Source organism: Streptomyces sp. NPDC000983 (genome assembly GCF_040299205.1).
Lineage (GTDB): Bacteria > Actinomycetota > Actinomycetes > Streptomycetales > Streptomycetaceae > Streptomyces.
Genome location: NZ_JBEPBM010000014.1, coordinates 113152 through 196642, shown reverse-complemented (window position 1 = coordinate 196642; position 83491 = coordinate 113152). Strand labels below are relative to the sequence as shown.

At 72.6% G+C, this 83491-nt stretch carries 72 protein-coding genes and 2 pseudogenes (1 of these 74 cut by a window edge); 35 read left to right on the top strand and 39 right to left on the bottom strand.

The window, feature by feature from the left end:
- Window positions 1–125 precede the first annotated feature (125 nt).
- Window positions 126–2141, bottom strand: coding sequence for a glycosyl hydrolase (locus ABT296_RS18700; protein ID WP_351928560.1), 2016 nt, complete (start codon window positions 2139–2141; stop codon window positions 126–128).
- Between the two features lie 436 nt (window positions 2142–2577).
- On the opposite strand from ABT296_RS18700, the gene ABT296_RS18695 reads away from it, so the two are divergent.
- Entirely contained in the window at window positions 2578–4212 is a 1635-nt protein-coding gene (locus tag ABT296_RS18695; RefSeq protein WP_351928558.1) for a right-handed parallel beta-helix repeat-containing protein, read from the top strand.
- A gap of 81 nt (window positions 4213–4293) precedes the next feature.
- Here the strand turns inward: ABT296_RS18695 and ABT296_RS18690 are convergent, their stop codons facing one another.
- The 4 genes from ABT296_RS18690 to ABT296_RS18675 form a co-directional block, all read right to left on the bottom strand.
- Window positions 4294–5721 (bottom strand): UDP-glucose dehydrogenase family protein, encoded by a 1428-nt coding sequence (locus ABT296_RS18690; protein ID WP_351928556.1) that lies wholly within the window; start codon window positions 5719–5721, stop codon window positions 4294–4296.
- 55 nt (window positions 5722–5776) lie between these two features.
- Window positions 5777–6799 carry a UDP-glucose 4-epimerase GalE gene (galE, locus tag ABT296_RS18685; RefSeq protein ID WP_351928554.1) on the bottom strand — a complete coding sequence of 341 codons (1023 nt, stop codon included), beginning with the start codon at window positions 6797–6799 and terminating at the stop codon, window positions 5777–5779.
- Window positions 6800–6845: 46 nt separating this feature from the next.
- On the bottom strand, window positions 6846–8735 hold the full coding sequence (locus ABT296_RS18680) for a glycosyltransferase family 2 protein (RefSeq protein ID WP_351928552.1): 1890 nt from the start codon (window positions 8733–8735) through the stop codon (window positions 6846–6848).
- Between the two features lie 91 nt (window positions 8736–8826).
- The gene (locus ABT296_RS18675; RefSeq protein ID WP_351928550.1) at window positions 8827–9918 is read right to left on the bottom strand and encodes a UDP-glucuronic acid decarboxylase family protein; all 1092 of its coding nucleotides are present in this window, start codon (window positions 9916–9918) and stop codon (window positions 8827–8829) included.
- A gap of 360 nt (window positions 9919–10278) precedes the next feature.
- Here ABT296_RS18675 and rpmG point away from each other — a divergent pair, with 360 nt between their 5' ends.
- Both rpmG and ABT296_RS18665 read left to right on the top strand, forming a co-directional pair.
- A complete protein-coding gene (gene rpmG, locus ABT296_RS18670) occupies window positions 10279–10443 on the top strand; it encodes a 50S ribosomal protein L33 (RefSeq protein ID WP_351928548.1) in 165 nt (54 codons plus the stop codon).
- A gap of 50 nt (window positions 10444–10493) precedes the next feature.
- A complete protein-coding gene (locus tag ABT296_RS18665; RefSeq protein WP_351928546.1) occupies window positions 10494–10754 on the top strand; it encodes a type B 50S ribosomal protein L31 in 261 nt (86 codons plus the stop codon).
- 74 nt (window positions 10755–10828) lie between these two features.
- Here ABT296_RS18665 and ABT296_RS18660 read toward each other — a convergent pair whose 3' ends face one another.
- From ABT296_RS18660 to ABT296_RS18650, 3 genes are all read right to left on the bottom strand, one after another.
- Window positions 10829–12001, bottom strand: a complete 1173-nt coding sequence (locus ABT296_RS18660; RefSeq protein ID WP_351928544.1) for a hypothetical protein — start codon at window positions 11999–12001, stop codon at window positions 10829–10831.
- A 119-nt stretch (window positions 12002–12120) separates the two neighbouring features.
- Complete coding sequence (locus tag ABT296_RS18655) at window positions 12121–12774, bottom strand: DNA alkylation repair protein (protein ID WP_351928574.1); 654 nt, start codon at window positions 12772–12774, stop codon at window positions 12121–12123.
- Window positions 12775–12864: 90 nt separating this feature from the next.
- Window positions 12865–13368 (bottom strand): molybdopterin-binding protein, encoded by a 504-nt coding sequence (locus ABT296_RS18650; protein ID WP_351928542.1) that lies wholly within the window; start codon window positions 13366–13368, stop codon window positions 12865–12867.
- 191 nt (window positions 13369–13559) lie between these two features.
- Here ABT296_RS18650 and modA point away from each other — a divergent pair, with 191 nt between their 5' ends.
- From modA to ABT296_RS18635, 3 genes are all read left to right on the top strand, one after another.
- On the top strand, window positions 13560–14387 hold the full coding sequence (gene modA / locus ABT296_RS18645) for a molybdate ABC transporter substrate-binding protein (protein WP_351928540.1): 828 nt from the start codon (window positions 13560–13562) through the stop codon (window positions 14385–14387).
- Window positions 14384–15226 (top strand): ABC transporter permease, encoded by an 843-nt coding sequence (locus ABT296_RS18640; protein WP_502977279.1) that lies wholly within the window; start codon window positions 14384–14386, stop codon window positions 15224–15226. Before modA ends, ABT296_RS18640 begins: the two co-directional genes overlap by 4 nt.
- A gap of 239 nt (window positions 15227–15465) precedes the next feature.
- Window positions 15466–16548 (top strand): ABC transporter ATP-binding protein, encoded by a 1083-nt coding sequence (locus tag ABT296_RS18635; protein WP_351928538.1) that lies wholly within the window; start codon window positions 15466–15468, stop codon window positions 16546–16548.
- A 13-nt stretch (window positions 16549–16561) separates the two neighbouring features.
- Here ABT296_RS18635 and ABT296_RS18630 read toward each other — a convergent pair whose 3' ends face one another.
- A complete protein-coding gene (locus ABT296_RS18630; protein WP_351928536.1) occupies window positions 16562–16804 on the bottom strand; it encodes a DUF5133 domain-containing protein in 243 nt (80 codons plus the stop codon).
- 275 nt (window positions 16805–17079) lie between these two features.
- On the opposite strand from ABT296_RS18630, the gene ABT296_RS18625 reads away from it, so the two are divergent.
- Window positions 17080–19329 carry a SpoIIE family protein phosphatase gene (locus ABT296_RS18625; protein WP_351928535.1) on the top strand — a complete coding sequence of 750 codons (2250 nt, stop codon included), beginning with the start codon at window positions 17080–17082 and terminating at the stop codon, window positions 19327–19329.
- A 67-nt stretch (window positions 19330–19396) separates the two neighbouring features.
- Here ABT296_RS18625 and ABT296_RS18620 read toward each other — a convergent pair whose 3' ends face one another.
- Entirely contained in the window at window positions 19397–20053 is a 657-nt protein-coding gene (locus ABT296_RS18620) for a fasciclin domain-containing protein (RefSeq protein WP_351928533.1), read from the bottom strand.
- 69 nt (window positions 20054–20122) lie between these two features.
- Window positions 20123–21721: a sulfite oxidase gene (locus tag ABT296_RS18615; protein ID WP_351928531.1), complete on the bottom strand. Its 1599-nt coding sequence runs from the start codon at window positions 21719–21721 to the stop codon at window positions 20123–20125.
- Between the two features lie 195 nt (window positions 21722–21916).
- Here ABT296_RS18615 and ABT296_RS18610 point away from each other — a divergent pair, with 195 nt between their 5' ends.
- The gene (locus ABT296_RS18610; protein WP_351928529.1) at window positions 21917–22336 is read left to right on the top strand and encodes an ATP-binding protein; all 420 of its coding nucleotides are present in this window, start codon (window positions 21917–21919) and stop codon (window positions 22334–22336) included.
- 636 nt (window positions 22337–22972) lie between these two features.
- Here ABT296_RS18610 and ABT296_RS18605 read toward each other — a convergent pair.
- Together ABT296_RS18605 and ABT296_RS18600 are read right to left on the bottom strand one after the other, a co-directional pair.
- On the bottom strand, window positions 22973–23725 hold the full coding sequence (locus ABT296_RS18605) for an anti-sigma factor (protein ID WP_351928527.1): 753 nt from the start codon (window positions 23723–23725) through the stop codon (window positions 22973–22975).
- The gene (locus tag ABT296_RS18600) at window positions 23722–24306 is read right to left on the bottom strand and encodes a sigma-70 family RNA polymerase sigma factor (RefSeq protein ID WP_351928525.1); all 585 of its coding nucleotides are present in this window, start codon (window positions 24304–24306) and stop codon (window positions 23722–23724) included. The genes ABT296_RS18605 and ABT296_RS18600 overlap by 4 nt, the downstream gene beginning before the upstream one ends.
- Window positions 24307–24581: 275 nt before the next feature.
- Between ABT296_RS18600 and ABT296_RS18595 the strand changes: the two genes are divergently transcribed.
- Together ABT296_RS18595 and ABT296_RS18590 are read left to right on the top strand one after the other, a co-directional pair.
- Window positions 24582–25259, top strand: coding sequence for an alpha/beta fold hydrolase (locus ABT296_RS18595; protein WP_351928523.1), 678 nt, complete (start codon window positions 24582–24584; stop codon window positions 25257–25259).
- A 46-nt stretch (window positions 25260–25305) separates the two neighbouring features.
- Window positions 25306–25677 (top strand): DUF6193 family natural product biosynthesis protein, encoded by a 372-nt coding sequence (locus tag ABT296_RS18590; RefSeq protein WP_351928521.1) that lies wholly within the window; start codon window positions 25306–25308, stop codon window positions 25675–25677.
- A gap of 75 nt (window positions 25678–25752) precedes the next feature.
- Here the strand turns inward: ABT296_RS18590 and ABT296_RS18585 are convergent, their stop codons facing one another.
- Window positions 25753–26406, bottom strand: coding sequence for a TOPRIM nucleotidyl transferase/hydrolase domain-containing protein (locus ABT296_RS18585; RefSeq protein ID WP_351928519.1), 654 nt, complete (start codon window positions 26404–26406; stop codon window positions 25753–25755).
- A 161-nt stretch (window positions 26407–26567) separates the two neighbouring features.
- On the opposite strand from ABT296_RS18585, the gene ABT296_RS18580 reads away from it, so the two are divergent.
- Complete coding sequence (locus ABT296_RS18580) at window positions 26568–27188, top strand: dihydrofolate reductase family protein (protein WP_351928517.1); 621 nt, start codon at window positions 26568–26570, stop codon at window positions 27186–27188.
- A 9-nt stretch (window positions 27189–27197) separates the two neighbouring features.
- The gene (locus ABT296_RS18575) at window positions 27198–27974 is read left to right on the top strand and encodes a hypothetical protein (protein ID WP_351928515.1); all 777 of its coding nucleotides are present in this window, start codon (window positions 27198–27200) and stop codon (window positions 27972–27974) included.
- A gap of 18 nt (window positions 27975–27992) precedes the next feature.
- Here ABT296_RS18575 and ABT296_RS18570 read toward each other — a convergent pair whose 3' ends face one another.
- Complete coding sequence (locus tag ABT296_RS18570; RefSeq protein WP_351928513.1) at window positions 27993–28712, bottom strand: TioE family transcriptional regulator; 720 nt, start codon at window positions 28710–28712, stop codon at window positions 27993–27995.
- Window positions 28713–28781: 69 nt separating this feature from the next.
- On the opposite strand from ABT296_RS18570, the gene ABT296_RS18565 reads away from it, so the two are divergent.
- Complete coding sequence (locus tag ABT296_RS18565; protein WP_351928511.1) at window positions 28782–29984, top strand: erythromycin esterase family protein; 1203 nt, start codon at window positions 28782–28784, stop codon at window positions 29982–29984.
- A gap of 222 nt (window positions 29985–30206) precedes the next feature.
- A complete protein-coding gene (locus ABT296_RS18560; protein ID WP_351928509.1) occupies window positions 30207–30614 on the top strand; it encodes a hypothetical protein in 408 nt (135 codons plus the stop codon).
- A 113-nt stretch (window positions 30615–30727) separates the two neighbouring features.
- Here the strand turns inward: ABT296_RS18560 and ABT296_RS18555 are convergent, their stop codons facing one another.
- Window positions 30728–31195 (bottom strand): winged helix-turn-helix transcriptional regulator, encoded by a 468-nt coding sequence (locus ABT296_RS18555; protein ID WP_351928507.1) that lies wholly within the window; start codon window positions 31193–31195, stop codon window positions 30728–30730.
- A gap of 94 nt (window positions 31196–31289) precedes the next feature.
- Here ABT296_RS18555 and ABT296_RS18550 point away from each other — a divergent pair, with 94 nt between their 5' ends.
- From ABT296_RS18550 to ABT296_RS18515, 8 genes are all read left to right on the top strand, one after another.
- Window positions 31290–31790 (top strand): PaaI family thioesterase, encoded by a 501-nt coding sequence (locus ABT296_RS18550; RefSeq protein ID WP_351928505.1) that lies wholly within the window; start codon window positions 31290–31292, stop codon window positions 31788–31790.
- A gap of 374 nt (window positions 31791–32164) precedes the next feature.
- Complete coding sequence (locus tag ABT296_RS18545; RefSeq protein ID WP_351928503.1) at window positions 32165–33265, top strand: GNAT family N-acetyltransferase; 1101 nt, start codon at window positions 32165–32167, stop codon at window positions 33263–33265.
- A gap of 319 nt (window positions 33266–33584) precedes the next feature.
- Window positions 33585–34619: a LacI family DNA-binding transcriptional regulator gene (locus tag ABT296_RS18540; RefSeq protein WP_351928501.1), complete on the top strand. Its 1035-nt coding sequence runs from the start codon at window positions 33585–33587 to the stop codon at window positions 34617–34619.
- A 910-nt stretch (window positions 34620–35529) separates the two neighbouring features.
- Window positions 35530–36627 (top strand): ABC transporter substrate-binding protein, encoded by a 1098-nt coding sequence (locus ABT296_RS18535; RefSeq protein ID WP_351928499.1) that lies wholly within the window; start codon window positions 35530–35532, stop codon window positions 36625–36627.
- Window positions 36628–36722: 95 nt separating this feature from the next.
- A complete protein-coding gene (locus ABT296_RS18530) occupies window positions 36723–38282 on the top strand; it encodes a sugar ABC transporter ATP-binding protein (protein WP_351928497.1) in 1560 nt (519 codons plus the stop codon).
- Window positions 38275–39237 (top strand): ABC transporter permease, encoded by a 963-nt coding sequence (locus ABT296_RS18525; protein WP_351928495.1) that lies wholly within the window; start codon window positions 38275–38277, stop codon window positions 39235–39237. Before ABT296_RS18530 ends, ABT296_RS18525 begins: the two co-directional genes overlap by 8 nt.
- A complete protein-coding gene (locus ABT296_RS18520) occupies window positions 39234–40268 on the top strand; it encodes an ABC transporter permease (RefSeq protein ID WP_351928493.1) in 1035 nt (344 codons plus the stop codon). Before ABT296_RS18525 ends, ABT296_RS18520 begins: the two co-directional genes overlap by 4 nt.
- A gap of 128 nt (window positions 40269–40396) precedes the next feature.
- Window positions 40397–42757, top strand: coding sequence for an AbfB domain-containing protein (locus ABT296_RS18515; RefSeq protein WP_351928491.1), 2361 nt, complete (start codon window positions 40397–40399; stop codon window positions 42755–42757).
- Between the two features lie 82 nt (window positions 42758–42839).
- Here ABT296_RS18515 and ABT296_RS18510 read toward each other — a convergent pair whose 3' ends face one another.
- A complete protein-coding gene (locus tag ABT296_RS18510; RefSeq protein ID WP_351928489.1) occupies window positions 42840–46112 on the bottom strand; it encodes a LamG-like jellyroll fold domain-containing protein in 3273 nt (1090 codons plus the stop codon).
- A 212-nt stretch (window positions 46113–46324) separates the two neighbouring features.
- Here ABT296_RS18510 and ABT296_RS18505 point away from each other — a divergent pair, with 212 nt between their 5' ends.
- On the top strand, window positions 46325–46768 hold the full coding sequence (locus ABT296_RS18505; RefSeq protein ID WP_351928487.1) for a hypothetical protein: 444 nt from the start codon (window positions 46325–46327) through the stop codon (window positions 46766–46768).
- A gap of 84 nt (window positions 46769–46852) precedes the next feature.
- Here the strand turns inward: ABT296_RS18505 and ABT296_RS18500 are convergent, their stop codons facing one another.
- From ABT296_RS18500 to ABT296_RS18480, 5 genes are all read right to left on the bottom strand, one after another.
- Window positions 46853–47320 carry an SAM-dependent methyltransferase gene (locus ABT296_RS18500; RefSeq protein WP_351928486.1) on the bottom strand — a complete coding sequence of 156 codons (468 nt, stop codon included), beginning with the start codon at window positions 47318–47320 and terminating at the stop codon, window positions 46853–46855.
- Between the two features lie 52 nt (window positions 47321–47372).
- Window positions 47373–49514, bottom strand: a complete 2142-nt coding sequence (locus tag ABT296_RS18495; RefSeq protein WP_351928484.1) for a bifunctional serine/threonine-protein kinase/ABC transporter substrate-binding protein — start codon at window positions 49512–49514, stop codon at window positions 47373–47375.
- 171 nt (window positions 49515–49685) lie between these two features.
- Window positions 49686–51977: a bifunctional serine/threonine-protein kinase/ABC transporter substrate-binding protein gene (locus ABT296_RS18490; protein WP_351928482.1), complete on the bottom strand. Its 2292-nt coding sequence runs from the start codon at window positions 51975–51977 to the stop codon at window positions 49686–49688.
- On the bottom strand, window positions 51974–52852 hold the full coding sequence (locus ABT296_RS18485; RefSeq protein WP_351928480.1) for a hypothetical protein: 879 nt from the start codon (window positions 52850–52852) through the stop codon (window positions 51974–51976). Before ABT296_RS18485 ends, ABT296_RS18490 begins: the two co-directional genes overlap by 4 nt.
- A 248-nt stretch (window positions 52853–53100) precedes the next feature.
- On the bottom strand, window positions 53101–53307 hold the full coding sequence (locus ABT296_RS18480) for a hypothetical protein (RefSeq protein WP_351928478.1): 207 nt from the start codon (window positions 53305–53307) through the stop codon (window positions 53101–53103).
- Here ABT296_RS18480 and ABT296_RS18475 point away from each other — a divergent pair.
- Window positions 53293–53652 (top strand): LacI family DNA-binding transcriptional regulator, encoded by a 360-nt coding sequence (locus tag ABT296_RS18475; protein WP_351928476.1) that lies wholly within the window; start codon window positions 53293–53295, stop codon window positions 53650–53652. The two genes, ABT296_RS18480 and ABT296_RS18475, sit on opposite strands and share 15 nt — an antisense overlap.
- On the opposite strand, the gene ABT296_RS18470 is transcribed toward ABT296_RS18475, so the two are convergent.
- The 5 genes and pseudogenes from ABT296_RS18470 to ABT296_RS18450 form a co-directional block, all read right to left on the bottom strand.
- Window positions 53646–57878, bottom strand: a complete 4233-nt coding sequence (locus tag ABT296_RS18470) for a bifunctional nitrate reductase/sulfite reductase flavoprotein subunit alpha (protein ID WP_351928475.1) — start codon at window positions 57876–57878, stop codon at window positions 53646–53648. The genes ABT296_RS18475 and ABT296_RS18470 overlap by 7 nt on opposite strands.
- A 178-nt stretch (window positions 57879–58056) precedes the next feature.
- Window positions 58057–58536 (bottom strand): HIT family protein, encoded by a 480-nt coding sequence (locus ABT296_RS18465; RefSeq protein WP_351928473.1) that lies wholly within the window; start codon window positions 58534–58536, stop codon window positions 58057–58059.
- The gene (locus tag ABT296_RS18460) at window positions 58533–59357 is read right to left on the bottom strand and encodes a TetR/AcrR family transcriptional regulator (protein ID WP_351928471.1); all 825 of its coding nucleotides are present in this window, start codon (window positions 59355–59357) and stop codon (window positions 58533–58535) included. Before ABT296_RS18460 ends, ABT296_RS18465 begins: the two co-directional genes overlap by 4 nt.
- A gap of 97 nt (window positions 59358–59454) precedes the next feature.
- The gene (locus ABT296_RS18455; RefSeq protein ID WP_351928469.1) at window positions 59455–60477 is read right to left on the bottom strand and encodes a hypothetical protein; all 1023 of its coding nucleotides are present in this window, start codon (window positions 60475–60477) and stop codon (window positions 59455–59457) included.
- Between the two features lie 160 nt (window positions 60478–60637).
- Window positions 60638–60769, bottom strand: a pseudogene (locus ABT296_RS18450) (LysR family transcriptional regulator); the annotation flags it as partial.
- On the opposite strand from ABT296_RS18450, the pseudogene ABT296_RS18445 reads away from it, so the two are divergent.
- Window positions 60768–60977, top strand: a pseudogene (locus ABT296_RS18445) (CoA-transferase); the annotation flags it as partial. The pseudogenes ABT296_RS18450 and ABT296_RS18445 sit on opposite strands and share 2 nt — an antisense overlap.
- Window positions 60978–61329: 352 nt before the next feature.
- On the opposite strand, the gene ABT296_RS18440 reads toward ABT296_RS18445, so the two are convergent.
- Window positions 61330–61953 (bottom strand): hypothetical protein, encoded by a 624-nt coding sequence (locus tag ABT296_RS18440; RefSeq protein WP_351928467.1) that lies wholly within the window; start codon window positions 61951–61953, stop codon window positions 61330–61332.
- A 111-nt stretch (window positions 61954–62064) separates the two neighbouring features.
- Here ABT296_RS18440 and ABT296_RS18435 point away from each other — a divergent pair, with 111 nt between their 5' ends.
- The 8 genes from ABT296_RS18435 (at window position 62065) to ABT296_RS18395 (ending at window position 73268) form a co-directional block, all read left to right on the top strand.
- On the top strand, window positions 62065–62292 hold the full coding sequence (locus tag ABT296_RS18435) for a hypothetical protein (protein ID WP_351928465.1): 228 nt from the start codon (window positions 62065–62067) through the stop codon (window positions 62290–62292).
- Window positions 62293–62344: 52 nt separating this feature from the next.
- A complete protein-coding gene (locus ABT296_RS18430; RefSeq protein WP_351928463.1) occupies window positions 62345–62752 on the top strand; it encodes a DUF3224 domain-containing protein in 408 nt (135 codons plus the stop codon).
- A gap of 66 nt (window positions 62753–62818) precedes the next feature.
- Window positions 62819–63955: a hypothetical protein gene (locus ABT296_RS18425; protein ID WP_351928461.1), complete on the top strand. Its 1137-nt coding sequence runs from the start codon at window positions 62819–62821 to the stop codon at window positions 63953–63955.
- Window positions 63956–64006: 51 nt separating this feature from the next.
- The gene (locus ABT296_RS18420) at window positions 64007–64441 is read left to right on the top strand and encodes a VOC family protein (protein WP_351928460.1); all 435 of its coding nucleotides are present in this window, start codon (window positions 64007–64009) and stop codon (window positions 64439–64441) included.
- 138 nt (window positions 64442–64579) lie between these two features.
- Entirely contained in the window at window positions 64580–66202 is a 1623-nt protein-coding gene (locus ABT296_RS18415; RefSeq protein WP_351928458.1) for a serine hydrolase, read from the top strand.
- A 213-nt stretch (window positions 66203–66415) separates the two neighbouring features.
- Window positions 66416–67765 (top strand): FAD-dependent oxidoreductase, encoded by a 1350-nt coding sequence (locus tag ABT296_RS18410; RefSeq protein ID WP_351928570.1) that lies wholly within the window; start codon window positions 66416–66418, stop codon window positions 67763–67765.
- Between the two features lie 145 nt (window positions 67766–67910).
- The gene (locus ABT296_RS18405; protein WP_351928456.1) at window positions 67911–68084 is read left to right on the top strand and encodes a hypothetical protein; all 174 of its coding nucleotides are present in this window, start codon (window positions 67911–67913) and stop codon (window positions 68082–68084) included.
- Window positions 68085–68192: 108 nt separating this feature from the next.
- On the top strand, window positions 68193–73268 hold the full coding sequence (locus ABT296_RS18395) for an NACHT domain-containing protein (RefSeq protein WP_502977278.1): 5076 nt from the start codon (window positions 68193–68195) through the stop codon (window positions 73266–73268).
- A 17-nt stretch (window positions 73269–73285) separates the two neighbouring features.
- Here ABT296_RS18395 and ABT296_RS18390 read toward each other — a convergent pair whose 3' ends face one another.
- From ABT296_RS18390 to ABT296_RS18380, 3 genes are all read right to left on the bottom strand, one after another.
- A complete protein-coding gene (locus ABT296_RS18390) occupies window positions 73286–73528 on the bottom strand; it encodes a DUF6411 family protein (RefSeq protein ID WP_351928449.1) in 243 nt (80 codons plus the stop codon).
- A 112-nt stretch (window positions 73529–73640) separates the two neighbouring features.
- The gene (locus ABT296_RS18385) at window positions 73641–75200 is read right to left on the bottom strand and encodes a mucoidy inhibitor MuiA family protein (RefSeq protein WP_351928448.1); all 1560 of its coding nucleotides are present in this window, start codon (window positions 75198–75200) and stop codon (window positions 73641–73643) included.
- A gap of 8 nt (window positions 75201–75208) precedes the next feature.
- Complete coding sequence (locus ABT296_RS18380) at window positions 75209–77278, bottom strand: DUF4139 domain-containing protein (protein WP_351928446.1); 2070 nt, start codon at window positions 77276–77278, stop codon at window positions 75209–75211.
- A 320-nt stretch (window positions 77279–77598) separates the two neighbouring features.
- Here ABT296_RS18380 and ABT296_RS18375 point away from each other — a divergent pair, with 320 nt between their 5' ends.
- On the top strand, window positions 77599–78903 hold the full coding sequence (locus ABT296_RS18375; protein WP_351928568.1) for a ferredoxin reductase family protein: 1305 nt from the start codon (window positions 77599–77601) through the stop codon (window positions 78901–78903).
- Between the two features lie 30 nt (window positions 78904–78933).
- Here the strand turns inward: ABT296_RS18375 and ABT296_RS18370 are convergent, their stop codons facing one another.
- Genes ABT296_RS18370 through ABT296_RS18335 form a run of 8 tightly spaced genes read right to left on the bottom strand, consistent with a single transcriptional unit; the run spans window position 78934 to window position 82706 of the window.
- Window positions 78934–79347 (bottom strand): gas vesicle protein K, encoded by a 414-nt coding sequence (locus ABT296_RS18370; protein WP_351928444.1) that lies wholly within the window; start codon window positions 79345–79347, stop codon window positions 78934–78936.
- Entirely contained in the window at window positions 79344–79577 is a 234-nt protein-coding gene (locus tag ABT296_RS18365; protein WP_351928442.1) for a gas vesicle protein, read from the bottom strand. Before ABT296_RS18365 ends, ABT296_RS18370 begins: the two co-directional genes overlap by 4 nt.
- A complete protein-coding gene (locus ABT296_RS18360; RefSeq protein WP_351928440.1) occupies window positions 79574–80398 on the bottom strand; it encodes a GvpL/GvpF family gas vesicle protein in 825 nt (274 codons plus the stop codon). Before ABT296_RS18360 ends, ABT296_RS18365 begins: the two co-directional genes overlap by 4 nt.
- Window positions 80391–80825 carry a gas vesicle protein gene (locus ABT296_RS18355; protein ID WP_351928438.1) on the bottom strand — a complete coding sequence of 145 codons (435 nt, stop codon included), beginning with the start codon at window positions 80823–80825 and terminating at the stop codon, window positions 80391–80393. Before ABT296_RS18355 ends, ABT296_RS18360 begins: the two co-directional genes overlap by 8 nt.
- A 20-nt stretch (window positions 80826–80845) precedes the next feature.
- The gene (locus ABT296_RS18350; protein ID WP_351928436.1) at window positions 80846–81100 is read right to left on the bottom strand and encodes a gas vesicle protein GvpG; all 255 of its coding nucleotides are present in this window, start codon (window positions 81098–81100) and stop codon (window positions 80846–80848) included.
- Window positions 81101–81112: 12 nt separating this feature from the next.
- Window positions 81113–81826 (bottom strand): GvpL/GvpF family gas vesicle protein, encoded by a 714-nt coding sequence (locus ABT296_RS18345; RefSeq protein WP_351928434.1) that lies wholly within the window; start codon window positions 81824–81826, stop codon window positions 81113–81115.
- Between the two features lie 2 nt (window positions 81827–81828).
- Window positions 81829–82311 carry a gas vesicle structural protein GvpA gene (locus ABT296_RS18340; RefSeq protein WP_351928432.1) on the bottom strand — a complete coding sequence of 161 codons (483 nt, stop codon included), beginning with the start codon at window positions 82309–82311 and terminating at the stop codon, window positions 81829–81831.
- A 32-nt stretch (window positions 82312–82343) separates the two neighbouring features.
- Window positions 82344–82706 carry a gas vesicle protein GvpO gene (locus ABT296_RS18335; RefSeq protein ID WP_351928430.1) on the bottom strand — a complete coding sequence of 121 codons (363 nt, stop codon included), beginning with the start codon at window positions 82704–82706 and terminating at the stop codon, window positions 82344–82346.
- Between the two features lie 145 nt (window positions 82707–82851).
- On the opposite strand from ABT296_RS18335, the gene ABT296_RS18330 reads away from it, so the two are divergent.
- Window positions 82852–83491, top strand: partial view of a histone protein gene (locus ABT296_RS18330; protein ID WP_351928428.1) — the 5' portion only. 254 nt of this gene lie beyond the right edge of the window; 640 of the gene's 894 nt are visible here — the first part of the coding sequence; it begins with the start codon at window positions 82852–82854; its stop codon lies beyond the right edge, outside the window.

Below are 83491 nucleotides of genomic sequence, written 5' to 3'. Positions count from 1 at the left end.
CTCGTCGAGAGGGGCACGGGCCACCCCCCGCCGGACCACGTCCGTATCCCAACCGGCCACTACCGAAAAGCGGATTGGGCCTGGTCCCCGGAGTGCGCCGCACTCCGGGGACCAGGCCCAATCCGTCATTCGGCGCGGATGTCGTCCACGTGCACGGTGCCCGTGGTCGCCGCGCGGGAGCCGTGCCCCAGATACAGGTTGAACGTCGCCACCTTCGCCAGATGCGCGGCGTCGAGCACGGCCCCGGCGTGCGAGGTGTCCCAGGGCGCCGGCGCGAACTCGCCGAAGGGCGCGGTGATCTCCTTGCCCTCCGTGTCGGACAGCGGGGTGTTGTACTCGAAGTACACCCCGTCGGCGACGATCTGGAGCGTCGCGCCGTTCCCGGACCCGTCACCGCGCAGCCACAGCTTCAGCGCCCCGAACGCCGACCAGTCCGCGTCGACCGGCTTGCCGATCCCGGTGTACCCGGCGTCGGAGAAGTCGTAGGAGTACGCCAGGCCGTAGGTCCCCGACGCCCTGTGCTCGGTCGACAGGGCGGTGGTGTTGGCGTTGACGTGGCTGTACGCCTCGCTCAGCGTCACGTCGTCCCCGGCGTACCCCTCGAAGTCGTCGACCCAGCCGGCGGGCAGCGCCGCCACCTCGCCCAGGAGCACCTTGGCCGAGTCGGTGAGGGTCCGACCGCCCACCCGCGCGCTGACGGTCAGGGTCACGGACCGGTTGTCCAGCCAGGCCGGGTCGATCCGCCACACGGCCGAGTGGAAGCCGTCGGCGTCGAGCCGCAGCGGCCGCGGGGCCCCGCCGTCCACCGAGTAACCGACCTGAGCGGACTTGGCGTTGGTGAGGCGTACCCGCACGGTCGTCTCGGTCGTGGTCACCCGCTGCCGGTCCGTGGGCGTGACGAGGTGGAGGAAGGGGGCGTTCGCGACGGCGCTCGTGCGGACGGAGAACACCCCGTGCAGGTCCTGGGCGAAGACGGAGTAGGGGTCGGCGTGGAAGGCGACGAAGTCCTCCAGCAGCGGGTGCCCGGCGATCGGCACGTAGGCGCGGGTGGTGCCGCCGAAGTTGGCCCAGGTGAGCATCGACGTCACCTGGCGGGCCAGCGGGTCGGCCTCGATCGCCGCCAGCACCTGCGTGAACCACTGCGCGTTGCGGCCCTCGGTGCCGGACTCCCCGAACTCGGTGAAGGCGACCGCCTTCTCCCGTGCGTTCGCCTGGCCCACGACCATCGCCAGGTCCTCCACCAGCCCGTCCAGCCAGGTCTGCGACCCGGCCGAACCGTCGTAGGAGTCGTAGCCGAGGACGTCGACGAACTCGTCGCCCGGGTAGGTCCGCAGGTAGCCGGTCGGGTCGCCGCCGAAAGCGGAGTTGGGCGAGTAGGAGTACAGCAGGTTGTGCACCCGGCGGGTGTCGCGCAGGTACTCGACGGTGTACCGGAAGACCTCGATGTACTCGGCGGAGGTGGTGTGCCCGGCGCCCCACCAGAACCAGCCGCCGTTGTTCTCGTGGAAGGGCCGGAAGACGACCGGGATCGGGGTGCCGTCGGCCCGGCGGGCGGCGGTGACGGCGGCGGCGATCCGGTCGAGGAAGGCGTTGAACTCCGCGTGCTTGGCGCCGCCGGGCAGGATCTGGCGGACCACCCGCCCGGAGGTGTCGTAGAAGCTCCCGCCGCTGACGAAGTTCGGCAGGTGCGCGCTGAGGGTGTTGATGCCGCCGCGGGCGTCGCCCTTCTGGAGCGCCCAGGTGAGCGCGGCGATGTTCTGCTCCTCGGAGCCGCCCTCGGTCCCGGGCTTCTCCTTGCCCTCCAGGATCAGGGTGTCCCAGCCGAAGAGGGCGGGGTGGTCGCCCACGGCGGCTCGGGTGTCGGACGCCTGCCCGTCGGGCGTGCTGAAGGTGAACCCGTGGGTGAGGTCGTGCTGGTGGCCGAAGAGGATGCCTCGCCCCTGCTGCCGCTTGAGGAAGGCGAACAGGGAGCGGGTGGCGGGGGTGGCGCGGTCGTCGACGAGCCGGACCGGGGTCGGCCGTCCCGCGGGGGCGGAGGAGGGTGCGGCGGTCGCGGTCCCGGGCATCGCGGCGGTCGTGGCCAGCGCCACGGCGGCGCCGGCGAGGACGAATTCACGACGGTTCGGGGGAGTGGTGGGCATGGGTGTGCGGCTCCTTCGCGGGCATGGGACAACGTTGCCGTCGGGCTTCCGCGGCTCGGGGAAGATGGTGCGACTCATGACGAACGTGCCGTGCGTGAGAGATCGAAGCATCAACCGGTTAAGTGGTCAATGTCCTGGGTGGAATTCGCAAGATGCTGCGGATCTGACGACCTAGCTGACGTGTGCGGCAGGTGATCTGCAGGCTGCGAACTAAAACGGTTTATCGCAGCTGAAGTCAGCTGAGGTCCATGGTGGAGGGGTGTGCGGGTCGGCCGAACGCGGCAGCGAAGCCGTGGCTTCGCCCGCCTCTGCACCCTTTTCTGAGAGCCTGTCAGGAAATGTGCCCTTCTGCGGCACCGGACCCATCTGTGAAGGGGTGCACTTGAACGCGGTGAACCGGAGCCGGGTGACGAGGACCGCCGCAGGATTCTCGGCCGTGGCGCTGCTGCTGACGGCGTGCGAGGTACCGGGCGTGTACCGGCCGCCCCGCCCCGCCACAGGGGGGCCGTACACGTTCTACGTCAGCCCCGACGGCGACGACGGCAACGACGGCATGTCGCCGGCCAAGCCCTGGCGGACCCTCGACCACGCCGACGGCGCACGCTTCCGGCCCGGTGACCGGCTGCGCCTCAAGGGCGGCGAGCGGTTCCGCGGCAGCCTCACCCTGGACAAGGACGAGGCCGGCAGCGCCCGCAAGCCGGTGGTGGTCGAGAGCTACGGCACCGGCCGCGCCACGATCGTCCCGCGCGGCACGTCCGCCGTCACCGTCCACGACACCGCCGGGCTGGAGTTCCGCGACCTCTCGCTCGTCGGCGACCGCGAGGCGCTGCGCGAGGGGGTGGGCATCTCCGTCACCACCGCCCGGCGCGGGGCCCGCCGCCTCGACCACATCCGCATCGCGGACGTCGAGGTGAAGGGCTTCAGGAACGGCATCACCCTGGGCGCGGTGAAGGGCGCCCGGGCCGGCTTCAGCGACGTACGGATCTCCGACGTCTCGGTGCACCACAACCTGGAGAGCGGACTCTCCTTCCACGGGCCCGTGTTCGAGGCCGCGCGCCCCGCCTACGCGCACGAGGGGCTGCGCATCGAGAGGGTGAAGGCGTACGCCAACGCCGGCAACCCGAGGAGCGACCACCGCAACACCGGCAGCGGCATCACGCTCGGCAGCGTCCGGAACGCGAAGGTCACCCACTCGGTGGCCCACGACAACGGTTCCCGGTCGGCCGCCGACGCGGACGAGGGACCCGAGGGCATGTGGGTCTACGACTCCACCGAGGTGGTGCTGGAGCACAACAGGTCGTACCGCAACCGCACCGGCTCACGGGTCGACGGCGGCGGGTTCGGCCTCGACAACAACGTGTCCTCCTCCGTCGTGCAGTACAACATCGCCTACGGCAACGACGGCCCCGGATTCCTCGTCTACTCGGGGCGGGCGACCGGCGCCCACCGGGACAACGTCGTCCGCTACAACATGAGCTGGGACGACGCCCGCAAACTGCCCGAGTACGGCGGCATCGTCGCCTACGGTCTGCGCATGCGGAACCTGGCGATCTACCACAACACCGTCGTCATGCGCACCGCGCACCTGGCCTCGGCAGCGGAGATGGGCATGCGGCCCCCGGCGGTGCGGCTGCGTGACGGCATGCGGGGCGTGCGCGTCGAGAACAACATCATCGCCACCGACGGAGGCCCGCTGGTCGCGACCGAGTCCGCCTACGACCCGGCGTTGATCCGGTTGCGGGGAAACAACTACCGCAGCACCGGCCCCTGGTCGCTGGAGTGGGGCGAGCGGCGATTCGCCGCACTGGACGCCTGGCGCGCGGCGTCCGGGCAGGAGACGCTCGACGGCCGGCCCACCGGCAGTGACGACGACCTGTGCCTGAGCGGTCTGTCCGTCCGCGTCCCCGACTGGCCCGACGCCCGCAACCTCGAACCCCGCTGCGCGCCCCGCACCCCGGTGACCCTCGGCCCCCCGGCCTCCCGCCCCGGACTCGGCGAACTCGACTACTTCGGCAACCCGCTCCCGGACTTCCCCCTGCCCGGCGCCGCCCAGCCCGGCGCCCGCCGCTGACCCGCGCCCGCGCACGACCGCGCCCCTGTGCTCCCGACCGCCGGTCAGGAACACAGGGGCGCAGCCGGTTTCCGCGCTGAGCTACGACGGCAACGCCGTCACCGCCGCCGACGGGACGTGGGGCCGGCCCGCGGGTGAGCCGATCGTGGTCCGCAAGGGCTCCGCCGACTGCGGGACGGGCAGCCGGTCCGACGGCGCCGGCCGGCCCAGCGCCTTGACCGTCCAGCCGGCGGCCCGCCACACCTCGTGCGGAAGGCCGTTGCGGGCGTCGAGCACCAGCGGCTTCGCCACCACGCGCGCCAGCCGCGCCGGGTCCACGTCACGGTAGTGGTCCCACTCGGTCAGCAGCAGCACCAGGTCGGCATCGGCGCAGGCAAGGGCGAGGTCCGAGCCGCACAGCAGGTGAGGGTGGGCCAGCCGGGCGTTCGCGGCGCCCACCGGATCGTGGACGCGGACCTCGGCGCCCTCCCGGTGCAGGGCCGAGGCCACCGCGAGCGCCGGGGAGTCCCGTACGTCGTCGCTGTCGGGCTTGAAGGTGGCGCCCAGTACGGCGATCCGCCGCCCGGTCAGTTCGCCGCCCGCCATCTGGCGCGCCAGCGCGACCGTCCGGGTCCGCTGCCGCTCGTTGATCTCGTCCACCCGCTCCAGCAGGTCCACCACCGGACCGACCCCCAGCTCCTGGGCCCGCGCGGCGAACGCCCGGATGTCCTTGGGCAGACAGCCGCCGCCGAAGCCGAGCCCGGCCCGCAGGAACCTGCGGCCGATACGGGTGTCGTGGCCGAGCGCGTCGGCGAGGGTGACGACGTCCGCGCCGGTCGCGTCGCAGATCTCGGCCATCGCGTTGATGAAGGAGATCTTCGTGGCGAGGAAGGAGTTGGCCGCGACCTTGACCAGCTCGGCGGTGTTCGGATCGGTGCTGATGTACGGCACGGCCGCCGCCAGCATCGGGGCGTACACCTCGCGCAGCGTGGCGTCGGCGTCCGGGCCGGTCACGCCCACCACGATCCGGTCCGGCCGCAGGGTGTCCTCGACCGCGAAGCCCTCACGCAGGAACTCGGGGTTCCAGGCGGTCTCCACCCGGACCCCCGCCGGTACCAGGCCGGCGATCCGGGCGGACAGCCGGGCGGTCGTGCCCACCGGCACGGTCGACTTCCCCACCACCAGGCAGTCCGTGCGCAGATGCGGCGCCAGCCCGTCGACGACGGCGTCCACATGGCGCAGGTCGGCGGCCTTGGAGCCGGCGCGCTGGGGCGTGCCCACACACACGAAGTGGACCTCGCCGTGGGCCGCGGCCGCACGCAGGTCGGTCGTGAAACGCAGGCGCCCGGAGGCGAGGGCCCGGGTCAGCACATCGGCGAAACCCGGCTCGTGGAAGGGGGGTCTGCCCTCGGCGAGGGCCTTGATCTTCTCGGCGTCGACGTCGATCCCGAGCACGTCGTGCCCGATGTCGGCCATGCACGCGGCGTGCACAGCTCCGAGGTATCCCGTACCGATGACGGTCAACCGCATGCGCTTGCTCCTGTCTGAGGCGATGGGGGCGCGAACCGGCCCGCGGGTACACGCGTCAGGGTGCGTACCCGTAGGGGTTGCGCTGCTGGAAGTTCCAGGCGTCGCGGCACATCGCGGCCAGGTCGCGGCGGGCGGTCCAGCCCCAGTGCGCCATGGCCTTCGTCGGGTCCGCGACGAGTTCGGCGACGTCGCCGGGGCGCCGCGCGGTGACGCGGTACGGGATCGGCCGGCCGGTGACCTCCTCGAAGACCGTGACGAGGTCGAGGACGGACGCGCCGCGCCCGGTACCGAGGTTGAGGACCCGCATGCCGGGCTCGTCGTCGATGTGGTCGAGGGCGGCCCGGTGCCCGTCGGCGACGTCCATGACGTGGAGGTAGTCGCGGATGCCGGTGCCGTCGGGGGTCGGGTAGTCGTCGCCGAAGACGCTGAGTTCGTCCCGGCGGCCCACGGCGATCTGGGTGAGGAACGGCATGATGTTGTTCGGTACGCCGCGCGGGTCCTCGCCGAGTTCCCCGTCGGGGTGCGCGCCGGCGGGGTTGAAGTACCGCAGCGCCAGCACCCGCATCTCGGGGACGTGACGGCACAGGTCCGCCAGGATCCGCTCGCAGGTCCACTTGGTGGTGGCGTACGGATTGGTGGGCGCGGCCGGGGAGTCCTCGGTCAGCGGCACGGTCGTGGCGTTGCCGTAGATCGAGCAGGACGAGGAGAACACCAGCCGGTGCACCCCGTGGTCGTGCATCGCCGACACCAGGGTCGTGGTGCCCCCGACGTTGATGTCGTAGTACGTGACGGGGATCCGGACGGACTCACCGACGGCCTTCTTCGCCGCGAAGTGGATCACCGCGTCGATCGGGTGGCGGTCGAAGACCTCGTCCAGGGCCCGGCGGTCCCGTACGTCCGCGACATGGGCCGCGGCGACCGGACGGCCCGCGGTCTTCGCGACGCGTTCGAGGACCTCGGGGCAGCTGTTGGAGTGGTCGTCGAGCACGACCACCTCGTGGCCGACGCGGAGGAGTTCGACACAGGTGTGGCTGCCGATGAAGCCGGCGCCACCGGTGACCAGGATGGTCCGGGGCACGGGGGACCTCGTTTCTCGAAGGTTCTGGTAGCGGCCGCGAAGGCCGTCACCAGGCGTAGAAGCCGGTGAGATAGGTGGGGAAGACGGCGATCGAGAGCCCCAGCGGGAGCAGGGCCAGCACCCCGGCCGTCAGCGGCAGCGCCGCCGTGCCCAGGGCGCGGCGGACCGGGGCGCCGGTGGCCCGCCGGGTCTCCCGCACATGCAGCGCGCCGACCGCGAGCGTCACGAAGGCGTAGGAGACGGCACCGAGGATGCACAGGAAGACGTAGCCGACCGCGGGGCCGCGGAACTGGCCGACGAGGGAGGAACACGACAGCAGGAGCGTGATCAGGAGGTACGGGGCGACCGTGCGCAGCGGCAGTGGTTCGAGCCCGGCGCGTTTCTTCGGCGTGACCTTGAAGGTGATCTGGCGGGGGCGCAGCTTCTGCACGACCGCGGCGAGGACGCCCCATGCGACGTACGGCCAGCGGGAGAGTCCGAAGAGCCACATCTCCCAGCTGATGACCGGGGTGTTCTTCGGACGCAGCAGCCCGCGGCGGCGGCAGAGCAGGACCAGCAGGAACAGCCAGAACGACATGCTCCACATGTGCCCGAGGAACTCGAAGTAGTTGACGGAGATCCAGGGCGCGCCGGTGACGGCGGCGATCGGCAGCAGCAGGAGCGCCGTCAGCGTCGCCGCGGCGAGCAGCGGGTAGTACAGCAGCACCGCCACGAAGCGGATGCGCAGCTTCAGCGACATGCGGGACAGCTGACGCGGCAGCGCCCCCAGGAGCATGACCGCCAGGCTGCGGGACCACTGGAACTCCTGCGTGATCATCGCGCCGAAGGTGAGCGGCCCCTCGCCGTGCGCCTCCGCATCGATGGCGAACGCGCCCTGCCAGCCTGCGGAGTTGAGCAGGTAGGTGGTCGAGAAGTCCTCGGCCAGCTCGGGGCCGAGGCCCCCGATGTCCCTGAGCGCCTGGGTGCGCACGGCGTAGTGGGAGCCGATGCAGAGGGGGGCGAGCCCGGCGGAGTGGCCGAGCTGCACCGGGCCGTGCAGGACGGCCTCTCCGTAGAGCCGGCCGCGCGCCGCCCAGGACTCGTCGGCGTTGGTGTCGCAGATGCTGGGCGCCGAGACGTAGCCGATGGAGGGGTCGGCGAAGGGGCGGACGACCTCGGTGAGGTAGCCGCGCGTGGGCACGTGGTCGCAGTCGAGCTGGGCGACCACGTCGTACAGGGCATAGCCCCAGTGGTCGTAGAAGAAGGCGAGGTTGCCCTCCTTGCACCGGGTGCGCCGGGGCCAGTCGGCCCGGTGGTAGTCGGCACGGCCGCGTCGGCAGGAGACGTTGACACCGCGGGCGCGGCACCAGTCGAGGATCTCCTGGCTGGGGTCCTCGTCGCACAGCCACACGTCGTAGGCGTGCGGGAAGTCCTGGTCGAGCATCGCCTCCAGGGTGGCGCGGGCGATGTCCCAGCCCTCGGAGGGAGCGCGGGTGACCACGAACGCGGTGCGCAGCGCGGGGACCCGGACGGCCGGGTCGAAGCGCCGGATCCGGAACAGGGCCACGAGGAAGTGGCCCGGGAGGTAGGCCAGGTAGAGCAGCAGGGCACTGTTGATCACCAGGCCGGGCCAGCCGATGCGGTGGGACGGCTGGAGCCACCAGACCCAGAACCAGACCAGACAGGCGGCCCAGCCCAGGGAGAGCAGCGCGACGAGGACGCGGTCGAGGCGCGAGAAGGCGCGCAGGAAGCAGGACGGACGCACAGTCAGGCCGCGCGGCGGTCGCGCGAGGACGGGGCCGTCCGGGCCGATGGACGCCACGGCGCCCCCGGACAGGTAGCGGATCTGTTCGCCGAGCGCGCCCCAGTCCTCGGCGGCGCCGGGAGCGGGGGCGAGGTGCTGGGGGCTCTGGACGGTGGAGGTCCCTTGGGCGGGACCCTGCTCCAACGAGGTCATGGCGGAGGCTTCTCCAGGCGGCGCTGAGGCGGGCCGTGCGATGCGGGGAGGGGAGGGCGGGCCGGGGCCGGCGGTACGGCCCCGGCGGGGTTCAGCTTCCGGAGGCGGCGGGCGGCGCGGCGACGGAGGCGGACGGTACGCCGGTGGCCGGGCCGGGGATCGTCTGCGGGACGCCCACCGGGGCCGCGGCCGCGGGTACCGGGACCGTCTCGTCCTGTCCGCCGCGGATCGCGGCGGCCGAAGCGCCGAGCCGGTCGGGGTGGGCGCCGAAGTAGGCGACGGTCCGGCGCAGGCCCTCGGTGATGCCGATCTCCGGCTCCCAGCCCAGCGCCTCGCGGGCGCGGGTGATCACCGGGCGGCGGCGGACCGGGTCGTCGACGGGCAGCGGGTGGTGCTGCACCTCGGAGGAGGAGCCGGTCATCCCGCGCACCATGGCGGCCAGTTCGGCGACGGTGTACTCGACGGGGTTGCCGAGGTTGAACGGGCCCGGCTCGCGGGAGTCCAGCAGCGCGACCAGCCCGCGGACCAGGTCGTCGACGTAGCAGAAGCTGCGGGTCTGGGTGCCGTCGCCGTAGACGGTGAGCGGTTCGCCGGTGAGGGCCTGGGTGATGAAGCTGGACACCACCCGGCCGTCGTGGGGCCGCATCCGCGGGCCGTAGGTGTTGAAGATCCGGGCGATGCCGACGTCGACGCCGTGGGTGCGGCGGTACGCGGCCGAGACCGCCTCGGCGTAGCGCTTGGCCTCGTCGTAGACGCTGCGCGGGCCGATGGGGTTGACGTTGCCCCAGTACCCCTCGTCCTGGGGGTGGACCAGCGGATCGCCGTAGATCTCGCTGGTGGAGGCGAGGATGAAGCGGGCGTTGTGGCGCAGGGCCAGGCGCAGGGCGTGCTCGGTGCCGCGGCTGCCCACGGCGAGGGTCTCCAGCGGCTGGCGCAGATAGTCGGGAGGGGAGGCGGGGGAGGCCAGGTGGGCGACGGCGTCGACGCGGCCGGTCACCTCCACCGACACGCTGACGTCGGCGTGCTGGAACTCGAAATCGGGGTCGGACAGCAAATGTGCGATGTTCTCGGGGTCACCGGTCGAGAAATTGTCGAGGCACACCACCGAGTCGCCGCGGCGCAACAGCGCCTCGCACAGGTGCGACCCAAGGAACCCACCGCCACCGGTCACGGCAACGCGCATCTGTTTCTCCAGGAATGGGGGAGCGAAAGGGCCTGACGGCTGTCCTTGCGGGACAGCCTGCCGAGCAGGCCGGGAATTCGTATGACGAGGTTATGGGCGTACTTGGTGAATTCTGTGGAGGCGATCCTCGGAATGGGCCGTTCGGCCGGTCGCGCACCGGGCGCGCCTTTCGGGGTGTCGCCCCGTTCCGGACACGGCCGATTTCGCGGAGGCCACCCCTTCGGCTGTCACACGCATGTGTGACCTGCGGGCGGGTACGGCTGTCGGGCCCGGGGAATGCGCGGGCGGGATGCCGTGTTGAGAGGCATGTCTGGCATGTTCGAGTCAATCGGCTCGCATGGCGGAGGAAGGGAGTCCCCCATGGCACGCAGTACGGCACGACCCGTGGTGAAGCTCAGGTCGACGGCCGGCACCGGTGTCACCTACGTGACCCGCAAGAGCCGCCTCAACGACCCCGACCGGCTGGTCCTGCGCAAGTACGACCCGGTCGCCGGCGCCCACGTCCTCTTCCGCGAGGAACGCTGACGCCCGCCTCCCGCCGTTTCGGCGGTGGAGGCCATGAGAAAGGACAACGAATGAAGCCCGGAATCCATCCCGTCACCCGTCCGGTCGTCTTCCGGGACCGCGCGGCGGGATTCACCCTGCTGACCCGGTCCACCCTCGACGCCACGCAGACCGTCGAATGGGAGGACGGCAACACCTATCCGGTCGTCGACGTCGAGATCTCGTCGGCGAGCCACCCGTTCCACACCGGCACCGCGCGCGTGCTGGACACCGCGGGGCGCGTGGAGCGCTTCGAACGGCGCTACGGCCCTACGGGCGGCGTCCGCCGCTGACGGGCGGCCCGCCGGGGCTGACCGGGCCGGGGCAGACCGGGGCCCGGGCCCGGCGCCCGTGGGTGCCGGGCCGCTCAGCCGTCGGGGCGCTCGGTGTACGCCTCGGCGGCCGGCGCGAACACCCGCCCGGTCGTGCCCACGGACCAGAAACCGTCCGTGCCGGGCACCGCCGTCACATCGTTGAGGCCCAGCTCCGGTGCCGCCCCGCCGGGGCCGCGGACCACCGTCCAGGCGTCGCCCTCGCGGCGCAGGTAGGTGCCGGCGCCCGGGTGCTCGTAATCCAGGCCGCAGATCCACGCGGCGCGGCCCTCCGCGTCCCCCGCGATACCGGTCAGCGCGCCGAGCCCGAAGCCCGGATCGAGCTGGGTCCAGGCCGTGCCGTCCCAGTGGTTCAGGGAGGGGGTGCCGGGGCGGCCGGCCATCACCCCGATGCCCGCCGCGCTCCCCACCGCCCACACGTCGTCCGCGCAGGCCGGGTGGACGTCGGCGAGTCCCAGGCGCAGCCCGGGGATCGTGGGCAGGACCGTCCACCCGCCGTCCCACCGCGCCACCAGCCCGTACCAGCCGCCTCCCTCGGACCGCTCCCCGCACACCCACACCTCGCCGGACGTGCTCACCACGACCCGGTGCAGGGTCGCGCCCGCCACGGGCAGCGGGTCCAGCCACCGCCAGCGCCCCCGTGCCCGGCACAGCAGCCCGACGGCTCCCTCCCGCTCGCCGCAGGCCCACACCCGCCCGTCGGGGCCGACGGCCACCGCGTTCAGCTGTACGTCCCGCGCGTCCCAGCCGGGGAACGCGATCTGCTGCCAGGTCGTTCCGTCCCAGCGCAGCAACGGGCTGAAGCCCTTCACCCGAGCGCCCACGCTCCAGGCGGCGGCCGGCCCGGCGGCGGCCACGTCGCTCAGGCGGGTGTGGCCGAGATGGGACAGGTCGCACTTGATCCAGGTCTCACCGTTCCACACCACGGCCAGCGCCCGTCCGCTTGAGGCCCGCGCGACCTCTTCCTCGCCGACGGCCCACGCGAGGGACGGCCCGAGGGCGGAGATCCGGCTCAGCCGGGCGGGCGCAGTGCCGCCGTGCACCGGCACCGGCCGCCAGCCCCGCGGCACGGCCTTCGACGCGCGGGAGGCGCCGACCCGGGAGGTGTCGGCGCGGGCCGGGGCTGGGGCGGCCCCGGACGGGTCCGGGGCCAGACCGAGTCCCGCGAGGGTGCCCACGGCGCCGGCCACGAAGTGCCTTCGTCTCACGGGCGGGTCCTTCCAGACGGCTCCGGTCGCAGGGCGGGAACCACCGTGGAACACGCGCCCCGCGCGGGTCTAGACAGGCGCGTGACAAAAACGCCCGGACCCGGCCTCTCGGCGTCCGCTCAGGCGGCCGGCTGCTCGCCCTTGCGGCGCACCATCTCGTTGATCCAGTCCGGCGCGAAGGGGGAGGTGCAGCCCTTGGGGGTCGGGTAGTCCTTGAGCACCTCCAGGCGCTCCCCGATGTCCAGGGCGCGGGCCCGGTGCCCGGCGTGCTCGATGCCGATCTGCGCCAGACAGTGGTTCATCGCCCACTGCAGCCGGTCCGGAGCGTCCCTCATCTCCGCCTCGACGACGTCTAGCAGCCCGGGCAGGTCCAGGCCCTCGGGCTTCTTCGCCACCCGCTCCGTGGTCAGCGCCCAGCCGGCGCTCGCTACCACTGGGTCCGGATCGGCCGTCCACGCCACCCGCAGCTCCTCGGCGTGCGGGCTCTTCTTCACCACGTAGTTCACGAGCCAGTCGTGCACCTTGGGCGCGCGGGCCTCCCGCAGCATGCCGTCCAGATCGTCCCGCTCGAACGCCCTGGGCCGGCAGATCAGCAGCGCCAGCAGCCGGGCCGCGGTGTCGCCGGTCCTCCAGAGCCCGAGGGCCAGTTCCTGCTGCGTCTTCAGCCGCTTGGCGACGGCGCGCAGCTTGCCCAGGTTCACGCCGTGGTCGTCGCCGTGCCGCTCGTTCACCGCGCGGGCCTTCGGATCCTCCAGCGCGGCCAGCTCGGCCATCACCTCGGCGACCGTCGTCCCGGTGGGCTTGGTTCCGGCCACCACGGCCTCCTGTCGTCGCTCACGCGTTCCCGCAACGCGCGCAACACCCTACGCCGGACCGGGCGGCCGCGATTCCCAGGCGCTGTATCCACCGTCCACCCGGATCGAACGGATGCCGCTGACGTACCGGACGCCACAGCGGTCCTGCGGCAGGACGAGCTGGGCTCCGGCGGGGTCGAGCGAGGTGTGGTCCAGGGTGGCCCCGAGCAGTACGGGCGCCCGGCCGAAGTCGGGGTCGATCTCCGCCCAGGACAGCAGCGCGTGGTGGCCGTCGGAGCCGTGTACGGCGATCAGGAAGCGCAGGCGGTCCTTGCGGCGGGCGGGGTCGAAGCGCGGACGGGCGTCCATGAGCACGTCGTGCAGGAGCGCACCCGTGAAGGTGTGGCGGCGGACGCCGCTGGAGGCGCACTCGAAGTCGACCTCCGCCCGGTGCTGCGGCCAGGCCGGCAGATCGGGCACCCTCAGCCGGGCGGGACGGCGCAGATCGCCGACCAGGACGAGTTCCGCCGCCGCGCCGCTCGCCGCCGGGGCGGCCTCAAGGGACTGGCTCACGGGCTGTCACCTCCCCGGTGACCGTACCCGAAGAGACGCCCCGTACAAACGCACATGCGAGGGTAGAGGTTTTCATCAGCAGATCATGCGATGCGATAAGGGTGTTTTGCCTTGCAGCTGCGGCATTATCATCGTCACAGGCCGAGTCCGTTGAGGACCGGAGGCCGAGGACCAGAGGGAGTGGACCCGTGATGACCCGTTCCATGCGCCGGACACGTCGGACCCTGCAGGTGGCCGGGGCAGGCGCCGCGGCGGTGCTGGCCCTGGGCGCGTGCTCGTCGTCCGACTCCTCCGACGCCGCCGACTCATCCGCCCCTGCGTCGGACGCCGCGTCGGGGGAGCTGTCCGGCGAGGTGACCGTCTTCGCCGCCGCCTCCCTCAAGGAGAGCTTCGAGACGCTGGGCGAACGGTTCGAGGAGGAACACCCCGGCACCGAGGTCACCTTCAGCTTCGGGGGCAGCGACGCGCTCGCCGCGAGCATCACCGGCGGCGCCCCCGCCGACGTGTTCGCCTCGGCCAGCCCCAAGACCATGAAGATCGTCACGGACGCGGGGGACGCAGCGGGCACCCCCGTCACCTTCGTCCGCAACGAACTGGAGATCGCCACCCTGCCGGGCAACCCCGACAGGATCGCCTCCCTGAAGGACCTCACCGGCGCGGGCCTGAAGGTCGTGCTGTGCGACGAGGCGGTGCCGTGCGGTGCCGCCGCGCAGAAGGTCCTGGACGCGAGCGAGCTGAAGCTCACCCCGGTCTCCTACGAGGAGGACGTCAAGTCCGCCCTCAACAAGGTGGTGCTCAAGGAGGCCGACGCCGCCGTCGTGTACAAGACCGATGTGAAGGCCGCCGGTGACAAGGTGGAGGGCGTGGAGTTCCCCGAGTCCGCCGATGCCGTCAACGACTACCCGATCACCCTGCTCAAGGAGTCGCGGAACACCGAGGCCGCCGAGGCGTTCATCGCGCTCGTCCGGTCCGCCGAGGGACGGCAGGTCCTGACCGAGGCCGGATTCCTCGCACCGTGACCCTCCCCTCACCGGCGCCGGGCAGGACCGCCCGCGGCACCCGCCGCCGCGCCGCGCGCCGCGGGTCCGTGCCGCTCCCCCTGCTGCTGCCCGCGCTGATCGGGCTCGCCTTCCTGGTCGTCCCCCTCGTAGCGCTGCTGATCCGGGCCCCCTGGAGCAGCATGCCCGAGCTGCTGACCAGCACCGAGGTGTGGCAGGCGCTCCAGCTCTCCCTGGTCTGCGCCACGGCGGCGACCGGGGTCAGCCTGGTCCTCGGGGTGCCGCTGGCCTGGCTGCTGGCCCGGGTCGAGTTCCCGGGCCGCGGCCTCCTGCGCGCGCTGGTCACCCTCCCGCTGGTCCTGCCGCCCGTGGTCGGGGGCGTGGCGCTGCTGATGGCGCTCGGCCGCAACGGGGTCGTGGGGCAGTGGCTCGACGCCTGGTTCGGGATCACCCTGCCCTTCACCACGGCCGGGGTGGTCGTGGCGGAGGCGTTCGTGGCCATGCCCTTCCTCGTCATCAGCGTGGAGGGCACACTGCGCGCCGCGGACCCGCGCTACGAGGAGGCCGCCATGACGCTGGGCGCCTCCCGTTTCACCGCGTTCCGCCGGGTCACCCTGCCACTGATCGCACCCGGGGTCGCGGCCGGCGCCGTCCTCGCCTGGGCGCGGGCCCTGGGGGAGTTCGGCGCGACCATCACCTTCGCCGGCAACTTCCCCGGCCGTACCCAGACGATGCCGCTCGCGGTGTACCTCGCCCTGCAGAGCGACCCGGAGGCGGCCATCGCCCTCAGTCTGGTCCTGCTCGCCGTGTCCGTCGCGGTGCTGGCGTGCCTGCGCGACCGCTGGATGACGGCGTCATGACGCAGACCGGGACGGCACGGCCCTGGACCGACTCCGGGACGGTACGAGCCCTGGCCGACTCCGGGACGGCGCGAGTCCTGGCCCGTTCCGGGAGGACATGGGGCGTGGCCTGTTCCCGAACGACACGACTCACGACCGCCGTCGGGACGTCATGAGGCACGACCGATGACCGCCACCGCGACGACACGACCAACGACAGCCACCGCGAAGACACGACCAACCACAGCCACGGGGACGACATGACCGCCACCGAGAGACCCGTCGCCTCCCCCGCCCCGGGCGGTGAGGGACTCGACGCCCGGCTCGTCGTCGAGCGCGGCTCCTTCCGCCTCGACGTGTCCCTGCGCGCCGCCCCCGGCGACGTCGTCGCCCTGCTCGGCCCCAACGGCGCGGGCAAGACGACCGCGCTGCGCGCGCTGGCCGGTCTCGTACCGCTGTCCGACGGGCACCTGCGCCTGGACGGCATCGACCTGGAGGAGTTGCCTCCCGAGTCCCGCCCGGTCGGCGTCGTCTTCCAGGACTACCTGCTCTTCCCGCACCTGTCGGCCCTGGACAACGTGGCCTTCGGACCGCGCTGTCACGGAGCGGGCCGCGCCGAGGCCCGCGCCCAGGCCGCCCGCTGGCTGGACCGCATGGGGCTGGCCGAGCACGCCGCGAGCAGGCCCCGCCGGCTCTCCGGCGGGCAGGCGCAGCGCGTCGCCCTCGCCCGCGCGCTCGCCACCCACCCGCGCCTGCTGCTCCTCGACGAGCCGCTCGCCGCCCTCGACGCCCGCACCCGCCTCGAAGTGCGTGCCCAGCTCCGCCACCACCTGGCCGACTTCGAGGCGGTCGCCGTGCTCGTCACCCACGACCCGCTCGACGCCATGGTCCTCGCCGACCACCTGGTGGTGATCGAGGACGGCCGCAGCGTCCAGGAGGGCACGCCCTCCGGCATCGCCCGCCGTCCCCGCACCGACTACATCGCCCACCTGGTCGGACTGAACCTCTACCGGGGCGAGGCGGACGGTCACGCCGTCCGGGTCGGCGGCGGGCCGGTGATCACCACCACCGAGGAGCTGACCGGCCCGGTCTTTGTGGCCTTCGCGCCGAGCGCCGTCACCCTCCACCGCGAACGCCCCACCGGGTCCAGCGCCCGCAACCTGTGGCGCTGCGAGGTGACCGGCCTGGAGACCCATGGCGACCAGATCCGCGCCGCCCTCGGCGGCGAACTCCCGCTGGCCGCAGACCTGACCACCATCGCCGCCGCCGAACTCGACCTCCATCCGGGTGCCGAGGTCTGGGCGACGGTCAAGGCGGCGCAGACCCACGCCTATCCCGCCTGAGCCGTGCGCCCGCTCAGGCGCCGGCCGCGGGCGCGGTCAGCAGCGAGTCGTCCTCGGGACGCGCGCCGGGCAGCCGGTGCCGGGCGGCCACCAGCGCGGAGTCGATGTCACGGGTCCCCGTGGACACGCACAGGGTGTACGCCACGTCGTCCATGCGCCTGCGCACCTCCGGGCCACCGGCCCCGGCGTCCAGCGCACTCAGGGCCTCGTACTGCTCGATCAGATTCCTCAGCACCGCGGGATGTGCCATCAGCACGGAGAGCCTCCTGGTCGTCACTGTTCGCTGCCGTCACTCACCGACGCAGGTGCCCCGCCAGGCCGTGCGCATGCCTGGCGACCCGCCGGGACGAACGAGGGTTGGCCGGAATCGAACGGCGGGTCCAGGCACGTCCACGGCCTGGCGGGAAACGTTCCGCCGACGGACAAGATCGGCTCACGTACGGCCAGTAACGGACATATGGGAGTACATGGGCGGCCGGTGCGCTGAGATGGGCCGAGCAAAGTTGCCGATGGTGAATTCCGGGGGCGGGCATGGACGGTCGAGCCGAAGCGGCACTCCCCACCGAGGAACGGTTCCGGGGACTGCTGGACGCGGCGCCGGACGCGATGGTGATCGTCGACGACGCGGGCATCATCAACCTCGTCAACGTCCAGACGGAGACCCTCTTCGGCTACCGGCGCGACGAACTGCTGGGCCGCCCGGTGGAGATACTCGTCCCGGACCGCTTCCGCGCGTACCACGCGCTGCACCGCTCCGGCTACTCCGACACCCGCCAGGTGCGCCCGATGGGCGCCGGGCTGGACCTGTACGGGCTGCGCAAGGACGGCACCGAGTTCCCCGTCGAGATCAGCCTCAGCCCCCTGGAGACCGCGGAGGGGCTCTTCGTCTCGGCCGCGGTACGGGACGTCAGCGAGCGCAAGGCCGCCGAGGAGCGGTTCCGGGGGCTGCTGGAGGCGGCGCCGGACGCGATGGTGATCGTCGACGACACCGGGACCATCAAGCTCGTCAACGCCCAGACGGAGACCCTCTTCGGCCACCGCCGCGACGAACTGCTGGGCCGCCCGGTCGAGATGCTGATCCCCGGCCGCTTCCGCGCCCACCACTCCCTGCACCGCGCCGACTACGCCGGCGCCCGCCAGGTGCGCCCGATGGGCGCCGGGCTGCAACTGCACGGGCTGCGCAAGGACGGCACCGAGTTCCCCGTCGAGATCAGCCTCAGCCCCCTGGAGACCGCCGACGGACTGCTCGTCTCGGCCGCCGTGCGGGACGTCAGCGAACGCAAGGCCGCCGAGGCCCGGATCAACGAACTCGCCGCGTTCGTCGAATCGTCCCAGGACGCCATCCTCGCCGTGACCCTCGACGGGCACATCACCTACTGGAACGCCGCCGCCGCGCGGCTGTACGGCTACACCGCCCACGAGGTCAAGGGCCACCGCGTCGGCCTGCTCGCACCCTCCGGGCACGCCGCCGAGATCGACCTCCTGCTCGAACGGCTCCGCCAGGGCGAGAAGGTCGAGCACTTCGAGACGCTGCGCCGGACCAAGGCCGGCCAGCTGCTCGACGTGGACGTCACCCTCTGGCCCACCCACGCGCCGGACGGCACCGTGATCGGCGCCTGCGCCATCGTGCGGGACATCAGCGACCGCAAGCGCGCCGAGGCGGAGCTGACCGCACTCTACGAACAGCAGCGGCATGTCGCGCTCACCCTTCAGCGCAGCCTGATGGGCACACCGCCCGCGGTGCCCGGACTGGTCACCGCGAGCCGCTACCGGCCCGCCACCCAGGGCGCCGGGGTCGGCGGCGACTGGTTCGACCTCATCCCGCTCGGTGCCGGCCGGGTCGGCGTGCTCATCGGCGACGTCATGGGCCGCGGCCTGGAGGCGGCGGCCGTCATGGGCCAGCTGCGCTCCGCCGCGCACGCCCTGGCCAAGACCGGTATGCAGCCCCGCCAGCTCATGCAGGCGCTGGACAGCTGCGTCGCCGACCTGGACGTACCCGACCAGCTCGTCACCTGCTGCTACCTGGTGATCGCGGCCGACGACGGCGAGGTCACCGTCTGCTCCGCCGGACACCTCCCCATCCTCATAGCCACCCCGGGGCAGGGCGTGCGCAGCCTCCCGGCGCCCGTCAACACCCCCCTCGGCGTGGGAGGGGTGCTGTTCCAGCAGTCCCAGTCGACGATCCCGCCCGGGGCCACGCTCGTCCTCTACACCGACGGGCTCGTCGAGACACCGGGCAGCGACATCGGCGACCAGCTCACCGCGCTGACCACCGTCCTCTACGGCCTGTTCGGCGCCGAGGCGCCCGGCCTGGAGGCCGTCGCCGACCATGTGCTGGCCGCGCTGCTGCCGGACGCCGACGGCCACAACGACGATGTGACGCTCCTGCTCACCCAGTTGCCCGCGGCTCCGCTCGCCAGCGTCACCACCCATCTGCCCGCCGTCCCGACCGCGGTGCACGAGGGCCGCGCCTTCCTCGGCAAGGCTCTCTCCTCGTGGGGCTGCACCGACACCGCCGACGACGCCCGGCTGCTGCTCTCCGAGGTGCTCACCAACGCCGTCCAGCACGCCCAGGGCCCCATCGGCGTACGGCTGCACCGCACCGACACCGATCTCACGGTCGAGGTGAGCGACCGCAGCTCCCAGCTCCCCAAGCCCCGCCCGGCCGGCGAGGACGAGGAATCCGGACGCGGACTGATCCTCGTCCAGACCCTCACCCACAGCTGGGGCGTCCGCCCCACGGACGAGGGCAAGACGATCTGGTTCACCCTGAAGCTCTGAGCGACGCGCAGACGGCGCGACCCGCCGCCGGGCACCACGGTGACGGCGCCCGGCAGCGGGGGTTCCGTCAGCTCTCGGGCATCAGCACGGTGTCGACGATGTACACGTTGGCGTTGGCGGTCTTCACATTGCCGCAGACCACCTTCGAGGAGTCGTTGACCGTGTAGGACTCGCCGGAGCCCGAGGTGGTCAGCTCCGACTTCTCCAAGGTCTCGAACGTGCCCTTCTCCAGGTCCGCGGGGGCCAGCTTCTGGCCCACCACGTGGTAGGTGAGGATCTTGGTGAGCTGGGCCTTGTCGTTGAGTACCGCGTCCAGGGTCTCCTTGGGGATCTTCGCGAAGGCGTCGTTGGTCGGCGCGAACACGGTGATGTCCTGCGCGTTGTTGAGGGTGTCGACCAGACCGGCCTTCTTGACCGCCGTCACCAGGGTGGACAGAGCGGGGTTGTTGGAAGCCGCGGTGGCCACCGGGTCCTCGGCCATGCCGTCGAACGAGCCGGCACCGTCCTTGGGCACCGAGGAACAGGCCGGGCCGAAGGGCTCGTCCGCCGGGGAGGCACTGGACCCGGCCATGCTGTCGTCCGACGCGGTCGCCGACGCCGTCGCCTCGGCGGCGGATCCCGACCCGGCGGAGTCGCCGCCGTCGTCCGAGCAGGCACTCAGCGCCAGGGGAAGAACGGCGGCCACGGACACGGTCATCGCGATACGGCGGATACGGGTGTTCATCGTGTTTCTCCTGTTGGTTGACGCAGCGAGCGCTGCGGGGCTGTGCGGGGAAAGTGGCTTTCGGGGGGTTCAGTCCACGGAGACCACCACCGAGTGCCGGCCGGTGGCCCCGTCGGGGACCGTGCGGGCCCGCCGGGCGGTCTGGACCGCCCCGTCGCGGTCGGTGGCGCGCACGGTGAGGGTGTGGCTGCCCCTGGTGGCCTGCCAGGGGAACGACCACTGGCGCCAGGTGTCCAGGGATGCCTCGGCCGCGAGCCGGGCCTCCTGCCAGGGGCCGTCGTCGACGCGCACCTCGACCTTGTCGATGCCGCGGTGCTGCGCCCAGGCGACTCCGGCGACCATCACCGTGCCGGCGGAGGGGCGGGCGAACGGCCTGGGCGTGTCGATGCGGGACTGCGTCTTGACCGGCGCCCGGCGCGCCCAGGAGCGCCTGACCCAGTAGGCGTCGTAGGCGTCGAACGTGGTGAGTTCGATGTCCTCGACCCACTTGCAGGCCGAGACGTAGCCGTACAGCCCCGGCACCACCATGCGGACCGGGAAGCCGTGCTCGAAGGGCAGCGGCTCGCCGTTCATGCCGTAGGCGAGCAGGGCGTCGCGGCCGTCCATCACCTCCTCGACCGGGGTGCCGATGGTCATCCCGTCCACGGAACGGGCCACCAGCTGATCGGCGGGACCCCGCTCGGACGGGGGCCGGACCCCGCACTCGGCCAGCAGATCGGCCAGGCGTACGCCGAGCCAGCGGGCGTTGCCGACGTAGGGGCCGCCCACCTCGTTCGAGACGCAGGTCAGCGTGATGTCGCGTTCGACGGGCTCGCGCCGGAGCAGGTCGTCGTAGGAGAGCGTGACCGGGCGGGTGACCCCCCGGCCGTGGATGCGCAGCCGCCAGCCGTCGACGTCCACCTTGGGGACCACCAGCGCGGTGTCCACCCGGTAGAAGTCGTCGTTCGGCGTCGTGAAGGGGCTGATCCCGGCGATCCGCGGCCGCGCGCCCCTGGGTACGGCGGGCGCGGGCGATTCCGGCGCCGGGAGGACGAGGTCCGCGCGGGAGGCGGCCGCCTCCCGGCCGCCGGCCCCCGTCAGGGCCCGGCCGAGCGCCCCCGCGCCCGCCGAGGCGACGGCCACCGCACCCGCCGCCCTCACGAACCCGCGCCGGTCCCAGCCCGCGTCCGGCACCGCCGGCCCGCCCGACGCCGACCCGCGCGGGCCGAGGCGGCCGACGAGAAGGAACAGCACCGCCGCTCCCACCAGCGCTCCGACCGCCGAGGGCAGCGCGTCCGAGAGCCCCGGCGAGTCCGGCCGCCCGGTCGCGGCCAGCGCTCCCACCGCGCCGAAGAGGAGCACACCGGCGGAACCCGCCCGCCGGTGGCGCAGGGCGAGAACTCCCAGACCGAGCGCGAGGAGCGCCAGCACGGCGAGGATCCCGAGCTGCAGGACCAGTTTGTCGTCGGTGCCGAAGTTGCGGATCGCCCAGTCCTTCACCGCGGCGGGTGTGCGGTCGATCGCCGCACCGCCGACGGCCACCACCGGACCCGCCTGCGGGCGTACCCCCGCCGACACCAGCTCGGCGACGGCGAGCGCCGTGAATCCCGCCAGCGCGCCGCTGAGCGCGCCCAGCGCCGGCCTCGCCCAACTCCGGGAATTCCGTGGATGCTTCTCGTCGTCCGTCACGGGGGGAATCCGGGACCGCCCCCCGGCCCGGATTGGTCGATCACTCGAACGGACGGAATTCGGTTTCCGACCCATCCGCGCCGGCCTCCGCGACGAATGAAAAGCCGCGACAAACGAAAAACACCGCCCCCGCAGGCCATCCGATCCCGGTGCTCGCGACGAATCACCAGTGAGAGCGGAAGGGGCTGATGCGTTATGCGACGCTCGTACGGCAGCGTCCTCGGCCTGCCAACGACCTGCCTGAGCCGGGTACGCGGGGATGTGCGCGACCAGCTCGTCCAGTGGGGACGGACCGACATCGCCGACGATGCCGCCCTCGTCACCAGTGAGCTGCTCACCAACGCCCGTCTGCACGGCATGCCGCCGGTACGGCTCGCGCTCACCCTCCGCGGCGGCCGGTCCGGCGACCAGCGCCTGCGGATCGAGGTCACCGACAGCGGCCCGGCCTTCGACACCGATCTCGTACGGGCCAGGTGGCGGCACCCCTCCGCCGACCTGTGCGGGGGAGGCCGCGGGCTCCTCCTCGTCGACGCCCTCTGCGTCGGCTGGGGCGACCGGCCCCTCGGCCGGGGCCACACGGTCTGGGCCGAGCTGCCCGGCGCGGCGAGCCGGTGAACACCGCCCGGTGAGGTCCCCCGCGGGGCCGGGGCGGGTCCCTCCGCCCGCCGTCCCGGGAAGATCCCCGCCGGGCCGCCGATCCGCTCCCGGCGTGGCCGGGCCGACGACGGCGTGCGTGATCGGCCGGGCCCACCACATCAACCTCTACGAGGCCGACGACCTGCTCGGCACCAACTCGGCGGCAACACCCACCACCTCGCCACCTCCGACGGGGCGGCCCGCCACTGCGTCGACTCCCGGATCGTGCACAACCGGCGCGCCAACCCGCACCTGCCGCGCCTCTTCGACGAACTCGGCGTCTCCCCCCAGAAGTCGCAGACGAGCTGCGGACCGGAGCAGGCCGGTGCCCGCGGAACCGCCGGCCTGTCCGTACTTCCGCACCTACTTCATGCCCCCGGTCGCGGTCTGGTCCTGCGGCGCCACGATCGCTCTGGACCACCCCGCGACCCATCCGTTTCGCCTTCTGCGGGGGTGGCGGCCGGGCGGCCGGGTCCGAGACCGGCCCGCACGGGTGGACCCTGACGGCAGGCCCCCCGGGCGGAATGCTCCGCCGTCCAGCCCGGGAGGCCGCCCCCACCGTTCCGCCCCGGCGGGGGCTTCGGGAGAGGGCCCCGCCGGGACGAGCCGCCCGGATCAGGCGGGCAGGGGCATCCGGGCCAGGGGTGCGGACGTGGGCTGCTTCGAGCCGCCCGCCGGCTCCACGGTGACGCCCATGCCCGAGGCGCCGTCGACCGGTCCCTCCAGCAGGACGGCCTGGTCGGTGCGGCCGGGGTCCATCAGCCCGGCCGGCCGCATCGTGCCGCCGTCGTCGAACCACAGCTGGTACACCCTGCCCTCGGGCGGGGACGCCATCCCGGAGGCCAGGAAAACGGCCTTGTCCCGGCCGCGGGAGACGACGACGGTCCCGGTGGCCCCGTCGGCCAGCTCGGCGGCCCGGGTCCGGGCGTCCGGCGCCGACAGCACCGCGGCGATCGCGTCCGCCCCCTGCTCGGCCTGCCGAGCCTGCTCCACGGCGTCCTCGGCACGCTGGTGCTGCCACACCGCCGTACCGCCGAACGCGGCCGCGGCGGCCAGACAGGCGGCCAGCGCCCACCGGGACAGCGGGCGGGCCCGAGGGACCGTACGGCCCGAACGGAGCGACGGCGGGCCGCCGGGCGCCTCCTGGCGTACGCCGGTGACCCGGCGCAGCACCCGCTCCCGCAGCTCCGGGCGGGGCGTCACACAGACGGCCAGACCCAGCCGGGCGGCGGTGGCCGACAGCTCGGCGGTCTCCTGCGCGCACGCCTCGCAGCCCGGCAGATGGCGCTCGAACGCCTCGCGCTCCTCGTCGGACAGCGCGTGCAGGGCGTAGGCGCCGGTCATGGTGTGCAGATCTGCGCTGATCACGCGGTCACCCCCAGGCAGTCGCGCAGCCGGATGAGTCCGTCGCGCAGTCGGGTCTTGACGGTGCCCAGCGGAAGCGCCAGTGCCTCCGCCGCCTGGCGGTAGGTCAGCCCGCGGTAGTAGGCCAGCGTGACCGCCTGCCGCTGGATCTCGGTCAGGGTGCGCAGACAGCGCCGCACCTGCTCCCGCTCCAGACGTGCCTCCACCTGCTCGGTCACCTCGTCGTACTCCGGTGTCCGCTCCAGCAGGGCCGCCCTGTGGTCCCGGGCGGCCGCCGCCTCCACGGACCTGACCCGGTCCACGGCACGGCGGTGCGCCAGGGTGAGGATCCAGTTGATCGCCGTACCCCGGTCGGGGCGGTAGCGGGGCGCGGTGCGCCAGACCTCCACCAGGACCTCCTGGGTCACCTCCTCGGACTGGGCCTGGTCGCGCAGCACGGCGCGCACCACTCCCAGTACCGAACCCGCCACGGCGTCGTACACCGAGGCGAACGCCCGCTCGTCCCCGAGGGCCACACGGCCCACGAGCTGTTGCAGGTCGGGTTCGGCGGAAGGGTTTCTGCCGATATGTACCGCTTCTTGCACGGGGGTCCTCCGTGGTCGGGACTGCTCCGGACGTAATCCGGTCCCCGACCTGCTGCGGATTGGTCTCGGTGAGGATGAAATCGCAGGTGGGGCCCGACGGTCCGGCCATGGGTCACGCCCGGTACGGTTACCCGACCGATCCGGCGGCCGGGCGGCCACGCATCACCGGTACGGGGGCGCACCGCACGGGACTCCCGCACGGATTACGCACGGGACGCCGTATCGGATTCCGCACGGGACGCCGCGCCGGATTCCGCACCGGACGAGGAGCACGCATGACGCGGCATGTGGAAGAGAGCGTTCCCGGTACGTCCGGCACGGCCCGCCCCGCGCTGGTCACGCGCCGCGTGCCGGGTGTGCCGCGCGCCGCCGTGCTGTTCCTGCACGGCGGACGGGCGGACAGCAGGGCCCCGTCGAGGCCGTGGCACCCGGCGCCCCTGCGCATGCGGCCCTTCGTGCGCGCCGCGGTCTCGGCCCTGCGCGCGGAGGACGTCCTGCTCGGCGAGGTCCGCTACCGCGTCCGAGGCTGGAACGGTGCCGACGCCGACCCCCTGCACGACACCCGGCGCGCGCTGGAGGAACTCCGCGGCCTCGCCGGGGACGTACCGGTCGTCCTCGTCGGCCACTCCATGGGCGGCCGCACCGCGCTGAGTGCCGCGCGGGCCCCGCAGGTCCGGGCTGTGCTGGCGCTGGCGCCCTGGTGCCCCGAGGGCGAACCGGTGGCCCATCTGCGGGACAAGGACGTCACCGTGCTCCACGGCGACCGCGACCGGGTCACCGACCCGCACGCCTCCGCCGCCTTCGTGCGCCGCGCCCGCGAGGCCGGGGCGCGCGCGGACTTCGTCACCATGGCGGACGGCGACCACGCGATGCTCCGCCGCAGCGGCGTGTGGCACCGCAGCGCGACCGAGATCACCCTCGCCCTGCTCCCGTCCCGCCCGACGGCTCCCTGAGCCCGCCCCTGGTCCCGTGCTGCCGCCCGGTGCGAGACTGCCGATCATGACGGACCGTGAAGCCGAGGACAGGGTCGAGGCCAAGTGGCGGACGCTGCTCGCCGCCCCCTACGTCGACACCGCGCTGGTGCGCGCCGCCCACGCGGAGCCCCGGCTCCGGCAGCTCTTCCCCTGGTCCGGCCATGGCGAGCTGCACTTCAGCCGCCGTATCGACGATCCGTGGACCTGGGACATCCCGTTCATCCGGCCCCAGCCGGGCGGCCGGTTCCGTATCGAGGGCCCGTCCAGGAGCGAGTACGTGGGCGAGGTGCACAGCGTCGAAGCCGCGGTGGCGGCGGTCGCCGACCGGCTGCCTCCGGGCTGCGGTCCGGCGGTCCTCGGCCCGGCCGGACCCGGGGACGGCGGGACCGCGGGCTGACCCGGCCGGCACCGCCGCCGGCGGGGGCCGACGGCGGGTCGTGCGTTGCCCGCGCGGCTGCCCCGCCGGGGTGGGTCACACGTGCGCGAGGAGCTGTTGCAGCGGTGCCGGTACGGCTCGGAGGTCCAGGTGCGCGACGAGCGCCTGCGCGTAGAGCGCCTTGCGGCCGCTGTGCGTGCCCATGAACCGCCGCAGCTGGTGCTCCACGGGACGCTCCCGCTGGGCCGGCTGGCCGCGGAAGGTGTGGAACGGGCGCGACTCGCCCTGCGCCTCGATCACCTGCTGCACCTCCTCCGCGCCGAGGGCGCGGATCAGCTCGTCCTCCAGGTCGGCGACGCACACCTGGAACCCGAGCGGCTCCAGGTCCGCCCGTTCGAGACCGGCGCCGATGCCGACGCGTTCCAGATGGCGGCGGAAGTGCCGCTCCTCGCCTATGTCGCAGAGTCCGGCGAGGGGAAGTCCGAGCCCCGCGGGGCCGCACACGTCGAGGAAGTGCCCGATGTTCGTCGCGCCGCCCAGCGGCACCACGGCGACACCCTCCGCTCCGAGGTCGCGGCCGTGTCGCGCGGCCAGGGCTTCGAGAGCGACCTGGTCGCTGGCCCCCTCGACGAGGACGATCGTCCGCACCCCGCCGGACAGTTCGCGCGCCGACGCGGCGGCCGTCGCCGCCTGCGCCCCGCCGGCCGCCCAGGCCGTCAGCGCGACGCGGAATCGTCTCAACTCGTCCACCGGACCTCGCTTCCCGGCTTCATCGTGGCACGGCCGCGATCCCGCCCGCACATGTGTTTCCCGGTGCGACGACCCGATGTGCGAATCGACGGCGGGGGCATGTCCCGCCCCGGGAAGCCGGGCCGAGGCAGATGATGGGGTCCCGGACGAAGGAGGACACCATGAGACAGCAACCGGGCCGGGTCACCAGTGACCTCACCATCTCGGCCGACGGATACTCCGCCGGGCTCGACCAGACGGAGAAGCGGCCGTTCGGCGACGACGGCGGCGACGGCACGGGCGAGAAACTGCACGCCTGGATGTTCGACGCGCCCGACGAGAACCGGCCCGAGATCGAGCGCATGGCCGCCGCCCAGACCTACATCATGGGCCGCAACATGTTCGGCCCGGTGCGCGGCGACTGGGACCGCCCCTGGAACGGCTGGTGGGGCGACGAACCCCCCTTCCACGCACCGGTGTTCGTCCTCACCCACCATGCGCGCGAGCCGCAGCCCATGGGAGGCGGAACCACCTTCCACTTCGTCACCGACGGCATCGAGTCCGCCCTGGCGCAGGCCCACGCGGCGGCGGTCGGCGGCGATGTCGCCGTCCAGGGCGGCGCCACCACCGTCAACCAGTACCTCGCCGCCGGCCTCATCGACGAACTGCGCCTGCACATCGCGCCGTTCACCCTCGGCGCCGGAACCCGCCTCTTCGACGGCGTCCCGCCGCTGAACCTGGAGCAGGTGCACGCACGCGCCACTGGCCTGGTCACGCACGTGACTTACCGGGTCCTGTCCTGAAGCGGAGCCATGGGTACGAGAGATGACAGCGACGAGGCGTACGTCGTCGCCCTGTGCAACCGGATTCTCGGCGAGAACGCCTCCACCCAGCACAAGTTCGACTGGCTGCTGGGCGATCCCGGGACGGGCGGACGCCGTGCCAGGCTGCCCGTCGACGCCTACTGGCCGGGACACCGGCTCGTCGTCGAGTACCGCGAGATCCAGCACGACCAGCCGGTGCCGCACTTCGACAAACCGGACCGGATGACCGTCAGCGGCGTCCACCGGGGCGAGCAGCGGGCCCTGTACGACGCCCGGCGCGACACGGAGATCCCCGCACACGGGCTGCGCCTGGTCGTCGTCCGCCCCGCCGACCTCGACGCCGACGGACGTGGCCGGCTGCGCCGCAGCGAGGACGCCGACCTGGCCGCGCTGCGCGGGATGCTGGCCCGCGACAGCGACGAGGACCGTGTCACCGACGCGTTCCGGACCTGGCTGCTCGCCGAGGGCTGGACGCCCGTCGACCCCACGGACCGCTGGACCGACCTGGAAGCCGTACGGGGCCGGGAGCGGCTGATCTGCGAGGCCAAGGGCCGCACCCGGGAGAAGGGCATCGACGCCGACATCGCCTACGGGCAGCTGCTGCGCCGGATGACGGGCCGGGACCCGCACACCCGTTACGCGCTCGTCGTGCCGTCGTCGTCGGTGAAGGCCGCCGAACGCGTCCCGCCCGAGGTGCGCGAGCTGCTGCGGATCGACCTGTACGAGGTGACGGACGAGGACGGGGTGCGCCCGCTGTCGCGGTGACCGGCCTGCCTGGCGTACTCAGTCGCGCATACGCAGGTAGGCGTCGAGTGCGGCCGCGCCGCTGAGCATCGACCGTGCGCGGGCCGCCAGGCGGGCGTGCCAGTCCTCCAGGGCGGAGCGCAGCGGCTCCAGCCCGCCGGCCGCCCGCACCTGTGCGACGATCGGCGCGATCTGCTCCAACGGGTAGCCGCCTCGCCTGAGTTGATGGGTGAGCCGGGCGTCGCGTACGTCCGCGTCGTCGTAGACGCGATAGCCGGTCCGTGGGTCGCGCCGGGGCCGTACGAGGCCGGCCTGCTCCCAGGTGCGCAGGGTCGCCGGTCGGATGCCGAGCCGGTGGGCGAGCGGCCCGATGAAGGTGGCGCCCGTGGCGCCGGGCTCGGGGGCGCCCGATCCCAGGTCGCGCAGCGCGTTCTCGACCGCGCGGAGGGTGCCGCGGTCCTCCAGGAGCTGTGCGTGGCTCTCGTCGATGAGCCGGAACGCAGCCTCGGCCTCGCCCCGGTTCACGGCCCGCATGACCTTGGCCGCCGTCCGGTGTCCGTGCCCGGGGACCAGGGCGAGGAACGCGTCCAGGGCGCGGGTGTGCAGCGGGGAGTAGACGCGGTAGCCGTTGGGGGTGCGGGTGGCGGCCGGAAGGATGCCTTCCTCCTCGTAGTTCCTGACCGCCTGGGCGGACAGACCGTGCCCACGCGCCAGATCGATCGGCCTGAGCCGCACACCGCTTTGAAGGTTCTGCCCCATAGACCCAACGTACAGCGGGGAAGTATCGTCAAAAGTTTCAACCGAAGGTTCAACGATAGCTTCGAAGGTATGGCTACTGGCATCAAGGACACCGCGAGCGCCGTCGACGCGGCCGCTCTCATCCGACTGTTCCCCGCCCGCCCCCGGCTGCTCGCGCTGGGCGAGCCCACGCACGGCGACGGCACCCTGCTCCGCCTGCGCAACGACGTCTTCCGGCACCTCGTCGAGGAGGAGGGCTACCGGACGATCGCGGTCGAGAGCGACTGCCTGCGGGCGTCGGCCGTGGACGACTACGTCACCTCGGGCCGGGGCGGCCTCGACGAGGCGATGGAGCGCGGGTTCGGGCACGGCTGGGCAGGCTGGGCGGGCAACCGTGAACTCGTCGCGTGGATGCGGGAGTTCAACGAGGGCCGCCCCGCCTCCGACCGGCTGCGCTTCGCCGGGTTCGACGGACCGCTGGAGATCACCGGCGCCGAGAGCCCCCGGCGGGCGCTCACCCTCCTGCACCGCTACCTCGCCGACCACATGGACGCCCACCTGCTGCCCTGCACCGCCGAGACCCTCGACGACCTGCTCGGCCCCGACGACCGCTGGACCGAGCCCGCCGCGATGAGGAACCCGGCCCGTTCGTTCGGGCGGGCCCCCGAGGCACGGGAACTGCGCCTGCTGGCCGACGAGTTGACCGCGCTCCTCGACGAGCAGACCCCCCGCCTGCTCACCGCCGCCCCCCGCGCCACCTGGCACCGGGCCCGCCTCCACGCCCGCACGGCCACCGGCCTGCTCCGCTACCACTACGCGATGGCCGACACCTCACCCGCCCGCATGTCCCGGCTGCTGGGCGTCCGCGACCAGATGATGGCCGCGAACCTCCTCGCCCTCGCCGAGCGCGGCCCGGTCCTCGTCCACGCCCACAACGCCCACCTCCAACGGCGCGCGAGCAGCATGCGGATGGACACCGGCCCGGTGCGCTGGTGGAGCGCCGGGGCGCTGGTCGGCGCCCGCCTCGGCCAGGAGTACGCCTTCGTCGCGACGGCCGTCGGAACGATCCGGCACCAGGGCGTGGACACCCCGCCGCCGGACACCCTGGAGGGGCTGCTGTACGCGCTCCCCGAGGACCGCAGCCTCCTCGACGTGCCCCGCCTCGTCACCGCCCTCGCCGACACCCAGCCCGCGCCGCGTACGTCCCCCTGGTTCGGCTACGCGCCGCTCGACGCGGGCCACTTGGGGGAGATCGACGCCCTGGTGTTCGTCAAGGACGTCGAGGAAGCCTGAGCGGCGTCGAGGAGGCCCGAGGAATGCCGGGTCAGGGAGCCCCGCAGGGGGCACCGCCGCCGCGCCCGCCGTCCGGTTTCAGTGCCCGGCCCGGTCCGGCGGCCGGCTGAAAGCGGGCTGTGGCCGCGGTGAAAGCGGGCCGCCGCAAACTCTGCGTCATAAGGAAGCCGACGCCGACCCCGGCCCCGGGGAAGGCGGCCGACACAGAGGGAGCAGCACATCATGACGATCACCCTGACCGACCAGGAGAAGAAGACCCTGCGCACCGCCGCCTACGGCGCCGTCTCGCTGATGGCCGCCGCCGACGCGGCCGGTTCGCCGCACAAGGCGGCCACCCGGGGCTCCATCGCCCTGGCCTCGGCGACCGGCCCGATCGGGCACGTACTCGCCGAGAAGTCGAAGATCGAGGACCTCGGCGGCCGGTCCGTGGCCGCACTCGCCGACCGGGTGCTGCCCGCGCTGACCGAGGCGATGAGCCTGCTCAACCGGCAGGAGCCGACGGAGGCCGGCAACTTCCGCACCACCGTCCTGGTCGCGGTCGAGGCCGCCGCCCAGGCCGGCAAGGGCGAGCCCGGCCCCGTCCTCACGGACATGACCCGCAAGATCACCGGCGCCCTCGACGCCGCTTGACCGGACCCCGGGGCCGGGCACACTCCAGCCGGCCCCGCCCGGCCCCGCCCTGCCCGGAACCGACCCGGCCGTCTCGTCATCGACGACGCGGCCGGGTCCCGGCCCGCGCGGATCTACGTCAGCCGGCGCGCCCCCGGCCCCGGCCGTGCCGAGACCTCCCTGGGCGCGAGGGCCGTGTGCTCCTCGGCGCACTCGACGACCACCCGGACCTGCCCGCCGCATTCGGCGTGGTGCACGTCCAGGACCGGACCCGCGGGGTCCGGTTCGTGCGTCTCGCCCCACTGGCGGAGCGCGATGAGCACGGGCCACAGGTCCCAGCCCTTGCGGGTCAGCCGGTACTCGTTCCGGGCGCGGCTGCCCGGCTCCCGGTAGGGGACGGTCGTCAGGACGCCGGACGCGGTCAGCTTGCGGAGCCGATCGCTCAGCACCGCCTCCGACAGGCCGATGTGCCGGTGGAACTCGTCGAACCGCCGTACGCCGTTGACGGCGTCGCGCAGGATCAGCAGCGTCCACTTCTCGCCGACCAGGTCGAGCGTGCGCTGGACGGGACAGTTCTCCGTGCTGATCTCAAGCCACTCCATACCCCCATGCTAGGGCGCTGGCTTTTTCTTTGACAGTCAGCCGTACGGCCAGCTAGCTTCGATCGGAGAAGCCAGCGGGGAGGAACGCGGAACCATGGGACGGACACGTACGTACGAGTGGGAAGACCCCTCGATCACCGCCACCGCCGTGGGGAGCGCCTCGGGCCTGGAGCTGCTGCGGGAGATGATCGCGGGACGACTGCCCACGCCGCCCATCGCGGCGACGCTCGACTTCACCCTCGACGAGGTCGAGGAGGGCGGCGCGGTCTTCTCGATGACCCCGGGCGAGGAGCACTACAACCCGATCGGGAGTGTCCACGGCGGCGTCTACGCCACCCTCCTCGACTCCGCCGCGGGGTGTGCCGTGCAGTCCACGCTGCCGCCGGGGATGGGCTACACCTCGCTCGACCTGACCGTGAAGTTCCTCAAGCGGATCACGGCGGACACCGGCCGGGTCAGGGCCGTCGGAACCGTCGTCAGCCGTGGGCGCCAGACCGCCCTCGCCGAGGCCAGGCTGCTCGACGAGCGGGGGCGGCTGCTCGCCCACGCCACCAGCAGCTGCATGATCTTCCCGGTGCCCGCCCCGACACCCTGACCGGGGAGCGCCGTACCTCCGAAGTCCCGGGCACCTCTGCCCGGGACTTCGTTCGACTCCGCCACGCGCGGGTGACGTCGTTCACCTGAACTCGCGCACAGTCGAATGGATCTCCGTAAAAGGTATTCGCTCCGTTCCGGGGTGTTTGCCAAGTTTTTCGCGCACCATGAATCAGCCATGACCGTGAACCCGCCCTCCCGCTGCCGCCGAACGGCCGCGTGGAGCGCGGGAGTCCTCGTCGAGTCCCGCCGCGGCGCCGCGCCACCGCCGCCCCCCGCTCCGAGGCCCGGTCGGACCCATCGCCGCCCGCGCTCGCCACCGGATGCCCTCCGCGTCGTTACCCCTGCTGATTCCCCGCGTATTTCGGAGACCGTATGAACGCGCTGCGCATCGATGTCGTCCACCCACGTGACCTCGGCCCCAGGGACCTCGACCAGTGGAACGAGCTGCGGACGGCGACCGCCGCCGAGGCCAACCCCTTCATGGCCGCGGAGTTCACCCAGGCCATCGGCCGCGTGCGCCCCGACACCCAGGTCGCCACGGTCCGCCGGGGCGCGGAAGCCGTCGGCTTCTTCCCCTACCAGAGGGGGCGATGGGGGCACGGCCGCGCGGTCGGCCTCGGCGTCTCCGACTGCCAGGGCGCGGTGCTGCGCCCCGACACCGATCTGGACGCGATGCACCTCATGCGGGCCTGCTCGCTGCACGCCTGGGAGTTCAACCACCTCGAAAGCGGCCAGAGCCTCTTCCTGCCGTACGCCACGGGCGGGTTCGCCTCGCCCGTCATCGACCTGACCGACGGCTTCGCGGCGTACGAGAGCCATCTGCGCGCGCACTCGCGCGGCTTCCTGAAGGCGGCGCGCGCCCAGGAGCGCCGGATGGGCCGGCAACTCGGGCCGCTGCGCTTCGTCTTCGACGAGGACAACCCGCAGGCTTTGCGCGCGCTGCTGGACTGGAAGTCCGCCCAGTACCGGCGCACCGGACGGCGTGACCCCCTCGCCCAGCCCTGGATCAACCAGCTGATCGACCTCCTGGGCGCGACCCGCTCCCCGTCCTGCTCGGGCACCCTCTCCGTGCTCTACGCCGCCGACCGGCCCGTCGCCGCGCACTTCGGGCTCCGCTCCCGCACGGTCTTCTCCTGCTGGTTCCCCTCCTACGACCGTGCCGTCGCCGCCTTCTCCCCGGGCCGGGTGCTCTACCTGCGCATGATCGAGGCCGCCGCCGCGGCGGGCATCCGGCTCTTCGACTTCGGCCGGGGCGACGCCGCGTACAAGAACTCCTTCAAGACCGGGGAACTCCTGGTCCACGAGGGGGCGTTGCGCACCACCGGCCCGCGGGCCGCACTGCACTGGATGCGCCACGAGCCCAACCGCGCGGCCCACCGCTTCGTCCGTGATCACCCCGCCCTCAGGAAGGCGGCGCTGCGCACCGTCGATTCGTTCGGAAAACTGAGGGAACGTCTGATGACCGACCGCTAGCGTGGCGCGCGGTCGCTGAGGGCGTGGCGCGCGGTCGCGGAGAGCTTGGGCCGGAGAGAGCGGGGCCGGTGGGGCCCCGGGGCGTCGACCGGGAGAGGATCAAGGGCCTCCGCCTCGACGGCGGAGCCGGCCCCGGCCCGGCCGCTTGGCGGGAACACGTCCCCCCGGCCGGCCGGGGGAGCCTCGGGTCCGGTGCCTTGTCACTGCGGTGAGTGCGCCTGTATAACGTTGTAAAATTTACGGGGACTCGGCGCACGGCCATGGTGGCGACCCCGTAACCGCACCGGCCGCACTGGCCCGGACCTGGGAAAGGATTGCCGTGCGGGTCAGCCTCAAGGACGTCGCCGCGCACGCTGGGGTCTCCATCAAGACCGTCTCCAACGTGGTGAACAACTACCAGCACGTCACACCGGCCATGCGTGAGCGCGTCCAGCGTTCCATCGACGCGCTCGGCTACCGGCCCAATCTCGCCGCCCGGCATCTGCGCAAGGGGCGCACCGGGATCATCGCGCTCGCCCTGCCCGAACTCGGCAACCCCTACTTCGCCGAACTCGCCGCCGCCGTCATCGACAGCGCCGCCGCGCACGACTACATCGTGCTCCTGGATCACACCGGCGGCCGGCGCGAACAGGAGATCCTGGTCAGCCAGGGCTTCCGGGCGAGGGTCATCGACGGCCTCATCCTCAGCCCCATCGAGCTGGAGACCGAGGACCTGCGCGACCAGACCGAGAACGTCCCCCTGGTGCTGCTCGGCGAGCGCGACTACGACCTGCCGTACGACCACATCGCCATCGACAACGTGGCCGCGGCCCGTGCGGCGGTCCGGCACCTCGTCCGACTGGGGCGCCGGGAAGTGGCGTTCATCGGCGCGCGGCGCGGCCGCAGCGAGCCGGCCCAACTGCGGGTGCGGGGCTGGCGGGAGGAACTCTCCGCGGCCGGACTCCCCTCCGACGAGGGGCTGGTGGCCGCGACCGACGGCTGGGGCCACGCGGACGGGGCGGCGGCCATGGCCCGCATCCTGGAGTCCGGGCGCAGCCCGGACGCGGTCTTCGCCTACAACGACCCCATGGCCATCGGGGCGATGCGGGTGCTCCACGAACGCGGGCTCAGGGTGCCCGAGGACGTCGCGGTCGTCGGCTTCGACGACGTGGTGGAGGGGCGGTTCGGCGCGGTGACGCTGACCTCCGTCTCGCCCGACAAGGAGGCCATCGGCAGGCTCGCCGTCGAGTCGGTACTGGCCCGGCTCGGCGGTGGGGAGGAGCCGGAACCCCGTCGGGTGTGGGCGGACTACCAACTCGTCGAGCGGGAAAGCACGTTGGGCCGTGCGGCGCCGGGGCGGGGTGTGCTGGGCTGATCCTCGGTGGGGGCGTGGTGCCGGGGCGGGGTGTGCTGGGCTGATCCTCGGTGGGGGCGTGGGGCCGGGGCGGGGTGTGCTGGGCTGATCCTCGGTGGGGGCGTGGTGCCGGGGCGAGGTGTGCTGGGCTGACCCTCGGTGGGCGCGTGGCGCCGGGATGGGGTCCGCTGGGCTGACCCTTGGTAGGCGCGTGGCGCCGGGATGGGGTGTGCGCCGCTGATCCTCGGTGGGCGCGTGGCGTCGGCGCGGGGTCCGGGGGCGCAGGGCTGATTCGGGCGCGCGGCACCGGGTCGGGAGCCGGGTTCGCGGGGCTGTTTCCGACGCGCGGCACCGCGGGGCAGGCCCTCGGCGGGGTCGCTGCACCGGGCCGGGCGGCGGTGCGTTAGCGAACGTGTTTACGGCGTGGGCCGGGGCCCTCGCCCGGGTGTGCCTGCCCGCCGGCGCCGCGCGGGTCGGCCGTGGCTCCGGCGCGGCCGGGCGCGGGCGGCGCCGAGTGATGCCGCGGCGCCGGAGTTTCACCTGCGCACAACTCCGTGGCGATGCGGCCGCGTTGAATCGATCGACGGTCCGGTCATTCCGTTCCGGCCCGCTTCGTGGTGTGAACCATTGCCGCCCGGACAGCGGCGTTCGCAGTTGCCAGGTGTAACAGCCATGCCCAAAAGGGGCGTTGGCGCAGACCTTTGTTCCCCCTTCTCGAACGCGGCCTGTGCACAGGGGCTTTACAGCATCCTTCCAACGATGTAAAAACCTCTGTGCGGCGGGCCGAACGACCATTCCCGCCAGGGGAGAAGCGCCATCCTGCTCGACTTCAGCCCGATCCGTTCGGGCTGTCGCACGGTTCCTTGCTCGGACTCCTACTCGTTCCTCACCTCCCCAGTTCCCTTTCAGCGTCGCCCGGATCGGGGTCACCATGCAGCGCAGCACTCTCCGTCGTCGTCTCCTCGCCCGTCCTGTGGTCGTCTCTCTGGCCGCCGCGGTCGTCCTGACCGCCACCTCCTGCACGAAGTCGGAGGACGACGCGTCGAGCGACCCGGCTTCCTCCGCTGCCGGCGCAGGCTCCGAACAGAAGGTCGCCTCGCCCGCACCGGGCGGCGAGACCTGCACCGTCGACGCGTACGGCGCTGAGAAGATCGACCTCAAGGACGCCACCGTCGGCTTCTCCCAGTCGGAGAAGGAGGCCAACCCCTTCCGTATCGCCGAGACGCAGTCCATCAAGGACGAGGCCGGCAAGCGCGGCGTCAAACTCCTCACCGCCAACGCCCAGTCGCAGTTCTCCAAGCAGATCAGCGACGTCCAGGACCTCCTCGCCAAGGGCGCCGACCTGCTGATCATCGCCCCGCTGAACTCCGACGGCTGGGACCCGGTGCTCCAGGCGGCGGCCGCCAAGAAGGTCCCGATCGTCACCATCGACCGCAAGATCAACGCGACCGCCTGCAAGGACTACGTCTCCTTCATCGCCTCCGACTTCGTCGAGCAGGGCAGCCGCGCCGCCGACCAGATGATCGAGGCGACCGGCGGCAAGGGCGAGGTGGCGATCCTGCTCGGCGCGGCGGGCAACAACGTCACGACCGAGCGCACCAAGGGCTTCAAGGACCGCATCGCGGAGAAGGCCCCGGACCTGAAGGTCGTGTTCGAGCAGACCGGTGACTTCGCCCGGGAGAAGGGCCAGCAGGTCACCGAGCAGCTCATCCAGTCCAACCCCGACATCAAGGGCATCTACGCCGAGAACGACGAGATGGGCCTCGGCGCCGTCGCCGCGCTGAAGGGCGCGGGCAAGAAGGCGGGCGACGTCAAGATCGTCACCGTGGACGGCACCCGGAACGCCGTCCAGGGCATCGTGGACGGCTGGATCAGCGGCGTCATCGAGTCCAACCCGCGCTTCGGGCCGCTGGCCTTCCAGACCCTGGACACCTTCACCAAGGGCGAGGAAGTCGCGCAGGACATCGTTATCGAGGACGGCGCCTACGACCCGGCCAACGCCAAGAGCGACATCGGCAAGGCGTACTGAGCCGCCGGAGGGGGTCCGGTCCTGCCCGGGCCCCCTCCGCCCTCCCGCACTTCCTTCCTCGCACTCCTCGCACTCCTCGCACTCTGGAGGCACAGGTGGCACCCCCCGCCGAAGTCCTCGCCGTCCGCGGACTGAGCAAGACCTTCCCCGGCGTCCGGGCCCTGGACGACGTGGACCTCACCCTGCGTGCCGGTGAGGTCCACGCCCTGATCGGCGAGAACGGCGCCGGCAAGTCGACCCTCATCAAACTCCTCACCGGCGTGTACCGGCCCGACGCCGGCGAGATCGTCTTCCAGGGGAGCGAAGTCTCCTTCGCCACCCCGCTGGAGGCGCAGAAGGCCGGGATCTCCACGATCTACCAGGAGGTCAACCTCATCCCGCTGCTCAGCGTCGCCCGGAACCTGTTCCTGGGCCGCGAGCCGCGCAACCGCTTCGGCGTGCTGGACATGGGCCGCATGAACCGGGAGGCCGAGGAGACACTGCGCGGCTACGGCGTCCGGGTCGACGTCCGCCGGCCGCTGCGCACCCTGGGCGTCGGCGCCCAGCAGATGGTGGCCCTGGCCCGGGCCGTCGCCACCGACGCCCGCATCGTCATCATGGACGAACCGACCTCCTCCCTCGAACCCCGGGAGGTGGAGACCCTCTTCACCGTCATCCGCCGGCTGCGCGACGCGGGCATCGCCGTCATCTACGTCAGCCACCGACTGGACGAGCTGTACGCCGTCTGCGACACCGTCACGGTGCTGCGCGACGGCCGCCGCGTCCACCACGGCGAACTGGCGCACCTGGACCGGCTCGCGCTGGTGTCGACCATGCTCGGCCGGGACCTCGGCGAGGTCCGCACGGAGGGCCTGACCAAGTTCACCGGCGACCACGGCGCCCAGGACACCGAACCCGTCCTCCAGGCAACGGAGTTGACGGTCCCTCACCAGTTGCACGGGGTGTCGGTGAGCATCCGGCCCGGTGAGGTCGTCGGCCTCGGCGGGCTGCTCGGCTCCGGCCGTACCGAGACGGCGAAGGCCATCGCCGGTGCCCTGCCCACCCGTTCCGGCGGCGTGGTCGTCGCCGGGGTCCCGCTGCGCTCCGGCTCCACCCCGGCCGCCATCCGGGCCGGGATCAGCCTGCTGCCGGAGGACCGCAAGAGCGAGGGCATCGTGCCCGGCCTGTCGGTGCGGGAGAACATCGCCCTCGCCGTACTGCCGCGGCTGTCCCGCTTCGGCCTGGTCTCCGAGGCCCGGGTCGACGCGGTCGTCGACACCTTCGTCAAACGCCTGCGCATCAAGGCGTCCTCACCGCACCAGAAGGTCGGCGAACTCTCCGGCGGCAACCAGCAGAAGGTGCTGCTCGCCCGCTGGCTCGCCATGAACCCCAAGGTGCTCCTGCTCGACGAGCCCACCCGGGGCATCGACGTCGGAGCCAAGGCCGAAGTGCAAAAGCTCGTGGACGAACTGGCCGCCGACGGCCTGGGCGTCCTGCTCATCTCCTCCGACCTGGAGGAACTCATCGAAGGGTCCGACCGCGTGGTCGTACTGAAGGACGGCGCCGTCGTCGGCGAGTTGAGCGGCGACGACGTCACCGAGGAGAAGCTCATGCGGACCATCGCCGGCGGCGACCCCGCGCGGGACGCGACCGAGGAGGCCGCCGCCCATGGCTGAAGCCACCCTGCGCACCGTCCCGTTGGACCGCGACCGCATCCTGCAATGGCTCCAGACGTACGGCGTCTACGCCGGCGTCACGGTGCTGATGGTCGTCAACGTCCTGATCACCCCGCACTTCCTGTCCGCGGAGAACTTCCGCACCCAGGCCGTCCAGGTCGCGCCCGTCATCATCGTCGCCCTCGGCATGGCCCTGGTGATCGGCACCGAGGGCGTCGACCTGTCCGTCGGCGCCGTGATGGCGCTCGCGGCCTCCGTCACCGCCCTCTACCTCGGCTACGGACTGCTCCCCGCCCTGCTCACGGTCGCCCTGTTCGCGGCCGGGGTCGGGCTCGCCAACGGGACGCTGGTGGCCTTCATCGGAGTCCAGCCCATCGTCGCCACCCTCGCCCTGATGGTCGGCGGCCGCGGACTGGCCCTGGTGCTGCTCCCGCAACTGGAGGACCTGCGCAACCCGTCCCTGGCCTCGCTCGGCTCCGGCGACGTGCTGGGCATCCCCTACCTGATCCTGATCGCCACCGCCCTGGCGCTGCTGGTCGCCTTCGTGGTGCGCCGCACCACCTTCGGCCGTCAGCTCCTCGCCATCGGCGACAGCCGCCCCGCGGCCCAGCTCGCCGGACTGCCCGTACGGCGCGTACTGATCATCGTGTACGTCGTCAGCGCACTGCTCGCCGCGGTCGCCGGAGTGCTGGCCACCGCGCGGCTCCAGGCCAGCGACCCGACCTCGCTGGGCAACCTGATGGAACTCTCCGCCATCACGGCCGTGGTGGTCGGCGGCACCCCGCTGACCGGCGGACGCGTCAACATCGCCGGAACCGTGGCCGGCGCCGTACTGATCCAGCTCCTGACCGCCACGCTGATCAAGCACGACCTGCCGCCGTCGTGGACACAGATCGCGCAGGCCATGGTGATCGTCGCCGCGGTCTACGCGGCACGGGGACGGGGGAAGCGATGACCGCCACCAAGACGGAAGTGCCCATGACCATCCCGGGCGCCGAACAGGCGCAGGACACCGAGCCGGCGGGTGCCGCCCGCTCCGAGCGGCTGACCGCGCTGGTCCAGCAGCACGGCGCGCTGGCCGTGCTCGTCCTGGTCTCCCTGGTGGCGTCGTTCTCCTTCGACTCCTTCGCCACGACCGACAACTTCAGCAACATGGCGACCAGTTCGGCCTTCCTGGCGATCGTCGCCCTCGGCATGACCTTCGTCATCATCACCGGCGGCATCGACCTCTCCGTCGGCTCGCTCTTCGCCCTCGGCGGAGTCCTCGCCGCCTGGGGATCACGGCACGGCACCCTGGTGGCGCTGCTGCTGCCGCTCGCGGTGTGCGGGCTCATCGGCGTCGTCAACGGCCTCCTCGTCGCCCGCTCCCGCCTCGCCCCCTTCATCGTCACCCTCGCCGCCATGCTCGGGGCGCGCGGACTGATGCTGGCGCTGACCGACGAGGGCGCCGACACCTTCCTCATCGGCAAGGGCTCCGTCCTCGCCGAACTGGGCCAGGGCACCACCCTCGGCCTCGGCAACCCGGTGTGGATCACGCTGGCCCTGTTCGCCGCGGGAGCCCTCGTCCTGCGCCGGACCCGCTTCGGCCAGCACGTGTACGCCGTCGGCGGCAACGAGGACGCGGCGGCCCTGATGGGCGCCCCCGTCGCCCGCACCAAGATCCTCGTCTACGCCCTGTCCGGGTTGCTCGCCGGGCTGGCCGGGGCGCTCAACGCGGCCTGGCTCGCGTCCGGCGTGACCATCCTGGGCAACGGCATGGAACTGGAGGCGATCTCCGCCGTCGTCATCGGCGGCACCCTGCTCACCGGCGGGCTCGGCTTCGTCAGCGGCTCACTGGTCGGGGTCCTGCTCCTGAAGGTCATCCAGAACGTCATCAACCAGATCGGCTCCCTCGACTCCTCCTACCAACAGGTCGTCAGCGGCGCCTTCCTGGCCGTCGTCGTCATCGCCCAGACCTGGCTGGGCCGCAGACGGCAACTGATGTGACAGACCCCGGAAACGGCGGCAGGGCCCCACGGCCCCGCCGCCGCCCCCGGTTCCAGGCGGTCGGACGCTCGCGCGACGGCCGCCTTTCGCACGCGCACGTCTCCCACCCCACAACCCAAGGAGTCACGATGCGTCGAGTACCCGCACGCGGAGGGCCCAAGGACTGGCTCAGACGGCCGGCCCGCCGTGCGGCCACCGCACTGGCCGCGCTGGCCCTGCTCGCCGGCTCGGCCCTCGCGGCCACCGGCACCGCGGCCGCCGCACCCCAGGCGTGGACCCCCAAGCCCTCGCCGATGACCACCCCCTGGACCAACCAGGTCCCCACCGACACCCCGCTGCCGGAGTACCCCCGCCCGCAGCTGACCCGACCCGACTGGGCCAACCTCAACGGCATCTGGGACTTCGCGGTCACCTCCGCCGACGCCGGGCAGCCCGCCTCCTTCACCGAGCAGATCCGGGTGCCGTTCGTCGCCGAGTCCGCACTCTCCGGCATCCAGCGCAAGGTGACGCAGAACGACAAGCTCTGGTACAAACGCACCTTCACCGTGCCCTCGGGCTGGAACGGCCGACGGGTCCAGCTCAACTTCGGCGCCAGCGACTGGCGTACCACGGTGTGGGTCAACGGACAGCAGGCCGGAGCCGTGCACAGCGGCGGCTTCGACGCCTTCTCCTACGACATCACCGCCCTGCTCAACGGCGGCACCAACACCGTCGTCGTCTCCGTCTGGGACCCCACCGAGACCGGCGGTCAGGCCGTCGGCAAACAGCGCATCCGTGATGTCGCCCCGCACCCCGGCGGCGGCATCTTCTACACCGCCGCCTCCGGCATCTGGCAGACCGTGTGGCTGGAGCCGACCGCCCCCGCCCGCGTCACCCGCCTCGACATGGTCCCCGACCCCGTCAACGGCCGGCTGAAGGTCACCGTCCACGGCGCCGGCATCAGCGGCCACCAGGCCCGCGTCACCGTCTCCACCGGCGGCACCACCATCGGTTCCGCCACCGGGGCGGTCGGCGGCGAGTTCACGGTGCCCGTGCCGAACCCCCGTCTGTGGACCCCGGACGACCCGTTCCTCTACGACATCAGGGTCGACCTGCTCTCCGGCACCACCGTCGTCGACTCCGTCGGCAGCTACACCGGCATGCGCACCATCGGCCTCGCCAGCGTCGGCGGACTCCAACGCCCGGTCCTCAACGGCAAGTTCGTCTTCCAGACCGGCACCCTCGACCAGGGCTACTGGCCCGACGGCATCTACACCGCGCCCACCGACGCGGCCCTGCGGTACGACCTCCAGAAACACAAGGACCTGGGCTTCAACATGGTCCGCAAGCACATCAAGGTGGAACCGCAGCGCTGGTTCTACTGGGCCGACCGGCTCGGCCTGCTGGTCTGGCAGGACATGCCGTCCATGGACCTGCGCACCCCGGACAGCGCCGCCCGCACCCAGTGGGAGGCCGAGTACGACCGCATCATCGACCAGCACCGCAGCTCGCCGTCCCTGGTGGTGTGGGTCAACCAGAACGAGGGCTGGGGCCAGTACGACCAGGCCCGCATCGCCAACGAGGTCAAGGCCTACGACCCCTCCCGGCTCGTCGACAACATGAGCGGCGTCAACTGCTGCGGCTCCGTCGACGGCGGCAACGGCGACCTCGTCGACGACCATGTGTACGTCGGCCCGGGAACCACCGTGCCCAGCGCGACCCGCGCCGCCGTACTGGGCGAGTTCGGCGGCCTCGGCTACAAGGTCCCCGGCCACGAGTGGTACCCGGGCGGCGGTTTCAGCTACGAGGACCAGCCCGACATCGCCCACCTCAACAACCGGTTCGTGGGCCTGATCGACGCCATCCGGCAGGTGCGGATGCCACGCGGCCTGTCCGCGTCCGTCTACACCGAGATCACCGACGTCGAGAACGAGGCCAACGGCCTGCTCACCTACGACCGTCAGGTGGTCAAGGTCGACGAGGCCAGGGTGCGGGCCGCCAACCGCGCCCTCATCGACGCCTCCCAGGGCAGCACCGCCCCGATCACCCTGCCCACCGGCCTCAAGTCCCTGCGCGTCACCACACCCGGCTACACCGACCGCTATCTCCGCCACCGCGACGGTGCCGCCTTCACCGACGTCGTCGCCGGTGGCAGCGACGCCCTGCTGAAGAACGACGCCACCTGGCGGATCGTCCCCGGCCTGGCCAACAACACCTGCTACAGCTTCGAGTCCCGCAACTACCCGGGCCAGTACCTGCGCCACCGCGAGTACCGCGTCTACAAGGAAGCCGGCTCCGGCGACCTGTTCCGCGCCGACGCCACCTTCTGCCCGGTCCCCGGCGCGAACGGCGGCGTACGGCTGTCCGCCTACAACTTCCCCGAGCAGTATCTGCGCCACTACAACGCCGAGTTGTGGCTGACCACCCCGGGCGGTACCCACACCTACGACAACCCCGCCCTGTTCACCGAGGACACCACCTGGGCGGTGGAGTCGCCCTGGGCGCCGTAGCCCCTGAGAGACCGAACTGACCACGGGCCCTGTGCCGGGAGCGAACTCCCGGCACAGGGCCCGTACTTGTCCCCGCCGTCGGTCAGGGCTTCTCGGCGGAGTGGAGGCCTGCCACCTCCTCGTCGGTCAGGGCCTTGTCGAAGGCGTGGACCTCGTCGACGGCGCCGTTCCAGAAGTCGACGTTCGAGCCGTTCCAGTGGGCCCGGCCCACGGTCAGCGGGCCGGTGCTCGCCAGGGCCGCGCCGCCGGTGGCGGTCGCCGCGAGCTCACCGTCGACGTACAGCCGGATCTCGTTGTCGGCGGCGTCCCGGACGCCCGTGAGGTGGTACCAGCGGCCCGTCTCGGCGGCGACGGGCACCTGGGCGCGGCGTTCGCCGGGCGTGCTGAAGGCGAAGTTGCCGTGCCCGTACTGGAGGTAGAAGGAGTTGGCCGTGGCGCGGGAGTCCTGGCTGACCGCGGTGGCGTAGTTCCCGGGGATCTGGTCCAGGCGGACCCAGGCGGAGACCGAGTAGCTGCCCGAGGTGTCGAGGACCGGTCCGGCGGTCTCGGCGTACTGCTTCTGGCCGTCGAACTTCAGCGCGGTGCCGCTGACGCCCGGGATCCAGGTGGCGCCCTCGCGGACCGTCAGCGGCCGGTTGGCGGGGCCCGCGTCCTGGGCGGTGGTGCCGCTGCCCTCGTCCAGCTTCCAGCGCCCGCCTCCGGTCAGGGGCTCCGATCCCGCGGCGGCACCCGCGGCGATCACCTTGAGATTGATCTCCCGGACCTTCGCCGGGTCCATCTTGATCTCCCGACGGTCGTACGTGTACAGGCCGTTCAGTTCGTTCTCCAGGTCGGTGATCTGCGTGTACACCGAGCCGGACAGTTCCGCGCCGGCCTGGGCGAGGTAGAACCGCTCGGTGTTCTCGACGTACCTGCGGGTCAGCTCCTCCTTGGTGGTGACGCCGCTGTAGATCACGGTCGGCGCGCCGGGCCACATGTGCCCGGGGACACGCAGGGTGAAGCCGCCGTGCTCGCCGTCCATGGCGGCCCGCTTCTCGTCGGGGAAGGCGGGGTCGGTGTTGTTGTAGTCGTGGTGGTCGATGATGTCGCCCTTGCCCGAATCACCCTTGGAGTTGCAGCAGTTGACACCGCTGTGGGCGTTGACCACCCGGGACGGGTCGGCCGCCTGCACGGCCTCGGTGATCCGGCCGGTCTCCTCGCGGTTCCACTCGCCCCAGCCCTCGTTGAAGACGATCCAGCCGATCACGGAGGGCGAGTTGTGGTGCTGGCGCATCATCTCCCGGCCCTGGTCGACGAAGGCCTTCTGCCCGGTCTCGTTGGTGAAGTTCCCGGAGACGAAGTCCTGCCACACCAGCAGGCCCAGCTTGTCGGCGTGGTAGAACCAGCGGGCCGGCTCCACCTTGATGTGCTTGCGGACCGCGTTGAAGCCGAGCTTCTTGTGCGCCTCGAGGTCGAAGGCGAGGGCCTCGTCGCTCGGCGCGGTGTACAGGCCCTCCGGCCAGAAGCCCTGGTCGAGGGTGGCCAGTGAGAAGACCGGTTCGCCGTTGAGGACCAGCTTGTTGAAGCCGCCGACCTTCTCGATGCCCACCTCGCGCATACCGAAGTAGCTGTCGACCCGGTCGGTGGACCGGCCGTCGGTGAGGGTGACGTCGAGGTCGTACAGGTAGGGGTCGTCCGGGCTCCACAGATGCTGCCGGGCCACGGGGAGGGTCAGCGGCTCGTCGGCCGGACCGCTGACCTTGCCGACGACCTTCCCGCGGGCGTCGCGGGCGACGGCCTCGATCCGGGCGGCGGGGGAGGCGCTGGCGGAGTCGACCTTCACCGCGAGGGTGCCGGTGTCGATGTCCGGGGTGGTGACTACGTTGTCAATCGACGCGGCGGCGACCGGTTCCATCCACACGGTCTGCCAGATGCCGGAGGTCTGGGTGTAGAAGATGCCGCCCGGGTTCGTCGACTGCTTGCCCATGGGCTGGTTCGCGCCGCCGGTGTCGGTGACCGCCACGACGATCTCCTGCGGGCCGCTGCCCTTGAGCGCGTCGGTGATGTCGGCGCTGAACGCGTTGTAGCCGCCGGTGTGTTCGGTGACCTTCGTGCCGTTGACGTACACACTGGCCCGGTAGTCCACGGCACCGAAGTTGAGCCTGAGACGCTTGGCCCGGTCGCCGGTGCCGACCTTCCAGCCCTTGGGCACGTCCACCAGCCTGCGGTAGAACATGTGGTCCTCGTGCCGCTCCAGACCCGACAGCTGGGACTCGACCGGGAACGGGACGATGATCTTCTCGTCGAGGTTCTTGCCGAAGACCGGCTCCTCGCCCGCCTCGGCACCGCTGAACTGCCAGGGCCCGTTGAGGTTCTTCCACTGCGAGCGCGCCTGCTGGGGGCGCGGGTACTCCGGCAGCGGGTGCTTCTTGTCGACCTTGTCGCCCCAGGTGGTGGTGAGGCGGTGGGTGGAGGCGTTCTCGGCGTAGCGGATGAGCTTCGGCACGCTCTCGCCGCCGACGGTCAGGCCGCCCGCGCCGTCGTAGGAGACCCTGACCAGCTGGTTCTTCTGGATCGGCTCGGCGAGCGTGACCAGCACGGACGTGGGGTCGCCGGGGTAGGCGGCGACCGAGGCGATGGGCATCGCGGTGGTGTCCGCCTCGGCCTTGAGGTGGTCCTTGACCGCCCGGAGGTTGCCGACCCGGCCGTCGAAGCGCAGCCGCAGCCGCTTGCCGTCCGCGGCGACGGACGGTTCCACCGGGTACACCTCGAAGTCGGCCGGCGGGGTGAACGCCGACATCGGTACGACCTGCTTGGGCAGGTCCGGCGTGGACCAGCGCAGGTACATGTTGGCGCCGCCGGTGTCCTGGAACATCTCCAGGCGGAAGTCGTGCTCCTCACCGGCGGTCAGCCGCACCGGGGCGCTGGTCTGCTCGCGGTCCCAGTCGCCGACCCAGTGGTCGATGACGGGCTCGCCGTCGATGTAGAGCCGGAAGCCGTTGTCACCGATGGCGTGGAAGGTGTAGTCGCCGGTGGTCGGCGCGGTGATCCGCCCCGTCCAGCGGGCGGTGGTGTGCTCGGTCTTTCCCGTCAACTCCTCGAAGGTGCTGGTCAGTCCGGAGAAGTTGATCTGAGGGTCGAGGAGGGTGCCGCCGAGTTCGGCGAAGTCGCGGGCGCCGGGCGCCGACATGCTGAAGTACTCGCCCTTCAGGCCGTGCGTCTTCACGGCGGCCTGCGCGGCCGAGGGTGCCGAGGCGGCGCTCGGCAGCTCCGCGGCGGTGGCGGTGGGCATCAGCCCCATCGGGGGCAGGGTCAGGGCGGCCGCGGTGAGCAGGGCCCACATTCCGGCTCTGGGGCGGGTGCGGTGTCGAGTCATCGAACCTTTCCTCGTGCAGAGACCGACGGCGGGCGATGACGGCCGACGCCAGTCTTTTCAACGTTGGAAATCCTGCGACAGCGGTATGACAGCACGGGCCCCAGAGGCTGTCCAGACCTCGCGCACCACTCAGTTGGCCGACTGTCACATGACGAACCGTCAGTTCAGGCTTCCGGAACGGACTTGGGGACGATCACCGCTACCCTGACCGGGTGGTGGAGACCTGGGACGAGGAGCGGCTGATCGCGGACGGGTTCAGCCGTGTGTACGCCGAGTTGGACTGGTACGACGGCCCCCGCGCCGGTCTCGCCGACATCGACGGCAGCCCCCACTACTTCGACGGCTACGGCCAGTACCTCGGCGACGGTGCCGACGAGTACCGCGTCTGGCCGGCCGGTCCCGAGGCAGCGGCGTGGGAGCGCGAGCAGTGGGCGATCGCCGTCGCACGGAACGAGGCCGTGACCGCCGGCCCGGAGTGTCCTCCGGGCCGCGACGGGATCGACGCCCGCCATCAGGAGTTGGACGCGCTGCTCGCACCGCACCGCCGCATGCCGCAGGACGCGCGTCGGCTTCGCGGCGAGGTACGCCTCGAAACCGGGGCCCGTGACCAGGTCGACGGAGTGCGCTACTGGATCCGGTGGCGGGCCGGCGGTTGATCCACGTCCGGTCACGGCGGAGTCGTTCTCTCGTGGGCCGACGACCCCGGGAATACGACAACCGCCTTACGGCCAAGCCCTGTTCTACGGCTGGAAGTACTCCGACATCATCCGGCCGACCCACTCCGGCTGGGTGACCTTCACCGGGCGGAACTCCTCCATCGCCGGCTTCAGGTCGACGACCGGGGTGCCCGAGACCGCGTCGAGTCCCAGCACCGTCAGTTCCCGGCCCCGTACGGACACGACGGCGCAGGTCGTCACACCGATGCGGTTCGGTCTGCGGGGCCCGCGGCCGGCGAAGACACCCATGGGCGGAAGGTCGGCGCGCCCGCGGTAGGGGCGGGGCTCGCGGTGGTCGCCGGTCTCCGGGAACCGGTCGAAGACGAACAGCACCTCCACGTGCGAGAAGCCCTCCAGCCCCTGGAGGCAGGCGTCGCCGAAGCGTTCGTCGACGACGATCGTGCTGCGGACGGCACCCCAGTTGTCCGTGTGCTGGACGTCCGTACGGTCGTTGCGGACCGTGCCTATCGGTGTGATCTCGAAGCTCGCCATGGGCCGAGGCTATCCCCGCCGACCGGCCCGCCCCTCGCCGACGGGCTTTGCTTCAGACCGTCTTGGGGCCGATGTCGTCCGAGCGCGTCACGAAGCGGGTCGCGCCGTCCTTCACCCGGTACAGGAACGCGCCCCCGTCCTCGACCGTCTCGAAGAACCAGGAGTCGGCGTCGTAACTCACCCTGCGGGTGATGCCCTGCCAGGGAGCGCGCAGCAGTTCGGCGCGGAGGGAGGAGCGGGCGTCGTCACCGGCGGCGGCCAGCCCGTGGGCGAGGAAGCGGACGGCGTCGTAGCACTCGGCGGCCCAGGGTGCCGGAGCGGTGCCGTACCGGTCCCGGTGGGCCGCCGTGAACGCCTTGATACGGGGGTCGGCGACGGCGTCCGTGTAGGCCGTGCCGATCCACCAGCCCTCCGCCTCCGCGAGGAAGCGAGCGCCGAGGACGTGCTCGTCGGCCACGCACGGCCCCCGGTACCCCGCCTCCCGCAGGGCGCGGGCGCAGGACCCCGCCCGGTCGGGGTGAACGCCCGCGAACACCACCGCGTCGTCGTCCCGGTCCGCGATCCGCCGGGCCACCGTGGCGAAGCCGTCGTCCGCGGCGACCTCCTCGACCGTCGCGGCGCCGTCGAGCTTGCCGTGCACGACGATGATGCGGACCAGCCCCAGGCTGTCGTCGGCGTCCTTCAGGTCGTGGACCACCGTCGTACGGGCCGGCTTCACGACCCGGTTCAGATAGCGCAGGATCGCGGGCGGGCCGGCCGTGCGCGTGGCGCGCATCAGCAGGGTCGTGGTGATGTTGACGCCGTCCAGGTCACTGGTGTCGGCCCGGGTGACCAGCTGACCCAACTGTGCCCGCGTGCACGCCACCACGGTCGCCGGCGCGGTCACGTTGGTGCCCGCCCCGATCAGGGCCAGTACGTCCGGATCGGCGGCCAGCCGGGCGACCGCCTCGGCGGCCCCCTCGACGGTGCCCCCGTCGTCGGCGGTGCGCAGCACCAGGTCGAACGTGCGCCGCCCGCTGCCGTTGTGCTCGGCCACCGCCAGCCGGGCGCCCCGCTCGTGCGCGGTGAACACCTCGTCGGACCGGTCGCCGAGCAGACCGATCACCCGGCGCGGCAGAGCGCCGGCGCCGGTCGTCCCCTTCGGCTCCGGACGCCCCCAACGCCACCAGCCGCCCACGCTCGCCGCCCCGACCCCCAGGACGGCACCGCCCGCCGCCAGCACCCTGCGCCGCGTGGACGGCGCCGAGGGTACGGCCGCGCCCGCCTCCGTGTCCGGGGCGCCGGTGACCGGATGACCGTCGGTCACCGTCAGCTGCGGCACCGGAAGGTCCAGCACCCGCGCGGCCCGCGCCGCCACCAGCGCGGGCACCCCCTCCGGCAGCCAGACACTCTCGTCGAACCGGCCCAGCAGTTCCCGGAGTTCACCGATTCCGGGGCGCCGCTCCGGATCCTTTGCCAGACATCGCCGTACGAGCCCGGCGAGTTCGTCGGGGACCCCGGTCAGGTCGGGCTCCTCGTGCACGGTCCGGTACAGGACACCGGCCGCGCCACCCGTGCCGAACACCGGGCGTCCGGTGGCCGCGTGGGCGAGGACGCACCCCAGCGAGAAGACGTCGCTGGGCGGACCCACCGTGCGGCCGCGGGCCTGCTCGGGCGAGAGATAGCCCGGCGACCCGACGACCGAACCGTCCGTGGTGAGCGCCGTCACACCGACCGCCCGGGCGATCCCGAAGTCGATCAGACGGGGCCCGTCGGAGGCGAGGAGGATGTTGGCGGGCTTCACGTCCCGGTGGACGAGCCCGCAGGAGTGCACCCCCTCCAGCGACTCGGCCAGCGCCGCGCCCAGACAGCGCAGCTGCGCCGCCGGCCAGGGGCCGTGCAGTGAGACCGCCTCCGCGAGGGAGGGGCCCGGCACATAGGCGGTGACCAGCCACGGCGAGCGGGCCTCGGCGTCGGAGGCCAGCACCGGCACGGTCCAGCGGGCGCGCAGCCGCGCCGCCAGCTCCGTCTCGCGGCGGAAGCGGGCGCGGAACCCGGGATCGTCGGCGTGCTCGGAGCGGATCGACTTCAGCGCGCACCAGGTGCCGCGCGGGGAGCGCGCCAGGTACACCACGCCCATCCCGCCCGCGCCGAGCCGCGCCGCCAGCCGGTACTCACCGATCACGGACGGGTCGGACGGCAGCAGCCGCTCCATGCCAGGAACCTCCTCACGTCTGTCCGCCGGGCCCGCTGCGGGCGTGCGCCGGCGGTGCGCTGAGCCCGCTCGGGGCGTGCGCCGCTGCGCCGAGCGGGCCCGGACGATGTCGTCGTGCGCCCTCGGATCCGCCCGGCACCGTTTCCTTCACCGGCGCCGGGCGGATCCGTCTCAGCCGTCGGCGCTCCGCGCGGCTTGGAGGTCGGCGAGCGAACCCAGTTGGCGGAAGCGACCGTCGCGTACCTCGTGCGCGTAGGTGCAGGTCAGCCACTGGTCCCCGTCGCTCTGGAACTCGTGGAAGTCGCCGAAGGTGTAAGTCCGGTCCATGCCCTGGTACTTGACCTTCCCCATCCGCTCCCCGAGTTCGGCCCGCACCGGCCGGGCACCGGACTTGGCGGGCACGGTGCGGGCGAACTCGCCGAGCAGCAGACGGACCGAGTCGTACGCCTCCGCGGCATGCGGTTCCGGAGCCGCCCTGTACCGGGCTCTCCAGGCCGCGGTGAAGTCCCGTGCCGCCTTGGTGGTCAGCCGCGAGGGATCCGCCGCCGAGTCGACCACGAGCCAGCCCTCGCCCGCCGCGCCCGCCAGAGTCGGGAACTGCGAGCCGTACAGCAGGTGCTGCATCCACCGCGGTCTCTCGAACCCGGCGGAGGCCAACTGCCGTGCTGCCGCGGCGGTGTTCTCCAGCGGGCCGAGGTAGGCGAAGGCGGTCACCCCGGAGGCGAGCAGCTCACGGATCGCCTCCGGACCGTCGTCGGTCTCCTCGGCCACGACCCGGGGCACCACCTCGCCGCCGAGCGTGTCGCGCCACTGCTGTACGAGCAGCCCCGCCTGGTCCTGGATGGTCGTGCCGCCGGCCCGGTCCAGCACGACGCCGAGACGTCCGAGCTGGTCGGTGATCATGGCGTGCAGGGCGATCCAGCCGCCGAGCGCGATGTGCGCCATGCCGCTCTGGAACGACGAGTTGGGCGAGGTGACGAAGTAGTCCTGCTGGCCGGTGGTGCTCGACACATGGGCCAGCCCGGCCTGGCCGTAGACCCGGGCCGCCGACCGCATGGGGAGTTCCGCGACCGGCCCGAGCACCGCCACCACGTCACGGTCAGCGGTGAACCGGCGCGCCACCTCGCGCGCGCCGGGCGCATCGCCCCGGTCGCTCAGCACGCGCACCTTCAGGTCGTACCCGCGCTTGCGCACGGCGTTGTGCTGGGCCACGGCGAGCCGTGCGGCGCGCTCGGTGACACGGCTCGCCGCCTCGGCGGACTCGGAGACGTGGACGCCGAGCACGTACACCGGGCGCGCCGAGGTGGTGGGTTGCTCGTCCTCGTCGCCGTCGGCGAGCAGCGCGGCGGCGCCCGCACCTCCCGCGGCGAGCAGCAACGCACCCCCGGCCAGCAGCAGTCGGCGCCGGCTGGGCTTGCGGGGCGGGGCGTCCTCGGGGTCGGCGTCGTCGGCGGTGGGGCGGGTGCCGGAGGTGTCGACCTCGGTGGGCTCGATGTCGGGCAGCGCGAGCCCCTCGGCGGACCGCGCGGCGATCATGCGGGCGACCGCGTCGGGGAGGTGAACGGCAGTGTCCCAGGCGGGGAGCGGGATGTCGGGAGCCGGGTCCGGGACGCTCCCCGCCGTCCCGGTGCCCTCCGAAGGCGCCTGCTCCGGCACGGGCCCCTCGCCCAGCAGTCGCCGGAGTTCCACCGCCGAGGGCCGGTCCGCGGGCTCCTTGGACAGGCACCGGGACACCAGGGCCCGCGTGCCGTCGTCCTCGATGCCGTCGAGCTCGGGCTCGTCATGGACCGTGCGGTACAGCAGTGCCTCCGGCGCGCCGGTGCCGAAGGGCGGGCGGCCGGTCAGGGCGTAGGCCAGGACGCCGCCGAGGGAGAACACATCGCTCGCCGAGGTCGCCGTCCGCCCGCGTGCCTGCTCGGGGGAGAGGAAGCCGGGGCTGCCGACGACCATGCCGGAGGCCGTCAGCGCGGTGTCGTCCTCGGCCCGGGCCACACCGAAGTCGATCAGCCTCGGCCCGTCCAGGGCCAGTAGTACGTTGCCCGGCTTGACGTCCCGGTGGACCAGCCCGGCCGTGTGCAGGTCCGCGAGGGCGTCCGCCAGCAGGCGGCCCAGCGCGTGAACCGTCGCCGAGGGCAGCGGGCCGTGTTCGGCGACGGCCTCGACCAGCGAGGGGCCGGGCACGAACGAGGTCGCCAGCCACGGCTCGTCCGCCTCCGCGTCCGCGCCCAGCACCGGCACCACCCAGCGGTTGGTCACCCGGCGGGCGAGGTCGGCCTCCCGCGCGAACCGGGCCCGGAAGTCGGGGTCGCCGGCGCTCTCGCCGCGGATCACCTTCACCGCGGCCGGCGTGCCGGCGTCGTCACGCCCCAGGTACACCACGCCCATGCCGCCCGCACCGAGCCGCCGCAGCAGCCGGAAGCCGGCGATGCGGGAGGGGTCGGAGGGCCTCAGCGGTTCACTCATCGCGAAGCCTCCGCGTTCTCGTCGGTGCCGGTGCCGTCCTTGCCTCCCGGTGAGGCGCCCGGCGAGGTGCCGTCCTCGGCGGTGGAGCCGCCGATGCCGTCGATCTCGGCGGCCGTGTAGGCGACCCCCTGGGCCACGTCGGAGGCGATCGCGCTCGCCTCGTCATCGCTGTGGCCCGCGCCGACCCGGTCGGTCGCGGCCACCGTGACGGGGCCGAGCCGGTACTTGAACCAGTCGAAGGGCAGGGCGCCCTTCGTGCCGTCCACCAGGTACTGGCCGCTCTCGACCAGGTCGTCGTCGGTGACGCCGTTGCGTCCCTCGGCGAACGGATCGGCCCGCGAGTACAGACCGCGCACCCGCTCGGTGGCGTTGAGCCGCTGGTCGGGGCAGCGCAGGGCCTCCTCCAGGGAGACCGCCATGTCCCGGCGGGCGGCCGTGGTGTCCTGGTGCACGGTCACGGTCAGGGACACCTGCACCGGTCCCTTGCCCCCGCTGCCGGGTAACTCGAACCGCCGGGTGAGACTGGCCAGCACCGAGTCGGGCAGCGGCTCCCGCTGCCATACGCACTCCTCGTCCAGCACGGCCCACTCGGCCGGGTCGCTCTCGTACGGCTGCGCCTTGCGGAACCCGGAACCGAAGTGGTCCGGCCGCACGTTCAGCCCCCGCACGAAGGCGACGGCCTCGGCGCGGGTGCGTGGAGCCCGGTCCTCGGCCAGCGTGTACGGCTCGTCCTCGGGGACGGCGGCGGCGGACGGCGAGGGACTCGCACCGCCCGACGCGCCGGAACTCGTCGTGTCCTTGCCCGACTCGGGGGAGTCCCCGTCCGACCCGCCCGTACACCCGGCGAGCAGCAGTGTCCCCGCCACTGCCGCCACGACCGGTCTCCACTCGGCCATCACTGCCCCCACCCGTAGAGACGCGCTCCCGCCGCCCGGCGGTCACGTATGGCAAGCAGTCTGGCGCACCACACCACTCCCGAACACCAACTCGACTTGTCTGCAACGGACTTGGCACAACGAAGTCCGAACGGCGACTTCGGTTCAGGTGTGGTTCATGTCCCTTCGCGAGGCTTGACGTCACCGCCTCTCGTTCGGCACCGGGCGACCGGACGGCGGCTCATGGTTCAGCGACAGCGTGCGGTGAACCCGCCCGCCGCGAGCCCCGCGCAGAAGGACGCCTTGGCCGTCCCGTACCGGGAGAGCCTGCCGTCCACGAACCATGTGGTGTCCGGCGGGAAGTCGAAGGTGCCGTCGTCGATGCCGTCCCAGCCGTAGCGGAAGTCGAGGTTGATGCACTCGGCGGAACGGACACCTCGATGAACACGGAGCACCCGGATGCCTCCGGCAGGGTCACCCCGAACATGGTCGCGTCCGCGGCGGGTGTGTCCGTCTCCACCGTCTCCAAGGTCCTCAACGCCCGCGCCGACGTCTCCACCGACACCAAACAGCGCGTCGAGGCGGTCATGGACGAAATCGGCTACGAACGCCGTCCCGCCCGCCGCCGCGGAGCCGTCATCGACCTCGTCCTCAACGAACTCGACAGCCTCTGGTCGGTGGAGATCATCCGCGGCGTCGACGAGGTACTCCACCAGGCCGACGCCGGCATGGTCCTGTCCGCCGTCCACGGCCGCAGCGCCGACACCCGCGAGTGGCTCGACCAGCTCGCCGGTCAGTAGACGTCGCGGACGTAGCGCTTGTCCGAGGCCAGGCGCCTGACGTACGCGGACGCCTCCTCGGCACCCAGCCCGCCGTGCGTGGTCGCGATGTCCTTCAGGGCCTGGTCGACGTCCTTGGCCATCCGGCCCGCGTCGCCGCAGACGTAGAAGTGGGCACCGTCCTGGAGCCACTGCCACAGACGCGGGCCGTGCTCGCGCATCCGGTCCTGTACGTAGACCTTGTTGCGCTGGTCGCGGGAGAAGGCGAGGTCGAGGCGGTCGAGGTGGCCCGAGGCCAGGTGCGCCCGGAGGTCCTCGCGGTAGTAGAAGTCGGTGTCCTGACGCTGTTCGCCGAAGAAGAGCCAGTTGGGGCCGGTGTGCCCGCGGGCCCGCCGGTCCTCCAGGAAGCCGACGAAGGGCGCGACGCCGGTACCGGGCCCGACCATGATCATGGGGGTGGCCGGATCGGCGGGCGGGCGGAAGTGCGGCGAACGCTGCACGAAGACCTGGACCGGACCGTCGTCCGCGTGGTCGGCGAGGTAGGTCGAGCACACCCCCAGCCGGTCCCGGCCGCGGTCCCCCGGGTAGCGGACCACGGACACGGTGAGGCGGACCTCGCCCGGATGCGCGAGCGGGCTGGAGGATATGGAGTACAGCCGCGGCTGGAGGCGTTTGAGGACGCCAACCCACTCCGCCGCCGAGGCGCGGAACGGGAACTCCGCGACGACGTCGGCCGCCTGGCGCCCCCAGCACCACTGCGCCAGGGCGTCCTTGTTGTCGGGCCGCAGCAGCCGTTTGAGGGTGTGGCTGCCGGTGCGCTCCGTCACGAACTTCAGCAGGTCGGTGCTGATCCGGGCGATGTCCAGCCGGGTGCGCAGTGCCTCTTCGAGGGGCAGCACCGTGCCGTCGCCGAGCGGGACCGGCTCGTCGGGGTCGAGGCCGGTGAGGGCCAGCCACTCCGCCACCAGCGGGGCGCCGTTGACCGGCCACACCCCGAGCGCGTCCCCGGCCTCGTAGGCGAGTTCGCCGTCGCGGGTGTCGAAGGCGAACTGCCTGACCTCCTTCTGCGAACCGGGCAGGCTCAGCAGCCGGTTGCCGACCAGGAGGGTGGAGAAGGGCGAGGACCTGGTGTACTCGGCCGGCGCGGGCGCCCAGGACGGCGCTGTCTCCACCACGCCCGCGGTCACCGTTATCCGGTCGCCCGAGGCGGTGAGGGCCGTGACGACCTGGCCGAGCCAGTGCCGGGCGGGTTCCTCGAAGTCGGGTTCGCAGTCCGCGCGCGGGGCGACGCGGGTGGCGCCGAGCGCTTCGAGGCGTTCGTCGAGGCGGCGGCCGTAGCCGCAGAAGTCGTCGTAGCTGGAGTCACCGAGGGCCAGGACGGAGTACCGGACCCCGTCCAGCCGGGCCGCGTCCGGCGCGCACAGCGCCCGCCAGAAGTCGGCGCCGTTGTCCGGGGCGTCGCCGTCGCCGAACGTCGAGGTGACGAGGAGGACGTCGGTGTCGGCGGTGAGGTGCGCGGGGGAGACGTCCGCCATGGGCAGCACCTCGGCGCTGCGGCCGGACTCGGTGAGCCGGGCGGCCGTGGTGCCGGCGACCTCCTCGGCGTTGCCGGTCTGGGAGGCCCATACGACCATCAGGCGCCGGGCGGGTGTGGCGGGGGCCGCATGTGGCGTGCCGGCCGGAGCGGTGGTGCCGGTGGCTCCGGTCGGCCCGGTCGTCCCGGTCGTTCCGGTCGAGGGGCCGGTGCCGGTCGCGGGGGCGGTGTCGGGCGGTGCGGCGGCCCGGGAGAACATGCCGGCCAGGACTCCGTCCACCCACTGGGCGTGTTCCGGGGTGAAGGGCGCGTCCGGCGGCAGGACGGGGACGCGTCCGTCGGGCGGGGCGAGGGCGAGCCCGGTGAGATAGCCGGAGAGGTAGCGGCGCTCGGGCGCGGCGAGGGCGGCGGGGGCGAGGTCGTCGATGCCGAACAGTCCGGCGAGGGCGTGCACGGGGGAGGCGTCGGGGACGGCCGGGGCGGGGGCGGGCTCCGCCACGGGTTCCGGGGCGGCCGCGGGTGCCGGCGCCGCGGTCCTGGCGAGGGCGACCGCGCAGACCTTCAGCTCGGGCTGGAAGGAGAGCGGGTCGACTGCGTCGCTGGTGACGGCGTTGATGCTGAGGTACTCGCCGAACAGGTCGTTCCAGTGGAACGGGGCGAAGCAGCTGCCGGGGCTCACCCGGTCGGTCACCACGACGGGCAGGACGGCCCGGCCGCGCCGGGAGGCGACCTCCAGAAGGTCGCCGTCGGCGACCCCGAGGTCACGGGCGTCCTCGGGGTGCACCTCGACGAACGGACCCGGGTTGAGCTTGTTCAGCTTGGCCACCTTGCCGGTCTTGGTGAGCGTGTGCCACTGGTGTTGCAGCCGGCCGGTGTTGAGGACGAACGGGTAGTCGTCGTCGGGGAGTTCGGCGGCGGGCAGGTGCGGGCGGGCGAAGAACCGCGCGCGTCCGCTCGGGGTCGGGAAGACCAGTCGGGGACGGGTGCCGTCCGCACGCTCCAACAGCCTCTGGCTGACACCGTCGTTGAGGTAGCGGATCGGGTTGCGGTCCGGGCCGTCGGCGGTGGGCGCCGGCCACTGCACGGGCGTGGCGCGCAGCCGGTCGTAGGTCACCCCGCGCAGGTCCCAGCCGGTCTGGGGGTTCCACGCCTGCTTGAGCTCCTCGAAGACCTCCTCGGCCGAGGCGTACGTGAACGCCTCGGCGAAGCCCATCGCGCAGGCCACCCGGGCGATCAACTGCCAGTCGGGCAGGGCCTGTCCGGGCGGGTCGAGCACCCCCTGGACGAGGGTGAGGTTGCGCTCGGAGTTGATCATCACGCCGTCGGACTCGGCCCACAGCGTCGCGGGCAGGACGACATCGGCGTAGGAGTTGGTCTCGGTCTCCGCGAACACGTCCTGGGTGATGACGAGTTCGGCCGCCTCCAGACCGGCGATGACGGTCCTGCGGTTGCCGACGGAGGCGACGGGGTTGGTGCAGATGATCCAGCACGCCTTGATGTCCCCGGAGGCCATCCGCTCGAACATCTCGACGGTGCCGCGTCCTGTCTCGGCGCGCAGGGAGCCCTCGGGGATGCTCCACAGGTTCTCGACGAACGCGCGTTCCGCGTCGACCAGGACGGACCGCTGGCCGGGCAGTCCCGGGCCCATGTAGCCCATCTCCCGGCCGCCCATGGCGTTGGGCTGGCCGGTGAGCGAGAAGGGGCCGGAGCCGGGACGGCAGAGGGCGCCGGTCGCCAGGTGCAGGTTGACCAGGGCGTTGGTGTTCCAGGTGCCGTGCGTGGACTGGTTCAGGCCCATGGTCCAGCAGCTCATCCACTCGCCGGCCTCGCCGATCCAGCGGGCGGCCTGCCGGAGGTCGGCCTCCGGGATGCCGGTGATCTCCGCGACCTTCGCCGGCGGGTAGTCGGCGAGGAAGTCGGGCATGTCCTCCCAGCCCTCGGTGAACTCGCCGATGAACCGCTCGTCGGTGTGCCCCGCCTCGACCAGCAGGTGCAGCAGGCCGTTGAGCAGGGCGAGATCCGTGCCGGGCCTGATCCGCAGGAACAGGTCCGCCTTGTCGGCGGTGGCGTTGCGGCGCGGGTCGACGACGATCAGCCTCGCGCCCGCCGACTTGATCCGGTCCATCATGCGCAGGAACAGGATGGGGTGGCAGTCGGCCATGTTGGCGCCGATCACGAGGAACACATCGGCGCGGTCGAAGTCCTCGTACGAGCCGGGCGGCCCGTCGGCCCCCAGCGACAGCTTGTAGCCGGTGCCCGCGGAGGCCATGCACAGCCGGGAGTTGGACTCGATCTGCGTGGTGCGGACGAAGCCCTTGGCGAGCTTGTTCGCCAGGTACTGCGCCTCCAGGGACATCTGCCCGGAGACGTAGAGGGCGAGGGCGTCCGGCCCGTGCTCCTCCAGGACGGCCCGGAGCCGCTCCGCCACCGAGTCGATCGCCGCGTCGACGTCGGCCGCGGCCGGCTGGGTGCCGCGCCCGGTGCGCACCAGGGCCGTCGACAGCCGCCCGGGAGCGGCCATCATGTCCGCGCTGGTGGACCCCTTGGTGCACAGCCGCCCGAAGTTGGTGGGGTGCTCCTTGTCCCCGGACGTCCTCGCCGCACGGCGCCGGCCGTCGACGGGGTCGCGCTCGACGTCGAGGACGATGCCGCAGCCGACCCCGCAGTACGAACAGACGGTGCGGACACTGCCGTCCTTCGAGTCAGCTCCCACGAAATCCACCCCGTCGCGTGTGTAGCGTCCTGAGCGGGGACGCCCCCGACCGCGGCGGGGCTCCCCTCCCCTGAACGGTAGGAAGATCGAATTACCGGACCGTCACACCACGGGATCTTGCCGGGTTACACCGCCCGCACAGCTCGTAACGGTGCAATGTGAGACGAAGGACATGCCGTCACGGCGCCGGACGCAGCCGGTCCAGCTCCCCGCCGATCGCGGACCGCAGCGCCCGGTGCCGGGGCCCGAGCCGGAAGCGCTCATCACGCCATCGGTCACGCGGATACCACCACACCGGCCCGCTCCGCAGCTCGTCCGGCTCCCAGTCGAAGCGCGGCCAGACATGGGCGTGCAGAAACGGGTCGGCGTTGCCGAGGATCTCCAGGTTGATCCGGCGGAACCCGGGATCCAGCCGTCCGCAGACCCGCTCGACGGCTTCACCGAGCCGCTCCATGTCGGACAGGAACGCCAGCCGCCGGGGCCGGGGCAGGTCGGACAGCCGCTGCACCCCGGGCCGGTCCACGAGCAGGACCGAGTACCCGGGCAGGAACTGGACGTCACCGATGACCGCGAACCCGGCGTCCAGCCGCCGCAGCACCGTCGGATTCTCGCCCCGCGACGCGGCCCCGATCCGGTCCGTCCGCCAGTCGGCGCTCATCGCCCCGACGCGCCCGCGTCCAGGGCGACCGCGCGCAGGAAGGCGTCGGCGAAGGTGTCGCACACCTCCTCGATCGGCGGATACGCAACGTCGGGGACCTGCTCCCCGGCCGGCCGCAGGAGGAGGTGCAGGGTGATCGGGCTCATCATCTGCTGGAGGAGCAGCAGCGGCGGCAGGTCACGGACGCGGCCCGCCGCGGCTTCGTCGCCGAGCCACTTGCCGACGCCCTGGAACAGGCGCGGGAGGACACGCTGGACGAGCCCCTGCACGGAGGCGCCGTGGGGGCGCGCCAGGAACTCGGCGAGGACGGCGGGGAAGACCCGGGGCTCCTGGGTGAGGGCGGCGGCCGTGGCCGCGTAGATCTTCCGGACCGTCGTCTCCAGGTCCCCGGAGTGCGTCGCCACGACCACCTCGACGTCCACCAGCGGGCTGTACCGCTCGAAGATGGCCAGGAGCATCTCGTCCCGGCCCCCGAACGCGGCGTAGAGGCTGTGCACCGAGCAGGAGGCCGCCGCGGCGACCCGCTCCAGGGACAGAGTGGCCAGCCCGTTCTCGCTGATCAGCCGGGCCCCGGCCTCTATGGCACGGTCCCGTACCGGGCGTTGGCCGCCCGGGTCGACACCGGCGGCCCGCACGGCCTCGTCGAGGGCCTGCCGGCCGCCACCGAGGCGGCGCAGCAGGGTGCTTCGGGAGATGCCGGCCTCCTGGGCCACGGCCTGCAGGGACACGTCGCCGACCGGGACGTCGCGGGCGTCGGCCGCGCGCAGCGCCGCGTCGACCAGGGCGGGCGGCACGGGGGCGGGGCGTTCTTGCTGCGGCACTCGAATCGACCGTCCCTTTCGTGGTGGTCAGGCCCGCCGACGGGGCTGCCGGGCCAGGTAACCACCTCCCCGCGCCCGGTGCCCAATCGCCGCCGTGTCAGGCGACGGCTTCCTCGACGCTCGCGGTGGCCGGCGTCGGCGTGGCGGCCCGCTCGGCCCCGCGCCGGCCGGCCAGGGCGACGAGGCTCAGGGCCAGCAGCACCCAGGCGGCGAGGACGAGTACGGGGGTCGTCGCACCGGCGCCGTCGAAGTAGGCGTTGGCGCGCAGCAGGCTGCCCGTCGCCCCCGGCGGAAGGAGCTGGCCCAGCTCCGCCCAGCCCGAGGGCAGCCAGTACGGGCCGGAGGGGAGGCCGGAGAGCGGGTTGCCGAGGAACATGAGGACCGCTCCGCCCAGCCCGAATCCGGGCATGCCGAACAGGGCGTGGAGTCCGAGCATCGTGCCGGAGAGCCCGGTGACCCCGAGGGCGAGTCCGAGCGAGGTGAGCCAGTAGTCGCCGTCCAGGGAACCGGTGCCGAACTGGAGGAAGGCGGTGATGGCGGCGCCCGCGGCGAGGGCGTAGAGCAGGACGCCGAGGAGCCGGGTGCGCAGTTGGTCGCGGCCGGGGAAGAGGCTGCTCAGGGCGATGACGGGGAGAAGGCCGCCGAAGAGGATCGGCATGGCGGCGGCGGTGAGGCCGGACCCGCGGGGGTCGTCCTCGGGGAAGGGCACCAGATCGTGCACGGCGGCCTCGGTCCCCTGCTGGGCGGCGACGCCGTCGCCGAGGGCGGTCACCGCGCCGGCCGTGCCGGAGCCGCCGGCCGTGCCGGTGTAGACGTCGACGCCCTCGGGGGTGAGGGCGAGACCTCCGGTGATGTCACGGTCGTGGACGGCCGCCTCGACGGCGTCGGCGTCCTCGTAGACCCGTACGTCCCACTCGTCGCCGTCGAGTTTCGCCTCCAGGGCCCGCGTGAACTGAGCGGGTCCCGTCACGCCGACCGGGATGTCGTGCGGTCCGCTGTTGACGGAGGGCAGGGCGAAGGCGCACAGCATCACCGTGACCAGGGCGGCCAGGCCCAGGACGAGCGCGGCGAGTTTGCGGCCCGCTCCGGTGGTCGTGGTGGGAGAGGTCGAGTCGGGCATCGGAGGCCGTTTCTATCGGCCGCCTCCTGGATCGGTGCGGGGGCGGCGGCGAATGTCATGAACCATGATTACAGGGTACGCGTATTCAAGTGTCAAACGCGCGGAGGTTGCGACGGGGCCCGGGGGAGGTGTTCGGGGCACGCGCCGCGGGGCCGCCGCCTCAGCGCCCGTCCGCCGCCAGACGCTCGCCGACCCGGGCCGCCGTGTCCCGCAGCCAGATGTGGGACACGGCGTGGGTGTGGACCGGGTGCCACCACAGGGCCGTTTGAAGGGGCACCGCCTCGTACGGCGGCGCCTCCTTCTTCGGCTCCGCCCTGTCCTTCGGCATGATCCGCGGCGGACACATCGACACCGCCGTCCTCGGCGCCATGCAGGTGTCCGTCCGCGCCGACCTGGCGAACTGGACGATCCCTGGCAAGACGGCCAAGGGCATGGGCGGCGCGATGGGCCTCGTCCGCGGCGCCCGCAGGGTCATCGTCCTCATGGAACACACCGCCAAGGGCGACCGCGTAGCCCCGAGCCCGCCCGGACTACGGCGGCCCACCGCACGACCGTCCGCGCGAGCACGTCCCGCGACCGGCGCACCACGCCGTGCGCCGCTCCGGGCACGGGTGCAGCCTGGGTGCATGGCCGCCGCACACCCCATCGTGATCTACCCGCTCGCCTCGGACGGCGGCCGCCGGGTCCGGGTGAACGACCACTTCATCGGCATGGCGTACGGACTCCTGGACATCGTGGAGTTCCTCCGCCTGGCCGGCCTGTACGCCACCGACGACGACTGGGTACGCAAGTCCGACCTGATCGAATGGCGAGGCGGCGGCCCGGACGCCTGGAGACACTGAACCCCGGGGCCTACGCCACCGGCGGACCCGCGCTGCTCCAGTACAGAGCGGTGTCGACGTCCCGAGCGGTCCACGGGTCGGCCCGATCCCCTCCGTGCCGGAGCAGGTCGTCGAGGAGTTGCAGATACCGGCCGTAGCGCCCGGGGGCGGCGGTGAGGGTGAGGCCGAGGGCGTCGAGGGTGTGCTGGACATGCCGGTCGTAGACGGCCATCCGGGAGGGCGCGGCCGCGGTCAGGACGGCCGAGGCGAGCGCGTCACCCGTCCGGAAGCCGGGCAGCCCCGCGAGGATCGCGCGCCCGGCCTTGGCGGCTTCGCCACGGGTGAGGTCCGGTTCGCGGACCGCGCTGACGGCTCGCTCGGTCACCTTCCGCACCTCACTGTCCGCCCGGGACATCAGCTCCCTCGCCCACCTGGTCCGGGCGTCGATGCGTTTCCACACGACGAGGGCCGCGAGGTCCGCCTTCCCGAGGCTGCCGCTCTCCTCGGCGCGCCGCGCGACGTCGTGGAGGACCTCGTCGTAGTGGGGCGTCACGGCCTCGAGGTAGGCCGCGCGGGCCGGTACGAGGGTGTTCCAGGCGCGGCCGAACACGGCGGCGGAATCCGGCTCGTCCGGAGCAGGGTCGATGGTCGTCACGCCCGTATCGTGCCGGACCGGACGGGCCGGCGTGGCCGTCCCGGAGACGTTGGCCGTCCGGCTCGTGCCCGGGTCCGCTGCGGGCCGGGCCGGACGAGTAGGGTCGGGGCCGTGACGACCAGGCGCAGGAGTTCCCCCGGCGGGGCGCGGGCGGCCGCCGCTGCCGCGGCGTTCCTCAATACGCAGGAGATCACCACGACGGACTGCCGCGGCTGCGGCGCCGAGGTGTCGGGCGTCAACGGACGCTACGCCTGCGGTGTCTGCGGCTGGGCGAACCACTGGTCCGAGGGCCACAACACGTTGCCGGGCGCCGAGGAGGACCCGGACGCACGGGCCTGACGAGGACCGCGCGTGCGGGGGCGTTGTCAGTGGTGCCGCATACGATCCCGGCATGCGAGCTTCAGGAACGTTCAAAGTCGCCGATTTCACCCCGGCGCCCGTGCCCGGCAGCAGCATCGAGACCGCGCTGCCCGTCGGTGTCGCCACGATGGAGAAGCTGTTCCAGGGCGAGATCACCGGGCGCTCCACCACCCTGTTCACCTCCGCGTTCGACCCGGACGCCGGGACGGGGACCTATGTCGCCATGGAGTCCTTCACGGGGACGCTCCACGGCCGGGCCGGCGCCTTCAACTTCGCGCACGCCGCGACGACCCTGGGCGAGGGGAGAGAAGCCGAGTACTTCGTCATCGTGCCGACGAGCGGAACGGGCGCGCTGACGGGCATCACCGGGACCGGAGGCATCGCGGTGGAAGCCGACGGCACCCACCGGATCCGGCTGGATTACGAAATCGCCCCATAGGGCCGCCCACCGGGGTGTGCAATGGGGTCGGACCGGATCCGTGGTCCGACCGAGGGCGGGGAGCGCATGACCGATGACCCGGTGTTCGTCCTGGGCGAGGAACTCCGCGCCCTGGAACTCGCGGGGTTCGACACCGAGGAGGAGTTCCAGACCCTGCTCGCGCGTCACCCACGGGTGCTGGACTTCGGCTCGCTGTCCGACGGCCGGCCGCTGAGACTGGTGCTGGTGGCGCGGGAGATGGGCGTGCCGACGGGCACGGAGAGCGGCTCGGCGTACTGGCTGGACCATCTCTTCGTCGACGCCGACTGCGTGCCCACCCTCGTGGAGGTCAAGCGGGCCACGGACACCCGGATCCGGCGTGAGGTCGTCGGGCAGATGCTGGACTACGCGGCGAACGCCGCCCGCTACTGGCCCGCCGCACTGCTCCGGCGCTCCTTCGAGGACACCTGCGCCGCGGACGGCCGCTCGGCGCAGGAGGCGTACGACGAACTGCTCGGCGACCGCTCCACGGACGAGTTCTGGACGACGGTGGAGGAGAAACTGGCCGCCGGGCAGATGCGGCTGCTGTTCGTCGCCGACCGCATCCCGCTGGAGCTGCGGGCCGTCGTGGAGTTCCTCAACCGGCAGCTGCGGCAGACCGAGGTGTACGCCGTCGAGCTGACCCAGTACCGCGGCGAGGGTGATCTCAGGGTCCTCGTCCCGCGTGTGCACGGCGAGGTCGCCACGGCCGCCAAGTCCCCCTCCGGCCGCCGTACGGCGCAGCGGACGACGCGCGCCGAGATGGACGCCTCCATCCGGACCCACCCCGACACGGAGGTACGACGGGTCGCGACCGCGCTGCTCGACCACGCGGCCGGGACGGGACGGCTCGAAGGCGGAACGGCCAAGTACCCCAGCATGTCGGTCCATTACCCGGTGGCCGGGCGGCCGGTGCCCGTGTGGACCCTGTCCTTGCAGGACTCCCCGCTGCGGGAGGACCTCTCCTTCTCCTTCGGTTCGATCTCCCACCACCTCGGCCCGGAACGGGCGGCCGCGTTCGCCGCCTCGCTGCCGCCCGTACCCGGACTGACGGAACGGCTCCAGGCCCTGCCCGAGAAGGGCTACAACGCCTGGCCGTCGGTCTCCCTGACCCTCCTCGCCTCCGAACCCGGCGCACTGGAGGGCATCCTGACCGCGCTCGAGGTGTTGATGGAGGACCGGTGAGGCCGAGGAAACCCCGTGTACGGTGATCGGCCCCGCCGCTAGGGTGGCCCGATGCCTTCGGTAAAGAAGTTCCAGGTCACCTTCGACTGCGCCGATCCCGTGCGCGTCGGCCGCTTCTGGTGCGAGGTGCTGGGGTACGTCCCGCCGGCGCCCCCGGAGGGGTTCGACACCTGGGACGACTTCGACCGTTCGCAGGCACCCGAGGACCGCGGCTCGTGGTTCGCGTGCGGTGATCCCACGGGGGAGGGGCCGCGGCTGTTCTTCCAGCGGGTTCCCGAGGGCAAGACCGTCAAGAACCGGGTGCATCTCGATGTGCGGGTCGGCACCGGCCTCGTGGGCGAGGAGCGGCTGGCCGCCCTGGAGTCCGAGTGCGCCCGGCTCGTCGCACTCGGCGCGGTGCGCGGGAAACTGCTGCTCGCCGACGAGGAGAACGAGTCCTGCCAGAACATGCAGGACGTCGAGGGCAACGAGTTCTGCCTCGACTGAGCAGCCGTACGGCCGCGGGGCCGTACGGCTGAGCGGCCGTACTGCGGCCGCCGTGCCGTGGTGGTGACGCCCGTGTGCCCCGTGCTCCGAATGGCTCGTCCGTGCGACAGACTCACCCGCCGGGGTTTCGATGAGAACATGATCCTCCCCGTCAGCCCCCGCCCCCTGCGCACCGCCGTAGCCCTGGCCGTGACCGCGGTCCTCGCCGGCGGCTGCACCGACGCCGGAACCTCCGCCGTGAGCACCGGCGCGACCGCGGGGGAGTCGCCGCTGCCCTCCGTACCGCCCGCCCAGCCGGCGCCGCAGATGAGCGACGAGGACGTCCGGCGGGCGGTCGACCGCCTCGACGGCATCGTGCGCGACGCGATGCGCCGGACCGGGGTGCCGGGCGTCGCGGTGGGCGTGGTGCACGACGGCGAGGTGCTGTACGCGAAGGGCTTCGGCGTGCGCAGGGTGGGCGCGGAGGGCCGGGTGGAGGCCGACACCGTGTTCCAGCTGGCCTCGCTGTCCAAGCCGCTCGCCTCCACGGTGGTCGCCAGGGCCGTCGGCGAGAAGACCGTGGGCTGGGACGACCCGGTCGTCGAGTACAGCCCGGAGTTCGCCCTGAAGGACCCCTGGGTGACCCGGCACGTCACCCTGGCCGACCTGTTCTCGCACCGCAGCGGTCTGCCCGACCACGCCGGTGACCTGCTGGAGGACCTCGGCTACGACCGCTCCTCCATCCTGGAGCGCCTGCGCTACGAGCCGCTGACCCCGTTCCGCGCCGGCTACGCCTACACCAACTTCGGACTGACCGCGGCCGGTGTGGCCGTCGCCCGGGCGGCCGGGACCAGCTGGGAGGAACTCTCCGCGGACAAGCTGTACCGGCCCCTGGGCATGGACGACACCAGCTCCACCTTCGCCGACTACGAACGGGCCGGGAACAAGGCCGTCACCCACGTGGAGTCCGGCGGCACCTGGAAGGCCGCATACGTGCGCGACGCCGACGAGCAGAGCCCGGCGGGCGGCGCCAGCTCCACGGTCGACGACATGACCAAGTGGATGCGGCTCCAACTGGACGACGGCCGCTTCCAGGGACGGCAGATCGTCGCCGAGGAACCCCTCCAGCAGACCCATCTGCCGCACATCGTGTCCGCGCCCCCACCCGCCCCGGCCGGCCGGACCGGGTTCTACGGGCTCGGCTGGAACGTCGGTTACGACGACCAGGGCCGGCTGAAGCTCGGACACTCGGGCGCGTTCGCGCTGGGCGCGGCCACCGGGGTCCACCTGCTGCCCTCGGAGGATCTCGGCATCGTCGTGCTCACCAACGGCCGGCCGGTCGGTGTGCCCGAGGCGATCATGGCCGACTTCATCGACACCGCGCAGACGGGCCGGCCCACCGTCGACTGGCTCGGCTTCTTCGGCCAGTTGATCGAACAGTCGGTGGAGAGCGAGCGATCGCCCGTCGACTACGCCAAGCCCCCGGCCGACGCGAAGCCCGCCCGGGCCGACAGCGCCTACACCGGCACGTACACCAACGACTACTACGGCCCGATGAACGTCACCGTGCGGGACGACGAGCTCACCATGCAACTCGGCCCGAAGAAGCAGCGGTTCACGCTCACCCACTTCGACGGCGACACCTTCAGCTACCGCACCACCGGCGAGAACGCCGTCGGCCTCTCGGGTGTCACCTTCACCGTCGCCGCCGGGGGCCGGGCCGAGAAGGTGCGCGTGGAGAACCTCGACGACAACGGTCTGGGCACCTTCGTGCGGAAGTGAGCCCCCCGTGCTTCGACGCGCTCATCGATTTCACCGTTTTCGCTGAGTGTCCGAGCGGCTCCGCCGTCAACAGCGGGCCATAATCGGTGATTTGCGCCCACCTGACGGTGGCGCTGATCACGCGATGACGGAACGTCGAAGGGAGTGGCCGAGGTGAGCCGGACGGGGGAGACGACACGTCATGGCGGTGGCCGTGGGCGGCACGCGGTGGTCGTGGGCGGAGGGCTCGCGGGCATGCTCGCCGCCCATGTGCTGGCCGGGTTCGCCGACCGGGTGACCGTGGTCGAGCGGGACCGGCTCCCCAAGGACGAGGAACCCCGCCCCGGGGTGCCGCAGGGACGGCACCCGCACGTACTGCTCCAGGGCGGGCAGACGGCCCTGGAGGCCCTGCTCCCCGGATTCCTCGCGGAGTTGACGGCGGCCGGGGCGCCTCGGGTCGGCATGCCCTCGGACCTGGTGCTGTGGCAGAACGGCCGCTGGTTCCGGCGGCTGCCCGCCACGACCCACATCTACACGGGATCCCGCGCCCAGCTGGAGGGCCTGGTACGGCAGCGGGTCCTGCGCGGCCACTCCATCGACACGGTGGAGTCGACCGACGTCGTCGGGCTGCTCGGCGACGCCCGGCGGGTGCGCGGGGTGGCGGTACGGGAGCGGTCCGGGACGACGAGCCGCGGCAAGGAGGAGATCCTCGACGCCGACCTGGTCGTCGACGCGTCCGGCGCCGGCACCAGGGCCGCGCGGTGGCTGGCCGGGATCGGCGCGCGGCCCCCGCACGAGGAGACCATCGACACCGGCCTCGCCTACGCCTCGCGCGTGTACCGCGGCCCCGAGGGCGTCCTCGGCGACGGCACGGCCGGCTACTACGTCTACCCGAACCCCGAGCAGGTCCACGCCGGGGGAGCGCTGCCCCTGGAGGACGGCAGCCACCTGGTGATCGTCTCCGGGCTGCGGGGCGACGAACCGCCCACGACCGAGGCCGAGTTCGAGGCGTACGTGAACCGACTTCCGCACCCCCTCCTGCACCGCTGGCTGGAGCGGGCCGAACCCCTGTCGTCCCCCTTCGGCTTCCGTCGGACCGGCAACATCCGGCGCCGCTACGACCTTGCGGGCGCCGCGCCCGCCGGGTTCCTCGCGACCGGGGACGCGCTGTGCACGTTCAACCCGATCTACGGGCAGGGCATGGCGGTGGCCGCGATGAACGCGCTCGCCCTGCGCGACTGCCTGGCCGACCGGCGCCGGACGCCCTCCACGCGCCGCGTGCAGCGGGCGCTCCTCGCGGCGTCCAGGCAGGCGTGGGACATCTCCGCCGGCGCGGACCGCGCCATGCCGGGCGCGACGGGCAACGCGGTCACCGGAGCCCCCGCCGACCGGGTCGCCGACTGGTACCTGGCCCGCGTCCAGGAACGCGCCCCGGGCGACCCGGTCGTCGGCCGGGCCTTCCGCGCCGTCCTGACCCTCGCCGAGCCGGTGGGCGCCCTGTTCGCCCCACCGGTCGCCCGAGCAGTCCTCTTCACCCCACCCGCCCCGACCCCGACCACCCCACCCCCGAACCCGGAACCCTGAGCCGCGGCCGTCACGCCGCCAGCGGCGTTGATGTGCCTGTGGGGCTCGTGTGCGGTGAACCTCTTCAGGTGCCGAATGGCATCTTTTGGGAGTTTTCGTCCGGTGGTCCGGGGGACTCGGCACCTGAGTCGGCGGAGGTGGGCAGATGAGTGGTGCCGAGAAGGCCAAGGCCAAGGCTGAGCAGGTTGTTGGGAAGGCCGTGCGGAAGGCGGCTCACGCGGTGCACAAGGAGCAGCTCGCGGCGAAGGGGGCCGCCCTGGAGACGCGGGGCAGGCTGCGGGGCGAGAAGGAGAGGGCCAAGGACGTCTTCAAGGGCTGACGAGGGCCGCGGGCCGAAGGGAGGCTCGCCGTGGACCCGGCCGCAGCCCCCGGCCCGGAGGAGCACGCCCGACGTGAGCGGGACGGCTTTCCGGGTGATCCTGGACGAATGGAGTACGAGCGACTCCGGCGCACGGACGGCGCGCGCCACCGGCTGCGGCTCTGCGCGGCGTCCGCGCTGCTCGCGCTGGCCGTGCTGCTGGCACCCGTCAGTGTCGTCGCCACCTGGGTGAACTCCCAGGTCAACGATGTCGACCGCTATGTGCGGACCGTCTCTCCGCTGGCGCGGGACCCCGCCGTTCAGAAGCTGCTGATCGATCGTGTCACCGATGGGCTCGTCAAGGACGTCGATCTCAGCCGGATCACCGACGCGCTCGCCGACACCCTGGACGACCGGGACGCACCCCGCTTCCTCGTCGAGGCGGCCCGCGAGTGGGACGAACAGCTCGAGAGCGGACTGACGGCCGGCGTCCGCTTCGGCGTCGAGAAGGTCGTGACCAGCGAGGCCTTCGCCACGGCGTGGGACAACATCAATCGCGGCGCGCACACCGTGGCGACGAACGTGCTCACCGGAGAGGGAGACGGACCGCTCGCGGTCAGGGGCGACACCGTCGTCCTGAACGTCGGCCCGGTGGTGGAGGAACTGCAGGAGCGGCTGATCGGCACGACCCTCGTCCAGGGCGAGGACATACCCGGGGCCGACAAGTCGATCGTGCTGGCCCGCAACGACAACCTCAGCGAGGCGCAGGACGGCGCCCGCTGGCTCGGCGCCCTCGGCCCGTGGCTGCCCCTCACGGTGGTCGTGCTCGGCGGGCTGGGCGTCTGGGCGGCACCGAACCGGCGCGTCGCCCTGATGGCCGGAGCCATCGGCACCGGCGTCATGATGGGCGCACTCCTGGCCGGCGTCGCCGTGGCGCGCCAGATCTGCCTGAACGCGGTCGCGCGGGACGCGGAGACGCAGGAGGCCGCGGCGGCCGTCTACGACACCCTGGTGAGGTTCCTCCGGCAGGCCGCCCTCACCTCGCTGCTCACGGCCCTGCTCGTGGCGATCGCGGCCTACCTGTACGGGCCCGGGCGCGGTGCGGTCGCGGTGCGCTCGACCGTGGCGCGGGGCACCGGTGCCGCCGGGCACGCCCTCGCCCGGACGGGTGCGGCGACCGGGCCCGTCGGACCCTGGCTGCGCACGCACCGGCCCCTCACCACGGGCGCCGTCATCGGCGCCGGGGGACTCGCCCTGCTCCTGTGGAGCTACCCCACGCCCGCCGTCGTGGCCCTGCTGCTCCTGCTCGTCGTCGTGGCCCTGGCGGCCGTGGGCGTCGTCGCCGACACGGACGGGGCGGAGCGACGATTACGGGCGACGCCCACCGGGACCGGCCTCCACGCGTACGGCCGTCCGGCGTGGGCGTCACTGTCCCCAAGTCCGTTGATCCACTGTCCCGTTGGGGTAGATTCGGATCCCGGTACCAGGGAAGCGGGGGCGCATGGACAGGGTGGACACGCCGGACGGGATCGAGCTCGCCGACGCGATCGAGGTCGTCCGGGACCAGCTCATGCTGGCCACGGCCCGCGGCAACGGACAGGACGTCCGCTTCGAGGTCGGGGACATCCACATGGAGTTCACCGTCGAACTGCGCACGGAGGCCACCACGGGCGCGAAGGTCCGCGCCTGGGTCGTCGACGCCGGAGCCGACGGCACCCGGGCCCGTACCCGCACCCACCGCGTGGCGTTCACCCTGACCCCGAAGGACACCCGCACCGGAGGGTCCGTAGAGGTCGGCAACCCGGACCAGGGCGGCACCGGCCGCTTCGGCCGCGGCACGACGTCCTGAACGCCATGGTCGGGGCCCAGTCGCCCGCGGACCGTGTGGTGCTGGTCAGGGGCGGCGCCCAGGGCACCGGAGTCCTGCTCGGGCCCCGGCACGTCCTCACCGCGGCACACGTCGTACGCGAGCGGCGGCTCGAGCGGCCGGACGCGGCCGACGGCGCGCCCGGCGCGGCCGCCCCGGACGCGCCGCCCCGGTTCGCCCCCGCCGGACAGCACACGGTCGCGGTGATCCACCCGAGCGGTTCGCAGTGGGTGGCCTGCGACGTGCGCTGGAGGGACGAGAAGCGGGATCTCGCCCTGCTGGAGGCACGCGCCGAGGTGGTGCGCCCGGGCTACCTCAAGCCGCTCGGCAGGCCGCGCTGGGGGCGCGTCGCCACCGCGCAGCCCGTCCAGGACTGCCAGATCGTGGGCTTCCCGCAGGTACAGCGGGACCCGCTGACCGGCGAGATCGAATGCGACCAGTTCGAACTCACCGTGCTGCCCATGGCGAGCCGGCTCCGCCCGGACGTCCTGGTCGGCGAGTTCACCCGGCCGCCCGCGGCTCGGCCGCAGGACGACCGTTCGCCGCTGGCCGGACTCTCCGGAGCCCCCGTCCTCGCGGGCGGTGTGCTGATCGGCATCGTCACCCGGGTGCCCGCCGGGCGCGGCCACCTGCGGATCGAGGCGGCGTGCCTCGACGACGGCGTCACCACCGCCTTCACCCTGCCCGAGGACCACCGGCCGCGGCACCTGGAACCGGTCACCGAGTTCCACCGCCACGACGACCTGTTCGAACAGGAGTACCGGGACGCCGTCAAGGCCCGCTTCCACAGCATCGCGATCATCGGCATCGACGAACTGGGCAGCCACGAATCACGCTGGAACCTGGACACCGCCTACCTCCACCTGGAGGCCGAGAACGCCCCCGCCGGCCGGCGGACGCACGGCGCGCCCCCGCGCGCCCGCCGCGTCGACGAGCAGCTGCTGGCCGCGGCGCCCCGCGTGCTGCTCAGGGGAGAGGCGGGCGCGGGCAAGACGACGCTCGTCGAGTGGATCGCCTCCCACTCGGCCTCGGTCACCCTGGAGGGCAGCCTCGGCGCCCTCAACGGCCTCGTGCCCTTCGTCGTCCCGCTGCGCAGGCTGCGCGCGCACGGGCACGGCTTCCCCGGGCCGAGCGCGCTCTACCGGGTGGCCGGCCTGATGACGGGTGACGCGCCGCGCAACTGGGCACGCAGGGTCCTCGACGCAGGCCGTGCCCTGCTGCTGGTGGACGGCCTCGACGAGGTGCCGCAGGAGGACCGCGAGGAGGCCAGGCAGTGGCTCAGCGCGCTGCTGGCCGCCTTCCCCGCCAACCTGTGCCTGGTGACCGTCAGACCGCTGGCGGTGGAGACGGGCTGGCTGGCGGAGGAGGGCTTCAAGGAGCTGCACCTGCTGCCCATGCGGGACACGGACATCGAGACGTTCGTGCACGCCTGGCACGACACGGCCCGCCTGGAGGACTTCGTCACCGCCGAGGAGCGCGACCAGCTCTCCGAGCTGGAGGCGTCCCTGAAGGCGAAGTTCACCTCCAACCCCGCCCTGCGCAACCTCGCCCGGACCCCGCTGCTGTGCGCCGTCGTGTGCGCGCTGCACCGCCGCAGCGGCGGCGACCTGCCCGTCAGCCGCCCCGAACTGTATCTCGCGGCGCTGAAGATGCTCCTGGGCCGACGGGACGCGCGCCGGAAGATCCAACGGCCGGAAGGGGTCGAGCTGACCCCGGAGGCCCATCAGGCGCTCCTCCAGCGCATCGCCGTCTGGCTGGTGCGCAACGGACAGTCGCAGCTCTCCCACGAGCAGGCGGTCAAACAGCTCACCCCGGCCCTCGAAGGCATGCCCAAGGTCCGCGGCCAGGGATCCCCGCAGGCCATCCTGGGCCATCTCCTCAACCGCAGCGGTGTCCTGGAGGAACGCACCGCGGACAGCATCCAGTTCATCCACCGCACCTTCCAGGACTACCTCGCCGCCGCCGAGTTCCGGGACAGCGACTGCCTCGGCGAACTCCTGCGGCACGCCTCGCAGCAGGAGTGGCACGACGTCGTACTGCTCTCCGTCGGCCACTGCACGACCGCCGAGGTGCGCGCGGTCATCGAGGACCTGATGCGTCAGGGCGACGAACTCACCGGGCACGAGCGGTGGAACCTGCACGTCCTCGCGGCGAGTTGCGCGGCCGAGGCGGTGTTCCTGCCACCGAGCACGCTCCAGGCCGTCGAGGACCGGGTGAAGGCGTTCATGCCGCCGAGGAACGACGTCCAGGCGACGGAGGTGGCCAGACTCGGGACGTACGTGCTGCCGATGCTGCCCGGTCCGAGCGGACTCACCGAGGACGTACAACTCCTGGTGGTGACCACGCTCCGACGGATCGGCACCCCGGAGTGCCTGCCCCTCACCCTCGACTTCGCGTCCCAACCGAGCCGAGTGATACGCCAGTTCGCCGTCTCGGCCTGGCGGGACTTCCCGGTCGAACGGTACGCGCGCGAGGTGCTGGCCCGCATCAGGCTCGACGACGTCGAGGTGCACGTCGACCGCGACCACATGATCCGCAGCCTGCGTCATCTGGGACCGCTGCGTGACGTCGTCGTCAGCGGCGCCTTCCCCGCGCTCCAGCTGGACCGCGAACTGCCCCGCACCGAACTGGGCACGCTCACCGTGAAGGACAACCCCACGCTCGGCCATCTGTCCTTCCTCGCGAGGCGCCCGGGCATCACCCGGCTGTGCCTCGGGGAGGGGACCCTGGTCCACGACATCTCGGCCCTGAACGGCTCCGGCCTGACCATGCTGGCCCTGGACGCCACCCTGCTCGACCCGGTGGAGACGGCCGTCATCCCCACCCTTCCCCGACTGCGCGAACTACGCCTGCGCGGCCTGGGCCGCGACATGTTCCCCCCGGCGCATCCCGGCGTCGCACGGCTCTCCGTCTCCGCGGACGGCGGACGACTGGACTCCCTGCGGCACTGGAGCGGACTGCGCGGGCTCGCCGTACGGCACGAGACCTCGCTCCCCGAACTCTTCGAACAGCTCGCCCACCTGTCAAAGTTGACGGCGCTTCAGATTCAGGTGCGCGACCCGGCGTCGCAGCTCGCCGGGCTTCCGGTCCTGCCCGGACTGCACGCGCTCACCCTGCCCGCACTGGACGACGAAGCCGATCTCACCGGCCTCGCACGGACCTTCCCGGGCCTGCGGCGCATCACCCTGGGCGCGCCGGCCGAGCTGGACCTCACCCCGCTGCACGACCTGCCGGGGCTGTCCGTCACGCTCGTCGCGGACGGACAGCCACCCCGACTCAAGGGCCACGAAGCGCTCGGCGGACGCCTGCGCATCAAGGCCACGCCGGACCTGCGCTGACGCGCACAGTCCCCGGCTCAGAACGGCATCCGGCCGCGGGCCCGCCGCCCGGCACCCCCGCTGCGGCCCATCGCCCGCGAGCTGGAGCTGAACGGCTTGCTCAGCAGCCGCCCCAGGGCGCCGGGCGCCTTCGAGCCGGCCCGGGAACCCGCGCCGAGGCCGCGCTGGGCGCCGTTCTGCGGGTGACGGGACAGACGGGGCAGCAGGAACGCGAGCACGGCCAGGACCACGCAGGCGGCGACGACTATGCCGATGACCATCTCGGACTCCAAGTCTCGGTGGCGGACCGGACCTTCCGGCCCCTGCACCACCGACTGCCCCGCACTCCGCCGCGCACACCCCGCGACCGGAGCCGAGGGGTGCGCGGGGCGGTCAGAGCCCGCTGACCTTGCCGCTCGCCGAGAGCTCGTACACGAGGGTCACCGTGCGGCGGCCGCCCGGCGGCAGGGCGACGTCCCAGCGGGCGATGCCCTCCTCGTCGAGCGCGTCGGGGGCCGGCGAGCAGGCGTCCTTGCGCAGCCGTACCTCCACCGCCGACACCTCGGAGACCGGGACCCGCTCCCGCACCACGACCGTCCGGTCGCCCTCGGCCCCCGGTGCGGTGAAGCGCGACAGGTGCAGGCGCACCGTGCGGGTGACCGTGGTCCGCTGGGTCAGCCCGCCGACCTCGCGGGTCTCGTCCGTCTGCCGCACCACCCGGTAGTCGTCGTGGCTGCCGAAGGCGAGCTCGACCGGCGCGCCCGGGGCGGTGAAGTCCAGCGCGCCCCGGCCTGCGAACCCGCTGCCGCGCACCAGGTCCACGGGGCCGGCCAGCAGCGCGTGCCCCGAGGTGTTGTCGAACCGCACGACCTGGGTGACCAGTTCGGACAGCTCGGGCGAGCAGGCGTACTCGCTGCTCGCCGGCGTGGAGACGGAGGAGAGGGGTACGCGGTGGGCGCGCCCGTCGGAGGGCACGGAGACCGGCGCGGGGGAGCGCAGCACCCGGGTCTCGCCGCCGTCGTCCACCCCGGGCAGACCGAGCACGGGGGCGGGGCCCAGCTCGGTGATCTCCTGCTCGCGCAGCTCCACCTCGACCGTGCGCCGCTCGGCGGGCGAGCGGTCGGTGAGCGTCAGCCGGTCCTCGGTGAGGCGCGGCGGCTCGTTGGCGAGCGCGGAGCGGGCCGTCGACAGGGTCAGGCGTACGCCGGACCAGTCCTCGCCGGTGCGCTGCCACACCATGGCGTCGGTCTCCAGCGTCACGGTGTCCGCGTCGAGCACCGCCCGGTAGGCGGGCCGCCACAGGGCGCAGGGCACGAGGTGGCTCAGCCTGAGCCGGGCGGGCCCGGCCTCGGTGGCGCGCAGGGTCACCTCGACGTGGCCGAGGAGTTCGGCGGGCCGCTGCTCGGACAGGACGATCGCGTGCGCGGTCTCCTGCAGCTCGGTGCCGAGGACCGAGAGCCGGGCCTGGGTACGCCGCAACCGCTCGCTGTGCTCGTCGCGTTCACCGTCCACCCGGTCGAGTTCCTCGGTCCAGCGGGCCGTGTCCGCCTCGCCCGATCCGGCTCCCTCGCCGACCTCGCGCAGCAGATCGGCGGCCAGGCGGCCGAGCAGGTCGAGGCGGGCGCGCAGCCGGTCGGCGCGCTGCTCCAGCGTGAACCGCTCCTCCTCCAGGGCGTGCGCACGTCGGCGCAGCTCGGAGTCGTCGTCGGCGGGCCCCGGGCCGCGGGGCGTCCAGGCGCGGACGATCCGGGCGTCGAGGACGCGGGCGCGGCTGCCGTCGTCGAGTTCGGCGTGGAGGGTGCGGTCGACGGCCAGCGCGCTGACCGGTCCGAGGCGCAGCCGCGTCACACCGGCGGGCAGGTCGAGGTCGACGGTCCGCTCGACCTGGGCGCGGTCCTCCAGGCAGGTGACGGCGGCGACGGGGGCGGGGATCAGTTCCGGATCCGTGGGCATCGTGTGTCTCAGCTCCTGCGGTTGCCGCCGACCAGGGCCTTCGCGGCCGGGATACGGATCTCGTGGCCGCCGCGCAGGGCGGCGGTGCCGCCGGGCGGCAGCTCGACGCGCCACAGACGGGTGCCGGGTGCGTGCTGGTCGGGTCCCTCGTCGTCCGGGACGGTCCAGTCGGCGCGCTCCTCGATCCTCACGTCCGGATCGGAGGTGACCGGCACCTGCTCACGCACCTCGACGGAGACCGGCCGGGCGAGCCGGTTGGCGACCTCCACCTGCACCCCGTGCTCCAGCACGGTGACGTTGTTGCGCAGGCCCGCCGTGGACTCGTTGAGGTGGGTGCGCCGGGTGACCCGGATGCCCTCCGCGGGCCCGAGCCCCATCCGGCGCACTCCGCCGGGCGCGAGGGTGGGCAGCGCGGCGGTCAGCAGGAAGTCGTCGTCGACGGTGACCTCCACCGGCCCCGCGAGCAGTGCCTGGTCGGTGGCGTTGGACAGCACGAGCGTGCCGTACACCCGCTCCTCCACGGACGGGACGCACAGGTACTCGGTGCGCAGACCGACCGGGATCTCGCCGATGGTGACGGTGTGCCAGACGCCGTCGGAGGGGATGTCCGCGCGGGCGACGGCGTCGTAGCGGTGGTCGAAGGAGCCCGCCGAGACCCGCGGCCGTACGGCGTGGCCGGGCAGCGGCAGCGAGGCCACCGTCTCGGCGCGGCGGCGGTGTTCGACGGCCACCAGGTCCTGGGTCGTGCCCGGGAACAGCCGGCCCCGGCGGTTCGCGGGCTCCTCGGGGCCGCTCAGCGCGAGCGCGGCGTAGTCGAGTTCGTCGCCGGTGGGCTGCGGCGGCCCGGTCACCGGGGCGGGCGGCGCCGGGGGCGGCGGGGCCAGTGGACCGGAGGGCGGCGGCGGAGCGGTGGGGGCGGCGCCGCGGGGGCGGGCGGGGCGCTGCGGGGGCGCGGCCGCGAAGACGGGCATCGAGCGGTCCACGGACTGCGCCTGCGGCGGGGGACCGCCCGGCTCCGCGGGGCGCGGCGGCGCGCCGCTGTACGACGGCGCCACCGCGGGCATGGGCGCGGGAGGCAGCAGGGGAGCGCCGCCGACGGCCGGGGGCACCGGCGCCCCTCCGCCGGCGGACGGAACGGCGGCCGTGCGGGACCGAGGCCGCGCGCCGACCGAGTCGTACCCGGTGAACAGGTCGGAGAGGCCCGCCGGAGGCTCGCGCCAGCCGGACGGCGCGGGGACGGGCTGACGGCGCCCGATCCGCAGCGAGCGCAGCTTCGGCAGATCGGTGCGGCGCCGCAGATCGGCGGTGGCCAGCGCGATCCGTACGCCCGTCCAGTCCTCACCGGTGCGCTGCGCCACGGAGGCGCGCAGGACGAGGCCGCCGGAGTCCGCGCTCTGCCGGTAGGCCAGCCGGTACGCCGGAACCCAGACGGCGCCGGGAACCCCGTACTCCAACTCCAGTTCCACCTCGCCCGAACCGTCGAGCGTCAGGACGGCGCACACCGTGGTGTCGACGTGCGCGGCCGGGGCGTCGCTGGAGCTGCGGGCCAGCCGGTCGGCGGCGACGGTCAGTTCGTGCTCGGCCCGGTGCAGCTCCGTCTCCAGCTCGGTGAGGCCGCCGTGCAGCGCCGTCAGCCGTGCGTCGACGAAATCGGCGAGCGTCAGCCACGCGGCGGCCGGAGTCCGCCGGTGCGGGGGGTCGTCACGTCTGCGCGGGGGCGGCACCGGACGCAGCTCCGAGACCTCCCGGATGCGGGCGAGCATCCGCTCGTGGCGGCCCTGCACCGCGGCGTGGGCGTCGCGCAGCCGCTCCACCTCCCGCCGCAGTTCGTCGGAGGAACCGGTGGCGGCGGGCTCGGCGTCCACCTCGACCCGTACCTCGGTGACCCGGACACCCGAGCCGCCGAGCACGCGGGCCCGCAGGGAGCCCGGGTCCATGGAGCGGGGCAGACCCGCGACCCGGACCCGCCCCCCGTCCGGCACGGTGCCCCGCGCCAGCCGGCTGCACATGGCGCCCTGCGCGTACACCACGACCCCGTCCAGGGTCGAGGTCCAGCGCGGTGTCCCCTCGGAATTCATACGTTCAGCCCCCGTCATGTCCGTACCGGGCGAAGCCTAGCGTCCACCGCGGTGGCCGAAAGCGTTCCCCGGGCATCCCGAGGGCGCGTACCGGCTCGCGCCGCACCGGCATGTGCCTCCGCCCGCGGTCAGATTGGTCGGTTCCGCTGTGAACGGACCGGGCCCGGGAGCCGTATCCTTACGCGATCGAGGTGTGTATTCGGCCGAAATCCTCGATCTTCAGGGCATTTGTGCACATGGGTCCGCGCGTGCCGCGCGCGGCCGAGGGGGATCGGGGGACAGTCATCATGACGGCGAGCGGCACGGTGCGGACGAGCACCATGGCTCCGGTGGACACGGCGCGTTGGGTGATGTGGGGCTTCGTCCTCGCCAACGTGGCCGTCGTGGAGGCGCTGTTCTTCAGCGCCGGTGAGGGCAAGAACGGCATCCTCACGGTCGCCAAGTTCTTCGGAGTGCACGCGGCCCTGCTGATCCTCTTCCAACTGCTGCTGGTGGCCCGGCTGCCGTGGCTGGACCGGCGGATCGGGATGGACCGGCTCACCGTCTGGCACCGCTGGAACGGCTTCCTGCTGCTGTGGACCGTCCTCACCCACGCCACGCTGGTGGTGCTCGGCTTCGCGACGCTCGACGACACGACCATGGCGAAGACGTTCGTCGCCCTGAGCGGCGTCACCGCCTCCCTGCTGGGCATGCTCGCCGCCGCCCTCATCGTCGTGATCGGCGCGATCTCCACCCGCCCGCTGCGCCGCCGCCTGCGCTACGAGGTCTGGCACGGCCTGCACCTGCTGCTCTACGTCGCCCTCGGGCTGGCGTTCGTCCACCAGTTGGAGGAGACGACGACCTTCGCCTCCTCCACGTTCGCCACCGCCTACTGGTGGTTCCTGTGGCTGTTCGCGTTCGGCGCGCTCCTCGTGGGACGCGTCGCCGTGCCGGTGTGGCGCAACGCCTACCACGGCTTCCGGGTCACGGCCGTCGTACCGGAGTCCCTCAACGTCGTCACCGTCCACGTCTCCGGCCGCCACCTCGACAAGTACCCGGCCCGTGCGGGCCAGTTCTGCGTCTGGCGCTTCCCCGGCCACAACAACTGGTGGACGGCCAATCCCTTCTCCCTCTCGGCGGCGCCCGGCCCCGGGGGCCTGCGTCTGACGGCGAAGGCGGTCGGCGACACCAGCGCCGGCCTGCGCAACATCCCGGTCGGCAGCCGCGCCTTCGTCGAGGGCCCCTACGGCGCGTTCACCGCGCTGCACCGCAGCCGCCCCGGCCTGCTGCTGATCGCCGGGGGCGTCGGCATCACGCCGGTGCGGGCCATGCTGGAGGAGGACACGGCCGGCGAGGTCGTCGTGGTGTACCGGGTGCGCAGCGAGGCCGACGCCGTCCTGCTGAACGAGGTGCGGGACCTGGTCGCGCGGCGGGGCGGACGGCTGCACCTGGTCACCGGCCGGACCGGCGACGCCGCCGCGCCGCCGCTCGGCCCGGGCGCCCTGCACCACCTGGTCCCGGACCTCACCGACCGCGACGTGTACGTCTGCGGCCCGCCGGCCATGACCGAGACCGTCCTGGCCAGCCTGCGCGAACTCCGCGTCCCCGCACGGCAGGTGCACTCGGAGCGCTTCGGCCTGGCCTGACCGGCGATCACGAGCTTCACCGTATGCCGGTCAGTCGTCGCCGGCCGGAGGGAGCAGTGTGCCGAGCGGACCGAGATCGAGGTTGAGGTCCTCCATGGTCAGGCCGTAGTCGGCGCACAGTTCGGCCATGCGGTCGTGGAGGAGCAGCAGAGTGGAGCCGAGCCGTTCCTCCTGCTCCTCGGTGAGATCCCCCTGGTCGACGCGGTGCAGCGCCTGGCGCTCCATGAGCTGCCGCAGCAGTTCGACCAGCGTGAGAACCAGTCTGACCAGGCCCCGCTCGACCGAGTCGGGGTCGCTGCTGATACGCCGGACGGCGTGCGGCCCGGGAGCCCGGCAGTCCTCCGCCACCGCGGGCAGCAGCCGGAAGGCCTGGGCCGCCGCGTCGGCGACCTCGGCCAGGCGATCCGGCCGACCGGGACGCCGGCCGGCGTCCGGGCCCGTCACGAGGCGTCCTCAGGGAGCGCGGGCGTCGCCCACGGCGAAGGGTTCTCGGTGCTCACGGAGACGATCAGGGCCCGCAGCGAGACCCGTACCAGGTCGATGTCGGCGATCGACAGGACCACGTCCCCCGTGATGACCACCCCGCCACTGAGCAGCCGGTCGAGCAGGTCGATGAGCGCCACCTGGCGCTGCGCCAGCGGCTCGCTCCCGTGCATCGGCTCCATGCCCGTCATGGCGCACGGTCCGTCGCCGGGGCCTGCGCGCCCGGTGGTGCGGCGAAGGAGTACGGCGCCCAGGGGCCGGTGACGTCGACCCGTACGCCGGACAGGCCCTGGACGGCTTCAAGGACGCGCGTACGGAACTCCACCGCCGCTTCGTCCGGCACGAGGTAGGCGTCGTTGACGACGTTCTCCCCGGTGCCGACGGCGAGCTGCCCCTGCTGCACCCGGTGCCGGACATGGCCCGCGGCCATCACGGCGCCGATCGCCTCGACACGTTCGGCGGCATGCCGCGCCGACTCGTAACTCTCCTCACGAGAGTGCCGCTGGGAGCGACGGGCCCGCAGATAGGCCCGGCCCGGACTGAGCCCGTCCGCCGCGTCGGCCGCCGACGGCGCCTCGGTGTTCCCCGTGTCCGGCCGCGGCTCTACGTAGATCTTCACACCCCACTCAAGGTGTCCGGCCAGTCGCCGCAGGGCGTGCGACAGGTGGTCCGCCTCCTGTTCCAGCATCGCCGCCACCCGGCCGTCGTCCAGGTACACCGTGGCGAGTCGCAGCGGAAGCACGGTGGTGTGCGGGGCCAGGGACTCGATCACGGTGTGGTGGGCGCGGGCGACGACCTCCAGCCAGTCCAGGTCCTCCAGCCGGCGCCGTAGGGCGCTCTCCTGGAAGTCCCCGGCGGGGACCGAACTGACCGCGGCCGTCAGGGCGTCACCGGGGCCGCCCGGGACCAGCCGAACGCGCGCTCCCGCCACGCCTGCGACGCCTTCCAGCGCCGTGGTGAGTCCCTCCGCGGTGCCCATGACGGCGTAGGCGTAGGAGACCTCGTCACTCATCGGTGGCCCTGTTCGCTCGTCGAGTGTTGGAGTTGCGCGGTGGACGGCGGCGTCCGGCCGTCGACCCCGTCCCGTCGGACGGCAGCTCCCGTTCGCCCGTCAGGTTCTCGATCTCCGCGCGCAGCCGTCTGTTCTCCTCGGCCAGAGCTCGGTCGTCGGCGCGGGAGGAGAGCGACGGATCGTGCTCCCACCAGTCGATGCCCATTTCCTTGGCCTTGTCCACGGAGGCGACGATGAGCCGGAGTTTGATGGTGAGCAACTCGATGTCGAGGAGGTTGATCCGGATGTCCCCCGCGATGACGATGCCCTTGTCCAGAACGCGCTCCAGGATGTCGGCCAAGTTGGACGTGGAGCCGCGTTCGGGGCCGTAGGGAGCCGTTGCCCGGGAGGGGTACGCGCTCAGCCGGTTGGCTGGGGAGTCCGACACCGCAAGCACCTCGGTTCAGCTCAGACAGTGGGGTCGCCCCGCCGGTAGGCCGCGATCTCTTCGAGGCGGTCGAGGAGTTGGTCCTCGCGCTCGTCGAAGGCCGCCTGGTCGATGCGCCCTTCGAGCAACTCGCGCTCCAGCGCGGCCAGTTCCCGCTCCACGGTCTCGGGGTCGTAGTACTCCCGTTCCGCTGCCTCGACGACCTGGTCGACGACCCAGGTCACGCCCCGCACGGGCGCCAGCGGAAAGGTGAGGAGTTGCGTCAGCAGGCCCATGAGCCGTACCTCTCAGACGAAACTGTACGGGGGCAGCGGTCCGCGCAGTCGCAGCTCGAACTCCTCGCCCAGTTGGTTGGCCAGGCTGATCTCGGTGGCCAGGAACATCTCCTCCTGGTCGGCGTCGACCAGGAAGGACACGTTCAGGAAATCGTTGCGGCCAGGTGGTGAAGGGCGACTGTCACGCGTGTAGGGGCGCATCGCCTCGACGATGCCGTTGGCCAGGGCCTGTTCCCGCGCCTCGCTCTCCTGCGCGACGAGTTCACCGAGCGCGAGCGACATCTCGTGCGAGCCGGAGCCGCCACGGATGGCCGTGTTGAGTTCCCGGGCCTCGTCGTTCTCCAGCAGGATCCGGCGCAGCAGCGCTTCCTCCTCCCACGAGCACTTCAGGTTGTACTCGGTGGAGCCCTCCAGGCTCTGCAACCGTTCCTGGTATTCCCCCGCCCGCTCCTCCAGGACCGTGCGGACGTCGTCCTCGCTCTCGGCCGTCATGCCGAAGCGGAGCGGCAGCACGGCGCCGTCGGCCATCAGCCGCTCCTGGACTTCCTGATGGGCCAGCACATCACGCCGTTTGGCGCGCAGGCCCTCCGGGGCGTCGCTGACGACGGCGGAAAGCACTCCGGCACTCACCGTGCGCAGAGTGGCGGGAGGATCGCCGACACCCTCAACGCCGTCCAGCTTCATCGGGTGGTCCTTCGAGGTGATGGAGTACACGTAGACGGCCATGGTCACTCCCTCTGCCGCCGGGAAGCCCTGGTGGCCGGTCGACGCCGCCGCTGTCGGGGCTCCTCCTCGGGCTCCTCCTCGCCTTCGGCCGCCCCGGTCCCTTCCTCCTCGTCCGTCGCTTCCTCTTCGTCGTCGCCACCGGTCAGGGCGTTCTTGACGCTCTTCGCGGCGCCGCTCAGGACCCCGCTGGTCTTGCCTTCGGCCCCGCTCTCGGTGATCTCGCCGACTATGTCGGTGAGCTGGCTGGGCTGTTTGTTGCCCGATTCCAGATCGAGGCGGTTGCACGCCTCGGCGAAGCGGAGGTAGGTGTCCACGCTGGCCACGACGATACGAATGTCGATTTTGAGAATCTCGATGCCGACCAGGGACACCCGGATGAAGACATCGATGACGAGACCGCGGTCGAGAATCAGATCCAGGACGTCGTACAGACTGCTCGTGCTGCCGCGCGAGACACCGCCGCCGCCCTGTGGCACCACAGTCATGGCGCCTCCCTTCACCCACCCCTAGGTGCCTTTCAATGGCGTCGGTCGATCTGGCCGCGCGTGTAGCGACGAGTCCGTTCGTACGCCAGCAGTTCGCCCCTCGCACTCAGCGTCACGTGATAGGTACCGAGCACGCTGGTGGTTTCGGGGATCCGCTCCAGTTCGAGTACCTCGACATCCGCTTCCCACCCGTCATCCGTCGGTTTGATTGCCGAAACCGACTCCGGGGTGCGCCCGAGCAGTTCCTCCAGCTGCCCCGCGGCCGAGCGCATGGCCCAGGCCGCCGAGCGTGTCGCGGGCTTACTGGTGCTGTTACTGCGGGCGCGGCGTGCGCTGCCGTCACTGCGGGAGGGGCGCTTGCCACTCCCCGTGCCGTTCTTGTCTGACGCGGGCATATTCCCAACTCCGTCGCTGGAGCGGCACCTCACTGTCACTCGAATGTACTATTTCACCATATACATCTTGAAATTGTGCCGCGATGGGCCGTTGGCGGCCGCGAGCCGCCGGCGATGCCGGAGCGGCTCGCGGAGGGAATGATCGATGAACGATTCGACGAAGATCGCTCTCGCTGCCGCCCTAGCCGGTGGCTACGTTCTTGGCCGGACCAAGAAGGGCAAACTCGCCTTCGGCCTCGCCACCTACCTCGCGGGCCGCCGGTTCGGGCTGGAACCCCGGCAGCTGGCCGCCGAGGGGCTGCGCAAGCTTCAGGAGATCCCGCAGGTCGCGGACCTCGGAGAGCAGGTGCGCGGAGAGTTCAAGGACGCCGGCCGCAAGGCCTTCATGGCGGCCGCCGACCGCAAGCTCGCCGACCTCGCCGACGTCCTCCACGAGCGGACCGCACGGATCGGCAGTGCGGAGGGGGAAGGGGCCGGCGAAGAGGGGGAAGAGCAGTACGAGCCGGACGAGGAAGCGGAATACGAGGACGAGGAGGAGGAGGAAGGGGAGTTCGAGCCTGAGGACGCGGGGCCGGAGGACGAAGGCTTTGAGGACGAAGGCCCCGAAGACGAAGGACCGGACGAAGAAGAGGAACCGGACGAGGAGGAGCCGGAACAGGAAGCGGCGGCGGAGGAAGAGCCGGAAGAAGAAGAGCCGGAAGAAGAGCCCGAAGAGGAAGAGGAGGAGGAAGAGGCGCCGCGCCGCCGTACGGCCAAGCGCTCGCCGTCCCGCTCCGGGCCCCGCA

Excerpts from the sequence above, each read along its gene's own strand:
- ABT296_RS18700 (WP_351928560.1), bottom strand. The coding sequence starts at position 2,141 with ATGCCCACCACTCCCCCGAACCGTCGTGAATTCGTCCTCGCCGGCGCC.
- ABT296_RS18690 (WP_351928556.1), bottom strand. The coding sequence starts at position 5,721 with ATGCGGTTGACCGTCATCGGTACGGGATACCTCGGAGCTGTGCACGCC.
- ABT296_RS18680 (WP_351928552.1), bottom strand. The coding sequence starts at position 8,735 with ATGACCTCGTTGGAGCAGGGTCCCGCCCAAGGGACCTCCACCGTCCAG.
- ABT296_RS18675 (WP_351928550.1), bottom strand. The coding sequence starts at position 9,918 with ATGCGCGTTGCCGTGACCGGTGGCGGTGGGTTCCTTGGGTCGCACCTG.
- rpmG (WP_351928548.1), top strand. The coding sequence starts at position 10,279 with ATGGCACGCAGTACGGCACGACCCGTGGTGAAGCTCAGGTCGACGGCC.
- ABT296_RS18665 (WP_351928546.1), top strand. The coding sequence starts at position 10,494 with ATGAAGCCCGGAATCCATCCCGTCACCCGTCCGGTCGTCTTCCGGGAC.
- ABT296_RS18655 (WP_351928574.1), bottom strand. The coding sequence starts at position 12,774 with ATGGCCGAGCTGGCCGCGCTGGAGGATCCGAAGGCCCGCGCGGTGAAC.
- modA (WP_351928540.1), top strand. The coding sequence starts at position 13,560 with ATGACCCGTTCCATGCGCCGGACACGTCGGACCCTGCAGGTGGCCGGG.
- ABT296_RS18635 (WP_351928538.1), top strand. The coding sequence starts at position 15,466 with ATGACCGCCACCGAGAGACCCGTCGCCTCCCCCGCCCCGGGCGGTGAG.
- ABT296_RS18625 (WP_351928535.1), top strand. The coding sequence starts at position 17,080 with ATGGACGGTCGAGCCGAAGCGGCACTCCCCACCGAGGAACGGTTCCGG.
- ABT296_RS18620 (WP_351928533.1), bottom strand. The coding sequence starts at position 20,053 with ATGAACACCCGTATCCGCCGTATCGCGATGACCGTGTCCGTGGCCGCC.
- ABT296_RS18610 (WP_351928529.1), top strand. The coding sequence starts at position 21,917 with ATGCGACGCTCGTACGGCAGCGTCCTCGGCCTGCCAACGACCTGCCTG.
- ABT296_RS18595 (WP_351928523.1), top strand. The coding sequence starts at position 24,582 with ATGACGCGGCATGTGGAAGAGAGCGTTCCCGGTACGTCCGGCACGGCC.
- ABT296_RS18590 (WP_351928521.1), top strand. The coding sequence starts at position 25,306 with ATGACGGACCGTGAAGCCGAGGACAGGGTCGAGGCCAAGTGGCGGACG.
- ABT296_RS18580 (WP_351928517.1), top strand. The coding sequence starts at position 26,568 with ATGAGACAGCAACCGGGCCGGGTCACCAGTGACCTCACCATCTCGGCC.
- ABT296_RS18575 (WP_351928515.1), top strand. The coding sequence starts at position 27,198 with ATGGGTACGAGAGATGACAGCGACGAGGCGTACGTCGTCGCCCTGTGC.
- ABT296_RS18570 (WP_351928513.1), bottom strand. The coding sequence starts at position 28,712 with ATGGGGCAGAACCTTCAAAGCGGTGTGCGGCTCAGGCCGATCGATCTG.
- ABT296_RS18565 (WP_351928511.1), top strand. The coding sequence starts at position 28,782 with ATGGCTACTGGCATCAAGGACACCGCGAGCGCCGTCGACGCGGCCGCT.
- ABT296_RS18560 (WP_351928509.1), top strand. The coding sequence starts at position 30,207 with ATGACGATCACCCTGACCGACCAGGAGAAGAAGACCCTGCGCACCGCC.
- ABT296_RS18555 (WP_351928507.1), bottom strand. The coding sequence starts at position 31,195 with ATGGAGTGGCTTGAGATCAGCACGGAGAACTGTCCCGTCCAGCGCACG.
- ABT296_RS18550 (WP_351928505.1), top strand. The coding sequence starts at position 31,290 with ATGGGACGGACACGTACGTACGAGTGGGAAGACCCCTCGATCACCGCC.
- ABT296_RS18545 (WP_351928503.1), top strand. The coding sequence starts at position 32,165 with ATGAACGCGCTGCGCATCGATGTCGTCCACCCACGTGACCTCGGCCCC.
- ABT296_RS18535 (WP_351928499.1), top strand. The coding sequence starts at position 35,530 with ATGCAGCGCAGCACTCTCCGTCGTCGTCTCCTCGCCCGTCCTGTGGTC.
- ABT296_RS18525 (WP_351928495.1), top strand. The coding sequence starts at position 38,275 with ATGGCTGAAGCCACCCTGCGCACCGTCCCGTTGGACCGCGACCGCATC.
- ABT296_RS18520 (WP_351928493.1), top strand. The coding sequence starts at position 39,234 with ATGACCGCCACCAAGACGGAAGTGCCCATGACCATCCCGGGCGCCGAA.
- ABT296_RS18515 (WP_351928491.1), top strand. The coding sequence starts at position 40,397 with ATGCGTCGAGTACCCGCACGCGGAGGGCCCAAGGACTGGCTCAGACGG.
- ABT296_RS18510 (WP_351928489.1), bottom strand. The coding sequence starts at position 46,112 with ATGACTCGACACCGCACCCGCCCCAGAGCCGGAATGTGGGCCCTGCTC.
- ABT296_RS18500 (WP_351928486.1), bottom strand. The coding sequence starts at position 47,320 with ATGGCGAGCTTCGAGATCACACCGATAGGCACGGTCCGCAACGACCGT.
- ABT296_RS18495 (WP_351928484.1), bottom strand. The coding sequence starts at position 49,514 with ATGGAGCGGCTGCTGCCGTCCGACCCGTCCGTGATCGGTGAGTACCGG.
- ABT296_RS18490 (WP_351928482.1), bottom strand. The coding sequence starts at position 51,977 with ATGAGTGAACCGCTGAGGCCCTCCGACCCCTCCCGCATCGCCGGCTTC.
- ABT296_RS18475 (WP_351928476.1), top strand. The coding sequence starts at position 53,293 with ATGAACACGGAGCACCCGGATGCCTCCGGCAGGGTCACCCCGAACATG.
- ABT296_RS18465 (WP_351928473.1), bottom strand. The coding sequence starts at position 58,536 with ATGAGCGCCGACTGGCGGACGGACCGGATCGGGGCCGCGTCGCGGGGC.
- ABT296_RS18455 (WP_351928469.1), bottom strand. The coding sequence starts at position 60,477 with ATGCCCGACTCGACCTCTCCCACCACGACCACCGGAGCGGGCCGCAAA.
- ABT296_RS18430 (WP_351928463.1), top strand. The coding sequence starts at position 62,345 with ATGCGAGCTTCAGGAACGTTCAAAGTCGCCGATTTCACCCCGGCGCCC.
- ABT296_RS18425 (WP_351928461.1), top strand. The coding sequence starts at position 62,819 with ATGACCGATGACCCGGTGTTCGTCCTGGGCGAGGAACTCCGCGCCCTG.
- ABT296_RS18420 (WP_351928460.1), top strand. The coding sequence starts at position 64,007 with ATGCCTTCGGTAAAGAAGTTCCAGGTCACCTTCGACTGCGCCGATCCC.
- ABT296_RS18415 (WP_351928458.1), top strand. The coding sequence starts at position 64,580 with ATGATCCTCCCCGTCAGCCCCCGCCCCCTGCGCACCGCCGTAGCCCTG.
- ABT296_RS18405 (WP_351928456.1), top strand. The coding sequence starts at position 67,911 with ATGAGTGGTGCCGAGAAGGCCAAGGCCAAGGCTGAGCAGGTTGTTGGG.
- ABT296_RS18395 (WP_502977278.1), top strand. The coding sequence starts at position 68,193 with ATGGAGTACGAGCGACTCCGGCGCACGGACGGCGCGCGCCACCGGCTG.
- ABT296_RS18390 (WP_351928449.1), bottom strand. The coding sequence starts at position 73,528 with ATGGTCATCGGCATAGTCGTCGCCGCCTGCGTGGTCCTGGCCGTGCTC.
- ABT296_RS18385 (WP_351928448.1), bottom strand. The coding sequence starts at position 75,200 with ATGCCCACGGATCCGGAACTGATCCCCGCCCCCGTCGCCGCCGTCACC.
- ABT296_RS18380 (WP_351928446.1), bottom strand. The coding sequence starts at position 77,278 with ATGAATTCCGAGGGGACACCGCGCTGGACCTCGACCCTGGACGGGGTC.
- ABT296_RS18375 (WP_351928568.1), top strand. The coding sequence starts at position 77,599 with ATGGCTCCGGTGGACACGGCGCGTTGGGTGATGTGGGGCTTCGTCCTC.
- ABT296_RS18365 (WP_351928442.1), bottom strand. The coding sequence starts at position 79,577 with ATGACGGGCATGGAGCCGATGCACGGGAGCGAGCCGCTGGCGCAGCGC.
- ABT296_RS18360 (WP_351928440.1), bottom strand. The coding sequence starts at position 80,398 with ATGAGTGACGAGGTCTCCTACGCCTACGCCGTCATGGGCACCGCGGAG.
- ABT296_RS18350 (WP_351928436.1), bottom strand. The coding sequence starts at position 81,100 with ATGGGCCTGCTGACGCAACTCCTCACCTTTCCGCTGGCGCCCGTGCGG.
- ABT296_RS18345 (WP_351928434.1), bottom strand. The coding sequence starts at position 81,826 with ATGGCCGTCTACGTGTACTCCATCACCTCGAAGGACCACCCGATGAAG.
- ABT296_RS18340 (WP_351928432.1), bottom strand. The coding sequence starts at position 82,311 with ATGACTGTGGTGCCACAGGGCGGCGGCGGTGTCTCGCGCGGCAGCACG.
- ABT296_RS18335 (WP_351928430.1), bottom strand. The coding sequence starts at position 82,706 with ATGCCCGCGTCAGACAAGAACGGCACGGGGAGTGGCAAGCGCCCCTCC.